Source organism: Pseudomonas sp. MWU12-2345, assembly GCF_023242385.1.
GTDB classification, from domain to species: domain Bacteria; phylum Pseudomonadota; class Gammaproteobacteria; order Pseudomonadales; family Pseudomonadaceae; genus Aquipseudomonas; species Aquipseudomonas gingeri_D.
Window position 1 is genome coordinate 115,086 of record NZ_JALLJA010000010.1, and the last position, 104,302, is coordinate 219,387.

Here is a 104,302-nt window from a genome sequence, read left to right on the forward strand (position 1 = left end):
CAGCCACTCGTCAGGGCCAAGCCATTGCAGGCTGGTATCGCCCTTGGCAACCACGGTCAGTGCCACGGGCAGTTCCAGGCCCAGGGCCTTGTGCACGCCGGCGGCGAAGGCCGCGTCATGGCCATCGCCACGAATGGTCAGGTGACCGAGCAATTTCTTTTCCCGCACGGTGACACCGGCGTTCTTGCGGCCTTTACCCACCAGGCTGGCGAGGTCGGCATGGTGCAACGACGACTCGGCCTTGGCCCCGGAAGTCGGGCGTTGTTGGTAAACGTTGGCTGTGGTCATGTGAAACACCTGTGTTGAATTCTGTCTTTGCGGTTGTCCGTGGACCCTGTGGTGACTGTGCTGCCGTCATCGCCAGCAAGCCGGCTCCTACAGAAGTCCGCGTCCGACCTCAATTCTGTGCCTTACCGAAACCTGTAGGAGCCGGCTTGCTGGCGATCCGTACAACGCGGTGCCCGGATCGCCGGCAAACCCTCTCCCACAAGGAGCACCTCAGATGTTCTGGCGATCACCCTTCGGATCGAAGAACACCGAAGAAACGATTTCCGCCTCGATCACGCTGCCATCGGCCAGCGGTGCGAACACCCGCTCGCCCATGCGCTTCAGCCCGCCCTTGACCACAGCCATGGCAAACGAATAGCCAAGGGAGTTGTGGGCATAGCTGGAGGTCACGTGACCGACCATCTTCATCGGGATCGTCTGCTTGGTGTCGAACACCAGCTGGGCCCCTTCCGGCAGCCACTTGGTCGGATCGATCGGCTTGAGCCCGACCAACTGCTTGCGCTCTTCACGCACGCAGTCTTCACGGTTCATCCCGCGCCAGCCGATCCAGGAGAACGGCTTGGTCCGGCCGACACACCAGCCCATGTTCAGGTCGTCCGGGGTCATCGAGCCGTCCGTGTCCTGGCCGACGATGATGAAACCCTTCTCGGCCCGCAGCACGTGCATGGTCTCGGTACCGTACGGGGTCAGGTTGTACTGCTTGCCCGCCTCGACGATTTTCTCCAGCACACCCATGGCGTAGTCGGCCTGGACGTTGACCTCATAGGACAGCTCGCCGGTAAAGGAGATCCGGAACACCCGCGCCGGCACACCGCCGACCAGGCCTTCTTTCCAGGTCATGAACGGGAACGCGTCCTTGTCCAGGTCGATGTCGGTCACTTCGCTGAGCAGCTTGCGGCTGTTCGGCCCGGACAGGGTCATGGTCGCCCAGTGGTCGGTCACGGAGGTGAAGTACACCTTCATGTTCGGCCATTCGGTCTGGTGGTAGAGCTCCAGCCACTGCAGGACGCGAGCCGCGCCACCGGTGGTGGTGGTCATCAGGAAGTGGTTGTCGGCCAGACAGGCGGTGACGCCGTCGTCGAACACCATGCCGTCTTCCTTGCACATCAAGCCGTAGCGCGCCTTGCCCACGTCGAGCTTGGTCCAGGCGTTGGTGTAGATACGGTTGAGGAATTCACGGGCGTCCGGGCCCTGGATATCGATCTTGCCCAGGGTCGAGGCGTCGAGCAGGCCGACGCTGTCACGCACGGCCTTGCACTCACGCTTGACCGCCGCATGCAGGTCTTCGCCGTTGCGCGGGAAGTACCATGGACGTTTCCATTGACCCACGTCCTCGAACTCGGCGCGCTGCTTAACATGCCAGGCCTGCAAGGCGGTGTAGCGCACCGGCTCGAAGATATGCCCGCAGTGACGGCCGGCGACCGCGCCGAAAGTCACCGGCGTGTAGTTCGGACGGAACATGGTGGTGCCCATCTGCGGGATGGTCACGTTCAACGAACGGGCGGCGATGGCCAGACCGTTGACGTTGCCCAGCTTGCCCTGGTCGGTGCCGAAGCCCAGCGCGGTGTAGCGCTTGACGTGTTCGACCGACTCGAAGCCCTCGCGAGTCGCCAGTTCGATGGCGGCGGCGGTGACGTCGTTCTGCAGGTCGACGAATTGCTTCGGCGCCCGTGCGGTAGCTTTTTCATGGGGCACCTGGAACAGCGCCAGGGTCGGCTCTTCCAGACGCGACAGGGCTTTGGGCAGCACGCCTTCGACCGCCTTGAAACCGGCTTCGTTGGCCGCGCGAACGCCACCTTCAAAACCGTCGGCCAAGGCATCGGCCAAGCCGTAGACGCCGTTGATACCGCCGACGCACACGCGTTTCTGCGGTGCTTCGCCCGGTACGAAACCGAGGATATCTTCACGCCAGGTCGGTTTGCCGCCCAGGTGCGAGGCCAGGTGGACCACCGGGCTGTAGCCGCCGGAGCTTGCTACCAGATCGCAGTCCAGCCATTCGCCAGGACTGGTGACTTTATGCGCTTTGACGTCGATGGCGGCAATGCGCGCCGCAGTGACGTGCTTGCTACCACGAGCTTCGATCACGGCGCTGCCGGTGAGGATACGAATCCCCTTGGCCCGTGCTTCTTCCACCAGTGCGCCGCGCGGGTTGCTGCGGGCATCGGCGATAGCCACCACTTGCAGGCTGGCATCAAGCCAGTCCAAAGCCACGCGATAGGCGTGATCGTTGTTGGTGCTCAGCACCAGCTTCTTGCCCGGGGCCACGCCGTAACGGCGGACGTAGGTCGAAACGGCACCGGCGAGCATGTTGCCCGGTACGTCGTTGTTGCCGTAGACCAGCGGACGCTCATGGGTACCGGTGGCCAGGACCACGCGCTTGGCGCGGACCCGGTGGATACGCTGGCGCACCTGGCCGATCGGCGCACGGTCACCGAGGTGATCGGTGAGGCGCTCGTGAATGGTCAGGAAGTTGTGGTCGTGGTAGCCGTTGACGGTGGCGCGCGGCAACAGCAGCACGTCCGGCAGGCCTTTCAATTCGGCGATAACGCTGGCGACCCACTCGGCCGCCGGCTTGCCATCGAGGCTTTCGCGCGAATCGAGCAGGCTGCCGCCGAACTCTTCCTGTTCATCGGCCAGGATCACCCGCGCACCGCTGCGCGCGGCGGCCAGTGCGGCGGCCAGACCGGCAGGGCCGGCACCGACGATCAGCACGTCGCAGTGCTGGTTCATGTAGTCGTAGGTGTCCGGATCGTTCTCGGTCGGCGAGCGACCGAGGCCCGCGGCCTTGCGGATGTACTTCTCGTAGGTCATCCAGAACGACTGCGGGTACATGAAGGTCTTGTAGTAGAAGCCCGGTGGCATCAGCTTGCCGCCGACCTTGCCGAGAATCCCCATCATGTCGTTGTTGACGCTCGGCCAGCCGTTGGTGCTGGTGGCCACCAGGCCCTGATACAGCGCTTGCTGGGTGGCGCGCACGTTGGGGATCTGGGTCGCTTCGGTGGCGCCGAGTTGCAGGACCGCGTTCGGCTCTTCGGCACCGGCGGCAAAGATGCCCCGTGGCCGGGAATACTTGAAGCTGCGACCGACGATATCCACACCGTTGGCCAGCAACGCGGCGGCCAGGGTGTCGCCTTCAAAGCCCTTGTAGACCTGGCCGTTGAAGGTGAAGCTCAAGACTTTGTTGCGGTCGATCCGACCACCGTTGGACAGGCGATTGACCTGGCTCATACCTTCTCTCCCACAGCCGCGCCGGGCACTTTCGAACTGTCTGCTTTAGCGGTGAATTGCGGCTTCTCGCCAATCTTGTAGCTTTCGAGAATCTCGTAGGTAACGGTGTCGCGGGTCACGTTGAAATACTGACGGCAACCGGCAACGTGGTCCCACAACTCGTGGTGCAGGCCGCGGGGGTTATCGCGGAAGAACATGTAGTCGCCCCACTGCTCGTCGGTGCAGGTGCCCGGGTCCAGTGGACGCGGGATATGCGCCTGGCCGGAAGCGTGGAATTCCTCTTCGGAGCGCAGCTCGCCGCAATGAGGACAGAAGATATGCAACATAGGGATTTCTCCTGTTAGTGGGCGACCGCAGCAGCACCGTGTTCGTCGATCAACGCACCGTTGTGGAAACGGTCGATGGAGAAGGGAGCGGCCAACGGGTGCATTTCACCCTTGGCCAGGCTCGCGGCAAACACGTTGCCCGAGCCAGGGGTAGCCTTGAAGCCGCCGGTGCCCCAACCGCAGTTGAAGAACATGTTCGGGACCGGGGTTTTCGAAATGATCGGGCAGGCATCCGGGGTGGTGTCGACGATGCCGCCCCACTGGCGGTTCATGCGCACACGGGACAAGACCGGGAACATCTCGACGATGGCCTGGATGGTGTGCTCGATCACCGGGTACGAACCACGCTGGCCGTAACCGTTGTAGCCGTCGATACCGGCACCGATCACCAGGTCGCCCTTGTCGGACTGGCTGATGTAACCGTGCACGGCGTTGGACATGATCACGCTGTCGATGATCGGCTTGATCGGCTCGGACACCAGCGCTTGCAGCGGGTGCGATTCGATCGGCAGGCGGAAACCGGCCAGCTTGGCCATATGCCCGGAGTTACCGGCGGTGACCACGCCGACGCGCTTGGCGCCGATAAAGCCCTTGTTGGTTTCGACACCGATGCACACGCCGTTTTCCTTGCGGAAGCCGATCACTTCGGTCTGCTGGATCAGGTCGACGCCGAGGGCGTCGGCCGCACGGGCGAAGCCCCAGGCCACGGCATCGTGACGGGCCACGCCGCCGCGACGCTGGACGGTGGCGCCCATCACCGGGTAACGGGCGTTCTTCGAGCAGTCCAGGTACGGAATCTCGTCCGCCACCTGCTGGGCGTTGAGCAGTTCGCCGTCGACGCCATTGAGGCGGTTGGCGCTGACCCGACGCTCCGAATCACGGATGTCCTGCAGGGTGTGGCAGAGGTTGTAGACGCCGCGCTGGGAGAACATCACGTTGTAGTTCAGGTCCTGGGACAGGCCTTCCCACAATTTCATCGCGTGTTCGTACAGGTGCGCCGATTCGTCCCACAGGTAGTTGGAACGCACGATAGTGGTGTTACGGGCGGTGTTGCCGCCGCCCAACCAGCCCTTCTCGACCACGGCCACGTTGGTGATGCCGTGTTCCTTGGCCAGGTAGTAGGCGGTCGCCAGACCATGCCCGCCGCCGCCGACGATGACCACGTCATAGACCTTTTTCGGGGTCGGCGTGCGCCACATTTTCTGCCAATTTTCGTGATGGCTGAGAGAGTGCTTGAAGAGGCCGAAGCCCGAATAGCGTTGCATAGTCATTTACTCCAAAACCGCTCTCAGCGATAAACCGGGAAATCCGCGCACAGGGCTGTCACGTGCTTGGCGACGTTCGCTTCGACATCGGCGTCGCCGAGGTTGTCGAGGATGTCGCAGATCCAGCCGGCCAGCTCGACGCACTGGGTCACTTTGAACCCACGCGTGGTGACGGCCGGGGTGCCGATGCGCAGACCGGAAGTGACAAACGGCGACTGTGGATCGTTCGGCACGGCGTTCTTGTTCACGGTGATATGGGCACGGCCCAGGGCGGCATCGGCCTCTTTGCCGGTCAGGCCCTGACGGATCAGGCTGACCAGGAACAGGTGGTTGTCGGTACCGCCGGACACTACATCGTAGCCGCGTTTGATAAATACGCCCGCCATGGCCTGGGCGTTATCGATCACTTGCTGCTGGTAGACCTTGAAGCTCGGCTCCAGGGCTTCCTTGAAGCTCACGGCCTTGGCGGCGATCACGTGCATCAGCGGGCCGCCCTGGCCGCCGGGGAATACCGCGGCGTTGAATTTCTTTTCCAGTTCTTCGTTGGCCTTGGCCAGGATCAGGCCGCCACGGGGACCGCGCAGGGTCTTGTGGGTGGTGGTGGTGACCACGTCGGCGTAGGGCAGCGGGTTCGGGTACAGGCCAGCAGCGACCAGACCGGCCACGTGGGCCATGTCGACGAAGAAGTAGGCACCTACCTTGTCGGCAATTTCACGGAAGCGTGGGAAATCGAGGGTTTTCGAGTAGGCCGAAAAACCGGCGATGATCATTTTCGGCTTGTGCTCGACGGCCAGGCGCTCGACTTCGTCGTAGTCGATCAAGCCGGTGGTGGTGTCGATGCCGTACTGCACAGCATTGTAGAGTTTGCCGGAGAAGCTGACCTTGGCGCCGTGGGTCAGGTGACCGCCGTGGGCCAGGCTCATGCCCAGCACGGTGTCGCCGGCGTTGAGCAGAGCCAGGTAGACCGCGGCGTTGGCCTGGGAACCGGAGTGCGGCTGGACGTTGACGTAATCGGCGCCGAACAGTTGCTTGGCGCGTTCGATGGCCAGGGCCTCGACCTTGTCCACGTGTTCGCAACCGCCGTAGTAGCGCTTGCCCGGATAACCTTCGGCGTATTTGTTGGTCAGGCCGCTGCCCTGGGCCTGCATGACGCGCTTGCTGGTGTAGTTTTCCGACGCGATCAGCTCGATATGATCTTCCTGGCGCTGCTCCTCGGCATTCATGGCCGCCATCAGTGCATCGTCATAACCCTGGATCTGGTCTTGCTTGCTGAACATCGCGTCTCTCCCAGCGGCGGCGGTGCGCCATTTTTATCAGTGGGGCCGTTGCCTGACGGCAGTGCCCTTTGAATGCGATGGTAGGGCCGACGCAGACCGATCAAATGCCTATGGACGCCACGCAAAGGTGCGTTTACGACATGGCTTGGCGCGCTGAGATAGTCGAGGGCCGAACAGCGTCTGGAACAGGGATATTGAAAACGCCACAACCCCTGTAGGAGCTGGGCTTGCCCGTGAAGAGGCCGGTGCGGGCTATCCGAAAGATCGGGTTGATAATACCGTCGCCTTCGCGGGCAAGCCGGAACGCCGGACCGCCTGCTCCTACAAGGACAGCGTCAACCTTTCGATCTATAGAGGCTTTTCCTACGGAAACTGTGCCTGTGCGATAAGGTCAATTCTGGTTACAGTGCGCACCATAATCGTTCACAAGGACCGGGCCATGACCGACAAGAGCCAACAATTCGCCAGCGACAACTATTCCGGTATCTGCCCCGAGGCCTGGGCCGCCATGGAACAGGCCAACCACGGCCACCAGCGCGCCTACGGCGACGACGAATGGACCCAGCGCGCCGCCGACGGCTTCCGCCAGCTGTTCGAAACCGACAGTGAAGTGTTCTTCGCCTTCAACGGCACCGCGGCCAACTCCCTGGCCCTGTCGTCGTTGTGCCAGAGCTACCACAGCGTGATCTGCTCGGAGACCGCCCACGTCGAGACCGACGAGTGCGGCGCGCCGGAGTTTTTCTCCAACGGCTCCAAGCTGCTCACCGCGCGCACCGAAAACGGCAAGCTGACCCCGGACTCGATCCGCGAAATTGCCCTCAAGCGCCAGGACATCCACTACCCCAAGCCGCGCGTGGTGACCCTGACTCAAGCGACCGAAGTCGGCAGCGTCTACACCCCGGATGAAATCCGCGCCATCAGCGCCACTTGCAAGGAACTCGGCCTGCACCTGCACATGGACGGCGCGCGGTTCTCCAATGCCTGCGCCTACCTCGGCTGCACCCCGGCCGAACTGACCTGGAAGGCCGGCGTCGACGTGCTGTGCTTCGGCGGCACGAAAAACGGCATGGCGGTGGGTGAAGCGATCCTGTTCTTCAATCACGACCTGGCGGTGGATTTCGACTATCGCTGCAAGCAGGCCGGGCAGTTGGCCTCGAAAATGCGCTTTCTCTCGGCGCCCTGGGTCGGCCTGCTGGAAAACGACGCCTGGCTCAAGCACGCACGCCACGCCAACCACTGCGCGCAGTTGCTCAGCAGCCTGGTCAAGGATATTCCCGGTGTGGAACTGATGTTCCCGGTGGAGGCCAATGGCGTGTTCCTGCAACTGTCAGAATCGGCCATCGCCGCGCTGACTGCCAAGGGCTGGCGCTTCTACACCTTCATCGGCAAGGGCGGCGCGCGCTTCATGTGCTCGTGGGACACCGAGGAAGCACGGGTACGGGAACTGGCGGCGGATATTCGGGAAGTCATGTCGATCTGACCCGACCGCTTTTAATCGCGCTTTATCTTAAGATAAAGCGCGATATATCAGGTCGACCTCTTCAACCCACAGACACACCAGTTTTTTTATAACCTTTAATAATAAAACCCTCTCCTCTGATCGGCGATGGAAATAATCCATCTCCAAATACTCAGCCGTAAAAAATAAAACCTATAAAAAACAATCTCTACTCTCCGCCATATCACCTCAAGTTCGAGAACATAAAAGCCCTGCCACGTCTACTGTCAGTTCTGACAGTAGACGCTGTCCCGCACGTCAAAATAATATCGGTGCGACCTTGAGCGATGAGACAGGCAGTGAGCGCTCGGCAGTATCGATTAAGGCATAGGAAATAACCCTACCTGGAATAAATAATTGAGGTTACTTGCCATGCCACAACCACTAGAAATTCTGATTTTCTTCGACAATCTTCCGCAATTTGAAGTTCCAACCAATGAAGCGCACCGTGAGATTCTTGTTAGCGCACAGGTCGGTGATTATATCGCCGTACGTATTAACGGTCAGAATCACCATGGAAATGTAACCGAGAAGGCTCTCCTGCAAAATCTAAGTTTCAGTTGGGATCTTGTTTTATTCGTACAAACATCTCCAACACCAACCCATATTGAGACACTTCTAAAACGCCCAGCCTGAATGCCATAGCCCTGGTGCCGGGTATGCCGGGTTCATTTATCCAAGGGAGGTCGTCAATACGGCTCACCGGTTCAACACGGATAAATGAACCCTCCATATAAGCGGGCCTTGATCGCCGTCAACGTTCCCTATTCGGCCCAAGACAGCCAATACGGCCCCCACGAAACTATCCCGGCTGCCCCACTGACCGCGCAATCACATCGACCGTGGCGTTGACCTGCTCTTGATAACGGTCGAGCTCCTCACGGTGACGCTGCTGTGCTTCGATCTGCTGCGAACACAGGTTCAACGCCGCCAATACCAGCAGCTTGTCGCCGATCAGCGTGGGGAACTTCTTCTTGGTGTCGGCCAACGCCGCCCGGAGCATTACCGTCGCGTCCTGCAAGGTCCGCTCCTGGCCGGCGGGGGCCTTGATCGAGTACTCCTCGCCGAGGATCGAGATGACGGTCACCCCATCGCTGCTGGTTCTCATGCGCTCACGGGACCTGCGCTGACACGCTCGACCAGCGCCTGGATACGGGCGGCGGTGGCGCCGTGCTTTTCTTCCTGTTCCATCAGGCTCAGTTGCAGGCTTTCGTTTTCGTCCTTGGCCTGGGCCAGCTCGGTGCTCAGCGCGGTATTGGCGGCCAACAGTTCCTGTTTTTGCTGAACCAGCTCGCTGACCAGTTGTTCCAATTGACTCAGGGAAGCTTCCAACATTTTCTTGATCTCTCGGGCAGTTTCAAAGGGCGCGTACGATAAAGAAAAGCCCCCCTGTTTGCCAGGGGAAAACTGTCGCAAAGCCTTGATTTTCCTGGCGGGGTGCTTTTCCTGGAACCTTAGGGACTGCGATTGCCAGGACATGTTCCCCACCCCCTGTCGGAAACCTCCGCCTGCGACAAATACGCGCAGGGGCTTAAGACTTTAGTCGAATGACCGATAGGTCATTCAGACACGCCTTAAAAGTCGCACGGAATGCGCCCTCCTCTCAGGTAGCCACCATGTCCCTACGCAACATGAACATCGCCCCGCGCGCCTTCCTCAGCTTCTCCCTGATCGGCGCGCTGATGCTGATCCTGGGGATATTTGCCCTGAACCAGATGAGCAAGATCCGTGGCGCCGCCGAAGAGCTCAGTACCAACAGCGTGCCGAGCATCAAGAGCCTCGACGACCTCACCCAACTGACCCTGCGCCTGCGGGTGCTGTCCTATCGCCTGGTGACCAACCGCGCGCCCGACGAGCAACAGAAAATCCTCGACCTGTTCACCCTGCGCAACCAGCAGATCGGCAAGGCCCAGGCCATCTACGAAAAACTGATCAGCAGCCCTGAAGAGCGCGTGGCCTACGACCGCTATGTGCAGGTGCTCGGCCAGTACCGCCAGCTTGAAGATCGGATGAAAAGCCTGTCGCGCAACAATCAGGTCACTGAACTGGCAGCCCTGATCAACAGCGACTTGCTGGCCAACTCCGAACAGGTCAACACCGTGCTCACCAAGCTGGTGGAGATCAATACCCAGCAGACCGACGACACCCATCAACAAGCCGCCGACCAATACGCCTCGGCGTTCAATATGGTGGTGGGCTTGCTGCTGGCCGCCACCGGCCTGACCCTCCTGCTCGCCTGGTTGCTGACCAACAGCATCACCCACCCTATCGCCGACGCCCTGACCGCCGCCGAGCAGATCGCCGAAGGCGACCTGACCCGGCCGATCAAGGTCGAGGGCAACGACGAAGCCGGGCGCCTGTTGCAGGCCATGGTCAAGATGCAGCAGAAACTGCGCGACACCCTGCAACGGATTTCCGGTTCCGCGACCCAGCTGGCTTCGGCGGCGGAAGAGCTGAACGCCGTCACCGACGAAAGCGCCAAGGGCCTGGTACGGCAGAACAACGAGATCGAACAGGCCGCCACGGCGGTCAATGAAATGACCAGCGCCGTGGAAGAAGTCGCGCGCAATGCCGTGAGCACTTCCGAAGCGTCGAAGAACGCCACCGCCTCGGCCGGCGACGGTCGTGACCTGGTGCAGGAAACCGTCGGCGCCATCGAACGCATGAGCAGCGATGTGCAAAGCACCGCAACGCTGATCGGTAACCTGGCCAAGGAATCCCAGGATATCGGCAAGGTACTGGATGTGATCCGCGGGCTGGCCGACCAGACCAACCTGCTGGCCTTGAACGCGGCGATTGAAGCGGCACGGGCCGGGGAAGCCGGGCGTGGTTTTGCCGTGGTGGCGGATGAGGTTCGTGCCCTGGCGCACCGGACCCAGCAGTCCACCAGCGAAATCGAGCGGATGATCGGCAGTATCCAGGGCGGGACCGAGCAGGCGGTGGATTCGATGCGCAACAGCACCGAGCGGGCGGAGTCGACCTTAAATATCGCCAAGGGCGCGGGGATGGCGCTGGATACCATCAATACGGCCATCGTCGAGATCAACGAGCGCAATCTGGTGATCGCCAGTGCCGCGGAAGAGCAGGCTCAGGTGGCCCGCGAGGTGGATCGCAACCTGGTGAATATCCGCGATCTGTCGGTGCAATCGGCGACCGGGGCAAACCAGACCAGCGCCGCGAGCAATGAGCTGTCGCGCCTGGCGGTGGATTTGAACAGCATGGTGGCGCGGTTCAGTCTGTAAACCTCAAGACCCAAGCGATTATCCGGTTCACGCGGACTGTAGGAGCAGGGCTTGCCCGCGAAGCTTTTGGCGGTCTTACGGGCCTCTTCGCTGCGATGCGGCGTCCCGACAAGCCATGCTCCTACAGGGGCCGTGTTCGGCCTTAACATTAGGGCAAGCCCCCTCGCCACAAGGGGACCGCGGTGCTTCAGTTAATACTCGATCCGCACATCACCCTTCGGCACGCTGCAGCACGACAGGATATAACCCTCGGCCACATCGTCGTCGGTGATCCCGCCGTTGTGCTCCATCTCCACTTCGCCGCCCAGCTTCAGCACCTTGCAGGTCCCGCAGATGCCCATGCCGCAGGCCTTGGGAATCATCAGGCCAAGCTTGGCCGCCGCCGCGTGCACGGTTTCCCCCGGTGCCACGCGAATGCTCTTGCCAGTCGCGGTGAACTCCACCTGATGCAGATCCGCCGCATCCACTTCCGGTGCCTCTGCAGCCTGTTCGGCCTGTTCCACCGCGTCGGCACGAGCCTCCGGCGGCGTCGCACCGAACGACTCTTCGTGGTAGCGGCTCATATCGAACCCGGCCGCTTCCAGCAAACGCTTCACCGCGTTCATATACGGCGTCGGCCCGCAGCAGAACACCTCACGTTCCAGGAAGTCCGGCGCCATCAACTCCAGCATCTTGTGGTTCAGATAACCGCGATAACCGGCCCACGGCTCGCCCAAACCATGCTTTTCACAAATCAGGTGCAGGCTGAAGTTATCGATCCGCGAGGCCATATGCTCCAGCTCGCGGTGATAGATGATGTCCTTGGGCGAACGGGCGCTGTGGATAAACACCATGTCGACATTGCCGTTGGTATCGTAGAACCAGCGGGCCATGGACATCACCGGGGTGATACCGACGCCGCCACTCAGGTACAGCACCTTGGGGCTCGGGAAGTCGATGGCGTTGAACAGCCCCACCGGACCGTGCACCGCCAGCTCCTGGCCTTCGTGCAGGGTATCGTGCAACCAGTTGGAAACCTTGCCGCCGGGCACGCGCTTGATGGTCACCGAAAAGCTGTAGGGCACCGAGGGCGAGCTGGAAATGGTGTAGGAACGCATGATCGGCTCACCTTCGATTTCCAGCTCCAGGGTGACAAACTGCCCCGGCTTGAAAAAGAACATGATCGGCTGGTCAGCCATGAAGCAGAAGGTGCGCACATCCCAGGTTTCCTGGATGACCTTCACGCAGCGCACGATATGCCGACCGTTGGCCCAGGTCTGGGTTGTTACCGGATTGAGGAAGTTGTTCGACATATTGTTCTCCACCGCCGACTGTCGGCTCTATGTTGGCGATTCTGCGCAAGGGTCGAAGCGACCATTTACCTATCCGCGACATTGGCATGCTTATCGCGACCAGCCCGCAACGACCGGGGGTTGCGCGTCGGGAACGGATTCGGCCATGTCGCCCATGGATAAGGTTCATGTCGCTGCCAGCCGCACACTCCATCGCAAATGATCCAATGTATTTCCGTACTTGCGTGCTAACCGTATCAGCCACTATTCGCCGGCCACACCGCATGGCCATGAGGACTAAATCGATGGACGTCACCGCAACCCTGAGCCTGGGCGATCCGCTGGAACCCGCACGCAAGGCCACCGCGCAAATGCTGCAAGAGCGCGAACGCACCTTCTCCCTGCCGCAACCGTTCTACTCCGATGAGCGGCTGTTCGAAATCGATATGCAGGAAATCTTTCAGAAAGAGTGGTTGATCGCCGGCATGACCTGCGAAATCCCGACCAAGGGCAACTACATGACCCTGCAGATCGGCAAGAACCCGATCATCGTGATTCGCGGCGCCGACGGCGTGGTCCACGCCTTCCATAACGTCTGCCGCCACCGCGGTTCGCGGTTGTGCACCAGCGACAAGGGCAAGGTCGCCAAGCTGGTCTGCCACTACCACCAGTGGACCTACGAACTGGACGGGCGCCTGCTGTTCGCCGGCACCGAGATGGGCGCCGACTTCGACATGAAGCAGTACGGCCTCAAGCCGGTGCACGTGAAAACCTCCGGCGGCTACATCTTCATCAGCCTGGCGGAAAACCCGCCCGCCATCGATGAGTTCCTGACGACCCTGAACCACTACATGGAACCCTACGACATGGAAAACACCAAGGTGGCGGTGCAAACCACCTTGATGGAGAAGGCCAACTGGAAGCTGGTGCTGGAAAACAACCGCGAGTGCTACCACTGCGGCGGCTCCCACCCGGAACTGCTGAAGACCCTGCTGGAATGGGACGACGTCACCGACCCGCGGGCCGACCAGAAATTCAAGGACCACGTGGCCGAATGCACCGTGGCCTGGGAAGCCGAGAAGATCCCTTACGCCCACGCCAGCTTCGGCCTGCGTAACCGGATCGTGCGCATGCCGCTGCTCAAGGGCACCGTGTCCATGACCATGGACGGCCAGCAGGGCTGCAAGAAGCTGATGGGCCGGATCAAGAACCCGGATTTGGGGTCGATGCGCATCCTGCACCTGCCGCACTCGTGGAACCACTGCATGGGCGATCACATCATCGTGTTCACCGTGTGGCCGATCAGCGCCCAGGAAACCATGGTGACCACCAAGTGGCTGGTACACAAGGATGCGGTCGAAGGCGTGGACTATGACGTGGCGCGCATGCGTGAAGTCTGGGATGCGACCAACGACCAGGACCGTCGCCTGGCCGAGGAAAACCAGCGCGGTATCAACTCCACGGCCTACCAGCCAGGGCCGTACTCGAAGACCTATGAGTTTGGCGTGGTCAACTTTGTGGATTGGTACAGCGAGCGGCTGTTGAGCAACCTGGGGGCCGAGCCTGCGCCGTACCTCAAGGGTGTGCCGGTGCACGGCTAAGAGCAAAAGCTTCGCGGGCAAGCCCTGCTCCTACAAATTGACGTCGTTCACTGCATTTGTGCACGACACCGACCTGTAGGAGCTGGGCTTGTCGGATCGCCGCACCGCCGCGAAGACGCCAGTACAGTCACCACAGATCTACCCGTGAGACGCCCACCTCACCGACCCATCCTCGCCAATAAACTCCTCGATAATATTCTCCCCGCTCAACCGCACCTTCACATACCCATTGAGCACCCGCTCCGGGTATTCGTCGTCCATGGCATTCTGCACTTCGGAAAACAGCACCCGCTCATTGCCATCCAGCTCGCTGGTCACGCCATAGGGAATCGCCCCGTGCCCGGCACAACGCGCCCGTAACCCGCCCTGCTCGGCATACACAATCCCATTATGCAGGTGCCCCCAGTACCAATAATCCGGTACCCGGCCCAAGGCATCACACACCGGCTGATACAGCGTGGTCTTGTTTGCCCCACTGATATCGAAACCCTGGTGATGACTCAGCACCAGCAACTTCTTGCCCTTGGGCAGGCTCTTCATCCAGTCGATCTGCTGCTGGTTCAAGGTACCGTCCATATAAAGACCGAGCGGCGCGGAGGCATAGGCCGAATCCAGTCCGACAATCAGCCAGTCATCGTTGTACAACGCAAAATAACTGGTGCCCTGCTGCATCGGGAACCGTGAGTTGAGCTCCGCGAAATAACCATGGGCGCCGCTGTACATCTCATGGTTGGAGTTGAGGGTGAAGGCGCCGTGCTTGCCCATCGGCCAGCCGGCCATGTCGACATCTTCCTCGGAGCCGGTGCCAGCGTAGTAGACGTCGCCCAGGTGAATGGTGAAATCGGCCTGGGCCAACTGCATCTGGTTGGCGACATTGACCGCCGGGGCATGGCTTTCAAAGGGCCCGGTGCCCCAGTCGCCGGCAATCGCCAGGGTCACGTCGTTGTCGATCATCATCACCATCGGCGTGGTGGCAAACGGCGCATGGCGCCGCAGGTTCTCGATCCACTTGATCAACGCCTCGCTCCACAGCAGGTCGAGCAACTCCCATTTGCGACAGCCCAGCAACGTGCCGTCCTTGAGGACCCGGGTTTGCAGCTGCGACTCCGAGGTCGGCAAGGCCTTGGCGTTGCCCATATGCAGGATCGACAACCCATGGGACAACTCCCAGGGCACCACCGGCTCGTCCGTCGGCAGGTCGCCATGGTCCAGTACGTATTGGGCCTGGTCATGCCCGCGTTGCAACAACGCCTGGATAGCCTGGAATTCCTCGGGCTCGATGTCACTGGTGAGTTTTTTCCAGGACAACTCCAACCGAGCTTTCAGGCCACTGAGACGGACGCGGATTTTCGCAAGTTCATGTTCCAAGTGAGGCAAGTTCATGGCTGTCTCCCTACAACGTCTTCATGAATTCGATCAGCGCCCATTTCTCGGCGTCGGTCAGTTGGGTCCCGTACAGGTGGCCACTGTTGTGGTTGCCCTCCAGGCGTGTGTCATACCTGAAGTAGGTCGGCGCCTGGACCTGGGCACCGCTGGTGATGAAACCGACCTTGACCGGGTCGTAGACATCCGAGCCGGTGTTGAACACCACCGGCCGTTTGTCCGGTGTCTGCAACAGGTCCCACAGGCTCGGCACCGAACCGTTGTGCAGGTACGGCGCGCGCATCCAGATGCCGTCGGTGGGGGTGTTGCTGTAGCTCTGGGTCTTGCGATAAGCGTTGAAATCGAATGGCGGTTTCTTGAAGCCATGGAACGCCTGCACGAGGCCGACGGTGAAGGAATCCAGGCGATGGGGGTCGGTGCCCAGTTGGTCGATTTGGGTGGTGACCTGGCCGGTGTCGGCCTTGCCGAACTCATGGCAGCCCGCACAGTTGTTATCCCAGATCGGCTTGCCCTGGGCTACCCGCGCCTGGTCCAAAGCGAACGGCCAGGCCGGCGGCTTGGTGCCGAGCAACCACTGGGTGACCCGATTGAAACTCTCCGGCAACACCGACTGCGGCGTCGCGCCCACGGCCATGGCCGCGGCGTAGTTACGCTCGTGGATATCGTTGTTGTTGCCGTCCCAGTGCAGGTACAGCGATTCGCGCGGCTTCTGGTTCCAGATCTGCGGCAGGTCGACGGTGCCGATGGTCGAGTCATCCGGGAAACCGAAGACCACCATTTTGGTCGGGTTGAAGGTGTCGGTACGCCCGGGCCCTTGTGCCGGCCGCAGTTTCTGCCAGGCGTAGGCCTGCTTCTGCTTGAGCAGCGCGGTCTTGGCCATGGGGATAATCAGGTAGCGGTTGTACAGGCGCTCGAAGACGCCCAGCTGGAACTTGGCGTTGATCGCCGTCATCAGCGCATCGGTGGTGAATTTCGGGTCGCTGGCGCAATCGTAGGCGAACCACTGGAAGGCTTGCAGTTGCAGGGTATTGGCCGGCGCGGTGGCGATCGGCTTGGCCACATCGCTGGCCGAGGCGCGGTAGGAGCCGGTGTGGCACAGGGCGCAGTTGGGTTCCACGGTCGGGTAGCCGATCTGCCGCTTGGCCATGCCGATGGGCAGGTCGCGACCGTTTTCATAGAGGAAGCCGAACGCCTCCCAGCCACCGGGCTTGGGCATTTTTTCCGGGCACATCTGCGGCAGCACGGCAAACAGGTAATAAGGGATTCGCGCTTCGATGCCCAGGCCGATGGCGGCGTACTTGAAGTGGTCTTCGTCGGAGGCGAATTTCTCTTCGGGCACCACCCGCAGCATGTTGTACCAGGTTTCGTAGCCGATAAAACCCAGCACCAGCAGGGTGATCAGCAGGCCGACCCGAAAGCCGTGGCGATGCCAGCGGGCTTCCCAACCCTGGCACCAGGCATGCCAGCCATCGACCAGCAAGGCCCAGGGCCGGTGGGCCGGCGTGCTGCCCATGAAGAGCGTGACGCCCAGGATCAGGAACATGCTCAGGTCGCCGTAGAGCATGGGCACGAACACCGTGGGGGTGTTGCTGGTGTCGATCAGGTAGATCCAGAACGCCACGGCGACCAGCCGGCTCAAGACGCATAACCAGGAGTGGATCACGAAGCGCGGGGCGTTGAAGCCCGACGGCATGTAGAACAGGCTGATCCCCACCAGCAACATGCCGGCGTTTTCCAGCCAGGGGTCCGAGAGCACCGGCGGCAGGCCGACCACCGAGGTCAGCAGCGCCGGGGCGAACAGGGCAGGCAGTGCGAACACCATGTTCATCACGATGCCTATCCAGATAAAGCGTTGGAACCAACGGATGTAATTGTCCATATCACCCTTCCTTGCCAATCCATTTCTTCCGGCCGATCACCGGGGGTGCGGCTTTACACAGATCTGTAGGAGCAGGCGGTCCGGCGTCCCGGCTTGCCCGCGAAGAGGCCAGTATTATCAACCTGATCTCCTGGATAACCCGCACCGGCCCTTTCGCGGGCAAGCCCTGCTCCTACAAGGTGTGGCGGCGTTTTCGAGACTGATGCGCATCAGCCCAGCGCGGTTTTCTCCAGATGTTCAAGGATCAGCGGATACACATCGACCACCGCGTTCTTGCCGAACATGCAGTCGATATGACCATAACCCGGCACCACATGGCGGCTGAACAACTCGGGGCCATGCAGATCCACCAGCCGGTCGTAGGTCTTCTCCGTGCTCTCCGGCAAATAGCACTGGTTATCGGCGCCACTGATAAAACAGATCGGCAATTGCAGCCGGCTGAAATGCGGCATGTAGACGTCGTTGCCCTTGAAGTCCACCAGGTGCCCCTTGCGGCAGATCAGCGCCAGGTGCTCGAAGGTCTGGATATTCGACTCGCCGAACAATTCATGCAGGTTGTCGTGCAGGGTTTCGTTGAGGGTGTCGTGACGGTACAGCGAGGCATACATGAAGGTGATCCGGTGACAGACCGGATTGGTGCAGTAACCCTGGGCCTCGATCCGCGCATAGACGTTGAGGGCCTTGTCATAGAGTTTGTTGAACCAGCTCTCCTTGCTGTCGGCATAGGCGGTCAGCGACTTGATGCCCACCGCCTCCAGCGCCCCCGGCAGGTGCAGGCCGGCCTTGATCCCGGTCGCCGTGGCCACCACCGTGTCCGCGGCAATCTGCGAGCAGACCACCGAGCGCACATCCTGCAGTCCCGCCAGCATCGACATGAAGAAGGTCGTGGCGCCATAGCAATGCACCACGCACTGCACATCCCGGGCCCCGGTGGCCTGGCGAATCTGCGCGATGGCCGCCTTGTAGTCGTACTGGGCGATCTGGTCGCCGTTCCACTCGTGCTTGCTCGCCGGCAACAGGATGCTGACCCGGAAATCCAGCAGCCAGACGTCGTAGTCGTGCTTGCACAGGTACTCCAGCAGGTTGGTCTGGATGGTATCGGTGGAGAAGATATTCGAGCCCACGCCCAACCCATGCACCAACATCACCGGGCCTTTGCTGCCGGCCTGGTAACGGGTCAGGCGCAGTTGCACCTGGTCCTCGGTCTCGAAGAAATGCACGGTCGGCACCGGCGCATCCAGCGGCCGCTTGTGCCGGGGCGGCGCGTCCGGGTTGAAGTAGATATCGCCGGCAAACACCCCGCCGTAGCTTTCCCAGAGAATCCCGGCGAAGAACTTGCCGAAACGCGCCAGGGCCTCGATGCGCTCGCGCTCGTTACGGGCATTGAGCACCTTCATGGTGGTCATCTGCTTGGCGAAGTCGGCGGGCTTGATATGCATGACCCCGGAGCCGATCACCGCGCCGGTCTTGTCCGGGCCTTGGTAGAGCGTGACGTAAAGGGTGCTGGTGTCCGGCCAGATATTCAGCACACCGTTGTCTTCGGGCACGGTCTTGAAGGCACTGAAGAAATAGTCGCGACCGTCCTCGGCGGTCAGCTTCATGTCGTAGTTCATATGGCGCACGCCGACCTGTTCCTGGTACTGCTCGAACAGATTGAACACGCCGTTGCTGGCAGTCAGCGGATAAGGCGACAGCGCAGGGGCATTGAGGGTGCCGACCAGGGTCGCGGCATGCTCCGGCTCCTTGATCAGGCGATTGAGGTCGTTGCCGGTGATGGTCAGGGTGAACTCGATGGGTGAGTTCTGCGCCTCGCCGCTCTTGGCGGCCGCCTGGTAGACCGCCAGGTCGGTGCCCTGGGGCTGGGTGAAGTCCTTGGAGAAATAACCCTTCATGGTTTCGGTGAACTGCACCCCCAGGGTCGGCGGCGGCACCGGCTTGCGCGGTGCCGAGGGCAGGCGGTAGTCGATGACCCAGCCGCGATCGGCGGCCAGCAGGCCCATGTTGCGCTCGCTGACCGCCGAGATGGTCAGCAGCGGGTTGACCGCCAGCGAGGTCGGAATCACCGCCCCGTCGGTCACATACAGCCCCGGATAAACCGCATCGCCGTGGCTCCCGCTGAACACCTGGCCCTTGTGATTGACCACGCCTTGCGCGGCATCCTCGCCCATCACGCAGCCACCCAACGGGTGTACCGAGACGATGCTGTGCTTGAGCAACTTGGTCCAGATCGGGTTCGGCACCCAGACCCCGCCCAGGGCCTTGGTCGACTGATGCAGGCGCTCGTTGCCGAGCTTGAAGTTCTCCTGCTCGCCCACCCCGGGCCAGTCGATACGCAGCTGGTCCTTGTCGTCCAGCAGCATTCGGCCCTTGCCGTCGTCATGACTCATGATCAGGTAGGTCTGCATATTGTGCAGCGCGCCGTAATACGGGCCGCGCAGAAAGCTCTCGGCCTCGCGGGCCTTGTAGTGGAGCTGGGCGCTGACGCCCTTGTCGGTGGCCTCGCCGATCATCCCGGCAAACCCGGCCATGGCCGGCACCATCGGCCGCCCCAGCGCGCCCGGGATCGAGCCCTCCTCGATCACCATGCGACTGCGCCAGTCACCTTCGGTGCGCATATCGATGATCGAGGTGATGCACGGCCCGACCGGCTCCATCTCCTTGGCCGAGTGGGCGCCGAAACCGATGCCGTTGATGGTCTGCTCGCAATTGTGGCCGAAGCCGAGGATATCGCCGTTGCCGCTCATGTTTTCGCCGAGCTGGTCGGACATCGGCACGCCCTTGCTGCGCGAACGCAGGAGGATTTCCGTGGAACCCAGGGTGCCGGCGGAAACCACCACCACGTTGGCTTTGACAAACAGGGTCGGTGCCGAGAATTTTTCCCGGCCGCTGTCCAGGTACTGGAAGTGCACGATCCAGCCGTCACCGTCACGCTCCAGATGGCGCACCTCGGCCTGGCAGAAAATCTCCGCGCCGTGATTCCAGGCATCCGGCAGATAGTTCATCAAGGTGGTGTTCTTGGCTTTGTTGTTACAGCCCGAGACGCAGTCACCACACTGGTTGCACGGCAGCTGTTCGACGCCAACATGGTTGAGGTTGTTGGGCAGCTTGTCGAAGGTCACGTTGATCGGTGGCGTATAGAAATGCGCTTTTTCCTCGAGAAAGTCCGCCGACTTGCGGTTGGCGTCCAGCTTCGCCAGTTTCGGTCCGGAGGCCGGATACGGATTGGGCTTGAGCATTTCCCGGGCCCGCGCATAACCTTCGGCGAGCAGCGTGTCACGGTGATCGCGTACCGCCTGGGGCCAGCGCGGGTCCTCGAAGACCCCCGGCTCCGGCTCCAGGGACACGTTGGCATTGATCAGCGAAGTCCCGCCCAGGCCGCAACCGACCACCACGTTCTGCTGGGCATTGACGTGCAGGTCGAACAGACCAGTGCGCGAACCGATATGGCCGTCCGGGTCATGCACCTGCAACTCCTCCGTCGCCGCGATCATGGTGTTGGGGTATTCCCCCGGCTGGATCTCGCGCCCGCGCTCCAGCAGGCAGACAGTCTTCCCGGCCCGCGCCAGCCGCGAAGCAGCGATACCGCCGCCGTAACCGGAACCGATCACGATGACGTCGTAGCGTTCCTTGATTTCACTGATGGATGTCGAAATCCGTGTCATGACTATCTCCCTGAGCGTGGGCATGGCTGGCAGAAACGTTGTGTACCTGAGCCTTGAGTCAAGGTGGCGCCCAAGAGGGTGTCAATAAACACCCTTAGAACTGTATGAAATTTGATCTATAGCGCTATGGGCTATAAGAACCGGGGCTTTGCGGCCTTAGCGAACAACTTATCCACAGAGCCACCCACAGTAAATGTGCGCAAGTAGCGCTTTATGCACCGTCGACACTGAAGGAATCTGAATAAAATCCGTGACTTATTCAGAAAGGTCTATTCAGGCAGTCTTTGATCGTTTTTTAATCAAAACCTTGCAGGCCACGTTTTTAAAGGCCTGTAGAGGACCGCGAACACCTTATCCACAGAAGCGCCAACAGACTTTGTGTGCAAGTCGGGCATTTTTCCACTCATCTGTGGAAAACCGCTGAAAGCCGCGAGATATGAAGGTTTCAGGCCGGTCGAGTGCCGTAAAAGGCCTGTTTGGGCGTTTTTTGAGCAATCCTCTACAGGTCATATAAAACAAGGCCTACAGAGGACAGCAAACATCTTATCCACATATACGCCAACAGACTTTGTTAACAAGTCGGCGCCCAAGCGAAACCCGACAACGCCCTTATCCACATAAAAATTCGAATAAAAACCGTCGGTTAGGTTGATCATTTTTCGTACGAAGGGCTACAGGCGTTGATTGGCATGGGCTGTAGCCATGCACAAACACCTTATCCACAGGCCGACCCACAGTCTCTGTGGAAACTTGGCTGTCAGGCAGGGGTTTATCTTTCATCCGGAGGGAAATGACGTCATCGAACACGCGGCTACACTCTGTCCATAGCGCGCCATGTTCTTGTAGTGGAGGTGTCTTGGCCTCACGCTTTGCGAGGGAGCCCAATGCGCCATCCATACACCCTGCTCGTCGTCTTCTACCTGATCCTGGCCGTCAGCGCCGAGGCCAACTGCTTTCAGGAGGCCGGAGAGCGTTATCACATCGACCCGTTGCTGCTCTATGCCATCGCCCAGGTCGAGTCGGGCATGAACCCGGCGGCGCTCAATACCAACCGCGACGGCAGCCGGGACATCGGCCTGATGCAGATCAACAGCCGGCATCTGCCGCGCCTGGCGGCCTTTGGTATAGACGAGAAGAAGCTGCAGAGCGAGCCCTGTACCAGTGTCATGGTCGGGGCCTGGATTCTGGCGCAGTTTATTCAGCAGTTGGGTTACGGCTGGCAGGCCGTGGGCGCCTACAACGCCGGCGCCCTGCCGGAGCAGGGCGACGGACGCGAGCACTATGCGTTGCAGGTGTGGCACTACTACCGTGAGTTGTTGGTGCTGTACCGATCTACACGGCGCTGAACGGGCTTCAGCGCAGCACGCCTTCCTCGATCAGCAGCTTGAGAATGGCATCGGCCCCGGCCTCGGCACTGACGCCCTTGAGCACCTGCCCACCGCCGCCGCTGGCCTTGGCCGTGGCCGCTTTCATCCGGTCGGCGCCGCTCTTGGCCTTGATCACCTTCAAGCGCTTGGGCCGTGGCTTGGCCGGTTGCAGCAAGGCGCCTGTGAATAACTCATCCTCCAGCACCTCCACTTCCTCGGCCTGCAGCACACCCCGTTGCGCCGGGCCGTAGGCGCTCTGCCGTGGCTTGGGCGCGGCGTTATCCACCGTCGCGAGAAACGGCAGACGGACTTTCAAACGGCGCCGCTGCCCCCGTGGCAAAGCTTGCAGCACATGGGCCACGCCGTGTTCGATGGACTCGACCTGGGCCAAGCCCACCACCAGCGGCCAACCGAGGTTTTCCGCCAGCAGGAACGGCAGCATGCCCGAGCCTTCACCGGTTTCCGCCTGGCTGCCGGTGAGCACCAACTGGGCGCCGGCGTCGCGCAGATAATCGGTCAGGACTGGCAGCGCATCGGCGCCGGCCGGTTGTTCCAGCACCCGCAATTCGTCCAGGCCCATGCCCAGGTAAGCCCGCAGCGCCGGCTCCGAGACATCGCCGGCATGCACCACCTGCAAGTTATCCCCAGCCAGTTGCAAACCCAGTTCCACCGCGCGGGCATCCTGTTCGGCGCGACGGGCGCGGCCGGAGGTGGGGTGGGCGCCGATGGAGACCAGGCTGATTACATTCGTACTCATGACGTCATCCCTACCTTAAGCCGCATCGCGCTTGGCGCCGTTGCGGTATGCCGTCACCGCCGCGATCAGGGCGCGGAAGATCTCGCTGCTTTCGCCGATCACCGACAGGTCGGCGCGCTTGATCATGTCGCAACCCGGATCGAGGTTGATCGCCACCACCTTGTCGCAGGCACCGATGCCTTGCAGGTGCTGGATCGCCCCGGAAATCCCCACGGCCACATAGACCCGCGCGGTGACCCAGGTGCCGCTGGCGCCGACCTGACGGTCGCGGGACATGAAGCCATCGTCCACAGCCACCCGCGACGCGCCCTCGGTGGCGCCCAGGGCCGCCGCTGTTTCGTGGAACAGCGCCCAGTCCTTGACCCCGTTGCCGCCGGAGAAAATAAATTCGGCTTCGGCCATGGGAATCGCCCCTGGGTCCACCGCCACCGCGCCGAGATCTTCGATCCTCGGCAAGCTGCGCACCACGCTTGTGGATAACTCCACGGGCAAGGCTTCGTGACGGGTTTCGCTGACCGGCTCGGCGCATTCGGCGGCGGCCAGGATCAACCGGGCCAAGGGTCGCGCCAAGTCCTGCAGGCCTGCACCGGCACGGCCGATGCACTCCTCGCCCTTGACCTGCCAGACCCGCGTGGCCGGGCGCTCACCCAGGCTCGCGGCCAGGCGGCGGCCCAGTTCGCCACCACCGCTGCGGCTGTCCGGCAGCAACCAGTGACGGGGATTGAACTGGTTATCCACAGCCCGCAGACCCTGGACCCGTTGTTCCGGTGAATAACCGCTGAACTCATTGCCGTCGAGCACCAGCAGGCGGTCGACGCCGGCGGTTTCGAAGGCGGACTCCTTGTGCTCGCCAAAGACCACCGCCAGCACCGCGCCGTCCTTGCCCGCCATCTGATGGGCCAGACCCAGCAGGTCGCGGTCGTGGCTGCTCAGGCGACCGCCGACCATATCCGGCACCACGCTGATATAGAACGCCGGTTGCAGCACCTGATGCAGCGGCAATTGCACTTCGACGCTGGCCGAACGCTTGGTGGCGCCGCCCTGCTGGGCGCCGCTGCGGTCGATGCGCTTGATACCGTTGGGGCCGATAAAACCGACGCCATGGACATTCTTGCGGACCAGGCCGTTAGGCCCCATCCAGCTCTGTTGCTGCGGTTGCATGGCCGCGTGCAACGGGTGCAGGCGGTTACGGGCGATCCACTCGGCGCGAGGGTCCCGGCGGATAATATCGCTCATCAGTGCACCTCCGCGGGTTCACGCTTGGGGGCTGGTTTGCTCGGCGCCGCTTCTTCAAGCAGGGCGTCGGCCACCAGTTCGGCCAGGTCCTTGATCAGCGGACGCGGTTCGACCACGCCTTCGAGCATCGCCGTGCATTGCGGGCAACCGACCGCCACCAGTTCGGCACCGGTTTCGCGGATGTCGTCCATGCGCATATCGGGAATCCGCTGCTTGCCGGGAATATCGGTGATCGGCGCGCCGCCACCGCCGCCGCAGCAACGGGAACGGAAACCGGAACGCTGCATTTCCTTGACCTCGATCCCCAGGGCCCGCAGTACGTCACGGGGCGCTTCATACTCGCCGTTGTAGCGGCCGAGGTAGCACGGATCGTGATAGGTCACGCTGTTGCCTTTGTGCTGCCCGAGGTTCAGGGCACCGGCGCCGATCAGTTCGGCCATATAGGTGCTGTGATGCTGCACCAGGTATTCGCCGCCGAAAGCACCGTATTCGTTTTTCAGCACATGGAAACTGTGGGGGTCGCAGGTGACGATGCGCTTGAAGCTGTATTTGGCCAGGGTCTGGATATTGCGTTTGGCCAACAGCTGGAAGGTTGCCTCATCACCCAGGCGCCGGGCCACGTCACCGCTGTCGCGCTCTTCCAGGCCGAGTACCGCGAAGTCGACCTTGGCCGCCTTCAGCACTTTGACGAAAGCACGCAGGGTGCGCTGGTTGCGCATGTCGAAGGCACCGTCGCCGACCCAGAACAGCACGTCGGTGGTTTTCTTCTCGCCGAGCAGGTTGAGGTTCAGGTCCGCCGCCCAGTTCATCCGACCGCCCGGGGCGAAACCGCCGGGGTTGTCGGTGGCGATCAGGTTTTCCAGGACTTCGGCCCCCTTGTTCGGGGTCGCGCCTTTTTCCAGGGTCAGGTGACGGCGCATGTCGACGATGGCATCGACGTGCTCGATCATCATCGGGCATTCCTCGACGCAGGCGCGGCAGGTGGTGCAGGACCACAGGGTCTCGGCGTCCACCAGGCCGTTGACGATCGGCTGATGCGGGTTACCTGAATGCTCGCCGATGGCTTTGCCCGGATACGGGCTGCCGGCGAAGTTCGCGTCGGTGCCGCCGGCCAGGCCGACCACCATATCCTGAATCAGCTTTTTCGGGTTCAACGGCTGGCCGGCGGCGAATGCCGGGCAGGCGGCTTCACATTTACCGCACTGCACGCAGGCGTCGAAGCCCAGCAGTTGGTTCCAGGTGAAGTCCTTGGGTTTCTCCACGCCCAGCGGCGCTTTCGGGTCGCTCAGGTCCAGCGGCTTGAGGCCGGTGGAACGGCCGCCGCCGAAGCGTTCGGCGCGACGGTGCCAGGCCAGGTGCAGGGCACCGGCGAAGGCATGCTTCATCGGACCGCCCCAGGTCATGCCGAAAAACAGCTCCGACACGCCCCACAGCACACCGATGCCGAGGATCACGGCCAATACCCAGCCGCCGAAATCTTCCGGAAGGATACCGGCCACCGGCAGGGTCACCAGGAAAAACGACGCCGAGAACGCCAGCAGGCTTTTCGGCAGGCGCATCCACGGGCCTTTCGACAGACGGGAAGGCGGGTTGCGGCGACGCAGGTAAACAAAGATCGCACCGACAAACATCACCGCCGACATCAGCAGCAAGGCATAGCCGAGGATGCGGTTATGCAGGCCGAAACCGTGCACCAGGATCGCCAGGACGATGGATGCCACTGCACCACCGGCCGTGGCAACGTGGGTGTTGGCAATGTATTTGTCCCGCGCCACCACATGGTGCAGATCGACCATATAGCGCTTGGGCATGGCGAAAAGGCCGCCGAGCAGATCGACTTTCGACGGTCGACCGCGACGCCACATGGCTACCCGCCGCAGCGCGCCGAGGACGGCAAGGCCCAGGGCGGCAAACAACAGGATGGGAAGAAGGGTGTTCAACATGGTGCAGCTCCCAAAGACCTCGGGGCTCGGTAACAGCCGGCTGGCTGGCGATTCAGGCGACGCGGTGCATCAGGCAGTCCGCGTTATCGTTCATCGCCAGCAAGCCGGCTCCTACAGGAGGTTGGCTTAGAAATCCTTGCACAGACGCAACGCGTCATAGATCGCCGCGTGCGTGTTGCGCTGGGCCACACAGTCGCCGATGCGGAACAGCAAGTAACCGTCGCCCGACTCGCTCAGCGAAGGCTGCGGCTTGATCGCGAACAGGGCTTCGACATCGATCTGGCCCTTGTTGCGCGAACCTTCCTTGAGCCCGTAGTAGATTTCCTCGTCCGGACGCACGCCGTTCTCCACCACCACCTGGTCCACCACCCGCTCTTCCTTGGCGCCGGTGTATTCGTTCTCCAGCACCGCCACCAGCTTGTCGCCCTCGCGATAGACCTTTTCCAGCATCATGTCGCCGGTCATGATCACTTCTTTCGGGTACATGCTGCGGTAGTAGGTTGGGAACGACGTACCGCCAATCGCCACGCCCGGCTTGATATCGTCGGTGACGATTTCCACCTGGCTGCCCTTGTCGGCGAGGAAGTCGGCCACCGACATACCGGTGAACTCGCAGATGGTGTCGTAGACCAGCACGTTCTTGCCCGGTGCGACCTTGCCATCGAGCACGTCCCAGCTGCTGACCACCAGCCCTTCGGCGGCGCCCCAGTGTTCGTTCTGTTCCAGGTTCGGATGCCCGCCGACGGCCAGCACCACGATATCCGGACGCAGGTCGAGGATAGTCGCCGCATCAGCAGCGGTGCCCAGACGCAGGTCGACCTTCAGACGCGCCAGCTCCAGCTGGAACCAGCGGGTGATACCGGCGATCTGGTCACGCTGCGGCGCTTTCGAAGCCGTGGTGATCTGCCCGCCAATGGCGTCCTTCTTCTCGAACAGGGTCACATCGTGCCCACGTTCGGCGGCCACGCGAGCGGCCTCCATCCCGGCAGGGCCGGCACCGACGATCACCACCTTGCGCTTGACCCCGGTGGATTTCTCGATGATATGCGGCACGCCCATGTATTCACGGGAGGTCGCGGCGTTCTGGATACAGAGTACGTCCAGGCCCTGGTACTGGCGGTCGATGCAGTAGTTGGCACCGACGCACTGTTTGATCTGGTCGATCTGGCCCATCTTGATCTTGGCGATCAGGTGCGGGTCGGCGATATGCGCGCGGGTCATGCCGACCATATCGACATAACCGCCTTCAAGAATGCGGGTCGCCTGGTTCGGGTCCTTGATGTTCTGCGCGTGCAGCACCGGGACCTTGACCACTTCCTTGATCCCGGCCGCCAGGTGCAGGAACGGCTCCGGCGGGAAGCTCATGTTCGGGATCACGTTGGCCAGGGTGTTGTGGGTGTCGCAACCCGAGCCGACCACACCGAGGAAATCGAGCATGCCGGTGTCATCGTAATACTTGGCGATCTGCTTCATGTCCTCGTGGGACAGGCCATCCGGGTGGAACTCGTCACCACAGATACGCATGCCGACGCAGAAATCGTCACCGACTTCCTTGCGCACGGCCTTGAGCACTTCCAGGCCGAACTTCATCCGGCCTTCGAAGGTACCGCCCCATTCGTCGGTGCGCTTGTTGACCCGCGGGCTCCAGAACTGGTCGATCATATGCTGGTGCACGGCGGACAGTTCGACGCCGTCGAGACCGCCTTCCTTGGCCCGGCGCGCAGCCTGGGCGTAGTTGCCGATCACCCGCCAGATCTCTTCCGGCTCGATGGTCTTGCAGGTGGCACGATGCACCGGCTCACGCACGCCCGAGGGCGACATCAGGGTCGGCCAGTTGAAGCCATCCCAACGCGAGCGACGACCCATGTGGGTAATCTGGATCATGATCTTGGCGCCATGCTTGTGCATGGCGTCGGCCAGGTTCTGGAAGTGCGGGATGATGCGGTCGGTGGACAGGTTCACCGAGCTCCACCATTCCTGCGGGCTGTCGATGGCCACTACGGACGAACCGCCGCAGATCGCCAGGCCGATGCCGCCCTTGGCCTTCTCTTCGTAATAACGGATATAACGCTCGGTGGTCATGCCGCCGTCGGTGGCATAGACCTCGGCGTGGGCGGTACTGAGCACGCGGTTGCGGATGGTCAGTTTGCCGATCTGGATCGGCTGGAACATTGCTTCGAAAGCCATGGTGCGATCCTCGACTTACAACGGCTTGACGGTGAACAAGCCGTCGTCGTGACCTTCTTCGGAGCCACCGTAGACCTGCTCGGCCACGGTACGGATCGCGCTGCCGCGTGCTGCCAGGATCTGATCCATGGCGCCGGCGAACCAGCCGGTGAACATATAGTCGACCTTGCGCCCGACCTTGCCGTAGACATAGACGAACGCCGAGTGCTCGAGCTTGACGCTGGCGGTGCCTTTGTCCAGGTCAATGTCCTGGATCTTGAACAGGCCCCAGCCGCGCTGCGACAGGCGCTTCATGTAGTGCTCGAACACCGCGACGCCTTCCAGGCCATGGCATTCGGCTTCTTTTTCACACCAGTGCCAGGCGGATTTGTAGCCGGCCTTGTAGAGGATCTCGGCGTAGGCATCGGCACCCAGGACTTCTTCGATTCCCATGTGGTTGTTGACGAAGAAGTGCCGTGGCACGTAGAGCATCGGCAGGGCGTCGGACGTCCAGACACCGGTTTCGCTGTCGACTTCGATAGGCAGTTGCGGGGCGATTTTAGCCATGGGTAACACTCCAGAATTCGTTGATCGCGGCTGGCCGCTTACGCCCTGCGCGACCGGCGCGCAGGGTGTGTGTCAGTTGGGAAAAGACCGCGGCGTTATTCGCCCCAGACGTCCTTGAGGACGGTGACCCAGTTTTCGCCCATGATTTTTCGCACCACGCGCTCAGGGTGACCGCGCTTGAGCAGGGTCTCGGTGAGGTTGGGGAACTCGCCCACGGTGCGGATGCCCAGCGGGTTGATGATCTTGCCGAAGCTGGTCAGACGACGGGCGTAGCCCTTGTCGTGGGTCAGGTATTCGAAGAAGTCCTGGCCGTGGCCCTGGGTGAAGTCGGTGCCGATGCCGATGGCGTCTTCGCCGACGATATTCATCACGTACTCGATGGCCTCGGCGTAGTCGTCGATGGTCGAATCGATGCCCTTGGCGAGGAACGGCGCGAACATGGTCACGCCGACAAAACCACCATGGTCGGCAATGAACTTCAGTTCGGCGTCGGACTTGTTGCGCGGATGTTCTTTCAGACCCGAAGGCAGGCAGTGGGAATAGGTCACCGGCTTCTTCGATTCGAGGATGACTTCTTCGCTGGTCTTGGAACCGACGTGGGACAGGTCGCACATGATGCCGACGCGGTTCATTTCAGCCACGATCTCGCGACCGAAGCCCGACAGGCCGCCGTCACGCTCATAGCAGCCGGTGCCCACCAGGTTCTGGGTGTTGTAGCACATCTGCACAATGCCGACGCCCAGTTGCTTGAAGATCTCGACATAGCCGATCTGGTCTTCGAAAGCGTGGGCATTCTGGAAGCCGAAGAGGATGCCGGTCTTGCCCAGCTCCTTGGCCTTGCGAATATCGGCGGTGGTGCGCACCGGCATCACCAGGTCGCTGTTCTCGCGGATCAGTTTCTGGCTCGAGGCGATGCTGTTGACGGTGGCCTGGAAGCCCTCCCACACCGACACGGTGCAGTTGGCGGCGGTCAGCCCGCCTTTGCGCATGTCCTCGAACAGTTCGCGGTTCCACTTGGCAATGATCAGCCCGTCGATAACGATGCTGTCGGCGTGCAGTTCGGCTGGGCTCATCAGGCTGTCCCCTATTAGCGATTCACGCGCCGAATCGTCTGCCGGCGCTTTGGGGTCAGCATATGCCCAGGGGACCGGAGAGCCGGGTGCAAAAACGACAGGGGAATTGCCGAAAGCGTCAATCCGCGACAAAGGGGCGTTGCCATGGGCATTTCCGGCCCGTAGGTTTAAGTACTTGTCCATGTACGACTATTCTTTGGCCCGGGCTTGAGACAGAATTGCCCTCCATCGCTCTGCCACCTCTTTTGATCAAGGATCGGGACGCCGCAATGAAATCGATTTTCCTGGCTTTGGCGCTTGTCAGCCTGGGTGCCCACGCGGCCGAAGACGCGGACAACTCGCCCTGCGACGCGGTCGAAAACGACCAGCAGACCCTGGAGTGCGCCACCTACAGCAAGAACACCGCCGAGCAATTGCTCAAGGAAAACTTCGAAGCGCTGCTGGAGCGGGTCAAGACGCAATACGCCAATGACAAGGCGCAAGCAGCCGATATCACTGGCAAGCTGCAGGCGGCCCAACAGCTCTGGATCAAGTCGCGGGATGCCGATTGCGCCATTGCGCCGCTGCCGGCCAAACCCGGGAGCAAGCCGTTCACCATCGACCAGTACGACTGCCTGGCGAGCAAGAGCGACGAACGGTCGGAGTTTCTTGAGTCGATTGCCCAGGAATAATCCCGGGCGGCTGTCTACACTGGAGCGCATCCCGTCCTGAATTGGCTGTACAGGCGAGTCGTTGACGATCATCACAGGATCTTCATATGCGCTCACTTTCAGCCATTCCGCTGTATGCCTTGGCGATTTTTCTCGCCATTGTGCTGTTTATTGAAATCGGTCGCCGCATCGGCAACCGCCATCTGGCCCTCGACCCCGAGGGTGCGCGGACCGGCACCAGCGCCATCGAAGGCGCGGTTTTTGGCCTGTTGGCGCTGTTGATCGCCTTCACCTTTTCCGGCGCGGCCACCCGGCTGGATGCCCGGCGCAATCTGATCGTCGAAGAAACCAACGCCATGGGCACCGCCTGGTTACGCCTGGACCTGTTGCCGCCGGCCAACCAACCGGCCTTGCGCCAGGCGTTTCGCGACTATGTGGACGCACGCATCGCCTACTACCGCGACCTCAACGAACTCGACCGTTCCAGCCTGGACAACGCGCGGGGCAATGCCTTGCAGCTGGAGATCTGGAAACAGTCGGTCGCCGCGCTGCCGCAGATGCCCACGCCGGCGCTGGGCTCCAATCTGCTGCAAGCCCTCAACCAGATGATCGACATCACCACCACCCGGGGAGTGGCCCAGGACACCCACCCGCCACTGGTGATCTACCTGATGCTGGTCGCCCTGACCCTGGTCAGCGCCCTGTTCATCGGCTACGACATGGCCGGCACGGCCAGGCGCAACTGGCTGTACAGCCTGGGTTATGCGCTGGTGATGGTCTGTGTGCTGTATGTGATCCTGGATTTCGAGTACCCGCGGATCGGCCTTATCCGCGTCGACTACTTCGACCAGATCATGCTCGACCTGCGCAAAACCATGGATTAACGCGCCCTGCACGGGCCACGGACAGCGACTAGACTGGGCAGTGAACCCACTCATTCAAAAGGAACTTGAATGTACGCGCCCCGAGAAACCGAACATGACTACCTCTTTACCCGAGGCGTCCTGCTGCTTTTCCTGATTTTCCTGGCCTTTGGCATGGCGGCGTTATCCAAGAGCGGCGGGCTGCTGTATGCCGCCATCAAGGCGGCGCCACGGGAAGTGACCGGCACCATCACGCAAATCATCGACACCCGCAGACAGGCGTCCCCAGCGGATATCTACTACGCCTTCGACTACGAGTTGGGCAACCGCGGCCAGGGCGTTCACTCCCTGAACGCGATGGTGGCGAACCCGACGTACCAGATCGGCGATCATGTGCAGATCGTCTATTCCGACTGGTTCCCGAGCTTTCACAGCCTGAAGAGCGAATTCAGCTTCAAACGCGCGGACTTCTATATCTTCAGCGCCAGTGTGAGCCTGATTACGCTGTGCCTTTGCCTGCTGTGCTGGAATTACCGGCAGATGGCCAGGTTTCGTGAGGAGGGTGTCTACTACTGAGCGCCTCCGGCTAATCGCCGCTGCCCTACTGTAGGAGCGAGCTTGCTCGCGATGGATGGCCAGACACCACGGGGTATCAGACTTCCCGCGTTATCGTTGACCACCATCGCGAGCAAGCTCGCTCCTACAAGGGGTAACATGGCGCCTCCCCCAACGCTCCAAGGACTCCAATGACCCTCTGCGGCATCGAAATCAAAGGCAGCGAAGCCATCTTCGCCATCGCCACCTTGCAGGGCAGCGCCCTCGCGCACGTGGCCGTCGCCATCAAGAAAATCGCCCTGGACGAGGATGACGAGGCCGCCAACGTCAAAGCCTTCGCCGCCCAGGTCAAAGCCTTTATCCAGGATGCGGGCATCGAGCGCATTGCTATCAAGAAGCGCAGCAAGAAAGGTGAGTTTGCCGGTGGGCCGACCACTTTCAAGATCGAAGGGATTTTCCAGTTGCTGGAAAACTGCGAGGTGACGCTGCTGTCACCGCAGACCATCAACGCGCAGAACAAGAAGTTCGACTTCGCCCTGCCGGCCACGCTGAACAAATATCAGCATGAAGCCTATAAGACGGCCTGTGCGGCGCTGATGAAAAAGTAAGCCGGGTCTTTCAACACCGCCACCCTGTAGGAGCCGGCTTGCTGGCGATGAGGCCAGGGAGTCTTGCATCGCCTTATCGGCCGCCATCGCCAGCAAGCCGGCTCCCACAAAGGGTGGTGTTCGGCCTTCATGCCCGGTGCTGCGCGCAACACCACCTACACCTTGATCCCGCGCCGATCCTCCCGCGGACACTGGGCAAATCGCGCCCGGTAGCTGCGGGTGAAATATGATGGCGACTCGAACCCACTGGCGATGCTCACCTCCAGCACGCTCATGTCCGTCTGGCGCAACAACTGCCGCGCCTTCTCCAACCGCAAGCCCAGGTAGAAATTGCTCGGCGTGTCCTTCAGATACAGCCGAAACAAACGCTCCAACTGGCGCCGCGTGACCTTGATCGACTCCGCCAGCTCCAGCGTGCTCAACGGCGGCTCCATATGCTGTTCCATCTCCCCGACCACATGCACCAGCTTCTTGTTACTGATGCCGTAGCGCGTGGCGATCTGCATGCGCTGGTGGTCCTTGCGCGGGCGGATACGCCCCAGCACGAACTGCTCGGACACCTGGATCGCCAGTTCCGGGCCGTGGGCCTGGCCGATCAGGTCGAGCATCATGTCGATGGACGCAGTCCCCCCGGCGCAGGTGATCCTCCGGCGGTCGATCTCGAACAGCTCCTGGGTCACTTCCAGCTGTGGATAAGATTCCTTGAAGGCCTCCAGCGCCTCCCAGTGCAGGGTCACCCGGTGCCCTTCCAGCAGACCGGCTTCGGCCAGCACCACGCTGCCGGTGTCGATACCGCCCAACGTCACGCCTTCATGGTCCAGACGCCGCAACCAGTGCGCCAACGTCGGGGTAGCGAACTTCAGCGGCTCGAAACCCGCCACCACCAATAACGTCGCCCCCTTCTTCAACGGTTCCAGCGCCGCATCGGCGTTGACCGACATGCCATTGCTCGCCAGCACCGCCCCACCATCGGCACTCAATACATGCCAACGATACAGCTCGCCGCGAAAGCGATTGGCCACCCGCAGGGGCTCGATCGCCGAGATAAAACCCATCGCCGAAAAACCCGGCATCAACAAGAAATAGAAATCCTGGGACATGGAACGCGCTCGCAAGACGGGTAGCGTTCCCGACGTGATACGCCAGTTGCACGACGGCCACAAGAGCACAGGTCGCTGCTGTGCAAGAGTCGGTCGCCGCTGTGCGTTTTCAGCAAGGCCGGGCTGCGTAACGTGGCATCACCGGCGCACGAAGACGCCGGGCCCCACAATAACGTCCTGCCGAGGAAACCATCATGAAACGACTGATCAGCCGCTGTGCGCTTGCACTCACCGGTACCGCGCTCCTGAGCACAGGGGTCATGGCCGCGGACCAAGCCTCCTGCCAGAACGTTCGCCTCGGCGTGGTCAACTGGACCGATGTCATGGCCACCAGTGCCATGACCCAGGTGCTGCTCGATGGCCTGGGCTACCAGGTCAAGCAGACCAGCGCCTCCCAGCAAATCATCTTCGCCGGCATCCGCGACCAGCGCCTGGACATGTTCCTGGGCTACTGGAACCCGCTGATGACCCAGACCATCACCCCGTTCGTCGACGCCAAGCAGGTCAAGGTCCTGGCCGAACCGAGCCTCAAGGATGCCCGCGCCACCCTGGCCGTGCCCACTTACCTGGCCGACAAGGGCCTGAAGACCTTCGCCGACATCGCCAAGTTCGAGAAAGAGCTGGGCGGCAAGATCTACGGCATCGAGCCCGGCTCGGGCGCCAACACCCAGATCAAGGAAATGATCGCCAAGAACCAGTTCGGCCTGGGCAAGTTCCAACTGGTGGAATCCAGTGAAGCGGCCATGCTCTCGGCGGTGGATCGCGCCGTGCGGCGCAAGGAAGCCGTGGTGTTCTTCGGCTGGGCGCCGCACCCGATGAACGTCAACGTGCAGATGACCTACCTCACCGGCAGCGAAAACGCCCTGGGCCCGAACGAAGGCATGGCCACCGTCTGGATCGTCACCGCGCCGACCTACGCCGAACAATGCCCGAACGTGAACAAGCTACTGAGCAACCTGACCTTCAGCGCAGCCGACGAGAGCCGCATGATGCAACCGCTGCTCGACCACAAGGACGCGCTGGAGTCAGCCAAGCAGTGGCTCAAGGATCACCCGCAGGACAAGGCCCGCTGGCTGGAAGGTGTGACCACCTTCGATGGCAAGCCTGCCGCCGACAACCTGCAATTGACCAGCAAGTAAATCACCGAAAATCGCACCCGCAGCCCCTGATGGCTGCGGTGTGAACCACCACGCCTGTAAGGAACCCGCACCATGAACCACGACGTCATCATCACCTGCGCACTCACCGGTGCTGGCGACACGACCGGCAGAAGCCCTCACGTTCCGGTCACGCCCAAACAGATCGCGGCGGCTGCCGTGGAAGCGGCCAAGGCCGGCGCCACCGTGGTCCATTGCCACGTGCGCAACCCCGAGACCGGCAAATTCAGCCGCGACGTGGCCCTGTATCGCGAAGTGATGGAGCGTATCCGCGAGGCGGACGTGGACATCATCGTCAACCTCACTGCCGGCATGGGTGGCGACCTGGAAATCGGTGCCGGCGAAAACCCGATGGAGTTCGGTCCGAACACCGACCTGGTCGGTCCGCTGACCCGCCTGGCTCACGTCGAGGCGCTGCTGCCGGAAATCTGCACCCTGGACTGCGGCACCCTGAATTTCGGCGACGGCGACACCATCTACGTCTCCACCCCGGCGCAACTGCGCGCTGGCGCCAAACGTATTCAAGAGCTGGGCGTGAAAGCCGAGCTGGAAATCTTCGACACCGGCCACCTGTGGTTTGCCAAGCAACTGATCAAGGAAGGCCTGCTGGACGACCCATTGTTCCAACTGTGCCTGGGCATTCCGTGGGGCGCTCCGGCGGACACCACCACCATGAAAGCCATGGTCGACAACCTGCCGGCGGGTGCGGTGTGGGCCGGTTTCGGCATTGGCCGCATGCAAATGCCGATGGCGGCGCAAGCGGTGCTGCTGGGCGGCAACGTGCGGGTCGGCCTGGAAGACAACCTGTGGCTGGACAAGGGCGTGCTGGCGACCAACGGCCAGTTGGTCGAGCGCGCCTCGGAAATCCTCAGCCGTCTCGGTGCCCGCGTCCTGACCCCGGCCGAAGGGCGGGTGAAGATGGGGCTGACCAAGCGCGGTTGATCCACTGACACACCTCTGCTCCTACAAGTGATCGTATTGCCAAAACCCTATTGCGCAGGAAGTTGCCATGAGCTTTATCACCGAAATCAAAACCTTCGCCGCCCTGGGCAGCGGTGTCATCGGCAGCGGCTGGGTCTCCCGCGCCCTCGCCCACGGCCTCGATGTGATCGCCTGGGACCCGGCGCCCGGCGCCGAAGCGGCCCTGCGCAAGCGCGTCGCCAACGCCTGGGGAGCCTTGGAGAAACAAGGCCTGGCTCCAGGCGCTTCGCAAGACCGCCTGCGTTTTGTCGCCACTATCGAAGAGTGCGTGAAAGACGCCGACTTCATTCAGGAAAGTGCCCCGGAACGTCTTGAGCTGAAACTCGAACTGCACGGCAAGATCAGCGCCGCGGCCAAGCCCAACGCCTTGATCGGCTCCAGCACCTCGGGCCTGTTGCCCAGCGAATTCTACGAAGGCGCCACCCATCCGGAGCGCTGCGTGGTCGGTCACCCGTTCAACCCGGTGTATCTGCTGCCGCTGGTGGAAGTGGTCGGCGGCAAGAACACCGCCCCTGAAGCCGTGCAAGCCGCGATGAAAGTTTATGAATCCCTCGGCATGCGCCCGCTGCATGTGCGCAAGGAAGTCCCAGGTTTTATCGCCGACCGTCTGCTCGAAGCGCTGTGGCGCGAGGCTCTGCACCTGGTCAACGACGGTGTTGCCACCACCGGCGAAATTGACGATGCAATTCGTTTTGGTGCCGGTCTGCGCTGGTCGTTCATGGGCACTTTCCTGACCTACACCCTGGCCGGTGGCGATGCGGGTATGCGGCACTTCATGGCCCAGTTTGGTCCTGCGTTGCAGTTGCCTTGGACTTACCTGCCTGCACCGGAACTGACCGAGAAGCTGATTGACGATGTGGTCGACGGGACCAGCGATCAGTTGGGCAAACACAGCATCTCGGCCCTGGAACGCTATCGTGACGACTGCCTGCTGGCGGTGCTGGAGGCGGTGAAGACCACCAAGGCCAAACATGGCATGAGTTTCAGCGAGTAAGTTTTTCGGTGTCTGGGCGGGCCCTTTCGCGGGCAAGCCCTGCTCCTACAGTTTTGTGTCGTACGCAAAAAATCATTCGACGCTGGACTGTAGGAGCAGGGCTTGCCCGCGAAGACGGCCTGACAGACACCCCTCATTCGTGATCTGTTCACCTCTTCGGACACCCACCATGCCCACCCTCACCACCTACACCACCGAAGTCATCCCCGACTGGGTCGACTACAACGGCCATCTGCGCGATGCCTTCTACCTGCTGATCTTCAGCTACGCCACCGACGCCCTGATGCTGCGCCTGGGCATGGACAGCGATAACCGCGAAGCCACCGGCAGCTCGTTGTTCACCCTCGAACTGCACCTCAACTACCTGCACGAAGTCAAACTCGGCGCCCAGGTCGAAGTACGCACCCAGATCATCGGCCACGACGCCAAGCGCCTGCACCTCTACCACAGCCTGCACCTGCCGGGCGGCGACAAGGAACTGGCCGGCAACGAACAGATGCTGCTCCACGTCGACCTCGCCGGCCCGCGCTCGGCCCCCTTCACCGACGCCGCGCTGGAAAAACTGCAAGCCATCATCGAAGGCCAGAGCGACCTGCCGCCCCCCGAATACATCGGCCGCGTGATTGGATTGCCCGCGAAAAAATAAGAATCCCCCGAAAAGGAGCTCACCGTGAACACCGCCGCCGCGTTTGCCGATTTCCGCAGTTACCCGCTGATCAGTGCCCTGACCGCCGCGCATCCTCTGCCGGATCGCATCGAGGTCTACTGGGCGGACGGGCGTATCAGTCCGTACCATCACGTGTGGCTACGGGACAACTGCCCGTGCCCGCAGTGCGTGTACACGGTGACCCGCGAACAGGTGCTGGAAATCGTCGATGTGCCCGAGGGCCTGGCCCCCGCCACCATCCGCATCGACAACACTGGCTGCCTGTGCATCGACTGGCAGGACGGTCACGCCAGCCGCTTCGACCCGGGCTGGCTGCGGGCGCACGCCTATGACGACGAGTCGCGGGTCGAGCGCCAGGCCGGCAAGCCGAAAAGCCGGCTGTGGAGCAGCAGCCTGGAGTTGCCGGTATTCGAGTTCGCCGCCCTCAAGGAGGACCCGAAAACCCTGCTGCACTGGCTATTGGCCTTGCGCGACACCGGCCTGACCCAGGTGCGTGGCGTACCGACCGAGCCTGGTTCACTGACCGAGGTGGCCAAGCTGATCTCGTTTATCCGCCAGACCAATTTCGGCGTGCTGTTTAACGTGCAATCCAAGGCCGACGCCGACAGCAACGCCTACACCGCCTTCAACTTGCCGTTGCACAGCGACCTGCCGACCCGCGAGCTGCAACCGGGCCTGCAATTCCTGCATTGCCTGGTGAATGATGCCGAGGGTGGCGAGAGCATTTTCGTCGATGGCTTTGCCATTGCCGACGCGCTGCGCCGGGAAGACCCGGCGGCGTTCCGCGCCCTGAGCGAAATCCCGGTGGAGTTTCGCAACAAGGACCGGCACAGCGACTACCGCTGCCTGGCGCCGGTCATTGCGCTGGACAGCAGGGGGCAGGTCAGCGAGATCCGCATGGCCAACTTCCTGCGGGGCCCGTTCGAGGCCTCGGTAGAACAGATGCCGGTGCTGTACGCAGCCTATCGGCGCTTTATTGCCATGACCCGTGAAGCGCGCTTCCGGATCATGCGGCGGCTCAACCCGGGTGAACTGTGGTGCTTCGACAACCGCCGCACCCTGCACGCCCGCAATGCCTTCGACCCGGCCACCGGGGCCCGGCATTTCCAGGGCTGCTATATCGATAGGGATGAATTGTTGTCGCGGATATTGGTGTTACAGCGTTGAGCCCTGATCGTTCGAACACACTGTCTTGAGCAACTAGGCATTTAGCCACGATTGCTACTTTTTGGTCAGAACGCTAACGTCTTCCCGTCGACACTGACCGGAACCTTGGAAGCAAGGGGTGTTGATTTCGGTGATGCAAATCACCCCTAGCCAGTGAGCGGGATAAGCGGAAACGCGAAAGAACAGGCCGATAAAGTGACTCACAAAACCCCCGATGCGAAAGCATCGGGGGTTTCTATTTGCGAAATCTGACAACACCTCCAGCGCTACTATGCGGCTAAGGCATTCGCTGCGATCAGAGAATCCCTCTGCAAACCATTGGTCGGGAACACAGTTGGATACGGTCTCTTCGCGGCGCTGCGGCGATACGACAAGCTCCGCTCCCAAAGGTTTTGTGTCGTACGCCAATGCTGTGCACACCACAAAACTGTGGGAGCGGAGCTTGCCCGCGAAGAACGATAACGCGGTCCGCCTATTGAACCCGACCCGGCTGTTTCATTACCCGTTGCTCCACCACTTCCAGCACCTCGCAACCATCATCGAGCAACGCGTACATCACCTCCAGCACGTGCCGGAAATCCTGCTCATCCAGATTGTTGATCGTGGCACAGGTCAAGGTTTGCGAAAGATCGCGGGCGCCACGCAGCCGGCGACTGGCGAATGCACACAGGTCACGCAAGGGTGCATCAGGATTGAAGAACAGGACGGGGCTTTCTGTGGTGTTGGATTGAAACGCAATGTAGTTCGTCATGACTGGCTCCATTTCAAGGCTAACAAACCACCCTCAATGCGAGGTTGATTGTATGGCTCCGTAAATGGACCGCGACGTCCAGTCATTGAAGTGGCAATGACAAGGAGGACTATAGAAACGTTGCGCAGCTATATGCAAGCAAGTACGGGGCGGAATGTTTGAGCAAATACGTCGGGGCCAGAGACGAAATAGCACGCAACACAACCGTAGCCCAAACCGTCTCGTGGCAAGTACACCGACATGAGAGTATCGACCGCTCGCTCCTAGCGTACCGGCTTCAAGTCCATGACACGCTCGGCACCGTCATCTCTCGCCCCTCTGGGCGATACCTATTGCCTCAACAGCAAACATGACAAATAAAAACACCCCGCCAGGGGACATCGCCTTGGCCGCCGCCTTTCGGGAGCTGATGCACGTAGTGCTGAACGTTCGGAGCACTGGCGTCTCGCTTAAGCAGGTCCAACATGCACCGGTCTTCACCTATCTGATGACGCCAAAACAATTCGACAGAATCAAAAAGATTTGCAGGCAGCAAGGTTGGCCTGTGCCGAATCGCCGTGGAATCCTGATTGATCTTACGGCCATTGCCCACCCCTTGGAATCACGGGAGACCAAGGACCACTGCAGCCCTGAACAGGCGCTGGAAATTTTGACGAACGCCTACTCTCCCTATAGCCAGATCGGGCTCAACAAGCCCAAAAGCGCACAAGGAATCATCTTCAATACGGGTCGAAAAGTAAGAGTAGGCGCCGCAAACTACTACGCCCTGGCGGTCGTAAAAGTCTGTCAGGAGGGTGCCGAAAAATACTTGGCCCCGGTCACCGCTTATCATGCGACCGAGGCCAAGATTCGAAACATTAGTTGACTACGAGGAAGGACGGCCTTGTAGACAAGTCTCCCGCACCGAAGCAGAACAACCCAAACGCCTACAATTTCCCTTCATATGACCCTGGCTTACCTGGGCCTTCGCAGCTCCGCCGACAAATTTTCTGCTGTCTGCGTAGTCGTGGCCAATGCTAAGCAACTACTGGTCAAATCGCAACCACCTTCGGCTGAGCGGATGTAACACACGGTAACCTCCAATGCGCTTGGCTACTTCACAGTCCCGGCAAACACAACATCCCGCCCCACCTCTTCCACAGGCAAAAAAAACCCCGATCAAGCCGTGACAGGATCGGGGTGAGAGAGTGTGTCCGCAGAGACCCGCGCCGAGGGTGACCAAACCGTCGACAGATCTACTGGTACCCAGTGTGCTCGCTTGCCCTGCCCACGAGTTAGTCGAAAACGACCTGTTCATAGGTATCAGAGCCACTCGGGCAATCGGCTCTTGCCGACACCGCTAAGGGCTACCAGAATCGAAGCACGATCACATCGGAACAAGGACCAGCGCCATGATGTACGCGGATTTGATTGACCAGGAAGACCTGTTGGGCCAGCTCAAATCCCTCGGCCTGCAAGTGCCGAGCGGTGCCACCGCCGAGCAAGCCTGCGAATGTGCGGTACGCGGCCTGGACGACGCCCGGGCCTATGAGCTGCGCAAGATGGTCAAGGATATGTACACCAGCAGCGCGACGATTCTGCCGGCCGTGCGCCAGGCGATAGACAAGCAGCTGTTGCCGGCGTTGGCGCAATATCAGCAAACGCGGCCCTGAACGTAGCCCTCGTTGTGGTGAGGGGTTGCGCTGATGTCGTTCAGTTAAGAACGGTCTAAAGTCTGGCGAGATTTGTGGCGAGCGGGCTTGCCCGCGCTGGGGTGCGAAGCGCCCCTAAAACCGAAAATCGCGGTCTATCAGTTAGAACGAGGAGCCCGGTTTTGCGGCTGCTGCGCAGCCGAGCACGGGCAAGCCCGCTCGCCACAAGACCGCGCCTGGCTTCAGACTTAATTGGCCTGGGGCCCCTCACCACACGGGGCCACCCCGAACAGCCGGGCTTATAGCCTCACACTGGCAAACGTCGACTCATTACGCGCCTGGCTCAACGCCGACATCGGCCCGGACAACGGCGCCAATACCAACGCCTGCGGAATCGGCATCATCGCCACCTGCTGCGTAGTGTTGGAACCCACACGCTCGTCACGCGGCGGAATACCGAAGTACTCGCGGTAGCACTTGGAGAAGTGCGGTGTCGAAACAAACCCGCACACCGATGCCACTTCGATAATCGACATCGGCGTCTGCTTGAGCAACTGCCGCGCCCGGATCAGCCGCAGCTTCAGGTAGTAGCGCGACGGCGAACAATGCAGGTACTTCTGGAACAACCGCTCCAGCTGTCGACGGGACACGGCGACATACACCGCCAGTTCGTCCAGGTCGATCGGCTCTTCCAGGTTGGCTTCCATCAGCGCCACGATTTCCTGCAACTTCGGCTGGTTGGTGCCGAGCATGTGCTTGAGCGGCACACGCTGGTGATCCTGTTCATTACGGATACGCTCGTAGACGAACATCTCCGAGATCGCCGCCGACAATTCACGGCCATGGTCACGGCTGATCAGGTGCAACATCATGTCCAGCGGCGCTGTGCCACCGGAGCTGGTGAAGCGGTTACGGTCAAGGGTGAACAGACGGGTACTCATGGCCACCCGCGGGAAAGCTTCCTGCATCGAGGCCAGACATTCCCAGTGCACGCTGCAATCGAAACCGTCGAGCAACCCGGCGCAGGCCAGGGCCCAACTGCCGGTGCACACGGCGCCGAGGCGACGCGACTGACGCGCCTGGCTCTGCAACCAGGACACATGCTCACGGGTGACAGTACGTTGAATGCCAATGCCGCCGCAGACAATCACGGTGTCCATGGCGGGCGCTTTGTGCATGGAAGCATCAGGGGTGATCTGCAGGCCGTCGCTGGCCCAGACCTGTCCGCCGTCGACGCTCAGGGTCGTCCAGCGATACAGCTCGCGGCCGGACAATTGGTTGGCCATCCGTAGGGGTTCTACGGCGGAAGCCAGGGAAATGAGCGTGAAATTGTCCAGCAGCAGGAAGCCGATGGATTGAGGCGCACGGTTCTGGGGTTGAGCCCCGGGCTGGAACGACGTCATCGCGAAATCTCCTCACACAAAGCGGGTGATGGCCTCAGGCGGAGGCTCTTGTTATGGCCCTCGATCTCTCGCGGAGAGGGGCTTTGTAATGACAGAGCAATTGCCATGCCGAAAGTTGAATGGGTATTCAATAACTCCTGAAAACGACGTCGCGGTGTGTCTATATAGCCCTTGCCACGAGTGCGGGTTATAAGGCGTGGGAAAGGTCTGTAAGCTCCCGGCTCAAGGGGCTTGAGCACTTCGGTAGCACTTGTGTTCCGGGCGCTGAGCGGCGCCGGGAAGGAGTGTCACCGCAAGCACAGTCGACCGGCGGTAACAGGGTGAAAAGCGGGTGTTGCGAAGGCCTATCAGTTACCTGTTTGCGACGCGCCAAAAGGTGGCGCGTCCCAGGGACAGTGGTCGATTTATGCACAGTCTTGGCAGTGGGCTGACCTCAGCACTCCACCGCACTAACCGCCAACCCACCCCGCGAAGTCTCTTTATATTTGTCATGCATATCGGCCCCGGTATCGCGCATGGTGCGGATCACCCGGTCCAGGGAAATAAAGTGCTGACCGTCGCCGCGCAAGGCCATCTGCGCCGCGTTGATCGCTTTCACCGCCGCAATCGCATTACGCTCGATGCACGGCACCTGCACCAACCCGCCGACAGGATCGCAAGTCAGCCCCAGATTGTGTTCCAGACCGATTTCCGCCGCGTTGCACAACTGCTCCGGCGTCGCCCCGAGCACCTGCGCCAAGCCCGCCGCCGCCATGGCGCAAGCCGAACCCACTTCGCCCTGGCAGCCGACCTCGGCCCCCGAGATCGAGGCGTTCTTCTTGCACAGGATGCCCACCGCCGCCGCCGCGAGGAAATAGTCGACGACATTGGCGTCGGTCACCACCTCGCTGAACTTCATGAAGTAGTGCAGCACCGCCGGGATAATCCCCGCCGCGCCGTTGGTCGGCGCCGTGACCATGCGCCCGCCCGCCGCGTTCTCTTCGTTGACCGCCAGGGCGAACAGGTTCACCCACTCCATCGCACTCAAGGTCGAACCGATCACATTGGGTTTGTTCAGCTCCTGCAAGCTGCGGTGCAACTTGGCCGCGCGCCGGCGCACATTCAAACCGCCAGGCAGGATGCCTTCGTGCTTGAGGCCCTGCTCCACACAATCCTGCATCGCCCGCCAGAGTTTCATCAGGCCGCTGCGAATCTCGTCCTCACCCCGCCAGACCTTTTCATTGGCCAGCATCAGCTCGGCAACGCTCAGGCCATGTCGCTGACACAACTCAAGCAACTCCACCGCACTGGAAAAATCATACGGCAACACCGTGCGGTCCATATCCGCCACGCCGCTTTCCGCCTGGGCCTGGTCGACGACAAAACCGCCGCCCACCGAGTAGTAGGTATCGCGATGCAGTTCTTTACCTTCTTCGCCGAAAGCGACCAGGGTCATGGCATTGGGGTGAAAGGCCAGGTTCTCGTCGATCAGGCGCATGTCCCGCGCCCAGACAAACGGAATCGCCAGGCGGTTATCCAGCAGCAAGGTGTCGGTTTCCCGCAAGGTGGCGATGCGCAGGCCGATCTGCGACGGATCGATCGCATCCGGCCATTCGCCCATCAGGCCCATGATCACCGCGTTGTCGCTGCCATGACCGATGCCGGTGGCCGACAGCGAACCGTAAAGCTGCACTTCAACCCGCGTCACCTGCGCAAGCTCCCCCCGCTCACGCAGCCCCTGGACGAACAACGCCGCAGCGCGCATAGGCCCCACGGTATGGGAGCTGGAAGGGCCGATGCCGATCTTGAACAGGTCAAACACGCTGATTGCCATTGTTGCGAAGTCCTCTGAGTGCCTGTTCCAGACGCCTGAGCGTCCGGTGGCGAAGCTGCTACGCTCAAGCATCGCAATCCGCCGGGATAAAGCATCATCAGCCTTTTGAAAGCCCACACGACGTCTCACACCGACGCACCCATGCCCAGCAACGCCAGCTTCCGCGCACAGGTAATTTCCGGCGTTTTTTTGCGGCGCAGAGGGGAAAAAAGGCCGGAAAAAAGCTGTAAACGACCTCACCGACACTGGAAGCGACCCTCCCTGTACTGGATACGACGCACCCTGTAGGCGACAGATTTAGGCTGGTACATGATCAGTCTCGACTCGATTGCAAGGCACCGGGGTAGAGCCGTCCTCAGCGCCTACAACCGCAACACAAAATAACTAAGCGCGATCGTCCAGTCGGACCACTGCCAAAAATAAACATCCAGGAGTCCACCCCATGAAAGGTTCCCCGTCGTTGTTGTTGGCCGCCATGCTGAGTCTGCCGATGCTGGCCCAAGCCGCAGAGCCAGCACAGTGCAGTACCGTTAACTTCTCGGATGTCGGTTGGACGGACATCACCGCCACCACCGCCACCACCAGCGTGGTACTCGACGCCCTGGGCTACAAAACCAAGACCACGATGATTTCCGTGCCGGTGACCTACAAGTCCCTGGCCGACGGCAAGAACATGGACGTGTTCCTCGGCAACTGGATGCCGACCATGGAAAACGACATCAAGGCCTACCGTGATGCCGGCACCGTGGAAACCGTGCGCACCAACCTCAAGGGCGCCAAGTACACCCTCGCCGTGCCTCAGGCGCTGTACGACAAGGGCCTGCATGACTTCGCCGATATCGCCAAGTTCAAGAAGGAACTGGACGGCAAGATCTACGGCATCGAGCCGGGCAACGACGGCAACCGCCTGATCCAGAGCATGATCGACAAGAACGCCTTCGGCCTGAAAGACGCCGGCTTCAAGGTCGTCGAGTCCAGCGAAGCCGGCATGCTCTCGCAGGTCGACCGTGCGCAGAAACGCGACACCGCCGTGGTCTTCCTGGGCTGGGCGCCGCACCCGATGAACAAGCGCTTCAAGATCGAATACCTCACCGGTGGTGATGAGTACTTCGGCCCTGACTTCGGCGCCGCGACCGTCCTGACCAACACCCGCAAGGGCTACACCCAGGAATGCAGCAACGTCGGCCAACTGCTGAAGAACCTCGAGTTCACCGTCGACATGGAAAGCTCGCTGATGGGCAACATCCTCGACGACAAGATGAAGCCTGAAGCCGCTGCCAAGGCGTGGCTGAAGAAGAACCCACAGGTGTTGACCACCTGGCTGGCGGGCGTGACCACCATTGACGGTAAACCAGGCCTGGAAGCCGTGAAAGCCAAGCTCGCGCAATAACCGCCACGTCCGGGCGGGTTCGCCCGCCTGGACTGGCATTTATTTCCCCGCATGTGGACGTTCAATACCATGCTGACTGAACATAAAATCCCCCTGGGCCAGTACATCGCGGCGTTCGTCGAATGGTTGACGAAGCACGGTGCCAACTACTTCGATTTCATCGCCTCGACGCTGGAAGCGATGATCCACGGCGTGACCTTCGCGCTGGCCTGGTTCAATCCGCTGGCATTGATCGCGCTGATCGCGGCGATCGCCCACCTGATCCAGCGCAAATGGGGGCTGACCGCCTTCGTGATCGCCTCCTTCCTGCTGATCCTCAACCTGGGATACTGGCAGGAAACCATGGAAACCCTGGCCCAGGTGATGTTCGCCACCCTGGTCTGCGTGGTGATCGGCGTGCCGCTGGGCATCGTCGCCGCGCACAAGCCGATGTTCTACACCCTGATGCGTCCGGTCCTCGACCTGATGCAGACCGTACCGACCTTCGTGTACCTCATTCCAACCCTGACCCTGTTCGGTCTGGGTGTCGTCCCCGGTCTGATCTCCACGGTGGTGTTCGCGATTGCCGCGCCCATCCGCCTGACCTACCTGGGTATCCAGGATGTACCGCAAGAACTGATGGACGCCGGCAAGGCCTTCGGCTGCTCGCGTCGTCAACTGCTCTCACGGATTGAACTGCCCCACGCCATGCCGAGCATCGCCGCCGGTGTCACCCAGTGCATCATGCTGTCATTGTCGATGGTGGTGATCGCCGCGCTGGTGGGTGCCGATGGCTTGGGCAAACCCGTGGTCAACGCACTGAACACCGCTGATATCGCCCTCGGCTTCGAAGCCGGCCTGGCGATCGTATTGCTGGCAATCATGCTCGACCGTATCTGCAAACAACCCGACGCACAGGTAAGGGGTGACGCATGAGCATCATTCGCTTCGACAAGGTAGACGTCATCTTCTCCAAGAATCCGCGAGAGGCCCTCGCGTTGCTGGACAAAGGCCTCAAGCGTGAAGAGATCCTGAAAAAGACCGGCCAGATCGTCGGTGTGGAAAACGCCAGCCTGGAAATCGAGAAAGGCGAGATCTGCGTGCTGATGGGGCTGTCCGGTTCCGGCAAGTCCAGCCTGCTGCGCTGCATCAACGGCTTGAACACGGTCAGCCGTGGCCACTTGTTCGTCGAACATGAAGGTCGACAGATCGACATCGCCAACTGCACCGACGCGGAACTGAAGATGATGCGCACCAAGCGCATCGCCATGGTGTTCCAGAAGTTCGCCCTGATGCCCTGGCTGACGGTGCGCGAGAACATCAGCTTCGGCCTCGAGATGCAGGGTCGTCCTGAAAAGGAACGCCGCCAACTGGTGGACGAGAAGCTGCAACTGGTCGGTCTGGAACAATGGCGCAACAAGAAGCCCGACGAACTGTCCGGCGGTATGCAACAACGCGTGGGCCTGGCCCGCGCCCTGGCGATGGACGCCGACATTCTGTTGATGGACGAACCCTTTTCGGCCCTCGACCCGCTGATCCGCCAAGGCTTGCAGGACGAACTGCTCGACCTGCAACGCAAGCTGCACAAGACCATCGTGTTCGTCAGCCACGACCTGGATGAAGCCCTGAAGCTGGGCAGCCGTATCGCCATCATGAAAGACGGCCGGATCATCCAATACAGCAAGCCGGAAGACATCGTGCTCAACCCGGCGGACGAATATGTGCGCACCTTCGTCGCCCACACCAATCCGCTCAATGTGCTGTGCGGGCGCAGCCTGATGCGCACCCTGGACAACTGCAAGCGGGTCAACGGTTCGGTGTGCCTCGACCCGGGCGGCGATTCGTGGATCGACTTGGCCGAAGGCAACACCGTCAAGGGTGCCCGCCAGAACGGCGCCGTCCTGAACCTGCAAAGCTGGGTGCAGGGGCAAGCGGTGGAAGGCCTGGGGCGTACGCCGACCCTGGTGGATTCGAACATCGGTATGCGCGATGCCTTGCAGATCCGCTACCAGACCGGCCACAAGCTGGTGCTGCACGACAACAACAAGGTGGTGGGGATTCTCGGCGACAGCGAGCTGTATCACGCACTGTTGGGCAAGAACCTCGGTTGAGACCGATGCAAAAACGCCGCGAGCGCATCGCGGCGTCTTTGTTTTCGGAATGTCGTTTTACCGCTGACCGCAGGGGAAGAGCCACCGGATAACGGTTATTTGTCGTAACCTCGGTTTTTTGTTAATTGAACGTTCAATCAAAACAAAATAGACTGGTCCCCATGCCGGTAGCCGCTTCCTGGCTACCAACAGGTCTGAGGAGAGGTGCACGATGCCCAAGGTCGGTATGCAACCCATACGCCGTCAGCAATTGATCGCCGCGACGTTGACGGCGGTCGACCAGGTCGGGATGGCGGATGCCAGCATTGCGCTGATCGCCCGCTTGGCCGGGGTTTCGAATGGCATCATCAGCCACTATTTTCAGGACAAGAATGGCCTGATCGCCGCCACGATGCGCTACCTGATGAATGTCCTGATCGAGAACGTCGCCGCGCGTCGCCTGGCACTGACAGACGACAGCCCGCAGGCCCATCTGCAGGTGATTATCGAAGGCAACTTCGATGCCAGCCAGGTCAATGGCCCGGCCATGAAAACCTGGTTGGCCTTCTGGGCCACCAGCATGCACCACCCGTCTTTGCACAGGTTGCAGCGGATCAACGATCACCGTCTGTATTCGAACCTGTGTTGCCAGTTCCGCCGCGTCCTGCCGCTGCCCGCAGCCCGCAGCGCCGCACGCGGGCTGGCCGCGCTGATCGACGGTTTGTGGTTGCGCGGCGCGTTGTCGGGAGACGCTTTCGACACCGCACAGGCGCAACGGATCGCTTACGAATACATGGATTTCCAACTGGCTAAGCAGGAGCGCTAGAGCACCGGGAAACGCTCGGCCCCTGAACGACTGCCGACCGGTGTTGCCAGAACCTTACTGGCGTACCTGGCGGTTAACGCCAACCACTTATGCACTTGCGAGGACACTATGGCCCGTTTCGAACTGCAAAAACTCTACATCGACGGCGGTTACTCCGACGCCAGCGGCGATGCCACTTTCGATGCCATCAACCCGGCTAACGGTGAAGTTCTCGCCAAAGTGCAACGCGCGACCCAGTCAGACGTCGAGCGGGCCGTGGTCAGTGCCGAGAAGGGCCAGAAAATCTGGGCCGCGATGACCGCCATGGAGCGTTCGCGCATCCTGCGTCGCGCCGTCGACATCCTCCGTGAGCGCAACGACGAACTGGCCGCCCTGGAAACCCTCGACACCGGCAAGGCTTACTCGGAAACCCGTTACGTCGACATCGTCACCGGTGCCGATGTGCTGGAGTACTACGCAGGCCTGGTGCCCGCCATCGAAGGCGAGCAGATTCCGCTGCGCACCACCTCGTTCGTCTACACCCGTCGCGAGCCGCTGGGCGTGGTGGCAGGTATCGGTGCATGGAACTACCCGATCCAGATCGCCCTGTGGAAATCCGCCCCGGCCCTGGCCGCCGGTAACGCGATGATCTTCAAGCCAAGTGAAGTCACTTCGCTGACCACCCTGAAACTGGCCGAGATCTACACCGCGGCCGGCGTACCGGACGGCGTGTTCAACGTACTGACCGGCAGCGGCCGTGAAGTCGGCACCTGGCTGACCGAGCACCCGCGCATCGAAAAAGTCTCCTTCACCGGCGGCACCGACACCGGCAAGAAAGTCATGGCCAGCGCTTCCAGCTCGTCGCTCAAGGACGTGACCATGGAACTGGGCGGCAAGTCGCCGCTGATCATTTTCGACGACGCTGACCTCGATCGCGCCGCCGACACCGCGATGATGGCCAACTTCTACAGCTCCGGCCAGGTCTGCACCAACGGCACCCGCGTGTTTGTGCCGAGCCATCTGAAAGCTGCGTTCGAAGCCAAGATCGTCGAGCGTGTGGCGCGGATTCGCGTCGGTAACCCGGAAGACGAGAACACCAACTTCGGCCCGCTGGTCAGCTTCGCCCATATGGAAAGCGTGCTGGGCTACATAGCCAAGGGCAAGGAAGAAGGCGCGCGCCTGCTGTGCGGCGGCGAACGCCTGAGCGCCGGTGAGTTCGCCAAGGGCGCCTTTGTCGCGCCGACCGTGTTCACCGATTGCAGCGATGACATGACCATCGTCCGCGAAGAAATCTTTGGCCCGGTGATGAGCATCCTCAGCTACGAAACCGAAGAAGAAGTGATCCGCCGCGCCAACGACACCGACTTCGGCCTGGCCGCCGGTGTGGTGACCCGCGACCTGAACCGCGCCCACCGCGTGATTCATCAACTGGAAGCCGGTATCTGCTGGATCAACGCCTGGGGCGAGTCCGACGCCAAGATGCCGGTCGGCGGCTACAAGCAGTCGGGTGTCGGCCGTGAAAACGGCATCAGCTCGCTGAACAACTTCACCCGGATCAAATCGGTACAGGTCGAGTTGGGTGACTACGCCTCGGTGTTCTAAGACCCGAGTCTTGTATTGCCCGTGAGGCCGTCTTCGCGGGCAAGCTCCGCTCCCACAGGTTTTTCGTCGTTCGCAGCTATTGCGTCTGGCTCAAACCTTGTGGGAGCGGAGCTTGCCCGCGAATCGAGTGCAAGGCACTCGTCCTGAGACGCCCCGCCCCGACCCACTTCAACGAGGGCTGCATTTCATGTCCCAAGAATTCGATTACATCATCATCGGTGCCGGCTCCGCCGGTAACACCCTGGCCGCCCGCCTGACCGAAGACGCTGGCGTCACGGTCCTGCTGCTCGAAGCGGGCGGTCCCGACTACCGCTTCGACTTTCGCACCCAGATGCCCGCCGCCCTGGCCTTCCCGCTGCAAGGCCGGCGCTACAACTGGGCCTACGAAACCGATCCGGAACCGCATATGGACGGTCGCCGGATGGAATGCGGTCGCGGCAAGGGCCTCGGCGGCTCCTCGCTGATCAACGGCATGTGCTACATCCGTGGCAACGCCCTGGACTACGACGGTTGGGCCAAGCTGCCCGGCCTGGAAGACTGGGCCTACCTCGACTGCCTGCCGTATTTCCGCAAGGCCGAAACCCGTGACATCGGTCCAAACGACTATCACGGCGGCGAAGGCCCGGTCAGCGTGACCACGCCCAAGGCCGGCAACAACCCGCTGTTCCACGCCATGGTCGAAGCCGGCGTGCAGGCCGGTTACCCGCGTACCGTCGACCTCAACGGCTACCAGCAGGAAGGTTTCGGTCCGATGGACCGCACCGTCACGCCCAAGGGCCGTCGCGCCAGCACCGCCCGTGGTTACCTGGACACGGCCAAGCAGCGCTCGACCCTGACCATCGTCACCCACGCCCTGACCGACAAGATTCTGTTCGAAGACAAGCGTGCGGTCGGCGTGCGTTACCTGCTGGGTTCGGCCGAAGAACCGGTCGAAGTCCGCGCCCGCAAGGAAGTCCTGCTGTGCAGCGGCGCCATCGCCTCGCCGCAGATCCTCCAGCGCTCCGGCGTCGGCCCGGCCAAGCTCCTGCAAAGCCTGGATATCCCGGTGGTCCACGACCTGCCCGGCGTCGGTGAAAACCTCCAGGACCACCTGGAGCTGTACCTGCAATACGCCTGCACCCAGCCGGTCTCGCTGTACCCGTCGCTGCTGTGGTGGAACCAGCCGGCCATCGGTGCCGAATGGCTGTTCAACGGCACCGGCATCGGCGCCAGCAACCAGTTCGAAGCCGGCGGTTTCATTCGCACCCGCCCGGAATTCGAGTGGCCGAATATCCAGTACCACTTCCTGCCGGTGGCGATTAACTACAACGGCAGCAACGGCGTGAAAGAACACGGCTTCCAGGCGCACATGGGTTCCATGCGTTCGCCGAGCCGCGGTCGGGTGCAGGCCAAGTCCAAGGACCCGCGCCAGCACCCGAGCATCCTGTTCAACTACATGGCCACCGAGCAGGACTGGCAGGAATTCCGCGACGGCATCCGCCTGACCCGGGAGATCATGCAACAGCCGGCTTTGGATATTTACCGTGGGCGTGAAATCAGCCCGGGGATCGAGGTGCAGACCGACGAGCAACTGGACCAGTTTGTCCGCGAGCACGCCGAGACCGCGTTCCACCCGTCCTGCTCGTGCAAGATGGGCACCGACGAGATGGCGGTGGTCGATAGCCAGGGTCGCGTGCATGGCATGCAGGGCCTGCGGGTGGTCGACGCGTCGATCATGCCGATCATCACCACCGGCAACCTGAACGCGCCGACGATCATGATCGCCGAGAAAATCGCCGACAAGATCCGTGGCCGCCAGCCACTGCCGCGCAGCAAGGCCGACTACTACGTGGCCGGCGAGGCGCCGGTGCGTGGCAAGCCGGTGCGTGAAGTGAGCCGTACTGCGCAGTAACCGCTGAAAAGCTTCGCGGGCAAGCCCTGCTCCTACAGTTTTTTGTCGTTCACAGAATTTGTGTACGCCACCACCTTGTAGGAGCAGGGCTTGCCCGCGAATGCGTCAGTTCAGGCAACATCAATCTCCCACCACATAACGTAAACAATCCCCACACCGCCCTACCCTTGCTCCTACCCACCGCGCAGGCCTAATCTAATGGCGCGCAAACGTTTCACCCCCGCCCCAATTCGACACACCGCCACATTGCTGGCCACGAGGCTTTCCCATGTTTGATGTCGTATCTTCGAGCAAATGGCCCACCGGCTACCTGATCAATCCCAACCCCGAGCCCATGGACCCCAAGTGGCTGACGGAATTCAGCAAGATCCCGGCCGCCGCGGTCAGCGACTGCCTCGGTCGTAACGTCGGTGGGCTGGGCCTGCGACCGTTCCACGGCAACACCCCGATGCTCGGCAATGCCCTGACCGTACGCGTGCGCCCGGGCGACAACCTGATGATCCTCAAGGCCATGCAGATGGCCCGCCCAGGCGATGTGCTGGTGATCGACGGCAGCGCCGACCTGACCCGCGCCGTGTTCGGCGGCATCATGCGCGCCATGGCCCTCAAGGCCGGTATCGTCGGCGTGGTGATCAACGGCGCCCTGCGCGACCTCGACGAATGGCAGACCGGCGAACTGCCGGCCTACGCCATCGGCGGCGTGCACCGTGGCCCGAGCACCGACGGCGGTGGCGAGATCAACGTACCGATTTCCTGTGCCGGCATGCTGGTGACCCCGGGCGACCTGATGATCGGCGACGGTGACGGCGTTGTCGCCGCGGCTCGCTCCGAACTGCCGGAACTGCTGATCCGCTGCCACGACCTGCTGGCGCGGGAAAAAGCTACACTGGCGGCGATTGAAGCCGGCACCCTGGACCCGGACCGCTTCGACGCGATCCTGCGCGCCAAGGGCTGTCCGCTCTAAGGTCAACAGCCTCAAGAGCTTCGCGGGCAAGCCCTGCTCCTACAGTTTTTCGTCGTTCACGGCACTTGTGTACGACACTACCCTGTAGGAGCAGGGCTTGCCCGCGAAGAGGCCCTCCCGAACACCCCGCACAAGGAGGTTCCCCATGTTCGACTTCCACCCCCAGCTCAAGCAACGGTTCGCCGGCTTGCGCACGGGCGCTGAATTCTTCTCGCTGCGTTACGTGCGCGAATCCGGCCAATACCTGTCGGTGCGCAAGAACGTGGCCGAACCCCCAAGCCTGCGCCTCGACGAAGGCGCGATGCTGACCGTCCGCGTCAACGGCGTCGAAGCCTATGCCGCGACCAACGACCTGTCCCAGGCCGGCCTGCAAAGCGCCCTCGAACGCGCCGAAAACTACGCCCGCTTGATGGCCCCCCACGCCCTGCTCGACCTGCGCCAACAGGCCGTCTCCAGCGACCGCGCCGATTACCGCTCGCCCCAGCTCGACCAGCCCTTCCCGTCACTGAGCGACTGCTACGCCCTGCTCGGCGCCGAATCCGCCGCCGTGCCCAAGGACGAGCGGCTGGTCAACTGGGAAGTCAGTCTCGGCCTGACCCAGGTCGAACAGATCTACCTCAACAACGCCGGCGCCGAACTGCGCCAGGCCCTGCGCTTCGTCTACCCGGGCCTGAGCGTCACCGCCTACGACGGCGCGGACAGCCAGACCCGGACCCTGGGCCGGGAAAACTTCGGCCAGCAAGGCAGCGCCGATGTCATCGGCCGCTCCGGACTGATCGGCGCCGGCACCCGGATCGCCGACCAGGCCCTGCAATTGCTGCTGGCGCCCAACACCCCGCAAGGCCCGCGCGACCTGCTGTTGACCCCGGACCAGATGATCCTGCAGATCCACGAATCCATCGGCCACCCGCTGGAACTGGACCGCATCCTCGGCGACGAACGCAATTACGCCGGCACCAGCTTCGTCAAGGCCAGCGACTTCGGCAGCCTGCAATATGGCTCGGCGCTGCTCAACGTGACCTTCGATCCGACCATCGCGCAGCAACTGGCCAGCTACGGCCATGACGACGACGGCACCCCGGCCCGCAAGGAGTTCCTGATTCGCGAAGGCCGCCTGCTGCGTCCACTGGGCGGCGCGCTGTCACAGTTCCGCTCCGGCCTCGACGGCGTCGCCAACAGCCGCGCCTGCAGCTGGAACCGCGCGCCCATCGACCGCATGGCCAACCTCAATATCGAACCGGGCGACCAGTCCTTCGCCCAACTGGTCGGCGGTATCGAGAAAGGCATCCTGATGTCCACCAACCGTTCCTGGTCCATCGACGATGCCCGCAACAAATTCCAGTTCGGCTGCGAGTGGGGCCAGCTGATCGAAAATGGCGAGCTCAAGGGCGTGGTGAAAAATCCCAACTACCGGGCAATTTCCGCACAGTTCTGGCGCAATCTCAGCGCCGTCGGCAACGCCGAGACCTTCCAGGTCCTGGGCACGCCGAATTGCGGCAAGGGCGAGCCCAACCAGGTGATCCGGGTCGGGCATGCCTCGCCCGCCTGTGTCTTCAGCAATGTCGATGTGTTTGGAGGAGATGCCTGATGAGTACTTCACTGAGTCAGGTCGAACACTTCCGCGCGCTGGTCGAGGGTTTGCAGAAACAACTGCACGCCACGGAACGTTTCACCCTGGGTTATGCCGCCGAGTCGTCGGACTTTATCCGTTTCAATCTGGGCCGGGTGCGCCAGGCCGGGCAGGTGCAACAGGCCAGCTTGAGCTTCAAGCTGATCGACGACGGTCGCCACGCCGACTTGCAGATCACCCTCTCCGGCGAACCTGAGCCGGACCGTCAGCGCCTGGCGGACGGCCTGCAACAACTGCGCGAAATCCTCCCGCTGTTGCCGGCGGACCCGTACCTGCTGCTCAACCACAACGCCTGGCAAAGCCAGAACGTGCAAAGCCATCCGTTGCCGGAGACGGCGCGAGTACTGGAGGAAATCAGCCGCGCCTCGGTCGGCCTGGACCTGGTCGGGTTCTACGCCGCCGGTCCCATCAGCCGGGGCTTTGCCAGTTCCGACGGGGCCTTTGGCTGGCACCAGGCCAATAGTTTCAACTTCGACTGGAGCCTGTTCCACGAAAACGGCCAGGCGGTGAAAGCCAGCTACGCCGGCCATGACTGGAACAGCGACGGCTTTGCCCGGCGCTTCCAGCAGGCCCGTGAGCAACTCGAGTTTCTCGGCCGACCGTTGCGCACCTTGGCGCCGGGCGAGTATCGCGCCTACCTGGCACCGGCGGCGCTGGAAGAAGTCATGGGCATGCTCAGTTGGGGCGGCTTCTCGGCCCAGGCCATCGGCAGCAAGCACAGCCCGCTGCAGAAGCTTTACGCGGGCGAGGCCAGCTTCAGTTCCAGCGTCTGGCTCAGCGAGCAGATCAGTGGCTCGTTGAGCCCGGCGTTTTCCAACGAAGGCTATCCCCGTGGCGACGTGTCGTTGGTGGCCGCGGGCGCGGCGGACCAGCAGTTGATCAACTCCCGCAGTGCCGCCGAGTACGGGCTGACCACCAACGGTGCCAGCGGCGGCGAGTATCCCGGTGCCTTGCAGATGCGCGCCGGGCAACTGGCCCAGGCCGATATTCTCAAGCGACTGGGCACCGGCTTGTATATCAGCAACCTGTGGTACCTGAACTACTCGGACCAACCGGCGGCGCGGATGACCGGCATGACCCGCTTCGCCACCTTCTGGGTGGAGAACGGCGAGATCCAGGCGCCGGTCAGCACCATGCGCTTCGATGACAGTGTCTACAGCCTGTTGGGCAGCCAGTTGGAAGCCCTGACCCAGGAACGCGAGCTGCTGCTGTCGGCGAGCACCTACGACCAGCGACAGACCGCGTCGAACCTGCTGCCGGGGGCGTTGATCAGCAAGTTGACCCTGACCCTGTAAACCTGGAGTCCGTTCTCACGGACACCGCAAAACCTATAGGAGCAGGGCTTGCCCGCGAAGCTTTTAGCGCTCTCAAGGGCCTATTCGTGGGCAAGCCCTGCTCCTACAGGTCCGCGGCGGTCACAAGATCTCTGACCGAAACACCCGCATACCTATCCGTTCAGTCAGTTGCCCTGACGCCGCCCGGCGCGCTATATATCCCTCTGTTTTTTTTCACACTATCAAAACGCCACCCTCATACGACAACACCCAGAGAAACCAGACTCGACCCGCGATTTCCTTACTCAACGCCGCACCTCTTTCATCCCCCGAAAGTGCTTTGCTGGAGCTTGATATGAATCATGGAAGCTTTGTCATCAACAACCTGTACCGGCACTTCAACATCCATGTCGAACGTATCGGCGACGATCCCCGGCGCAAGACGGTCCTGCTGGTCAACGGTGCCCTGGCCACCACCAGCTCTTTCACCCGTACCGGCAAGTGCCTGGCCGAACACTTCAACGTGGTGCTGTTCGACCTGCCCTTTGCCGGGCGCTCACAACCCTACAATCCCGATCCGGGGTTGGTGACCAAGGACGACGAGGTGGAGATCCTCCTGGCCCTGGTGCAGCGCTTCGAGGTCAATCACCTGGTGTCCGCCTCGTGGGGCGGCATTTCCACCCTGCTGGCCCTGACCCGGCACCCACCGACCATCGAAAGCTCGGTGGTGATGGCCCTGGCGCCCGACCTGAATCCACCGATGCGGGCGTATGTGCAGCGCGTCCACGAACTGATCGCGGTGGACGACAAATCCGCCATCGGCCACCTGCTCAACGACACCGTCGGCCACTTCCTGCCACCACGCCTCAAGGCCACCAACCACCAGCACCTGTCCTCGATGCCCAGCACCGAATACCGCCAGGCGCGCTTTCATATCGACCAGGTGCTGCAGCTTGGCGACGGTAATTACCTGCGGGCCTTGTCCACGATCCAGAGCCCGGTGCATTTCATCAATGGCGCCAAGGACATCTACACCCCGGCCGCAGGTGCGCGGGTGTTCCAGGAATATATCCCCCGCAGCAGTTTCTCCGTCGCCGAAGACACCGGCCACCTGCTCGACCTGGAATCACGCCAGGCCGCCAACGCGGTGCATCAGGCTTTGCTGGGGTTTCTGCTGTCGCCCGGATAGCATCGCGTCCTGTAGGAGCCGGCTTGCTGGCGATCCAGGCGACGCGGTCCATCAGGCACACCGCGTCATCGTTCATCGCCAGCAAGCCGGCTCCTAAAGGTGGCGGGTGTGTTCAAGATCTCCGGCAACGAGCACACGCCTACACCGTTCCTGACCGATCAGGCATACTGCAACTACGTAGCCAGCTAACAAACAGAGCCGCCCATGCCTGATCGTGCCCCACTCGACGTAACGACCGCTCGCTGGCTACCGTGGGTGGTAGCCATTGCCTTCTTCATGCAGTCCCTCGACGGGACCATCCTCAACACCGCACTGCCCGCCATGGCCCTCGACCTGGCGGAAAACCCCCTGCGCATGCAGGGCGTGGTGATCGCCTACATGCTCACCGTGGCCCTGCTGATCCCGGCCTCGGGATGGGTTTCCGACCGCTTCGGCACCAAACGCATCTTCTTCGGCGCAATCCTGCTGTTCAGTATCGGCTCCCTGCTCTGCGCCCTGTCGAGCTCGCTGAACATGCTGGTGGGCGCCCGGATCATCCAGGGCCTCGGCGGTTCGCTGATGCTACCGGTCGGCCGGCTGGTGGTGCTGCGGGCCTACCCGCGTTCGGAGCTGGTGCGGATCATGGGCTTCATCACCATCCCCGGCCTGCTCGGCCCGTTGATCGGCCCGACCATGGGCGGCTGGATGGTGCAGTACCTGACCTGGCACTGGATTTTTTTGATCAACCTGCCGGTGGGCCTGCTCGGCTGCTACGCGGTGTGGAAGTTCATCCCGGACCTGCGCGGCAGCGAGCGCACGCGCTTCGACGGCATCGGCTTCCTGTTGTTCGGCGCGGCGATGCTGCTGATCACCATCGCCATGGAGGGCCTGGGCGAGCTGCAACTGCCGCACCTGCGGGTGATGTTGCTGCTGTTCGCCGGCCTCGCGTGCCTGGCGGCGTATTGGCTGCGGGCCGGGCATATCGATAATCCCTTGTTCGCGCCGTCCTTGTTCAAGACCCGGACCTTTGCCGTGGGCATCCTCGGCAATCTGTTCGCCCGCCTGGGCAGCGGCGCCCTGCCGTTCCTGGTGCCGTTGCTGCTGCAAGTGGCCCTGGGTTACTCGCCGTCCCAGGCCGGGATGAGCATGCTACCCCTGGCGGCGGCGGCGATGTTCGCCAAGTCGATCGCCCGGCCGCTGATCGAGCGCCTGGGTTATCGCATCGTGCTCACCGGCAACACCCTGGCCCTGGGCGTCATGCTCGCGGTCATGGGCCTGGTCACCGAGCAGACGCCTTACCCCTTGTTGCTGGCCATGCTGGCGATTGCCGGGGCGATCAACTCGCTGCAGTTCACGGCGATGAACACCGTGACCCTGATCGATCTTGACGACAAGTCCGCCAGCAGCGGCAACAGCCTGCTGTCGGTGGTGGCGCAATTGTCCCTGAGCCTCGGGGTGGCCTGCGCCGGCGCCCTGCTCGGCGGCTTTACCGCCGCGGTCGGCAACGATGGCGTGGAGACGGTGCTCGGCGCCTTTCAACTGACCTTCCTCACCGTGGGCATCATGGCGATGCTGGCGGCAACAATTTTCCTGCAGCTTTCACCCCAGGACGGGCGGCGGGCCAGGGTGGTTCAGGAGCAGCATATCGAGCACTGAGTGCCTTTGGGTGCGCTCAGGGGCCTCTTCGCGGCGGTGCGGCGATCCGACAAGCTCCGCTCCCACAAGTTGCGCGGTGCCTGCAACACTTGCGCCTGGCTCCGATCTCAGTGTGGGAGCGGAGCTTGCCCGCGAAGAGGCCAGCAGCCACACAACAGGTTCAAGCCATTGCCCCAAAGCAGCGCCTCCCACAACAATCAGCCTGCACTACCAGTATTTGGCTACTTTTCGTCCAGAATTTGCAGCGCCGCCAGTCGGGACTGATACACTGCGCGACATTTTGTTTTGCAGGCCAGTCCCGTGACCACCATCGCCACCGCGTTTAACTCTTTGCCACTGTCCGCCGCCATGCTGGCTAACCTCGACTCCCTCGGTTATGCCCAGATGACGCCGATCCAGGCGCAAAGCTTGCCGGTGATCCTCAAGGGCATGGACCTGATCGCCCAGGCCAAGACCGGCAGCGGCAAGACCGCGGCCTTCGGCATCGGCCTGCTGAACCCGATCAACCCGCGCTTCTTCGGTTGCCAGGCGCTGGTGATCTGCCCCACCCGCGAGCTGGCCGACCAGGTCGCCAAGGAAATCCGTCGCCTGGCCCGCGCCGAAGACAATATCAAGGTGCTGACCCTCTGCGGCGGCGTGTCCCTCGGACCGCAGATCGCCTCCCTGGAACACGGCACCCACATCATCGTCGGCACCCCGGGGCGTATCCAGCAGCACCTGCGCAAGGGCTCGCTGGTCCTGCACGGCCTCAACACCCTGGTCCTCGACGAAGCCGATCGCATGCTCGACATGGGTTTCTACGACGCCATCGAGGAAATCATTGCGCAGCTCCCGGAACGTCGGCAGACCCTGCTGTTCTCCGCCACCTATCCGGTAAGCATCAAGCAGCTGGCCTCCAAGTTCATGCGCAACCCGCAGCAGGTCAAGGCCGAGGCGATGCACGCCGACAGCCAGATCGAGCAGCGCTTCTACGAGATTTCCCCGGAAGAGCGCATGGAAGCCGTGGTCAAGGTGCTCAACCATTTCCGGCCTGAGTCCTGTGTGGCGTTCTGCTTCACCAAGCAGCAGGTCCAGGAAACCGTCGACCACCTGACCGCCAAGGGCGTGTCCGCCGTGGCCCTGCACGGTGACCTGGAACAGCGTGACCGCGACCAGGTCCTGGCGATGTTCGCCAACCGCAGTATCTCCGTGCTGGTGGCCACCGATGTGGCGGCCCGTGGCCTGGATATCGATGCCCTGGACATGGTGATCAACGTCGAGCTGGCCCGTGATTCGGAGATGCATATCCACCGCGTCGGCCGTACCGGTCGGGCGGGCGAGACCGGCCTGGCTATCAGCCTGGTGGCGCCGTCCGAAAGCCTGCGCGCGCGGGCCATTGAGGAAGTGCAGAAGTCGCCGTTGAACTGGGACCAGCTCGACAACCTCAAATCCCAGGGCGGCAGCCCGCTGCTGCCGGCCATGAGCACCCTGTGCATCGCTGCCGGGCGCAAGGACAAGGTCCGTCCGGGCGACATCCTCGGTGCCCTGACCGGCGACGCCGGGATTCCCGGTGCCCAGGTCGGCAAGATCGCGATTTTCGACTTCCAGGCCTACGTGGCGGTGGAGCGCGGCGTCGCCAAGCAGGCCTTGCAGCGCCTGAACGACGGCAAGATCAAGGGCCGCTCGCTGCGCGTGCGGATTCTCTGAATATCAAGGGCCAGCTCGGTCCCCACCATGGATCGGCTGGCCTTGCTCGCGCAAACAGCGGAAACCTGTAGGAGCAGGGCTTGCCCGCGAAGACGTCAGTATTATCAACCTGATCTTTCGGATAGCCCACACCGGCCCCTTCGCGGGCAAGCCCTGCTCCTACAAGGTTTCGTGGTGTTTTCAAGATCACGTTACCCTATCCGCAGTGTTTTCAAGACCGCATTATCCTAATCGCCTTCCGAGGACATCGTTGTGCCCGTTACTGAAGTTGTGATCATCGGCGCCGGTGCCGCCGGCTTGATGTGCGCCTTTACCGCCGCCGCCCGCGGGCGCCAGGTGATGCTTATCGACCACGCCAACAAGGCCGGCAAGAAAATCCTGATGTCCGGCGGTGGTCGCTGCAATTTCACCAATATGTACAGCGAACCCGGCAATTTCCTCTCGCAGAACCCGCACTTCTGCAAGTCGGCCCTGGCCCGCTACACCCAGTGGGATTTCATCGCGATGGTGGCCAAGCACGGCGTGCCCTATCACGAGAAAAAACTCGGCCAGCTGTTCTGCGACAACAAGTCCAGCGACATCCTCGGCATGCTCCTCGACGAGTGCGACCAAGCCGGCGTCAGCCTGCACCTGGACACCGCCATCCAGCACATCGAAAAGCTGGAAAGCGGCTACCTGCTGCAAACCACCCTTGGCCAGATCACCTGCCAATCCCTGGTGATCGCCACCGGCGGCCTGTCGATCCCGACCCTGGGCGCCACCGGCTTCGGTTATCAGGTGGCCAAACAGTTCGGCCACCAGGTGTTACCGACCCGCGCCGGGCTGGTGCCGTTCACCATTACCGATCAACTCAAGGCCCTCTGCACCGAGCTGTCCGGGACCTCGGTGGATTGCCTGGTGAGCTGCAACGAGCAGAGCTTCCGGGAAAATATCCTGTTTACCCACCGCGGCCTCAGCGGCCCGGCGATCCTGCAGATTTCCTCGTTCTGGAATCCTGGCGATACGTTGCATATCAACCTGCTGCCGGACCACGACGCGCTGGACTGGCTGCAACAGCAACAGGCCGAACGGCCCAACAGCGAGCTGAAAACCCTGCTGGGCGAGTTGTTCACCAAGAAAATGGCCAACCTGCTGGCCGAACACTGGTTCGTCTCCAAGCCGATGAAGCAGTACACCCCGGCGGAGTTGGCCGAGGTCGCGCAGAAGCTCGGCGACTGGCGACTGGTCCCGGCCGGCACCGAAGGTTATCGCACCGCCGAAGTGACCCTGGGCGGTGTCGACACCCGGGAAGTGTCGTCGAAAACCATGGAATCGCTGAAAAGCCCGGGGTTGTATTTTATCGGTGAAGTGCTGGACGTCAGCGGCCACCTGGGCGGCTTCAATTTCCAGTGGGCCTGGGCCTCGGGCTATGCGGCGGCGCAATTCGCCTGATCCTTGGGACAATCGCTGATCACGGAACAAATTTTGCTGTAGACGATGTGGCGCCATTGTAATGCCGCCCGTCTACCCATCATTCAGATCAATCGCTTGGCAGGCTCTCTCACCTTCATGGCATCCACCTCGTTCAACCAGTCCCTGCGCCGTCTCTGGGCGCTGGACAAATTCAGCTATAGCGTTCGGGTGTTTATCGCCCTGACCGGCATCATGACCCTGTGCTGGTTCCAGAACGAGATGAAGCTCCTGATCCCGTTGTTCCTCGGGGTCATCGCCAGCGCCCTGGCCGAGACCGACGACAGTTGGCAAGGCCGCCTCAACGCCCTGGCGGTGACGCTGGTGTGCTTCAGTGTCGCGGCGTTCTCGGTCGAGTTGCTGTTTCCCTATCCGCTGGTCTTCGTCTGCGCCATGGCCCTGGCGGCCTTTGGCCTGACCATGCTCGGCGCCCTGGGCGAACGTTATGGCGCGATAGCCTCGGCAACCCTGATCCTCTCGGTCTACACCATGATCGGCGTCGACCAGCGCGGCGGCGAAGTCGCCAACCTCTGGCACGAACCGATGCTGCTGGTGACCGGCGCGGCCTGGTATGGCGTGCTTTCGGTGCTCTGGCAGGCGATGTTCTCCAACCAGCCGGTGCAACAGAGCCTGGCCAGGCTGTTCCGCGAACTGGGTTACTACCTCAAGCTCAAGTCCTCGCTGTTCGAACCGATCCGCCAACTGGACGTCGAGGCCCGGCGCCTGGAGCTGGCCCAGCAGAACGGCAAGGTGGTGGCGGCGCTGAACAGCGCCAAGGAAATCATCCTGCACCGGGTCGGCAATGGTCGGCCGGGGTCGAAGGTCAGCCGCTACCTGAAGCTGTACTTCCTCGCCCAGGATATCCACGAACGCGCCAGCTCCTCGCACTATCCCTACAACGCCCTGGCCGAAGCGTTCTTCCACAGCGACGTGCTGTTCCGCTGCCAACGCCTGCTACGCGAGCAAGGCAAGGCCTGCCAGGCCCTGGCGGTGTCGATCCAACTGCGCCAGCCGTTCGTCTACGACGCCAGCTTCGCCGAAGCCCTGGGCGACCTGCACGCCTCCCTGGAACACCTGCGCATCCAGAGCAACCCGGCCTGGCGCGGCCTGCTGCGTTCGCTGCGGGCCCTGGCGGCCAACCTCGGCACCCTCGACCGCCTGTTGAGCGACGCCAGCAACCCCGACAGCCTGGCCGACGCCACCGACAGCAGCCTGCTGGACCGTTCACCGCGTAATTTCAAGGATGTCTGGACGCGCCTGCGCACCCAACTGACCCCGACTTCGCTGCTGTTCCGCCACGCCCTGCGCCTGCCGCTGGCGCTGAGCATCGGCTACGGCATGGTGCACCTGGTGCACCCGTCCCAGGGCTACTGGATCATCCTCACCACACTGTTCGTCTGCCAGCCGAGCTATGGCGCCACCCGGCGCAAACTGGGCCAGCGGATCCTCGGCACGGCCATCGGCCTGACCGCCGCCTGGGCCTTGTTCGACCTGTTCCCGAGCCCCTTGATCCAGGCCTTGTTCACCATCGCCGCCGGGGTGGTGTTCTTTATCAACCGCACCACCCGCTACACCCTGGCGACCGCCGCCATGACCCTGACGGTGCTGTTCTGTTTCAACCAGGTGGGCGACGGCTACGGCCTGTTCCTGCCGCGCCTGCTCGATACCCTGCTCGGGGCGCTGATCGCAGGCCTCGCGGTGTTCCTGTTCCTGCCGGACTGGCAAGGTCGACGCCTGAACAAGGTGCTGGCCAATACCCTGAGCTGCAACAGCCTGTACCTGCGCCAGATCATGCGCCAGTACGCCCAGGGCAAGAGCGACGACCTCGCCTACCGCCTGGCCCGACGCAACGCCCACAACGCCGATGCGGCGCTGTCGACCACCCTGGCGAACATGTTGATGGAGCCGGGGCACTTCCGTAAGGAAGCCGATGTGGGGTTCCGCTTCCTGGTGCTCTCGCATACCTTGCTCAGCTACCTGTCGGGACTCGGCGCGCACCGCGACAATCAACTGCCGGAGGCGGTGCGTGATCATCTGCTCGAGGGTGTCGGCGCGACGCTGGCGGCAAGCATCGAAGAAGTCGCCACGGGCCTGGCGAACAAGACCCCCATCGCCATTCAAAGCGATGCCGAGGAAGCCCTGGCCAATGAGTTGGAGCAGATGCCGGACGAGATCGACGAGATCCAGCGGCTGGTGCAGACCCAGTTGGCGTTGATCTGCCGCCAGCTAGGACCGTTGCGTACCTTGGCGGCGCACCTGATCAAGGATCCGGAAGAAAACGCAGAATCCTGAAACACCACGCCCCCTGTAGGAGCCGGCTTGCCGGCGATGAGGCCGGTCGGCCTTGCATCGCCTGATCGGCCGCCATCGCCGGCAAGCCGGCTCCCACAAGGTTTCGCGGGGGTGGTTACATCCCGTGCAGCTTGAGCAGCCGATCATAGCTGCCGTCGGCCTTCATCGCCGCGATCTCGCGGTCGAAGCCGGCGACAATCTGCTCATGCTGCGGGTTCTTCAGGCTGACCAGGATATGCAGGCTGTTCTCGCTCAGCGGCTTGGGCAGGAACTCCACGGCGTTGCGCACCCGTGGCGCCTCGCTCTTGAGGTAATAACGCGCCACATACTCGTCTTCCAGGGTCAGCTTCACGCGGTCGGCCGCGAGCATGCGCACGGCCATGGCAAAGTTGTGCACCGGGATCTTCTGCAACTGGGTGTCACCGTCAAAATCGGCGCTATAGGCGTAGTCACGCACCACCGCAATCGGCAGGTCGTGCAACTGGCCCAGGTTATCGAACTCGATGGCCGACTCCTTGCGCTTGAGAAACAGCACGCGGTTGACCAGGTACTCGGCCGAGAACTGCCCCAGCAAGGTGCGTTCGTCGCTGTACCAGGCATTGACCAGCACGTCATAGCGCCCTTCGCCCACGCCCTTGAGCGCACGCGCCCAGGGCACCTGCTCGAAGTCGCTGGCATAGCCGGCCCGCGCCAGCGCCGTGATGACGATATCGGTGGCCAGGCCACCGTTGACCAGCGTCGCGTCGGTAAACGGCGGCCAGCCATCGGCCACCAACCGTAACTTGTCCGCGGCGGCGCCCTGTGAAAGCAGCAGCAATCCAAGCAAAACAAAAGCTCGATGCAATCGCGGCATGCTAAAGATCCTTAGCGGGCACATAGCCCAGCAGAGTTAGCCGAAGCCGGAGGAGCACATCCAAAAGCAACCGGCTACCTCCCTGGTCCTAACATTAGCTCATCCGAGCCAGAGCAAAAGCACGGCTTGGCAGATTACACAAAGATGACGATGGCGAGCAAAGCCAATGATATCAAGTAGCCGCCAGTGAACCGAAATACCGGTTCAGGATTCCCTGCAAGGAGCTTTCCAGCCCCGGCCCTGTCGGGCAAAAGAAATCCGCGGTTGGCGACCTCGGATAACGCGCCTAGTATCGCTATCAAGTTATTGAATCCAGAGGCGAGCATGACCACTGACTGGCTCTGCAAACACCATGGCGACCTGAGCAAGGAACAGTTGTACAGCATCCTGCAACTGCGGACCGAAGTCTTCGTGGTCGAGCAAAAATGTCCCTACCAGGAAGTCGATGGGCGTGATCTGGAGGGCGACACCTGCCATCTGATGGGCTGGCGCGATGATCGACTGGTGGCTTACCTGCGTCTGCTCGACCCGGAATCCCAGGGGGGTGACGTGGTGATCGGGCGAGTGGTGATCGCCCCCGAGGCCCGCGGCCAGGGGTTGGGGCATGAGCTGATGGCCCAGGCGTTGAAGCAGGCCGGGAAGCTTTGGCCGCAAGTGCCGATCTATCTGTCGGCCCAGGCGCACTTGCAGAATTATTACGGGAGCTATGGGTTCGAGGTGGTGGGCGAGGTGTATCTGGAGGACGATATTCCGCATATCGGTATGCGCAAAAGCTGAGGTTTTTGGTGTTCTCCAGGGCCTCTTCGCGGGCAAGCCCTGCTCCTACAGTTATGTGTCGAACACACCTTTTGTGTACGGCCCAACTTTGTAGGAGCAGGGCTTGCCCGCGAAGAGGCCAGCACAGACACCACAAAACTTCAGGGATAACCCAGCACCTGCTTGATCGAAACCAGGTTGCGACCAATCCAGCTCTTGTCGATCGCCCCCCAACTACGAATCCGGTATTGCCCGGCGTGATTGCGCGCGCCGTCTTCCTGTTCGAACTCGCAGACGATGTCCAGGTCCGCCAGGGCCAGGATCGTATCCTGCGCCGTGCGCCGTGGCATGCCCGTGGCTTCGGTCAGGGCCGGAACGCTGCTGGCAATCTCGCTGTCGATCAACCATGCCACGTACAGACGGCGGTAGAAACTGCTCTTGGTCTTGCTGACGTCCATCCGGTAGTCCTTGAGGTTGACCTTCCAATGCTTCGACTCAAGCGCACACTCGGCGCCTACGGAGTTGCAGATTTGCCCTGCAGATCGCGCCAGGTCAGGTACACCCGCAGGTCGAACTCCAACTGGTGATAACCGGGCTGCATGTATTCGCACAGCTGGTAGAAGGCCTTGTTGTGATCGGATTCCTTCAGGTGCGCCAACTCGTGCACCACGATCATCTTCAGAAACTGCGGCGCCGCCTCCTTGAACAGCGAGGCGATGCGGATTTCCTTCTTGGCCTTGAGCTTGCCGCCCTGGACCCGCGAGATCGCCGTGTGCAGGCCGAGGGCGCGATGGGTCAGGTCGAGGCGGTTATCGAAGAGCACCTTGTCGATGGCCGGCGCATTGCGCAGATGTTCCTGCTTCAACGCCAGGGCATAGCTGTACAACGCCTTGTCGCTCTGCACCGCATGCCGCTCCGGATAACGCTGGCTCAGGTAGTCGCCCAGGGCATCCCGGGCGATCATCTGGCGGACCTGTTCCTGCAAGGACGTGGGATAAGCCTGAAGGTATTTCAGCACAGTCATGACAGGCCTTACGTACACCGAAAAAGAAGCCAGTGTAGCGAATTCAGGCGGACAACGCGCTCCAGTCAAACGCCGAGCCGAAGCCGGTGGCGTCCTTGGCCGTCAGCGGCCGGGCCACCAGGAAGCCCTGGACCATCGGGCAACCATTGGCCTTGAGCCACTGCCATTGCTCCACGGTTTCCACGCCCTCGGCGATCACCAGCAGACCAAATTCCTTGCACAGGTCGATCACGGTGCGGGCCAGGGCCGCATCCCGTGGTGAGTCGAGGATCTTGGCGATCAACTGTCGGTCGAGCTTGAGCGTGTCCAACTCAAGGTCACGCAGGTGGTTCAGCGAACAGTGTCCCGAACCGAAATCGTCCAGGGCCACGCGCACACCCTGGGCGCGGATCCGCCGCAGTTGCTTGCGCGAAGCCTCGTAGTCCTGCATCAGCGCCGCCTCCGTCACCTCGACTTCCAGCTGGTGCGCCCGCAGGTCATGGCGCTCCAGCACCTCCTGCAACTCGTCCGCCAGGTTCGGCATACAGAACTGCGTGGCGCTCAGGCTGACGCTCAGCACCAGGTCATCGGCAAACACGCCACTCCAGGCATGCCGCTGAGTGGCCGCCTGGCGATAGATCCAACTGCCCAGCCGGCTGATCAGCCGTACTTCTTCCAATAAAGGCAGGAACAACCCCGGCGGCACATCACCGACACTCGGATGGTGCCAACGCAGCAACGCCTCGAACCCCCGCAGGCGGCCATCTTCCAGGGACACCTGGGGCTGGTAGACCATCTTGAATTCCTTGCCCTCGATCGCCGAACGGACACTTTCCTCGAGCATCAGGCGCGAGCGGGCCCGCCCATTCATCTCGTGGTCGTAGTAGCGATACTGCTGGCGGCCGGCGCGCTTGGCCTCATACATGGCGATGTCCGCCGCCCGCAGCAGGCCATCGAGATTGGCCCCGCAATCGGGGTAAGTGGCAATGCCGATGCTGACGCCGAGCGTCATTTCCATGCCGTCGATTTGCTGGCGAATGGAAACCCGCTCGATCAACCGCTCGGCGATTTTCGCCGCCTGCTCCGGGTGCTCCAGATTGAGCAGGGTGGTGAACTCATCACCGCCCATGCGCGCAAGAATATCGAAGGGATTGAGGCAGGACTTCAACTGTTCCGAGACCCAGCGCAGCACTCGGTCGCCGGCTTCGTGCCCCAGGGAATCGTTGACCCGTTTGAAGCCGTCGAGATCCAGGTACATCAGCACCAGGGACTTTTCCGCGCTGTCGCTGCGGCGCAGGGTATTTTCCGCCGTCTGGTAGAACCCCCGGCGGTTGAGCAAGCCGGTCAACGGGTCGGTGACCGCCTGGAACTCCAGTTGCTGGTGCAAGTGCCGCACCACCGACATGTCCAGCACCGTCACCACCATGGCCTTCTGGTCGGCGGGCAGCGGCGCGCAGGACAAGGCCACCGGCAGCATCTGGTCCTGGCTGGTGCGCAAATACGCATCATGCAGGCGATAGGTTTCGCCCTTGCGGTACTCCTCGTACAGCAATGAGCTGTGCCAGTTGGGAAAGTGCGGGTTCTGCAGGAAATCCAGGAACGGCTGGCCGGCCAGGGCGTCCAGCGACAGATTGAGCAAGCGCGAAATGGCCGGGTTGGCGAAGCGGATCGTGCCGTCTTCGTTGACCACCAGAATGCCTTCGGCGGCATTCTCCAGCACCGAGGCATTGAACGCCCGGGCCGCTTCCAGGTCGCGGCTCAGGCATTGCAGGGCCCGGCGGTTGCGCTGCTGCTCCAGCAACGCCTGGACCTTGGGCCTGAGGATATCGGGGTTGAAGGGCTTGAACAGGTAATCCACCGCGCCACTGGCATAGCCCTTGATCACAGCGTCCGGGGACTGCTCGTTGGCGGTGAGGAAAATAATCGGGGTCAGGCGGGTGCGCTGGCTGCCGCGCATCAGGCGGGCCACTTCAAAACCGTCCATCCCGGGCATCTGTACATCCAGCAGCACCAGGTCAATCTCATGCTCAAGCAGCAACGTCAGTGCCTCAATGCCTGAGGCGGCAGTGACCACCTGCCAATCCTGACGTTCCAGCAAGGCACGCATGCTGATCAGATTTTCAGGGTAATCATCGACGACCAGAAGGACGGAACTACCATCACCGGGTATCTGTTGCACGCAATCCATGCTGCTTCTCTTGTTCGGGGAACTCCACCGGAAATCTAGGAAACCGGGCTAAACCTAAGGACTACTCTAGACCGGGATTGTGCAAAGCGTAGTGAGCAATAGGCCATCATCCAGCCACTGCCACACTCTCCCGACTAACGGTCATTCATCACCACCTGGACGCGGCTCGGAAAACGCCTGGGGCCTGCAAGCCCGCGTCGTACCACGGTGACGACCGTCAACACGGCCGGTCAGTGTTATGAGGTCCTGTATTGGGCAATTGGTTCAATTTCGTAAATCTCATCAAAACGCACCGTGTTGTATAAACCGAACTCTCCGTGATAGGTCAGTGTTCGGTGCGTCCAGTCGACATTGCATAGCTCGCCGCGCTCGGACTCCACCGGCCCGCCGTGCAGCCTGCCGCGCAGATTGATTTTTTGTTTGCGCTTGAAGTACTTCAGATATTCAGGCTCGTTCTGTGCTTCCTCTTCGTCCATAGTGAGACCCTTTTTTTGTTAGCGATGGAACGTTCATCGTGGGAAGTCGCCCTGTGAAAAACAACTGTCATAAATAACAGGTGTTTATATCGCTTCTTAATAAAAGCCCAACACGATCCTTCTATAGCGGGCCGCGCTGGCGGGTTTCGTCGACGGATTGGCGTCAACCGTTCGCCGGTTCGGCGTTAACAAACTATCCTTGAGCCGTTATAAAGGACGCCGAAAGCGCGGACCCAAGCGGTTTGTCTGAATTTTCCCAGGCTGAATCGCGGCCCGCGCGTAAACGGCTTACAAGGAAGGAACAGACATGATCGACCTGACCACCTGGAACCTCAGCGTTCCCGTCGGTACCCCGCCGGCGACGATCGATACGCCCAAGCTGGTGCAGGGCTTCAAGGATCAGTACTTTCACTCCGACAGCGGCACCTTGTTCTTCTGGTCGCCGGTCACCGGTTCCAAGACCGAAAACGCCATCTACCCGCGCAGCGAATTACGCGAGACCTGGCCCGATGGCCGGCTGCGCAACTGGTTGTACAGCGAGTCCAACAACTACCTGCGCGCAACCCTGGCGGTGAACCAGGTGCCCTCGTCGGGCAAGATCGTCATCGGCCAGATCCATGCGTACAACAGCACCCAGCCGATGCTCAAGGTCGAGTACCAGTACAAGGACAGCCGCAAGACCGGGATCATCGTGGTCAAGATCCGCAACCACCCCGACGACAAGAAAAGCCGGGTGATCGAGATTGCCGACAATGTGCCGTTGGATAAAGCCTTCACTTATGTGATTCACCTGAGTCGCGGCGGTTATCTGAGCGTGCAGGCCGCCGATGCGTCCTGGTACACCCAGATCAGTAGCACCTGGCGCGAAAAACCGCTGTACTTCAAGGCAGGGGTCTATGTGCAGGACAATACCGGCTATACCAACGAGGGCGGCATGGTGACTTTCTACAAGTTGGATATTGATCATGTGAAGGGTTGATATTACCGCCGCTTCTTAAAGAGAGCTTTTATGCATTGAGGCGCTCTTCCCTATTCGGAAACCGTCTATAAACCTGTCAATTCTGACAGTAGACCGGTTTGCAGAGCGTGATCAAAATATTCAGTAACGACCCATCAGGAGCGTGCTTTCCCTGGCATTTGAGTCTACGTGGCCCCCCTTCGCAAGCAGTGCTCACTCAGTGAGTGCCACGCCCACACAACTCCACGCATAAGGAGAGTTATCATGCCAGATAAAACTACCCCTCCCGGGGGTGACGCCCCTGAACAAGCCGTCCAAGGTGCCCCCGGGGCCGTTATAAGAGTCCCGGACGGCCGCTATAAAATTTACACATACCTAGATAACAGCAAGCTTGTTAATATATCTACAATAGAAGAGAGTGGCCGTCGCTATCGCGCCAAGCTGTACCATGATAATAACGCACCCGAATCTATATGGACTTTTACATTCCTCGACTGGAGAAATGTGCACAAAATTCAGAACGGATGGCGCGACGACTACGACCTATTCCTAGATCGGGATAACGACAACGTCTATGCTAGATATACTGTTAACCCATTGACGCAATATTGGATTTTGAAGGAGGGGGCAATCAGAAATTTAGACTGTTAAAAATAGATTAATAGTGAAGCTGTATTCATGGTGCAGGAATACCGATTATCGGGCAATCGGCGCATCGCCGGGAAAGATACGCCGGTTGTGGATGTGTTGGTGCATCACCCCGCTCAACGATTCGGTCATGTTGACCCTTGAGAGCGCTAAAGGTACCGTTACCTTATGACTTTCAGATTGAGTGCCCTTAAGTGACCAACAGAGATGATCTGTCAGAATTTTGCGCTGTCATTTGCAGGCCATTTCCTAGAAAATCGTAATCACCCCTGAGCGGCTTGCGACCTTGCATTCCTCGCGTCTAGTCTTAGTTCACCACTGCTTATCAGTGGTCGGATGTGGAAGTCCGGAAGTGATTTCAACGTTGGTATCTCAATGGATAACGACCATGAAAAAGCTAGTTCCCGATCCATCCATCAACTACACCCGCCAACGCATCACCGCGATCCTCAAGGAAACCAACGAAGCCTTGCTGCAAGTGATGCGCGACAGCAAGCGTCCCCTGCTGGACAGCCTGCCCTCCACCGGCTTGAAGACTTTCGGCTGTCTCGACGGAGAAAATCACCCACTGTTTGCCGTGCGTCCCGGTATCACTGCCGAAGAAGCGTTGCGGCATGTTTCGCTGTTGCTGATTGGGGCAGAAGAAATCTCCGATGAAATCACCGAGGCCAGCGGCATCGAGCGCGGCCTGATAGGTTCCATGGTCCGCTCCGTGGAAATGGCCCGGGCGGTGGTGGATGCGCTGCTGGAAGGCGCGGCCATAGGGCCGGCGTAAACGCGGAGAGCCACGAGGAAGGCGGCGGATAATCAATCATTCCGCCGCCCTTTTATATCAGGCTTGAGCTTATCGCTCGCAGCCTTGCCCAGTATGACGACTAAGGCTTGGCCTGACCTTTGGGTGGTAGCGTGGCCTCAGCCGCGCCCTTGAAACCGGGTTTCACCTCCGGCGCGAGCGTAGCCTTAGCCGGACCTTTAAAACCCACCTCTGCTTTTTTTACCTTCTTGCCTTTTGAGCTCATGACCGTACACTCCCTTACAGTAAATGAACCCTGAAAGTGCCGGACTCGAACTCCTCTGACTACTGTCAGAACTGACAGTTTTTTATATTATTTTCGACTTCCTCATATTCTGTAAGCTTCCATAAAGTCGCTCCCCATTGCCAAATAGCAAACTGACATCCTCACCTCTTAGAACCCCTCTTTATGCTTTAAGGCGCTATTCACTATTCGGAAACCGTCTATAAAACTGTCAGCATTGACAGTAGACCGACTTGCAGACCACAGGTAACACTTTCCACACCTACTATTAGCGACCTGTAGAGGTGGATATGAAATGGGCCTTGGTCATGGAGTCCAGTGTTCACGGTTTTTACGTGAGTGAAATAATGGAATCGGAAGGCAAACCAGACTATCACCCCACCCACCTTCGGGGCTGGCGCTGGATCGCCGTCAATCAGGATGAAGAAGTGCGCGTGGGAGACATCTGGCACGGTCAGTCTTTCCACCCTCCGGAGGTCGGACAGGAGAAGGATCACAGCAGTCTGAAATAAATTCACCAGCCGCAGTCAACGCACGGGTTTACGTTTGAGGCGTGGCGGCACCGAGTTATGTTGCGCCGTCATCCGCCCGATATCCCATTGCGCCGCCATACCCTGGAACAACTCAGTGTCAATGCGCGATCGATGGGTCGTCAGCGCTGTACTCATCGCCTCGCTGATTCGCTCTATGATCAATTCGGGCTTATCGACAGCGCAGTGTTTACGTCCGAAATCAATCAGTTGCTGACGGTCCGGGTAGGCCTTGGACTTGTTCATTTTGATCGCCAAAGTACGATCCACCAACGCCTGACCGGACTTGGGGTTGTAGTGCTCATAAACAGTGGTGGTCGTCACATCGAACACCGGCGCCAATCGCACCGTTTCAGGCCGAGCCGGGGTGACATAGATCACACCAAAGTTCTTCAAGTGCGCGTCGCCATTACGCACCATCACCGAGAGGCAGACCGATGAGAACAATGCCTCAAGTGCACGTACCGGATCTCCCTTACGACACACCTGCCCCACCACCGCCGCCAGGGTTTCGTAGCTTTGGGAGTATTTATAGTTGTCATGAGGGTCTTTATTGAGCCCTAACAGCACGGCCATATCTTCAAAACCCAGGTGCCCTTCGGGCGTCAGGTCAAAGCGCTCCATGACAAATAACTCGCCATTGTCTGAAAGCCAGAACGGCGGAACCTCCAGACCTGCGAGGCGTGCAGCCTCCATGCAGAGAAACTCGTTCTGGGCCAGGTGTGCGTATTCATCGGCCCCCGACTTCACTATCAGATCAGAACTGAGCAGCGTCTTACGATCACCCTTGAGCTTGTCCAGATCGGGCACCAGCACCTTGGGCTGCACCCCGGAAACACCGGATTCGAAATAAGTATCCACAAGGAACTCGAAAACATCCTGGGAGGTGTCAGCGGTCAGTATTTCATGCAGGCCGACCTGTGCCGACACAGGAGCTGAGACTTCAACAGGATTACGGTAGGTGAGACGTCCGATCTGGTTGCCGCCGATCACCGAGAGCAAACGCATCTCATCCATTTGCATATGCTTGGCCATGCGACGCTTGATCTGATCAGCCAGGTAACCTTCCGGCACGTTCATGTCGAAGATGGGGTGCAGGACGTTGGCCACTGCAGGTGTCGGGTCATACGGCATGACCAGCGAGACCTCCGTGGCAGCTTCGGCGGACGCATAGGCAAACGAGAACTGCGAGCCCTTCGACAACTCCCCGGAAAGCCCTTGAGGCACAATCACTTCCAGCCGTTTGACCCTACTCATCGTACTCAACCAGCTCCGCAAGAGACTTGAGATCAATGCGCTCATCGACCAGATCAAGTGCCATACCCAGGGCTGCAATCACCCGGAACAAGGTATAGACCTCCACATTCTCGCCGGCCTCAAGATCAATGATGGTTTTACGGTTGCAGTGGGCCCTCTCCGCAAGCTGGGCTTGGCTGTAACCTTTCGCACGCCGCAAGAGACGCACTCTTTCGCCGAGAGCAACTGGATTGAGGATTAGCATTTTGTAACCTATAGTGGACTTTTTTCGCTAAAAAATCGATTATGTCCGTTATAGCGGACACTTCCAAGCACCTTACGTCAGAAACAACGATCAACGTGGTCAAAAAACGAACAATAAAAAACCGTCTTTCGACGGTTTTTTATAACACCCAGTGGCCTTAGTTGACCTTGGCGTTCAACTCACCTTTCAGGTAACGCTGGAACATCGCTTCCAGGGAGATCGGCTTGATCTTCGAAGCGTTGCCGGCGGTGCCGAAGGCTTCGTAACGGGCGATACACACGTCACGCATGGCGGTCACGGTGGCACCGAAGAATTTGCGCGGGTCGAACTCGCTCGGGTTGGTGGCCATCAGGCGACGCATCGCACCGGTGGACGCCAGGCGCAGGTCGGTGTCGATATTGACCTTGCGCACGCCGTGCTTGATACCCTCGACGATTTCTTCAACCGGTACGCCGTAGGTTTCCTTGATGTCGCCACCGTACTGGTTGATGATCGCCAGCCACTCTTGCGGCACCGAAGAGGAACCGTGCATCACCAGGTGGGTGTTGGGGATGCGCTTGTGGATTTCCTTGATGCGGTCGATCGCCAGCACGTCACCGGTAGGCGGCTTGGTGAACTTGTAGGCGCCGTGGCTGGTGCCGATGGCGATGGCCAGGGCGTCGACCTGGGTCTTCTTGACGAAGTCCGCGGCTTCTTCCGGGTCGGTCAGCATCTGGCTGTGATCGAGCACGCCTTCGGCGCCGATACCGTCTTCTTCACCGGCCATGCCGGTTTCCAGCGAACCCAGGCAACCCAGCTCGCCCTCAACCGAAACACCACAGGCGTGGGCCATGGCCACGGTCTGTTGGGTCACGCGGACGTTGTAGTCGTAGTCGGTCGGGGTCTTGCCGTCTTCGCCCAGGGAACCGTCCATCATCACCGAGCTGAAGCCCAGTTGGATGGAGCGCTGGCAGACGTCCGGGCTGGTGCCGTGGTCCTGGTGCATGCACACCGGGATATGCGGGAATTCTTCGATGGCGGCCAGGATCAGGTGACGCAGGAACGGGGCACCGGCGTATTTGCGGGCACCGGCCGAAGCCTGGACGATCACCGGGGAGTCAGTCTTGTCAGCGGCTTCCATGATGGCGCGCATCTGCTCAAGGTTGTTGACGTTGAAGGCTGGAACGCCGTAGCCGTATTCGGCTGCGTGGTCCAACATCTGGCGCATGCTGATAAGTGCCATTGTGTGTGTCTCTCCCGGTCGAGGGTCGTTAATCGTGCAAGCCTGCCGGAGCGGCGGCTGCTATTCAAGTCATTGCAGATCAGGGGTCAGCCCGGCCTGCGGATTCAGTGTCAAACGCCGGCCCCTTGTAGGAGCGAGCTTGCTCGCGATGGTGGTTCAGGCACCGCGGGGTATCAGGTACCCCGAGTTATCGTTAACGTCCATCGCGAGCAAGCTCGCTCCTACAGGGGACCGCGCTCGGCCGTTATTGCGCCTTGCAGGCCCGGCCGATCAAATCGTTAGTGGCAACCCAGTAAACCAGGCCTTCCTCACCTTTTTTGTGAAACGCCAAAACGTTATCGCTGTACAGCACACCGCTGTCGACGGCACCGATTTCGGGTTTGAGACGGTACACCTGGTCACCGCTGGCCAAGCGCACATCCACCGCCTGCTGCGTTGTGTCGACATAACGCCAGAGCACTTCGGCGTGGCTGTCACAGGTCCAGTGCGTCCAGTTGTCCGCCGGAGCCGACGCCTGGTTGAAGGTGGCATTGAAAGCCGCGCAACCACTCAGTGCTGCCAGTGAAACAAGGGCGATAAAGCCTTTCATGCCGGTTCCTCGACTGGCGACCCCTGGCCGCCAGCACTGCACGTAGTGAATCTGACCCGTCAGGGACAACCCCGTTCCCGGGTCCCGGACGATGCGCCGTATTCGGGACTCAGGCCTTGGCGCGCGCTTCCAGCACTTCCACGGCCGGCAGTACCTTGCCCTCGACGAACTCGAGGAACGCACCACCACCAGTGGAGATGTAGGAGATATCCTTGGCAACACCGTATTTGTCGATGGCCGCCAGGGTGTCGCCACCACCGGCAATGGAAAACGCCGAGCTGTCGGCGATGGCCTGGGCCAGGACCTTGGTGCCGTTGCCGAACTGGTCGAATTCGAACACACCGACCGGACCGTTCCAGAGGATGGTCTTCGACGACTTCAGCAGTTCGGCGAAGTGCGCGGCGGTTTGCGGGCCGATATCCAGGATCATGTCGTCAGCAGCCACGTCGGCGATCAGTTTCACGGTCGCCACGGCGCTCTCGGCGAACTCCTTGGCCACGACCACGTCCACCGGCAGCGGCACGCTGACCTTGGCGGCGATGGCGCGGGCGGTGTCGAGCAGGTCCGGCTCGTAGAGGGACTTGCCCACTGGATGACCGGCTGCGGCCAGGAAAGTGTTGGCGATGCCGCCACCGACAATCAGCTGGTTACAGATCTGGCTCAGGCTGTTGAGCACGTCGAGTTTGGTCGAGACCTTGGAACCGGCGACGATGGCAGCCATCGGCTGGGCCGGGGCGCCCAGGGCCTTGCCCAGTGCATCCAGTTCGGCGGCCAGCAGCGGACCAGCAGCGGCCACCTTGGCGAACTTGGCCACGCCGTGGGTCGAACCCTCGGCGCGGTGCGCGGTGCCAAAGGCGTCCATCACAAACACGTCGCACAGGGCGGCGTATTGCTTGGCCAACTCGTCGCTGTTCTTTTTCTCGCCCTTGTTGAAGCGCACGTTTTCGAACAGCACGATATCGCCGGCCTTGATCTCGACACCGTTCAGGTAATCGGCCAGCAGCGGCACATCACGGCCCAGGGCCTTGCTCAGGTAGTCGGCGACCGGCTTGAGGCTGTTCTCGGCCGAGAACTCGCCTTCGGTCGGACGGCCCAGGTGCGAGCAGATCATGACCGCCGCGCCTTTTTCCAGGGCCAGCTTGATGGTCGGCAGCGAAGCCAGGATACGCGCATCGCTGGTGACAACACCGTCCTTGACGGGGACGTTGAGGTCTTCGCGGATCAGTACGCGCTTACCTTGCAGATCGAGGTCGGTCATCTTCAACACGGTCATGGTCGCAATCTCTGGTTTACGGTTGTTTGTGGACAACGTGCAGGTAATGTTCTGCAACGTCGATCATTCGGTTGGCAAAACCCCATTCGTTGTCGAACCAGGCCAGCACGTTGACCAGCCTCGGGCCGGAAACGCGGGTCTGACTCGCATCGACAATCGCCGAATGAGGGTCATGGTTGAAATCACAGCTGGCGTGGGGCAGCTCGGTATAGGCCAGAAGCCCCTTGAGCGGGCCGCTGGTGGCGGCCTCGCGCAGGATCCGGTTGACCTCCACGGCATCGGTGTCGCTGACGGTCTGCATCGTGATGTCGAGGCAGGACACGTTCACCGTCGGCACCCGTACGGCTTTGGCCTGGATTCGCCCGGCAAGTTCCGGCAGCAGGCGTTCGATGCCTCGCGCCAGACCGGTGGACACCGGGATCACCGACTGGAACGCCGAGCGCGTCCGGCGCAGGTCTTCGGCGTGGTAGGCGTCGATCACCGGCTGGTCGTTCATCGCCGAGTGAATGGTGGTGATGGACACGTATTCCAGGCCGATGGCCTGGTCCAGCAGGCGCAGCAGCGGCACGCCGCAGTTGGTGGTGCAGGAGGCGTTGGAGACCAGACGCTCGCCGCCGGTCAGGCAGTCCTGGTTGACGCCGTAGACGATGGTGGCGTCGACATCGGTCTCGCTGGCCATCGGCTGGGAGAACAACACCCGGGGGGCGCCGGCGGCGAGGAAGCGCTCGCCGTCCTCGCGGGTGTGGTAGGCGCCGGAGCATTCCAGCACCAGGTCGACGTCGAGCGCGGCCCAGTCGATGTGTTCGGGGGTGGCACAGCGGAAAACTTTCACGCAGTGACCATTGATATGCAGACAATCGTCCTCGACCCGCACTTCGCCAGGAAAGCGGCCGTGGGTGGAGTCGAAACGTGTCAGGTATTCGAGACTGGCCATGTCGGCCAGATCGTTGAGGGCAACGATTTCAAAACCGGCCCGATCCCCTCGCTCGAACAGCGCACGCAGGACACAACGACCGATACGGCCATAGCCGTTGAGTGCAACTCTGTAAGGACGCGGTTGGGGCATGGGGATCTCGCCGAGGCTTGAATATCAAGCAGCCCGTGCCGAAGCAGGGGTTTTGTGGGAACGGGCTTGCCTGTGAGTCAGAGGGTGAGGCGGTGTCTGTGAGGACGCTTTCGCGGGCAAGCCCTGCTCCTATAGTGTTGTGTCGTACACAGATGTTGTGTTCGACGGCGAACTGTAGGAGCAGGGCTTGCCCGCGAAGAGGCCGGAGCAGACAACCCCACTCTCGAACTTAGTCTTCCAGCAGTTCTTCAGCCTGACCCAGGATATTTTCCAGGGTGAAGCCGAACTCTTCGAACAAGGCTGGCGCAGGTGCCGACTCACCGTAGGTGGTCATGCCGATCACACGACCTTCCAGGCCCACGTACTTGTACCAGTAGTCGGCATGGGCGGCTTCGATGGCGATACGCGCACCGATCTGCAGCGGCAGCACCTCCTGCTTGTAGCTGGCATCCTGGGCATCGAAAATGCTGGTGCACGGCATCGACACCACACGAACCTTGCGGCCCTGCTCGGTCAGCTTGTCGAACGCCTGCACCGCCAGGCCCACTTCCGAACCGGTCGCGATCAGGATCAGCTCAGGCTCGCCCGCACAATCCTTCAACACATAACCACCACGGCTGATGTTGTCGATCTGCACGGCATCGCGAGTCTGGTGCTGCAGGTTCTGCCGGGAGAAGATCAGCGCCGAAGGGCCGTCCTTGCGCTCCAGGGCGTTTTTCCAGGCCACGGCGGATTCCACCGCGTCGGCCGGACGCCAGGTGTCGAGGTTCGGCGTGCAACGCAGGCTCGCCAGTTGCTCGATCGGCTGGTGGGTCGGACCGTCTTCGCCCAGACCGATGGAGTCGTGGGTGTAGACATGGATCACGCGCTTCTTCATCAGCGCCGACATGCGCACGGCGTTGCGGGCGTATTCCATGAACATCAGGAAGGTCGCGCCGTAAGGCAGCAGGCCGCCGTGCAGGGTCACGCCGTTCATGATCGCGGTCATGCCGAATTCACGCACGCCGTAGTACATGTAGTTGCCGCTGGCATCTTCAGCGCTGACGCCCTTGCAACCTTTCCACAGGGTCAGGTTGGAACCGGCCAGGTCGGCCGAACCGCCCAGCAACTCAGGCAGCAACGGGCCGAAAGCGTTCAGGGTGTTCTGGCTGGCTTTACGGCTGGCGATGGTTTCGCCCTTGGCCGCGACTTCGGCGATATAGGCCGAGGCTTTTTCGGAGAAGTCAGCCGGCAACTCGCCGCTCAGGCGACGGACCAGTTCATTGGCTTCGACCGGGAAAGCCGCGGAGTAGGCCGCGAAACGCTGGTCCCACTCGGCTTCGACAGCGCGGCCGGCTTCCTTGGCGTCCCACTCGGCATAGATGTCGGCCGGGATTTCGAACGGGCCGTGGTTCCACTTCAGCGCCGCGCGGGTCAGGGCGATTTCCGCGTCACCCAGTGGGGCGCCGTGGCAGTCTTCCTTGCCTTGCTTGTTCGGCGAACCGAAGCCGATGGTGGTCTTGCAGCAGATCAGGGTCGGACGGTCGCTTTTGCGCGCGGTCTCGATGGCGGTCTTGATCTCTTCCGGATCGTGGCCGTCGACGTTGCGGATCACCTGCCAGTTGTAGGCTTCGAAACGCTTCGGGGTGTCGTCGGTGAACCAGCCTTCGACTTCGCCGTCGATGGAGATGCCGTTGTCGTCATAGAAGGCGATCAGCTTGCCCAGGTCCAGGGTACCGGCCAGGGAAGCGACTTCGTGGGAAATGCCTTCCATCATGCAGCCATCACCGAGGAACACATAGGTGTGGTGGTCGACGATGTTGTGGCCGGGACGGTTGAACTGCGCCGCCAGGACTTTTTCCGCCAGGGCGAAGCCCACGGCGTTGGCCAGGCCTTGGCCGAGCGGACCGGTGGTGGTTTCCACTCCCGGGGTGTAGCCGTATTCCGGGTGACCCGGGGTGCGGCTGTGCAGTTGGCGGAAGTTCTTCAGGTCGTCGATCGACAGGTCGTAGCCGGTCAGGTGCAGCAACGAGTAGATCAGCATCGAGCCATGGCCGTTGGACAGCACGAAGCGGTCACGGTCGGCGAACGACGGGTTGCTCGGGTTGTGCTTCAGGTAATCACGCCACAGTACTTCGGCAATATCCGCCATACCCATGGGGGCACCGGGATGGCCGCTGTTGGCTTTTTGCACGGCATCCATGCTGAGGGCACGAATGGCGTTGGCACGCTCACGACGGCTGGGCATCGCTGATCTCCTGGGAATGCTGAAATTGAAAGTGAATAAAACGAAACGGAAAAAAGGAGAGCATTTTCCCTCAGGGACCGCCAAGGGGCAATGACAGATAGTCACTGCGGGGCGTTTTTCCTGCGGATAGTTGCGCATTCCTCGGATGAAACCTTTCCGCTGTCGGTCTGTATAGACCAACACAGGCCTGAAAGTGCCATCCATCACCCAATATCAAAACTTTTTGATATTGATCTTGCTAGGCGACCGAGGGGTCACTAGACTGCTGGCCTTATGAATTTACCTGTGTCCGCGATTCGTCATGACGCCAGCGACGACCTGTCCGCCCTGTGCAAGGCCGGCGGCGATCCGTTGCGCCTGAACGTCCTGCGGGCCCTGGCCAACGATTCGTTCGGCGTGCTGGAGCTGGCGCAGATCTTCGGCATCGGCCAATCCGGCATGAGTCATCACCTGAAGGTACTGGCCCAGGCCGACCTGGTGGCGACCCGTCGTGAAGGCAATGCGATTTTCTACCGCCGCGCCCTGCCCCACACCGAACGTCTGGGTGGCAAGCTGCATGCGGCGCTGCTGGAGGAAGTCGACGCGCTCGACTTGCCCGACGACGTACAAGCCCGCATCGGCCTGGTCCACGGCCAGCGCGCCGCCGCCAGCCAGGACTTTTTCGCCCGGGTGGCGGAGAAATTCCGCGCCCAGCAAGACTTGATCGCCGGCTTGCCGCAGTACCGCGAAAGCGTGCTGGCGCTGCTCGACAAGCTAAGCTTCGGCCCCCAGGCCACGGCCCTGGAAGTCGGCCCCGGCGACGGCGCTTTCCTGCCGGAACTGGCGCGGCGCTTCCAGCAGGTCACGGCGCTGGACAACAGCCCGGCGATGCTCGAACTGGCCCGCCAACTGTGTGAACGTGAAGCCCTGGCTAATGTCAGCCTGCATCTGGCCGATGCCCTGCAAGACATCCGGTTGCAGGCCGATTGCGTGGTGCTGAACATGGTGTTGCACCACTTCGCCGCGCCGGCCGAGGCCCTCAAGCAGATGGCCGGCCTGCTGCAACCTGGCGGTAGTTTGTTAGTGACAGAATTGTGTAGCCACAACCAGAGCTGGGCCAGGGAGGCCTGCGGTGATCTCTGGTTGGGGTTCGAACAGGACGATCTGGCCCGTTGGGCCATCGCTGCGGGGCTCGTGCCCGAGGACAGCCTCTATGTAGGCTTACGTAATGGTTTCCAGATTCAGGTTCGCCATTTTCAGCGACCGGCTGGCACCCTCACCATCGGTAACTCAGGAAAACCATCGATATGAGCGAATATTCCGTTTTCACCTCCGAGTCCGTGTCCGAAGGGCATCCGGACAAAATCGCCGACCAGATCTCCGATGCGGTGCTGGACGCCATCATTGCTGAAGACAAATTCGCCCGTGTCGCATGCGAAACCCTGGTGAAAACCGGTGTGGCGATCATCGCCGGCGAAGTGACCACTTCGGCCTGGGTCGACCTCGAAGACATCGTCCGTAACGTGATCCTCGACATCGGCTACAACAGCTCCGACGTCGGCTTCGACGGCGCCACCTGCGGCGTGATGAACATCATCGGCAAGCAGTCCGTGGACATCGCCCAGGGCGTTGACCGCAGCAAGCCAGAAGACCAGGGTGCCGGCGACCAGGGCCTGATGTTCGGCTACGCCAGCAACGAAACTTCGGAGCTGATGCCCGCGCCGATCGCCTTCTCCCACCAATTGGTCAAGCGCCAGGCCGAAGCCCGTAAATCAGGCCTGCTGCCTTGGCTGCGCCCGGACGCCAAGTCGCAAGTGACGTGCCGTTACGAAGGTGGCAAGGTGGTCGGTATCGACGCCATCGTGCTGTCGACCCAGCACAACCCGGACGTCTCCTACAAAGACCTGCGCGAAGGCGTGATGGAGCTGATCGTCAAGCACGTGCTGCCTGCCGAACTGCTGACCAAGGACACCCAGTTCCACATCAACCCGACCGGTAACTTCATCATCGGTGGCCCGGTGGGCGACTGCGGCCTGACCGGTCGCAAGATCATCGTCGACAGCTACGGCGGCATGGCCCGTCACGGCGGTGGTGCGTTCTCCGGCAAGGATCCATCCAAGGTTGACCGTTCCGCCGCCTACGCCGGTCGTTACGTGGCCAAGAACATCGTCGCCGCCGGCCTGGCCGATCGCTGCGAAATCCAGGTGTCCTACGCCATCGGCGTCGCGCAACCGACCTCGATCTCGTTGAACACCTTCGGCACCGGCAAGATCGGCGATGACAAGATCATCAAGCTGGTTCGCGAAATCTTCGACCTGCGCCCATACGCCATCACCACCATGCTCGACCTGCTGCACCCGATGTACCAGGAAACCGCGGCCTACGGCCACTTCGGTCGCACCCCGGAGCAGAAGACCGTCGGCGACGACACCTTCACCACCTTCACCTGGGAAAAGACCGACCGCGTAGACGCGCTGCGAGCGGCTGCCGGCCTGTAATGTAGCCTGCGTCACAAAAGCCCTCCATGGCCGGCCATGGGGGGCTTTTTCATGCCCGTCGAAACTTGCGCGTCGACGCATGCCTCCCTAAAATCCCGCCCCCTCTCGAACCCTCTTCCCACTTGGATATTGCACGGCGCCCGTTCGAGACTCCCTTTAGCGCCGTCAATCGAACATTGAGGTTTGCCATGCATCTCTCCGCACTCGCCCCTGCCGCCATCCTGCTCGGCCTGTTTTCCCTGTCCGCCCAGGCCGCCGATCTGAACACCCTGGCCGGTGGCCTGACATCGCAGCTGGGCGGTACCGCCGCAACGCCAGCGGCCACTAGCACCGCCGGCGCAGGCCCTTGCAACAAGCAGATCCAGGACCTGCAGGCGAAGATCGATAGCGCCAAGGCCAAGGGCGACGACCTGAAGGTCAGCGGCCTGCAAATGGCCATGGACCAGGCATCCAAGGGCTGCACCAAGCTCAACGGCCAGGCGGCCGCGGCGCCACAACCAGCAGCGGCTCCCGTTGCCGCCCAGGACCCCAAGGCCCAGGCCATGGATACTGGCATGAAGGCACTGGGCGGTCTGCTCAAGTAAGCCGACACACACAGTAAAAAAGCCCTGCCTCGCGCGGGGCTTTTTTATGCGCGGGGTGATCTAGGCTTGGGTTTTAGTCCGAGCAAGGATGCTCACGATGCGCTTCTTCAGTGGTTTTCTGTTGTTGGTCTTTTACCTCGCGGCCCAGGCCGACGTTTGCCCGGACTGGCAAGCGGAACGCGCCCGGCGAGAAGTCGACGCCCTGCAAACCCAGTTGGCTGAATGGGACCACAGCTACCATCAACAAGGTCGCTCGCCGGTGGCCGACGAACTCTACGACCAATCCCGGCAGCGACTTGAACAGTGGCGCGGCTGTTTCCGGCTGCCCTCCGCCAAGCCGGACACCCCGGCGGGCGCGGGCGGCCCCGCCCTTCATCCAACCGCCCATACCGGCCTCGACAAACTGCCGGACGCCGAAGCCGTCCGGGCCTGGATAAAAGGCCGCGAAGGCCTGTGGATTCAGCCCAAGGCCGATGGCGTGGCGGTGACCCTGGTGTATCGCCAGGGCCGGCTGCACCAGGTCATCAGTCGCGGCAACGGGTTGAGCGGGCAGGACTGGACCGCCTCGGCCCGCAAGATTCCGGCAATCCCCGGTACTTTGCCGGAGGCTCGCGACCTGGTGCTGCAGGGCGAGTTGTACTGGCGTTTACCGAATCATGTGCAGGCCCACCAAGGTAGCTTGAATGCCCGTGGCACCGTGGCCGGTTTGATGGCCCGGCACCAGCTCGGCAGCACGGAGGCGGCGGGCATCGGCCTGTTTGTCTGGGACTGGCCGGAAGGGCCGGCGACACAAGAGGAACGGTTGGACGGATTGCAGGCACTGGGCTTCCCGGACAGCAAGACCTACAGCCAGCCCATCGCAGACTTCACGGAAGCCGAACACTGGCGCAATCACTGGTACCACCAGCCATTACCGTTCGCCAGCGACGGAGTGGTTCTGCGCCAGAGTCGACGCCTCGCCGCAAAAAACTGGCAAGCCCAACCCCCCTACTGGAGCGTGGCCTGGAAATACCCCCACGCCCAGGCCTTGGCCCATGTGCGCAAAGTCAGTTTCAACATCGGCCGGACCGGGCGGATTACCCCCATGCTGGAGCTGACGCCGGTGCTACTCGATGACCGGCAGATCAAGCGGGTCAGCCTCGGTTCGCTGCCACGCTGGCAGGCCCTGGATATCCACCCCGGCGACCAGGTGGCGATCAGCCTCGCCGGCCTGACCATCCCGCGCCTGGACAGCGTGGTCTGGCGCAGCCGCGAACGTGAACCGCTGTCCGTCCCCGACCCTCGGCACTTCCATGCCCTGAGCTGCTGGCAATATGGCCCGGGATGCGAAAGCCAGTTTCTTGCCCGCCTGCGCTGGCTGAGCGGCAAACAGGGGCTGGACCTGCCGCACCTGGGCGGCGGCACCTGGGAAAAGCTGCTGGCGAGCGGGCACATCCATCGACTGCTCGATTGGTTGACCCTGGAGGAGGAAGAGCTTGCTACCATTGCCGGCTTCGGCCCGCGCAGCCGTGCGCGATGGCTGGAAACCGTGCAACTGGCCCGACAACGACCGTTCGAGCGCTGGCTCAAGGCGCTGGGGCTGCCTCCCAGTGCAACGGCACCGCTGGACGAGTCCTGGCCGGTATTGGCAGGTCGTACGACCGAGGCGTGGCAGGCCATACCCGGCGTCGGCGCGGGGCGGGCCCTGCAACTGAGCGCTTTTTTCCGCGACCGGGAAGTGCAGGCCCTGGCCGAATCTTTGCGTAATGCCGGTATCGCGGGATTTTAAGGAGACAACCCCTGTCTATTTCAGATTATTCATACAGACAACACGGCCATCTATTTTCAGAGTGACTGTTTTTCAATCAGTGTTTCAGTCCGGAGTGTTTATGCAATTTTTTCCACCGCTGGCGATTTTTACCTTGTGCAGCGTCCTCGCCGCCCCCTTGCTGGCTGCTGAAGAACCCACCGAACTGACCGGTTGCGCGGCCAAGCGCCAGGCCATCAGCAACCAACTCGACATCGCCAAGGCCCAGGGCAACAGCGAGCAACAGACCGGCCTGGAAAAGGCACTGGACGAAGTGACCACCCATTGCACCGATGCCTCGCTGAAAAGAGAGCGGGAAAACAAGGTGCTCGATGCCAAGCACGAAGTCAGCCGCCGTCAGGCCGACCTCGACAAGGCGATGAAAAAGGGTGATCCGGACAAGATCAACAAGCGAAAGGAAAAGCTCGCCGAGTCGCGCAAGGACTTGCAGAACGCGCTGGATGAGCTGGACAAGTAGGCCACCGGCCCCCTGAAAACACCGCACACCCGTGTAGGCGCTGTTGCCCTTTATCGTCCGTCCACCTCAATGATCGCGAAACTCCTTATGACAGGCATCGCAGGCATCCTCGACCTTCTCGACCGCCGGCTTCAGGGTACTGGCCTTGTAAGGCTGGACCTGACTGGCAACCCGCAGCTCCCCGGTCGCCGCTTCCAGCGAGCGCGCCAACTCCTGGAAATGCGCCTGCTTCTGCCAGACCGCGTCCCGGGCGCTGGTATGCTCCGCTTCCTTGACTTGCGGGAAGTGTTTCCACGGCTCGCGGGACAGGCTGTCGAGCTGGTTCGCGCCCTCGACGAAACGCGGCCCGTCAAAAGGAATGCGACCGCGCAGCATGCCGCCCAGGTCTTCGCTGGTCTTGAGCATCTGCTTGAAAATGGCCTTGCGCTGGCCCAAAGGAGAATTCGGGTCGACACCGCCGCACGCACTGAGGGTCAGGCAGGCCAGCAATACAACAGAAAGTCTTTTAAGAGTCATGATGGCTTCAGGTCACGGGAAACGGCGGCCAGTATCCTCGCCTGATCGCCAAAGACCAAGAGCCCGAACCTTTCTTAACCACACTAAATCAGTGGATTTACTGAACAAAGTCTGAACAGGCCATTACCCAAGGAATTCACCGCTGTATGAACACCTCTTTCAAACGACTGGCCGCAAGCCTTTGCGTACTCGCCCTGCTCGCTGGCTGCAAACCCAAGCAACCTCCAACACCTCCAGCCCCGGTGGACACCTACCTCAAGGCCGACTGGCAAGCGCTGCCGACCGTGTCCGACGCCGACCTGCAAGCGGGTTTCACCTCGTGGCGTAGTGCCTGTGCCCGGCTCAAGGCCGACGCCAACTGGGGGCCGACCTGTCTCGCGGCCGCCTCCGTGACCAACACCCCGGCAGCCATTCGCGATTTTCTCCAGCAGAACCTCGAGGTCTACAGCCTGCGCTCCGCGCAGAACAGTGCCGACGGCCTGATCACCGGCTACTACGAGCCCGTCTACCCCGGCAGCCTGACCCAGACCGCCAAGGCCACGGTGCCGGTGTATGGCGTACCGGACGACCTGATCATCGTGCAGCTCGACAGTCTCTACCCCGAACTCAAGGGCAAGCGCCTGCGCGGACGGCTGGAAGGTCGGGTGGTGAAACCCTATGACGATGCAGCGCTGATCGCCACCCAGGGCGTCAAGGCCCCGGTACTGGCCTGGCTGACCGACCCGATGGACCTGCAATTCCTGCAGATCCAGGGCTCGGGCCGGATTCGCCTGGACAACGGCCAGCAGCTGCGGATCGGTTACGCCGACCAGAACGGCTACCCCTATCGCGCCATCGGCCGCTGGCTGGTGGAACAGGGCGAGTTGAAGAAGGAAGACGTCACCATGGGCGCCATCAGCGCCTGGGCCAAGGCCCATCCGACGCGTATCCCGCAATTGCTCGGCAGCAACCCCAGCTATGTGTTCTTCGCCCGCAACCCGGACAGCAACGAAGGGCCACGCGGTTCGCTGAACGTGCCGCTGACCGCCGGTTACAGCGTGGCGGTGGATCGCAAGGTGATTCCGTTGGGCAGTTTGTTGTGGCTGTCGACCACCAAGCCAGATGGCAGCGCGCTGGTCCGCCCGGTGGCGGCCCAGGATACCGGCGGCGCGATTGCCGGCGAGGTCCGTGCCGATCTGTTCTGGGGCACCGGCGATGTGGCGGGGCAACTGGCCGGGGATATGAAGCAGAAAGGCAATATCTGGATGTTGTGGCCCAAGGGCATGGCGTTGCCCAAGGCAACGGATGTCGGTAGCTGATTAGTGCCTAGCCCGTACAGACGCTGCACAACCCAATGACTGAAACGCCCCCTCAGATCGATACGAAAAAGAACGCCGCAATCAAGGCCATCCCGACAAACCACACCAGCGAGCGCAGCATCGCCCAGTCCGCCAGGTAGCAGATGATGTAGAGCAGGCGGCTGGTGATAAACAGCACCGCCAGCACATTGATGGTCACCAGTGACGCCGTGCCGACGAAATGAGCAATGATCACCGCCGCCGCAAAGGCCGGGTTCACCTCGAAGCTGTTCAAATGCGCCGAATGGGCCCGTTTGGCGAAACCTTCAAGACCGGCGAGAAAGGCCCGCGGATCATGGTTCTGGCGCGGACCGAACTTGCCGCCACTGAACTTGGCGATACCGATACACAGGTAAGGCAGGCAAAACGCGATCAATACACACCAGAAAGCAGCGGTCATAACAGGGTCCTTGAAGAGTGCCCAGAGGCGTCGCCGACAACACTAGCGCATAACCGGACAATCCGCAGAAACCGATTCGCCAACGCTGTGCGGCTGTTTATACTGACCGCACCACGCCGCACTTCATGCGCATAGACCTATTCCAATAAATTCCGCTTCTGCCCGATCGCACGCGATCGGGCCAGTGGCATGCGTACGCCCGGCCCCGCTGCCCAGGAGATCACCCGCATGCCACTCGCCTTGCTTGCCCTCGCCGTTGCCGCCTTCGGCATCGGCACCACCGAATTTGTCATCATGGGCCTGCTCCCCGATGTCGCCCGCGACCTTGGCGTCAGCATTCCCAGCGCCGGCCTGCTGATCACCGGCTACGCCCTGGGCGTGGTCTTCGGCGCGCCGATCCTGGCCATCGGCACCGCGAACATGCCGCGCAAGGCCACGCTGCTGGGCATGACCCTGATGTTCATTCTCGGCAATATGCTCTGCGCCCTGGCGCCGAACTACACCACCCTGATGGCCGCACGCGTGGTCACGGCCTTGTGCCATGGCGCCTTCTTCGGCATCGGCTCGGTGGTGGCCGCCGGTTTGGTCGCGCCCAATAAACGGGCCCAGGCCATTGCGATGATGTTCACCGGCCTGACCCTGGCCAATGTGCTCGGCGTACCGCTGGGCACTGCCCTCGGGCAATACGCCGGCTGGCGCTCGACCTTCTGGGCGGTATCGGTGATTGGCGTGATCGCGGCCATTGCGCAGTGGGTCTGGCTGCCGAAACATATCGCCATGGACAAGGCCAACCTGGCCAGCGAGTTCCGCGTACTGGGCAAGACCAATGTGCTGATGGCCCTGGGCATGAGTGTGCTGGCCTCGACCAGCCTGTTCAGTGTCTTCACCTATATCGCGCCGATCCTGCAGGACGTCACCGGTGTCAGCCCCCACGGGGTCACGATCATGCTGCTGTTGTTCGGCGTCGGCCTGACGGCGGGCAGCATGCTCGGCGGGCGCCTGGCCGACAGCCACCTGCTGCCCTCGCTGGTGGGCATGGCCCTGGCGGTGGTGCTGGTGCTGGCGGCGTTCAGCCAGACCAGCCGCTCGCTGATCCCGGCGGCAATCACCCTGGTGCTGTGGGGGATCTTTGCCTTTGCCCTGTGTCCGATCCTGCAACTGCTGATCATCGACCAGGCCCATGAAGCGCCGAACCTGGGTTCGACCCTGAACCAGAGCGCCTTCAACCTGGGCAACGCCGCCGGCGCCTGGATCGGCGGGCTGGTGGTGGGCAGCGGCATCGACCTGGCGGACCTGCCCTGGACCGGAGCATTGAGCGGCTGCGTCACGCTGCTGGCGGCGCTGTTCTTTATCTTCCTGCAACGCCGTACTCAGTCCTTGGTCAATACCTCGGCTTAAGCGTCAGCGCCTGCTACGACGGGTCGATACTTCAGCAGATCGCCGGGCTGGCAATCGAGCGCCTGGCAAATGGCCTCAAGGGTCGCCAGGCGAAAGCCCTTGACCTTGCCCTGCTTCAACAACGAAAGGTTCTGTTCGGTAATGCCGATCTGCGCCGCCAGGTCCTTGGACTTGACCTTGCGCATGGCCAGCATCACATCCAGCGTTATTTCAATCGACATCAATACGTCCCACTAAATGAATTGTTGGTTTTCACGGGCCATCCGGCAGGCATTGCCCATGATCCGGGCCACCAGCATGACCGCGGCGGCCAGAAACAGGGCCACCAGTTGAGCGGGGCTGAAACCGAGACTCAGCAGGCGCTCTCCCGGTGGCCGCAACAGGGTTATCCACACGCTCATCAGCGGATACAGCAGCACACTGCAAAGCACCCAGAGACCGACACTCTTGCCTACCGCGCCCAGCAGGCTGGCCGTTTCCCGGGAAAAATACTCACCCTGCGCATAGGTCTGGAACAAAGCACGCAACGCTTCCAGCCCACGCGTCAGGACCAGCAACGGAATGCTGCTCAGCAACATGCCGCCAGCCACCTGCCACCAGGGCATTGCGGCGATGTCGACTTCAAGATCCCTGACCAGGGAGGTCAGGTTGAAGTCCAGCCCATGCTCGACAAGCACCGGGAAAAGCCAGCAAGCCACGTTCAACAGCAACATGCTCACCAGCAAAACCAAGGTGGCATTCGCCAACCAGCGACTGTGCCTGATCAAACGATCATCGTTCATTGAATACTCCTGTCAGTTCTTTGGCCGGATGACCCGGCAAAGAAACTAACAGGGGGTAAAATTATCGCAAAACGATAATTTATTACAAAATAACAGCAACAAATAGCCTTATGCCACAACCCAACCGATCACGCCTGGGCCGACTCGTCTTCCTTGAACTGATCCTTCACGTAGCGGATCTCGGTGCGCCCGTGGGGTGACGGCAGGCCATCCTCGCCGAGGTTGACGAAGACCATCTTTTCCACCGTCAGGATGCTTTTGCGGGTGATCTTGTTGCGCACTTCGCAGGTCAGGGTAATGGATGTGCGACCGAACTCGGTGGCGGTGATGCCCAGCTCGATGATGTCGCCCTGACGCGAGGCGCTGACGAAGTTGATCTCGGAGATGTACTTGGTCACGACACGCTGGTTGCCCAGCTGGACGATGGCGTAGATCGCCGCTTCCTCGTCGATCCAGCGCAGCAGGCTGCCGCCGAACAGCGTGCCATTGGGATTGAGGTCTTCGGGTTTGACCCATTTGCGGGTGTGGAAATTCATGCATTCTCCTGACCGTCTTGCCGCCGGATGAAAATATCCGACAGGCCTGAGCCCTCATGTTAGAACGCTTGCCCACCGACTCCAACCACCCGTGACCACCAGTCGAAAAATGACCCAATAGCCACAAGGCTGTTTGACAGCTCTTTTCCCTTGGCTATTCTCCGTCCGTGACCTGCTGGAACGGACCCAGCATTCAGCCAACCGGAACTTGGCAACATAGCGCCATCAGACGAACGCGCAGGACGCGCAAGCTCCGCGAGGCCATGGGAGACCAGCATCTCACCATTGACCTACCACCAAGTAAGGACGCTTAAACATGTCTAGAGTTACTGATGTACTTGTCAGCTTTGACACTGAAACCATCCTGAAAAAATACCCCAACCCCAGCCGCAACCCCGACCAGCCGACGTTGATCGACTGGCAACACGTCTACATGATCACCAACCAGGACAACGTGGTCAGCGGCCAGGCCGGTGGCGAACTGGATCTCAAGGCGCAGGTCGGCGACCTGATCCGCTGGCGGGAAACCAGCCTGTCCCTGGGCTTCGAGAAATCGGTGATTTTCTACCGGTTCATCGGTAACGTCGGCGCCAACCTGATCTCGACCCCGACGCCACGCAAGGCAACCGCCTCGTTCGCCCAGCCCAACACCAGCAACCCGGTTATTCCGACCTGTCAGAAAGTCGACAATTACTACTGGTCGTCCGAGACACTGGAGACCGGTCGTGTGACCTACCACTTCAACTTCATGATCGTGGACCGCGACTGCAAACCTTGCGGCTACTTCTCCTGGGATCCATTCATCACCATCCATAACTGAGGCGGCTGTTGCGCTGACGCTTCGTGGCCAACGCGAAGCGTCATCCCTGCCGGCCTGCCACGGCTGACCGCGGCAAGCTGGCCAGGGCGCAGCATCGGCAGACTCAGGGAAGGAGACCTCCATGCCCCAAGACGCATTCGACAGACACCTACTGTTTGTCCTCGACACCGAAACCCTGCTCGAGAATCATCCCGGCCCCAGTGCCTCGGCTGATTCGCCGACCACGGTCCAGTCCCGCCACCTGTTTATCCAGGGTGCTCGTCCGGAACACTGGCAAGGCCCGGAAGAACAGCCCTTCAGCCTCTCGGCACACCCCGGGGACAGCCTGCATATTCGCTTTGCGCCGATTGCCCTGCGCGGCGAAAACCTGCTTTTTGTGCACGACCTCCAGGTCCTGAACAACAGCATCCTCAGCCCCGCGACGGCGTCCACGCGGTCCGGCGTCAGCCTGGCACGGCCGCGCTTCGACAACCTGCTGGAGATTGAAACCGAAACAGCGGATGACTATTTCTGGGAAAGCCGCCTGAATGCCCATGGTCGTACCGGCCTCGATATCCGCTTTGCCCTGCTTGGGAACGACTGCTCGATCCTCGGCTATTTCTCCATGCCCCTGGAGCTCGACTTTCAGCCCTGACCCCCAGTTGGAAACCTTCAGCGTCGACCCCGGGCGGGTCGGCGCGACAAACTGCACGCTAATCACTTGGGCAAGCCGCAAAAGCCGCGTTATAATGCCGGTCGTTTCAAAACGGTCATCTTCCCTTGATACCGTTTTCCCGCCACCTGTCCGAGGGGCGCTGCAGCAGGCTCGACCTGTCAGGCTCGGATGGGGCGTTGTTCGTTCAGGGCTCCCTGCACGGACACTAAACGCACAACGGCGCCCATTCGCATACTACGAATGGAGGCTCTTCATGAGCGCTGTCAACACGCCTGCAGATTTCAACGACTACAAAGTTGCCGACATGTCCCTGGCTGCCTGGGGCCGTCGCGAAACCATCATCGCCGAATCGGAAATGCCGGCCCTGATGGGTCTGCGCCGCAAGTACGCCGGTGAGCTGCCGCTCAAAGGCGCCAAGATCATCGGCTGCATCCACATGACCATCCAGACCGCCGTACTGATCGAAACCCTGGTTGTCCTGGGTGCCGAAGTACGCTGGTCGTCCTGCAACATCTTCTCGACCCAGGACCAGGCCGCTGCCGCCATCGCCGCTGCCGGTATCCCGGTGTTCGCCTGGAAAGGTGAAACCGAGCAAGAGTACGAGTGGTGCATCGAGCAGACCATCCTGAAGGACGGTCAGCCTTGGGACGCCAACATGATCCTCGACGACGGCGGCGACCTGACCGAGATCATCCACAAGAAATACCCGGCCATGCTGGACAAAATCCACGGCGTGACCGAAGAAACCACCACTGGCGTGCACCGCCTGCTGGACATGCTGGCCAAGGGCGAGCTGAAAATCCCGGCCATCAACGTCAACGACTCGGTGACCAAGAGCAAGAACGACAACAAGTACGGCTGCCGTCACAGCCTGAACGATGCCATCAAGCGTGGCACCGACCACCTGCTGTCCGGCAAGCAAGCGCTGGTGATCGGCTACGGTGACGTGGGCAAGGGCTCGGCCCAGTCCCTGCGTCAGGAAGGCATGATCGTCAAGGTCTCCGAAGTCGACCCGATCTGCGCCATGCAAGCCTGCATGGACGGTTTCGAAGTGGTTTCGCCATTCATCAACGGCCTGAACGACGGCACCGCCGCCAGCATCGACACTGCCCTGCTGGGCAAGATCGACCTGATCGTGACCACCACCGGTAACGTCAATGTCTGCGATGCCAACATGCTCAAGGCCCTGAAAAAGCGCGCCGTGGTCTGCAACATCGGTCACTTCGACAACGAAATCGACACCGCTTTCATGCGCAAGAACTGGGCATGGGAAGAAGTGAAGCCACAGGTGCACAAGGTCCATCGCACCGGCCATGGCGATTTCGATCCACAGAACGACGACTACCTGATCCTGCTGGCCGAAGGCCGTCTGGTGAACCTGGGTAACGCCACCGGTCACCCAAGCCGCATCATGGACGGTTCGTTCGCCAATCAGGTACTGGCGCAGATCTTCCTGTTCGGCCAGAAGTACGCCGACCTGCCCGCCGCTCAGAAAGCCGAGCGCCTGACCGTGGAAGTGCTGCCGAAGAAACTCGACGAAGAAGTGGCCCTGGAAATGGTCCGCGGCTTCGGCGGCGTGGTCACCCAACTGACCAAGACTCAGGCCGACTACATCGGCGTGGCCGTCGAAGGTCCGTTCAAGCCGCACGCCTATCGCTACTGATACGCCTGGTTCCTTGTAGGAGCGAGCTTGCTCGCGATAGCGGTGTCACTGACACTCCGCGTCGCGTTCATCGCGAGCAAGCTTGCTCCTACAAGAGCCAGCATCCGGCTTTCGCGTTTCCAAGGATCCGACCATGTCTCAAGATCGTCGCTACAGCTTCGAGTTCTTCCCGACCAAGACCGATGCTGGGCAAGAAAAACTGCTCGCCACTGCCCGTCAGTTGGCCAGCTACAACCCCGACTTCTTCTCCTGCACCTACGGTGCCGGTGGCTCGACCCGCGACCGCACGATCAATACCGTGCTGCAGCTCGAGAGCGAAGTAAAGATTCCCGCCGCACCGCACCTGTCCTGCGTCGGCGACAGCAAAGCCGACCTGCGCGGCCTGCTGCAGCAATACAAGGGTGCCGGCATCCAGCGCATCGTCGCCCTGCGCGGTGACCTGCCTTCCGGCATGGGCATGGCCAGCGGCGAGTTGCTGCACGCCAATGACCTGGTGGCCTTCATTCGTGAAGAAACCGGCAGCCACTTCCATATCGAAGTCGCCGCCTACCCGGAAATGCACCCGCAAGCGCGCAACTTCGAAGCCGATCTGCAGAACTTCGTGCGCAAGGCCAACGCCGGCGCCGACAGCGCGATCACCCAGTACTTCTTCAACGCCGACAGCTACTTCTATTTCGTCGAGCGCGTACGGGCGATGGGCGTGAACATCCCGATCGTGCCGGGCATCATGCCGATCACCAACTACAGCAAGCTGGCGCGCTTCTCCGACGCCTGCGGCGCGGAAATCCCACGCTGGATCCGCAAGCAACTGGAAGCCTACGGTGACGACACCCAAAGCATCCAGGCCTTCGGCGAGCAAGTGATCAGCCAGATGTGCGACCGCCTGCTGGAAGGTGGCGCGCCAGGGCTGCACTTTTACACCCTGAACCAGGCGGAACCGAGCCTGGCGATCTGGAACAACCTGAAGCTGCCGCGCTGAAAACTGCAAGCCCCTGGAAATCCGGGGGCTGCAACCGTGTTACCCGAGCAAGCCCCCCCAGAGAAAACACGCCAGCGCTTCTATTCGCCGCTCCAGCGTCGTAATCTCCAGCCATGCCCGTCATTGCCCAACTTCTGACAGCCGTGCTTTTTGCTTGCCTGAGTTTTGCCGCTCAAGGTGAAAAGCTGCGTATTGTCACCGATCCCTGGGCCCCCTACGCCTACGAAGAAAACGGCCAGGCCAAAGGGCTCGACTACGAAACCACGGCCATTGTCTTCCAGCGCCTGGGCGTAGAGGTCGAGTGGCAGTTCCTGCCCTGGAAACGCTGCCTGATGCTGCTCGACCAGGGCCAGGCCGATGGCGCCCTGGATATCTTCCACAACCACGAGCGCGACAACAGCCTGCTCTACCCCAGCGAACCCTTGTCGGAAGTGGAGTTTGTGATGTTCTACGCCAAGGCCCGCCCTCATCCCTTTACCACCCTGGGAGAACTCAAGGGCCTGACCATCGGCACTTCGCCTGGTTATCTGTACGGTTCGGTGTTCAAGGACACCACAGGCCTCAAGCGCGAAGACGGGCCCAGTCACGAAGCCAACTTCGGCAAACTGGTCCGCGGTCGCATCGATCTGCTGATCACCGATCGCCGGGTCGGCCAGCGCCTCCTGAAACAACTGCAGTTGCAGGACCAGGTCGACCAGTACCCGACGGTGATTGCCCGGGAAAGCCAGTACCTGGCGATCCGCCGCAGCGCCGGGATGGACCTGCTGGGCCAGCGTTTCAGCGCCGAGCTGCGGCGTTTCAAGCGTGAACCGGCCTACGCCGCGCTGGTTGCCCGCTATACCGACAAGGCCAAAAACGTCCCTTGATCTACGCAGGACCTTGTAGGAGCAGAGCTTGCTCGCGAAGGGGCCCTCAAGAACGCCGGAGCTTCGTCGGAACGCCACCCGGACCCGGGACTGCGCCGCCCCTGATAACAAAAGCACAAACCGTTGAGCAGCAGGAAAGCGGCGCGCGGCGTTTGCTCTGTTATACTCCGGCCTTCCCGCCAGGCTCACGCCCGGACGCTCGACCTTGCATCAGGTATTCCGACACTGCGACCAGCGCCGCCCAAGGGCCCGCGCGAGCAGTGCGTAGAGCCTCAAGGCCCAGCAGGACCGGACGGGATGCGCCCCAGGGGTCTGCAAGAAAACTCGCCGGGCCACAAGACATGCGGCCAGCTTTCCTCTTGCAGAACCTGAAACGCCATTCGCGCCAGGCAAGATTCCCATCGGGCCAAGCCCTAACTGAACAGGATTACTCATGTCCTTTGCTTCCCTCGGTCTCTCCGAGGCTTTGGTCGCTGCCATCGAGGCAGCCGGCTACACCGAGCCTACTCCGGTGCAACAGCGGGCCATTCCCGCCGTGTTGCAAGGTCGCGACCTGATGGTCGCGGCACAGACAGGTACGGGTAAAACCGGAGGCTTCGCCCTTCCGATTCTGGAACGGTTGTTTCCCAACGGTCACCCGGACAAATCCCAGCGTCACGGCCCGCGCCAACCCCGCGTCCTGGTCCTGACCCCGACCCGTGAACTGGCTGCCCAGGTCCACGAGAGCTTCAAGGTCTACGCTCGCGACCTGAAATTCGTCAGCGCCTGCATCTTCGGCGGCGTCGGCATGAACCCACAGGTTCAGGCCATGTCCCGTGGCGTCGACGTGCTGGTTGCCTGCCCGGGTCGTTTGCTCGACCTGTGCGGCCAAGGCAGCGTCGACCTGTCCCACGTGGAAATCCTCGTGCTGGACGAAGCCGACCGCATGCTCGACATGGGCTTTGTCCATGACGTGAAGAAGGTCCTCGCGCGCCTGCCGTCCAAGCGCCAGAACCTGCTGTTCTCGGCGACCTTCTCCAAGGACATCACCGACCTCGCCGGCAAGCTGCTGCACAACCCGGAACGCATCGAAGTCACGCCGCCGAACACCACGGTCGAGCGTATCGAACAGCGCGTGTTCCGCCTGGCCGCCAGCCACAAGCGTTCGCTGCTGGCGCACCTGATCACCGCCGGCGCCTGGGAACAGGTCCTGGTGTTCACCCGCACCAAGCACGGCGCCAACCGCCTGGCCGAGTACCTGGACAAGCACGGCCTGAGCGCTGTCGCCATCCACGGCAACAAGAGCCAGAACGCCCGCACCAAAGCCCTGGCCGACTTCAAGGCCGGTGAAGTGCGCATCCTGGTGGCCACCGATATCGCCGCGCGCGGTTTGGATATCGACCAGTTGCCGCACGTGGTGAACTTCGAACTGCCGAACGTCGACGAAGACTACGTGCACCGTATCGGCCGTACCGGCCGCGCCGGTCGTTCGGGCGAGGCCATTTCCCTGGTCGCACCGGACGAAGAGAAGCTGCTGAAAAGCATCGAGCGCATGACCAAGCAGAAAATCGCCGACGGCGACCTGATGGGCTTTGATTCCAGCGCCGTGGAAGCCGAAAAACCGGAAGTGCGCGAGCGTCCGGATGTGCGTAATCCACGCACGCCTCCACGCGGTCCGAAGGGCGATGGCCCGAACGGCGGCGGTGGTGGTGGCGGTCGTCGGGATAAAGGCAAGGACAAGGGCGGCAAGGAAAAGGCCCCCGCCAACGGTCGCGGTGAGCGTCCGGCCCGCGAGCAGAAGCCCCGTGAAGGGACTCCAGCCCGCGAACAGCGTCAGCCAAGCCAGCCGCCACGCGCGGCGGCGGATCGTGCTCCGGATGAGTTCCTGGATGACGACGTGGATAACTTCGGTAACCGCGTTGACTACGTGCCTCAGGCCAAGCCGGCCCAAGGTCGTGGTCGTCGTCCGGGGGCTCCGGCTCAGGGCGGCGCTGCGGGTACAGGCGCTCCACGTACCGGGCAGCCGCAAGGTCGTCAGAATGGTCCGCGTAGCAGCAACGGTGCAACTACCGGGACGCCTCCGGCCAAGCGCAGCGGTCCACGTAATGGCGCTCCGCGTGACGGGCAAGCCCGTCGCGAAGAGTCGCGTAACCGTCGTCCGGCGCGGGATGATCAGCCTCGGGAAGAGCCGGCGGTGCAGAACCCGCGCGGGCCAGGGCCGAAGATCATTCATAAAGAGTCGAAGAGCGATCGCTTCCCGACGCCTGAGCAGTTGGATCAACTGCCAGGGCGTCCACGCGGTGAGAAGCCGGCGTTGCTGACTCGCAATCGCTGAGTTGATGGCGCAATGAAAAACGCCCCCGGTTCGTGAGAGCCGGGGGCGTTTTTTTGTCTGGCGTAAAGCGCTGAAATCAACACCGTACTGTAGGAGCATGGCTTGCCAGCGAAGGCGTCCTCAAAACCGCCAAAAGCTTCGCGGGCAAGCCCTGCTCCTACAGTCTCAGCATTACTTCGCTTTCACACCTTCAAACGTGATGTACAGCTCTACCGCATCAGACGCTGGACCCAAATCCATCATCTTGCCGAAGTCCGAACGCTTGATGTGCGCTACACCTTCGAAACCAGCGCGGTAGCCGCCCCATGGATCCTTGCCTTCACCCAGGAAGGTAGCCTTGACCACGATCGACTTGGTCACGCCGTGCAAGGTCAGGTCGCCCGTCACGTCAGCCGTGTCTTTGCCATCGGCATTCTTGCCAGTGGATTTGACCGCAGTGGAGACGAACTTGGCATCGGCAATATTGGCAACGTCCAGGAAGTCCTTGCTGGAGATGTGCTTGTCACGCTCGGCATTGTTGGTGAACACGCTGGCGGTACGCACGTTGACTTCGATCTTGCTGTCTTCAGGCTTGGCCGCATCAAAGCTGAACTTGCCGTCCAGGTCCTTGAAGGTACCGGTGATGTAGCTGTAGCCCAGGTGGCTGATCTTGAAATTGACGAAGGCGTGCTGGCCTTGCTTGTCGATCACGTAATCCGCAGCCATCGCCTGACCGGCAACAAACAGTGCAGAACCGATTGCCAGAGCGGCGAGAGTCTTTTTCAACATACTTCTATTCCTTTTGAGTCGAGGTTGAACATCAGGCTTTGCGACCCAGCATGCGGGTCAGCGTCGCATCACGGTCGATAAAGTGGTGTTTCAGAGCAGCCAGACCATGGAGAACCGCAAAGATCACCACCGTCCAGGCCAGGAACAAATGCACACTGCCGGCCACATCCGCCTGATTGGGGATGCTGGAAATCAAGGCAGGCACATCGAACAGGTTGAACACCGGAATCCCGACACCTTCGGCGGTGGAAATCAGGTACCCGGAAAACATCAAGGCAAACAGGCCGAGATAGAGGAACGCATGACCGAACTTGGCACCCAGGCGGGTCAGTCGACCATGGTTGGCCGGTGATGGCGGCGGCGGGCTGATAAAACGCCAGATCAGCCGCAGCACCATGACCGCGAACAGGGTCAGGCCGATGCTTTTATGCAGGTCCGGCGCCGCCTTGCGCCATTCGCTGTAGTAGTCGAGCCCGACCATCCACAAGCCCAGCGCAAAAAGACCAAACACCACCAGGGCAACGCCCCAATGCAGGAAGATACTGACAGCACCGTAGCGAGAGGATGAATTGCGTAGCTGCATTGCCGGAATCCTGTAAGTGATGCGCCCAAGACTAATGGTTTACCTATCGAATTAAAGCGGAAAATTTCGCTTTGAAATATCGAAAAATACGATTATCAGTCTGAGACGAGCGCGTTAAGAAAATATTAAGGTCGATCCGTGAAGTGAACACCTGGGCCCACGGGTTTATTCGGCCCCTCCATGTTTCGGCAACGACGCCATGGGTTGTCCTACGGCCGCGCATTGCATAGGCTTGCGCGATTGTGTGTCCGCCTGCGTCGCGGACAAGCGCCCGGAGAGTGGAAATGAGCCTGAATAACCAGTGGATGCAACGCGACCTCGCGGTGGTATGGCATCCCTGCACCCAGATGAAAGATCACGAGCAACTGCCGATGATCCCCATCAAGCGCGGCGAAGGCGTCTGGCTGGAGGATTTCGACGGCAAGCGCTACCTCGACGCGGTCAGTTCCTGGTGGGTCAATGTGTTCGGTCACTGCAACCCGCGTATCGGCCAGCGGATCAAGGATCAGGTCGACCAGCTCGAGCACGTGATCCTCGCCGGTTTCAGCCATCAGCCGGTTATCGAACTGTCCGAACGCCTGGTGAAGATGACGCCCGAGGGCCTGACTCGCTGCTTTTATGCCGACAACGGCTCGTCCTGTATCGAAGTCGCGCTGAAGATGAGCTTTCATTACTGGCTCAACCGCGGCCTGCCGGACAAGAAGCGTTACGTCACCCTGACCAACAGCTATCACGGCGAGACCGTGGCGGCGATGTCGGTGGGCGATGTGCCGCTGTTCACCGAAACCTACAAGGCCCTGCTGCTGGACACCATCAAGGTGCCGAGCCCGGATTGCTACCTGCGTCCGGAAGGCATGAGCTGGGAAGAGCATTCGCGCAATATGTTCCTGGTCATGGAACAGACCCTGGCGGAAAACCACGCCAGCGTCGCCGCGGTGATCGTCGAGCCGCTGATCCAGGGTGCCGGCGGCATGCGCATGTACCATCCGGTCTACCTCAAGCTGCTGCGCGAGGCCTGCGACCGGTATGGCGTGCACCTGATCCACGATGAAATCGCCGTGGGCTTCGGCCGGACCGGGACCCTGTTCGCCTGCGAGCAAGCCGGTATCCGCCCGGACTTCCTGTGCCTGTCCAAGGCCCTGACCGGCGGTTACCTGCCGCTGGCGGCATGCCTGACCACCGAAGACGTGTACAGCGCCTTCTACGACGACTATCCGACCCTGCGGGCATTCCTGCATTCCCACAGCTACACCGGCAACCCACTGGCCTGTGCGGCGGCGTTGGCAACCCTGGATATCTTCGAACAGGACAACGTTATCGAGAACAACAAGGCTTTGGCCCAGCGGATGGCCAGTTCCACCGCGCATCTGGTGGACCATCCGCATGTCGCCGAGGTTCGCCAGACGGGTATGACCCTGGCGATCGAGATGGTCCAGGACAAGGCGAGCAAAACCGCCTATCCGTGGCAGGAGCGCCGTGGTTTGAAGGTCTTCCAGCACGCCCTGGAACGCGGCGCCTTGCTGCGGCCGCTGGGCAGCGTGGTGTATTTCCTGCCGCCGTATGTCATTACCCCGGAGCAGATCGACTTCCTGGCTGAAGTGGCCAGCGAGGGGATCGATATCGCTACCCGCACGGGTGTCAGCGTGGCGGTGCCGGGCAATTTCCATCCGGATTTTCGTGATCCGGGCTAGGATATTGCGGCGCCTGTAAGGCCGCCTTCGCGGGCAAGCCCTGCTCCTACAGTACTGCGTCGATCACAAGGTTTGTGTACGACACAAACCTGTAGGAGCAGGGCTTGTCGGATCGCCGCACCGCCGCGAAGAGGCCCTCCCAAGCAACATATCATTCCGATATCCAGAGATTCACCATGCGACTGTCCCGCTTCTTTATCGACGCCCCCCTGAGCCTCGGCGAACACGAACTGCCCGAGGCCCAGGCCCACTACATCGGCCGCGTGCTGCGCATGGCCGAAGGTGACGCCCTGCAAGTGTTCGACGGTTCGGGCACGGAATTCCTCGGCACCTTGCTGGAGGTCGGCAAGAAGCGCGTGCGCATCCAACTGGCCGAAAGCTTCGCCGGGCAAACCGAATCCCCCCTGCGCATCCACCTCGGCCAGGGCCTGTCCCGAGGCGAGCGGATGGACTGGGCGATCCAGAAAGCCACCGAACTGGGCGTCAGCGAAATCACCCCGATCGTCAGTGAACGTTGCGAAGTCCGCCTCAAGGACGAACGCGCCGACAAACGCCTGGCCCACTGGCGGCAGATCGCGATCAGCGCCTGTGAACAGTGTGGCCGCTCCAGCCTGCCAGTGATTCATCCGCCGCTGTTGCTGGCCGAGTGGGTGAAACAGACCGAAGCCGAACTCAAGCTGGTGCTGCACCCGGTGGCCGAGCCACTGACCAGTCACCCCAAGCCGGGGACGCTGGCATTCCTGATCGGCCCGGAAGGCGGGTTGTCGGACGGCGAAGTGGCCCAGGCCGCGCAAGCCGGTTATCTGCCGGCGCGCCTCGGCCCAAGGGTGCTGCGTACCGAGACCGCGCCAGTGGTGGCTTTGGCGGTGGCCCAACAGCTGTGGGGCGATTTCTGACTTTCTGACACACCGCAAAACCCTGTAGGAGCCGGCTTGCCGGCGATGGCGGCCGATCAGGCGATGCAAGGCTCACTGGCCTCATCGCCGGCAAGGCGGCTCCTACAAAGGTCTGCGCTCGACCTCAAGTCAGATCACGTACCAGGAAATCGCCACAAAATGCAGCACGCTGCCGGCAATCACGAACAGGTGCCAGATCCCATGGGCATGCCGCAGCCGATAATCCAGAGCAAAGAAGATAATCCCCAGGGTATATAGCGCCCCGCCGGCTGCCAGCCAGACAAACCCCGCCGTCCCCAGCGCGGCGAGCAGCGGCTTGACCGCCACCAGCACGATCCAGCCCATCACCGCGTAGATCACGATGGACAGGATCCGCGCTTCGGAACGCGGCTTGATCTCCTGCAACATGCCGATCACTGCCAGGCCCCACACGATCCCGAACAGCGTCCAACCCCAGGGCCCGCGTAATGTCACCAGGCAGAACGGCGTGTAGCTGCCGGCAATCAACAGGTAGATCGACAGGTGATCGACCTTCTGCATGATCACCTTGGCCCGCCCGCGCACGCTGTGATAAACCGTCGACGCGCTGTACAGCAACAACAGGGTCACGCCATAGATCGCTACGCTGACAATCTTCCAGGGGCTGCCGTCGAGGCTCGCCACCACCAGCAACCAGATCGCCCCGATACACGCCAATACGGCCCCTACCAGATGGGTCCAGGCGTTGAGTCGTTCCCCGTGATACATCTGCCACTTACCTCGCTTGGTCGAAACAACTGCGCCCAAGGCTCAGGCCTGACGGACAAAAGCACAAGAGTCTTGGCATGACATCGTCAGGAAGAACCTCTCTCCAGGCGCCTTCCCACAAAAAACAAAGCCTCTACCTTCTATATATCGCCCCATAGATTAAGAAAAAAAGACCACGCCTTATAGAAAATAGAAAGCCGGGACGTCCCCCCCTGGCGTGCCACGCCCGAACCGGTTTTACTGATGGCCCGTTGCTCGCTCAACGGCGTCATGACCTGAACCCAGGCGTTCAACGGAGCCCATGCTGATGTCCGCGCCCGCACTCACCTCCCCCGCTCCTTCGCCCAGCCTCTGGCAACTCTTCTACAACTTCGCCATGGTCGGCCTGTTCGGTTTTGGCGGGGTCATGCCCTGGGCCCGGCAGATGATGGTCGACCGCCGACGCTGGGTCGACGAGCCGGCCTTCAACGAACTGCTGACCACCGGCCAGTTCTTCCCCGGCCCGAATATCGGCAATGTCAGCATCATCTACGGCCGCCGCCAACATGGCCTGGCCGGGGCTTGCGCGGCGTTGTTCGGGTTGTACCTGTTTCCGTCGATCATCACCGTGCTGGCGGGTTTCGCCTATGCCCGCTGGTGGAGCAATGACGCGGTGCAGCAAGTGTTCGGCGCCATTATGCCGATTGCCACCGGGCTGATGCTCGGCACCACCTTGCGCCTGCTCAAGGCCATGCCGCGCAATCTCGCCAACTACTGCGCCTTCGGCGTGACCTTTATTCTGATGGGGGTGCTGGTGCTGCCGTTATGGAGTGTCTTGCTGATCTGCATTCCGCTGTCGATTGCCCTGCGTTTTCTCGACAAACGAGCCTGAGCCATGCAGACCGTGCTGTTCCACCTGATGATCCAATGCGCGCTCTGGTCCTTGATGGCCATTGGCGGCAACACCGTGGCCCTGGGCGATATCCACCGCTACACGGTGACCCGGATGAACTGGATCAGCGACGCCCAGTTCGTCGCCTTCTTCGCTTTGTCCCAGGCGCTGCCGGGGCCTAACGGCATGTTCCTGGTGTTTATCGGCCAGCAGACGGCGGGCCTGCCCGGGGCGCTGGTGGCGCTGACGGCCAAGCTGCTGCCCTGCTCGATGCTGACCTGGTTCGGCGCCGGCTGGCTGGAAAAACACACCGAGACCCCATGGGTGCAACGGATCAAGCGCGCCTTGCTGCCGATCTCGGTGGGCCTGATCCTCGCGGCCAGCTACATCCTGATTCGCAGCATGGAAACCAGCACCTTGAGTTTGCTGCTGACGCTGGTCAGCGCCGCCGTGGTCTATTTCAGCCGGGTCAATGCCATCTGGTTGATTCTGGCGGGGGTTGGGTTGGGGTTGTTGAGTTCGGTGCTGGGGGTTGGGTGGTTCTGAAAGACATTTCTCAGTACACAAAAAAGCCGCCCTTGAA

At 61.4% G+C, this 104,302-nt stretch carries 93 protein-coding genes and 1 riboswitch (1 of these 94 running past the window's edge); of the genes, 51 read left to right on the forward strand and 42 right to left on the reverse strand.

Annotated features, from left to right (window positions below; translation table 11 throughout):
* The 5 genes from soxG to glyA all read right to left on the reverse strand — a co-directional run.
* Positions 1–288 carry the start of a sarcosine oxidase subunit gamma family protein gene (gene soxG / locus M5C71_RS20240; protein ID WP_100938565.1) on the reverse strand. 345 nt of this gene lie to the left of the window's left edge, so 288 of the gene's 633 nt are visible here — the first part of the coding sequence; its start codon is at positions 286–288; its stop codon lies off the left edge, out of view.
* Between the two features lie 210 nt (positions 289–498).
* On the reverse strand, positions 499–3,516 hold the full coding sequence (locus M5C71_RS20245; protein ID WP_248768599.1) for a sarcosine oxidase subunit alpha: 3,018 nt from the start codon (positions 3,514–3,516) through the stop codon (positions 499–501).
* A complete protein-coding gene (locus M5C71_RS20250) occupies positions 3,513–3,842 on the reverse strand; it encodes a sarcosine oxidase subunit delta (RefSeq protein WP_100938567.1) in 330 nt (109 codons plus the stop codon). Before M5C71_RS20250 ends, M5C71_RS20245 begins: the two co-directional genes overlap by 4 nt.
* Before the next feature lie 14 nt (positions 3,843–3,856).
* Entirely contained in the window at positions 3,857–5,107 is a 1,251-nt protein-coding gene (locus tag M5C71_RS20255; protein ID WP_100938568.1) for a sarcosine oxidase subunit beta, read from the reverse strand.
* A 23-nt stretch (positions 5,108–5,130) separates the two neighbouring features.
* Positions 5,131–6,384, reverse strand: a complete 1,254-nt coding sequence (glyA, locus tag M5C71_RS20260) for a serine hydroxymethyltransferase (RefSeq protein ID WP_177102964.1) — start codon at positions 6,382–6,384, stop codon at positions 5,131–5,133.
* Between the two features lie 439 nt (positions 6,385–6,823).
* Here glyA and M5C71_RS20265 point away from each other — a divergent pair, with 439 nt between their 5' ends.
* Together M5C71_RS20265 and M5C71_RS20270 are read left to right on the forward strand one after the other, a co-directional pair.
* Entirely contained in the window at positions 6,824–7,864 is a 1,041-nt protein-coding gene (locus M5C71_RS20265) for a low specificity L-threonine aldolase (RefSeq protein WP_248768600.1), read from the forward strand.
* 390 nt (positions 7,865–8,254) lie between these two features.
* Complete coding sequence (locus M5C71_RS20270) at positions 8,255–8,518, forward strand: hypothetical protein (protein ID WP_248746617.1); 264 nt, start codon at positions 8,255–8,257, stop codon at positions 8,516–8,518.
* Positions 8,519–8,684: 166 nt separating this feature from the next.
* Here the strand turns inward: M5C71_RS20270 and M5C71_RS20275 are convergent, their stop codons facing one another.
* Together M5C71_RS20275 and M5C71_RS20280 are read right to left on the reverse strand one after the other, a co-directional pair.
* On the reverse strand, positions 8,685–8,990 hold the full coding sequence (locus tag M5C71_RS20275; RefSeq protein ID WP_103498192.1) for a cell division protein ZapA: 306 nt from the start codon (positions 8,988–8,990) through the stop codon (positions 8,685–8,687).
* Positions 8,987–9,217, reverse strand: a complete 231-nt coding sequence (locus tag M5C71_RS20280) for a hypothetical protein (protein WP_100938572.1) — start codon at positions 9,215–9,217, stop codon at positions 8,987–8,989. The genes M5C71_RS20275 and M5C71_RS20280 overlap by 4 nt, the downstream gene beginning before the upstream one ends.
* Positions 9,218–9,498: 281 nt before the next feature.
* On the opposite strand from M5C71_RS20280, the gene M5C71_RS20285 reads away from it, so the two are divergent.
* Positions 9,499–11,124 carry a methyl-accepting chemotaxis protein gene (locus M5C71_RS20285; protein WP_248768601.1) on the forward strand — a complete coding sequence of 542 codons (1,626 nt, stop codon included), beginning with the start codon at positions 9,499–9,501 and terminating at the stop codon, positions 11,122–11,124.
* A 191-nt stretch (positions 11,125–11,315) separates the two neighbouring features.
* Here M5C71_RS20285 and gbcB read toward each other — a convergent pair whose 3' ends face one another.
* Positions 11,316–12,416 carry a glycine-betaine demethylase subunit GbcB gene (gbcB, locus tag M5C71_RS20290; protein ID WP_103495268.1) on the reverse strand — a complete coding sequence of 367 codons (1,101 nt, stop codon included), beginning with the start codon at positions 12,414–12,416 and terminating at the stop codon, positions 11,316–11,318.
* A 284-nt stretch (positions 12,417–12,700) separates the two neighbouring features.
* Between gbcB and gbcA the strand changes: the two genes are divergently transcribed.
* Positions 12,701–13,996 (forward strand): glycine-betaine demethylase subunit GbcA, encoded by a 1,296-nt coding sequence (gbcA, locus tag M5C71_RS20295; RefSeq protein WP_103495267.1) that lies wholly within the window; start codon positions 12,701–12,703, stop codon positions 13,994–13,996.
* A 138-nt stretch (positions 13,997–14,134) separates the two neighbouring features.
* Here gbcA and M5C71_RS20300 read toward each other — a convergent pair whose 3' ends face one another.
* From M5C71_RS20300 to M5C71_RS20310, 3 genes are all read right to left on the reverse strand, one after another.
* The gene (locus M5C71_RS20300) at positions 14,135–15,379 is read right to left on the reverse strand and encodes a metallophosphoesterase (protein ID WP_103495266.1); all 1,245 of its coding nucleotides are present in this window, start codon (positions 15,377–15,379) and stop codon (positions 14,135–14,137) included.
* A 10-nt stretch (positions 15,380–15,389) separates the two neighbouring features.
* On the reverse strand, positions 15,390–17,258 hold the full coding sequence (locus M5C71_RS20305) for a hypothetical protein (protein ID WP_103495265.1): 1,869 nt from the start codon (positions 17,256–17,258) through the stop codon (positions 15,390–15,392).
* A 209-nt stretch (positions 17,259–17,467) separates the two neighbouring features.
* Positions 17,468–20,920 carry an alpha/beta fold hydrolase gene (locus M5C71_RS20310; protein ID WP_248768602.1) on the reverse strand — a complete coding sequence of 1,151 codons (3,453 nt, stop codon included), beginning with the start codon at positions 20,918–20,920 and terminating at the stop codon, positions 17,468–17,470.
* An 884-nt stretch (positions 20,921–21,804) separates the two neighbouring features.
* On the opposite strand from M5C71_RS20310, the gene M5C71_RS20315 reads away from it, so the two are divergent.
* On the forward strand, positions 21,805–22,266 hold the full coding sequence (locus M5C71_RS20315) for a transglycosylase SLT domain-containing protein (protein WP_248768603.1): 462 nt from the start codon (positions 21,805–21,807) through the stop codon (positions 22,264–22,266).
* 7 nt (positions 22,267–22,273) lie between these two features.
* Here M5C71_RS20315 and M5C71_RS20320 read toward each other — a convergent pair whose 3' ends face one another.
* The 6 genes from M5C71_RS20320 to M5C71_RS20345 form a co-directional block, all read right to left on the reverse strand.
* A complete protein-coding gene (locus M5C71_RS20320; protein WP_103495262.1) occupies positions 22,274–23,044 on the reverse strand; it encodes an electron transfer flavoprotein subunit beta in 771 nt (256 codons plus the stop codon).
* A 15-nt stretch (positions 23,045–23,059) separates the two neighbouring features.
* Positions 23,060–24,280, reverse strand: a complete 1,221-nt coding sequence (locus M5C71_RS20325; RefSeq protein ID WP_248768604.1) for an electron transfer flavoprotein subunit alpha/FixB family protein — start codon at positions 24,278–24,280, stop codon at positions 23,060–23,062.
* On the reverse strand, positions 24,280–26,223 hold the full coding sequence (dgcB, locus tag M5C71_RS20330) for a dimethylglycine demethylation protein DgcB (RefSeq protein WP_103495260.1): 1,944 nt from the start codon (positions 26,221–26,223) through the stop codon (positions 24,280–24,282). Before dgcB ends, M5C71_RS20325 begins: the two co-directional genes overlap by 1 nt.
* Positions 26,224–26,349: 126 nt before the next feature.
* Positions 26,350–28,410 (reverse strand): dimethylglycine demethylation protein DgcA, encoded by a 2,061-nt coding sequence (gene dgcA / locus M5C71_RS20335; protein ID WP_152741111.1) that lies wholly within the window; start codon positions 28,408–28,410, stop codon positions 26,350–26,352.
* Between the two features lie 15 nt (positions 28,411–28,425).
* Positions 28,426–28,956: a DUF5943 domain-containing protein gene (locus tag M5C71_RS20340; protein WP_100942520.1), complete on the reverse strand. Its 531-nt coding sequence runs from the start codon at positions 28,954–28,956 to the stop codon at positions 28,426–28,428.
* Positions 28,957–29,051: 95 nt separating this feature from the next.
* Positions 29,052–30,029, reverse strand: coding sequence for a dipeptidase (locus M5C71_RS20345; protein WP_100942521.1), 978 nt, complete (start codon positions 30,027–30,029; stop codon positions 29,052–29,054).
* Positions 30,030–30,298: 269 nt separating this feature from the next.
* Here M5C71_RS20345 and M5C71_RS20350 point away from each other — a divergent pair, with 269 nt between their 5' ends.
* The 4 genes from M5C71_RS20350 (at position 30,299) to M5C71_RS20365 (ending at position 32,705) form a co-directional block, all read left to right on the forward strand.
* Positions 30,299–30,700 (forward strand): lysozyme inhibitor LprI family protein, encoded by a 402-nt coding sequence (locus tag M5C71_RS20350; protein WP_103495258.1) that lies wholly within the window; start codon positions 30,299–30,301, stop codon positions 30,698–30,700.
* A gap of 86 nt (positions 30,701–30,786) precedes the next feature.
* On the forward strand, positions 30,787–31,563 hold the full coding sequence (locus M5C71_RS20355) for a DUF4239 domain-containing protein (protein ID WP_248768605.1): 777 nt from the start codon (positions 30,787–30,789) through the stop codon (positions 31,561–31,563).
* A 69-nt stretch (positions 31,564–31,632) separates the two neighbouring features.
* Complete coding sequence (locus tag M5C71_RS20360; protein ID WP_248768606.1) at positions 31,633–32,118, forward strand: DUF3592 domain-containing protein; 486 nt, start codon at positions 31,633–31,635, stop codon at positions 32,116–32,118.
* A 170-nt stretch (positions 32,119–32,288) separates the two neighbouring features.
* Positions 32,289–32,705 (forward strand): DUF3010 family protein, encoded by a 417-nt coding sequence (locus M5C71_RS20365; protein ID WP_248768607.1) that lies wholly within the window; start codon positions 32,289–32,291, stop codon positions 32,703–32,705.
* 155 nt (positions 32,706–32,860) lie between these two features.
* On the opposite strand, the gene M5C71_RS20370 is transcribed toward M5C71_RS20365, so the two are convergent.
* On the reverse strand, positions 32,861–33,805 hold the full coding sequence (locus M5C71_RS20370; RefSeq protein WP_100942529.1) for a GlxA family transcriptional regulator: 945 nt from the start codon (positions 33,803–33,805) through the stop codon (positions 32,861–32,863).
* A gap of 194 nt (positions 33,806–33,999) precedes the next feature.
* On the opposite strand from M5C71_RS20370, the gene choX reads away from it, so the two are divergent.
* The 5 genes from choX (at position 34,000) to M5C71_RS20395 (ending at position 38,771) form a co-directional block, all read left to right on the forward strand.
* A complete protein-coding gene (choX, locus tag M5C71_RS20375) occupies positions 34,000–34,944 on the forward strand; it encodes a choline ABC transporter substrate-binding protein (protein WP_248768608.1) in 945 nt (314 codons plus the stop codon).
* Between the two features lie 72 nt (positions 34,945–35,016).
* Complete coding sequence (locus M5C71_RS20380; protein WP_100942531.1) at positions 35,017–35,904, forward strand: 3-keto-5-aminohexanoate cleavage protein; 888 nt, start codon at positions 35,017–35,019, stop codon at positions 35,902–35,904.
* A 67-nt stretch (positions 35,905–35,971) separates the two neighbouring features.
* Positions 35,972–36,937, forward strand: coding sequence for an L-carnitine dehydrogenase (locus tag M5C71_RS20385; protein WP_100942532.1), 966 nt, complete (start codon positions 35,972–35,974; stop codon positions 36,935–36,937).
* Between the two features lie 169 nt (positions 36,938–37,106).
* A complete protein-coding gene (locus M5C71_RS20390; RefSeq protein ID WP_248768609.1) occupies positions 37,107–37,583 on the forward strand; it encodes a thioesterase family protein in 477 nt (158 codons plus the stop codon).
* 24 nt (positions 37,584–37,607) lie between these two features.
* Complete coding sequence (locus M5C71_RS20395) at positions 37,608–38,771, forward strand: gamma-butyrobetaine dioxygenase (RefSeq protein ID WP_248768610.1); 1,164 nt, start codon at positions 37,608–37,610, stop codon at positions 38,769–38,771.
* Positions 38,772–39,243: 472 nt separating this feature from the next.
* Here the strand turns inward: M5C71_RS20395 and M5C71_RS20400 are convergent, their stop codons facing one another.
* Positions 39,244–39,522 (reverse strand): hypothetical protein, encoded by a 279-nt coding sequence (locus tag M5C71_RS20400; protein WP_248768611.1) that lies wholly within the window; start codon positions 39,520–39,522, stop codon positions 39,244–39,246.
* A gap of 349 nt (positions 39,523–39,871) precedes the next feature.
* Between M5C71_RS20400 and M5C71_RS20405 the strand changes: the two genes are divergently transcribed.
* Both M5C71_RS20405 and M5C71_RS20410 read left to right on the forward strand, forming a co-directional pair.
* Positions 39,872–40,387, forward strand: a complete 516-nt coding sequence (locus tag M5C71_RS20405; protein WP_248768612.1) for a hypothetical protein — start codon at positions 39,872–39,874, stop codon at positions 40,385–40,387.
* A 526-nt stretch (positions 40,388–40,913) separates the two neighbouring features.
* Positions 40,914–41,174, forward strand: a complete 261-nt coding sequence (locus tag M5C71_RS20410; RefSeq protein WP_177098491.1) for a hypothetical protein — start codon at positions 40,914–40,916, stop codon at positions 41,172–41,174.
* A gap of 278 nt (positions 41,175–41,452) precedes the next feature.
* Here M5C71_RS20410 and M5C71_RS20415 read toward each other — a convergent pair whose 3' ends face one another.
* Both M5C71_RS20415 and M5C71_RS20420 read right to left on the reverse strand, forming a co-directional pair.
* Complete coding sequence (locus M5C71_RS20415; protein WP_103499851.1) at positions 41,453–42,556, reverse strand: GlxA family transcriptional regulator; 1,104 nt, start codon at positions 42,554–42,556, stop codon at positions 41,453–41,455.
* A 433-nt stretch (positions 42,557–42,989) separates the two neighbouring features.
* Positions 42,990–44,369, reverse strand: coding sequence for an L-serine ammonia-lyase (locus M5C71_RS20420; protein ID WP_100942537.1), 1,380 nt, complete (start codon positions 44,367–44,369; stop codon positions 42,990–42,992).
* 442 nt (positions 44,370–44,811) lie between these two features.
* Between M5C71_RS20420 and M5C71_RS20425 the strand changes: the two genes are divergently transcribed.
* The 14 genes from M5C71_RS20425 (at position 44,812) to yccS (ending at position 64,245) form a co-directional block, all read left to right on the forward strand.
* Positions 44,812–45,759 carry a choline ABC transporter substrate-binding protein gene (locus tag M5C71_RS20425; RefSeq protein ID WP_103498301.1) on the forward strand — a complete coding sequence of 316 codons (948 nt, stop codon included), beginning with the start codon at positions 44,812–44,814 and terminating at the stop codon, positions 45,757–45,759.
* Positions 45,760–45,828: 69 nt separating this feature from the next.
* On the forward strand, positions 45,829–46,674 hold the full coding sequence (gene choW, locus M5C71_RS20430) for a choline ABC transporter permease subunit (protein WP_103498304.1): 846 nt from the start codon (positions 45,829–45,831) through the stop codon (positions 46,672–46,674).
* A complete protein-coding gene (gene choV, locus M5C71_RS20435; RefSeq protein WP_103498302.1) occupies positions 46,671–47,849 on the forward strand; it encodes a choline ABC transporter ATP-binding protein in 1,179 nt (392 codons plus the stop codon). The genes choW and choV overlap by 4 nt, the downstream gene beginning before the upstream one ends.
* Positions 47,850–48,060: 211 nt before the next feature.
* A complete protein-coding gene (gene betI, locus M5C71_RS20440) occupies positions 48,061–48,654 on the forward strand; it encodes a transcriptional regulator BetI (protein ID WP_103498303.1) in 594 nt (197 codons plus the stop codon).
* A gap of 108 nt (positions 48,655–48,762) precedes the next feature.
* Positions 48,763–50,235, forward strand: coding sequence for a betaine-aldehyde dehydrogenase (betB, locus tag M5C71_RS20445; RefSeq protein ID WP_247263366.1), 1,473 nt, complete (start codon positions 48,763–48,765; stop codon positions 50,233–50,235).
* Between the two features lie 187 nt (positions 50,236–50,422).
* On the forward strand, positions 50,423–52,126 hold the full coding sequence (gene betA / locus M5C71_RS20450) for a choline dehydrogenase (RefSeq protein ID WP_248768613.1): 1,704 nt from the start codon (positions 50,423–50,425) through the stop codon (positions 52,124–52,126).
* 268 nt (positions 52,127–52,394) lie between these two features.
* Positions 52,395–53,090 carry an RraA family protein gene (locus M5C71_RS20455; RefSeq protein ID WP_103498132.1) on the forward strand — a complete coding sequence of 232 codons (696 nt, stop codon included), beginning with the start codon at positions 52,395–52,397 and terminating at the stop codon, positions 53,088–53,090.
* Positions 53,091–53,235: 145 nt separating this feature from the next.
* Entirely contained in the window at positions 53,236–54,678 is a 1,443-nt protein-coding gene (locus tag M5C71_RS20460) for a TldD/PmbA family protein (protein WP_177100730.1), read from the forward strand.
* Positions 54,678–56,015 (forward strand): metallopeptidase TldD-related protein, encoded by a 1,338-nt coding sequence (locus M5C71_RS20465; protein ID WP_248768614.1) that lies wholly within the window; start codon positions 54,678–54,680, stop codon positions 56,013–56,015. The genes M5C71_RS20460 and M5C71_RS20465 overlap by 1 nt, the downstream gene beginning before the upstream one ends.
* Before the next feature lie 334 nt (positions 56,016–56,349).
* Complete coding sequence (locus M5C71_RS20470) at positions 56,350–57,183, forward strand: alpha/beta hydrolase (protein WP_248768615.1); 834 nt, start codon at positions 56,350–56,352, stop codon at positions 57,181–57,183.
* 204 nt (positions 57,184–57,387) lie between these two features.
* On the forward strand, positions 57,388–58,818 hold the full coding sequence (gene mdtD / locus M5C71_RS20475) for a multidrug transporter subunit MdtD (protein ID WP_248768616.1): 1,431 nt from the start codon (positions 57,388–57,390) through the stop codon (positions 58,816–58,818).
* Between the two features lie 348 nt (positions 58,819–59,166).
* Positions 59,167–60,504 (forward strand): ATP-dependent RNA helicase DbpA, encoded by a 1,338-nt coding sequence (gene dbpA / locus M5C71_RS20480; RefSeq protein ID WP_247263367.1) that lies wholly within the window; start codon positions 59,167–59,169, stop codon positions 60,502–60,504.
* Positions 60,505–60,756: 252 nt separating this feature from the next.
* Positions 60,757–61,935 (forward strand): NAD(P)/FAD-dependent oxidoreductase, encoded by a 1,179-nt coding sequence (locus M5C71_RS20485; RefSeq protein ID WP_103498138.1) that lies wholly within the window; start codon positions 60,757–60,759, stop codon positions 61,933–61,935.
* A 117-nt stretch (positions 61,936–62,052) separates the two neighbouring features.
* On the forward strand, positions 62,053–64,245 hold the full coding sequence (gene yccS / locus M5C71_RS20490; protein WP_248746644.1) for a YccS family putative transporter: 2,193 nt from the start codon (positions 62,053–62,055) through the stop codon (positions 64,243–64,245).
* A 115-nt stretch (positions 64,246–64,360) separates the two neighbouring features.
* Here yccS and M5C71_RS20495 read toward each other — a convergent pair whose 3' ends face one another.
* A complete protein-coding gene (locus tag M5C71_RS20495; protein WP_103499119.1) occupies positions 64,361–65,098 on the reverse strand; it encodes a transporter substrate-binding domain-containing protein in 738 nt (245 codons plus the stop codon).
* A gap of 324 nt (positions 65,099–65,422) precedes the next feature.
* Between M5C71_RS20495 and M5C71_RS20500 the strand changes: the two genes are divergently transcribed.
* Positions 65,423–65,875: a GNAT family N-acetyltransferase gene (locus M5C71_RS20500; protein WP_103499121.1), complete on the forward strand. Its 453-nt coding sequence runs from the start codon at positions 65,423–65,425 to the stop codon at positions 65,873–65,875.
* Positions 65,876–66,015: 140 nt separating this feature from the next.
* Here M5C71_RS20500 and M5C71_RS20505 read toward each other — a convergent pair whose 3' ends face one another.
* The 4 genes from M5C71_RS20505 to M5C71_RS20520 all read right to left on the reverse strand — a co-directional run bounded on the left by M5C71_RS20505 (position 66,016) and on the right by M5C71_RS20520 (position 69,521).
* Entirely contained in the window at positions 66,016–66,312 is a 297-nt protein-coding gene (locus M5C71_RS20505; RefSeq protein WP_103499122.1) for a winged helix-turn-helix domain-containing protein, read from the reverse strand.
* A gap of 56 nt (positions 66,313–66,368) precedes the next feature.
* Positions 66,369–66,878, reverse strand: a complete 510-nt coding sequence (locus tag M5C71_RS20510; protein ID WP_103499123.1) for a M48 family metallopeptidase — start codon at positions 66,876–66,878, stop codon at positions 66,369–66,371.
* A gap of 43 nt (positions 66,879–66,921) precedes the next feature.
* Positions 66,922–69,045, reverse strand: a complete 2,124-nt coding sequence (locus M5C71_RS20515; RefSeq protein WP_152741135.1) for an EAL domain-containing protein — start codon at positions 69,043–69,045, stop codon at positions 66,922–66,924.
* Positions 69,046–69,281: 236 nt separating this feature from the next.
* Positions 69,282–69,521, reverse strand: coding sequence for a hypothetical protein (locus M5C71_RS20520; RefSeq protein ID WP_248768617.1), 240 nt, complete (start codon positions 69,519–69,521; stop codon positions 69,282–69,284).
* 307 nt (positions 69,522–69,828) lie between these two features.
* On the opposite strand from M5C71_RS20520, the gene M5C71_RS20525 reads away from it, so the two are divergent.
* Positions 69,829–70,500, forward strand: a complete 672-nt coding sequence (locus tag M5C71_RS20525; RefSeq protein WP_103499126.1) for a polysaccharide lyase family 7 protein — start codon at positions 69,829–69,831, stop codon at positions 70,498–70,500.
* A gap of 1,015 nt (positions 70,501–71,515) precedes the next feature.
* Positions 71,516–71,902: a DUF3077 domain-containing protein gene (locus M5C71_RS20530; protein ID WP_248768618.1), complete on the forward strand. Its 387-nt coding sequence runs from the start codon at positions 71,516–71,518 to the stop codon at positions 71,900–71,902.
* Between the two features lie 100 nt (positions 71,903–72,002).
* Here the strand turns inward: M5C71_RS20530 and M5C71_RS20535 are convergent, their stop codons facing one another.
* Positions 72,003–72,146, reverse strand: coding sequence for a hypothetical protein (locus M5C71_RS20535; RefSeq protein WP_177145724.1), 144 nt, complete (start codon positions 72,144–72,146; stop codon positions 72,003–72,005).
* Positions 72,147–72,454: 308 nt separating this feature from the next.
* Between M5C71_RS20535 and M5C71_RS20540 the strand changes: the two genes are divergently transcribed.
* Entirely contained in the window at positions 72,455–72,676 is a 222-nt protein-coding gene (locus M5C71_RS20540) for a hypothetical protein (RefSeq protein ID WP_248746650.1), read from the forward strand.
* A 15-nt stretch (positions 72,677–72,691) separates the two neighbouring features.
* Here M5C71_RS20540 and M5C71_RS20545 read toward each other — a convergent pair whose 3' ends face one another.
* From M5C71_RS20545 to tkt, 7 genes are all read right to left on the reverse strand, one after another.
* On the reverse strand, positions 72,692–73,951 hold the full coding sequence (locus M5C71_RS20545; protein WP_248746651.1) for a type II toxin-antitoxin system HipA family toxin: 1,260 nt from the start codon (positions 73,949–73,951) through the stop codon (positions 72,692–72,694).
* Positions 73,944–74,195 carry a helix-turn-helix transcriptional regulator gene (locus tag M5C71_RS20550; protein ID WP_248746652.1) on the reverse strand — a complete coding sequence of 84 codons (252 nt, stop codon included), beginning with the start codon at positions 74,193–74,195 and terminating at the stop codon, positions 73,944–73,946. The genes M5C71_RS20545 and M5C71_RS20550 overlap by 8 nt, the downstream gene beginning before the upstream one ends.
* A gap of 157 nt (positions 74,196–74,352) precedes the next feature.
* A complete protein-coding gene (gene fba, locus M5C71_RS20555) occupies positions 74,353–75,417 on the reverse strand; it encodes a class II fructose-bisphosphate aldolase (protein WP_100942561.1) in 1,065 nt (354 codons plus the stop codon).
* 244 nt (positions 75,418–75,661) lie between these two features.
* Positions 75,662–76,006, reverse strand: coding sequence for an MliC family protein (locus M5C71_RS20560; protein ID WP_103499132.1), 345 nt, complete (start codon positions 76,004–76,006; stop codon positions 75,662–75,664).
* 109 nt (positions 76,007–76,115) lie between these two features.
* Entirely contained in the window at positions 76,116–77,279 is a 1,164-nt protein-coding gene (locus M5C71_RS20565; RefSeq protein WP_103499133.1) for a phosphoglycerate kinase, read from the reverse strand.
* 16 nt (positions 77,280–77,295) lie between these two features.
* Complete coding sequence (gene epd / locus M5C71_RS20570) at positions 77,296–78,345, reverse strand: erythrose-4-phosphate dehydrogenase (protein ID WP_103499134.1); 1,050 nt, start codon at positions 78,343–78,345, stop codon at positions 77,296–77,298.
* Between the two features lie 229 nt (positions 78,346–78,574).
* Positions 78,575–80,572: a transketolase gene (gene tkt, locus M5C71_RS20575; protein ID WP_247263398.1), complete on the reverse strand. Its 1,998-nt coding sequence runs from the start codon at positions 80,570–80,572 to the stop codon at positions 78,575–78,577.
* Positions 80,573–80,845: 273 nt separating this feature from the next.
* Here tkt and M5C71_RS20580 point away from each other — a divergent pair, with 273 nt between their 5' ends.
* From M5C71_RS20580 to M5C71_RS20600, 5 genes are all read left to right on the forward strand, one after another.
* Positions 80,846–81,862, forward strand: coding sequence for a metalloregulator ArsR/SmtB family transcription factor (locus tag M5C71_RS20580; RefSeq protein ID WP_103499428.1), 1,017 nt, complete (start codon positions 80,846–80,848; stop codon positions 81,860–81,862).
* Positions 81,859–83,049: a methionine adenosyltransferase gene (gene metK, locus M5C71_RS20585; RefSeq protein ID WP_103499427.1), complete on the forward strand. Its 1,191-nt coding sequence runs from the start codon at positions 81,859–81,861 to the stop codon at positions 83,047–83,049. The genes M5C71_RS20580 and metK overlap by 4 nt, the downstream gene beginning before the upstream one ends.
* A gap of 188 nt (positions 83,050–83,237) precedes the next feature.
* The gene (locus M5C71_RS20590; protein ID WP_248768619.1) at positions 83,238–83,633 is read left to right on the forward strand and encodes a DUF1090 family protein; all 396 of its coding nucleotides are present in this window, start codon (positions 83,238–83,240) and stop codon (positions 83,631–83,633) included.
* Between the two features lie 97 nt (positions 83,634–83,730).
* Positions 83,731–85,401, forward strand: coding sequence for an NAD-dependent DNA ligase LigB (gene ligB / locus M5C71_RS20595; RefSeq protein ID WP_248768620.1), 1,671 nt, complete (start codon positions 83,731–83,733; stop codon positions 85,399–85,401).
* A gap of 100 nt (positions 85,402–85,501) precedes the next feature.
* The gene (locus tag M5C71_RS20600) at positions 85,502–85,897 is read left to right on the forward strand and encodes a DUF1090 domain-containing protein (RefSeq protein WP_103499424.1); all 396 of its coding nucleotides are present in this window, start codon (positions 85,502–85,504) and stop codon (positions 85,895–85,897) included.
* Positions 85,898–85,963: 66 nt separating this feature from the next.
* Here the strand turns inward: M5C71_RS20600 and M5C71_RS20605 are convergent, their stop codons facing one another.
* Positions 85,964–86,413, reverse strand: coding sequence for a cytochrome c (locus M5C71_RS20605; RefSeq protein WP_152736857.1), 450 nt, complete (start codon positions 86,411–86,413; stop codon positions 85,964–85,966).
* A 146-nt stretch (positions 86,414–86,559) separates the two neighbouring features.
* Between M5C71_RS20605 and M5C71_RS20610 the strand changes: the two genes are divergently transcribed.
* A complete protein-coding gene (locus M5C71_RS20610; RefSeq protein WP_248768621.1) occupies positions 86,560–87,711 on the forward strand; it encodes an MltA domain-containing protein in 1,152 nt (383 codons plus the stop codon).
* A 52-nt stretch (positions 87,712–87,763) separates the two neighbouring features.
* Here M5C71_RS20610 and M5C71_RS20615 read toward each other — a convergent pair whose 3' ends face one another.
* The gene (locus tag M5C71_RS20615) at positions 87,764–88,150 is read right to left on the reverse strand and encodes an MAPEG family protein (protein ID WP_103498381.1); all 387 of its coding nucleotides are present in this window, start codon (positions 88,148–88,150) and stop codon (positions 87,764–87,766) included.
* 228 nt (positions 88,151–88,378) lie between these two features.
* Between M5C71_RS20615 and M5C71_RS20620 the strand changes: the two genes are divergently transcribed.
* Positions 88,379–89,548, forward strand: a complete 1,170-nt coding sequence (locus M5C71_RS20620) for an MFS transporter (protein WP_248768622.1) — start codon at positions 88,379–88,381, stop codon at positions 89,546–89,548.
* Here M5C71_RS20620 and M5C71_RS20625 read toward each other — a convergent pair.
* The 3 genes from M5C71_RS20625 to M5C71_RS20635 all read right to left on the reverse strand — a co-directional run bounded on the left by M5C71_RS20625 (position 89,545) and on the right by M5C71_RS20635 (position 90,866).
* Complete coding sequence (locus tag M5C71_RS20625; RefSeq protein ID WP_248768623.1) at positions 89,545–89,769, reverse strand: helix-turn-helix transcriptional regulator; 225 nt, start codon at positions 89,767–89,769, stop codon at positions 89,545–89,547. The two genes, M5C71_RS20620 and M5C71_RS20625, sit on opposite strands and share 4 nt — an antisense overlap.
* 12 nt (positions 89,770–89,781) lie before the next feature.
* A complete protein-coding gene (locus tag M5C71_RS20630) occupies positions 89,782–90,330 on the reverse strand; it encodes a DUF2975 domain-containing protein (protein ID WP_248768624.1) in 549 nt (182 codons plus the stop codon).
* Positions 90,331–90,458: 128 nt separating this feature from the next.
* On the reverse strand, positions 90,459–90,866 hold the full coding sequence (locus M5C71_RS20635) for a hotdog domain-containing protein (RefSeq protein ID WP_103498384.1): 408 nt from the start codon (positions 90,864–90,866) through the stop codon (positions 90,459–90,461).
* 316 nt (positions 90,867–91,182) lie between these two features.
* Between M5C71_RS20635 and M5C71_RS20640 the strand changes: the two genes are divergently transcribed.
* The 6 genes from M5C71_RS20640 to M5C71_RS20665 all read left to right on the forward strand — a co-directional run bounded on the left by M5C71_RS20640 (position 91,183) and on the right by M5C71_RS20665 (position 98,163).
* Complete coding sequence (locus M5C71_RS20640; RefSeq protein WP_100944655.1) at positions 91,183–91,686, forward strand: inclusion body family protein; 504 nt, start codon at positions 91,183–91,185, stop codon at positions 91,684–91,686.
* A 121-nt stretch (positions 91,687–91,807) separates the two neighbouring features.
* Positions 91,808–92,320, forward strand: a complete 513-nt coding sequence (locus M5C71_RS20645; protein ID WP_103498385.1) for an AidA/PixA family protein — start codon at positions 91,808–91,810, stop codon at positions 92,318–92,320.
* A gap of 146 nt (positions 92,321–92,466) precedes the next feature.
* Positions 92,467–92,573, forward strand: a riboswitch (S-adenosyl-L-homocysteine riboswitch).
* Between the two features lie 21 nt (positions 92,574–92,594).
* The gene (locus M5C71_RS20650; RefSeq protein WP_103498386.1) at positions 92,595–94,004 is read left to right on the forward strand and encodes an adenosylhomocysteinase; all 1,410 of its coding nucleotides are present in this window, start codon (positions 92,595–92,597) and stop codon (positions 94,002–94,004) included.
* Positions 94,005–94,137: 133 nt separating this feature from the next.
* Positions 94,138–94,983, forward strand: a complete 846-nt coding sequence (metF, locus tag M5C71_RS20655) for a methylenetetrahydrofolate reductase [NAD(P)H] (protein WP_103498387.1) — start codon at positions 94,138–94,140, stop codon at positions 94,981–94,983.
* 113 nt (positions 94,984–95,096) lie between these two features.
* On the forward strand, positions 95,097–95,849 hold the full coding sequence (locus M5C71_RS20660) for a transporter substrate-binding domain-containing protein (RefSeq protein WP_248768625.1): 753 nt from the start codon (positions 95,097–95,099) through the stop codon (positions 95,847–95,849).
* A 433-nt stretch (positions 95,850–96,282) separates the two neighbouring features.
* On the forward strand, positions 96,283–98,163 hold the full coding sequence (locus tag M5C71_RS20665; protein ID WP_248768626.1) for a DEAD/DEAH box helicase: 1,881 nt from the start codon (positions 96,283–96,285) through the stop codon (positions 98,161–98,163).
* A 171-nt stretch (positions 98,164–98,334) separates the two neighbouring features.
* On the opposite strand, the gene M5C71_RS20670 is transcribed toward M5C71_RS20665, so the two are convergent.
* Both M5C71_RS20670 and M5C71_RS20675 read right to left on the reverse strand, forming a co-directional pair.
* Positions 98,335–98,931: a YceI family protein gene (locus M5C71_RS20670; RefSeq protein WP_103498390.1), complete on the reverse strand. Its 597-nt coding sequence runs from the start codon at positions 98,929–98,931 to the stop codon at positions 98,335–98,337.
* A gap of 31 nt (positions 98,932–98,962) precedes the next feature.
* The gene (locus M5C71_RS20675) at positions 98,963–99,514 is read right to left on the reverse strand and encodes a cytochrome b (protein ID WP_152736848.1); all 552 of its coding nucleotides are present in this window, start codon (positions 99,512–99,514) and stop codon (positions 98,963–98,965) included.
* Positions 99,515–99,798: 284 nt separating this feature from the next.
* Here M5C71_RS20675 and M5C71_RS20680 point away from each other — a divergent pair, with 284 nt between their 5' ends.
* Positions 99,799–101,205, forward strand: a complete 1,407-nt coding sequence (locus M5C71_RS20680; RefSeq protein ID WP_248768627.1) for an adenosylmethionine--8-amino-7-oxononanoate transaminase — start codon at positions 99,799–99,801, stop codon at positions 101,203–101,205.
* Between the two features lie 176 nt (positions 101,206–101,381).
* Positions 101,382–102,101, forward strand: a complete 720-nt coding sequence (locus M5C71_RS20685; protein ID WP_103499348.1) for a 16S rRNA (uracil(1498)-N(3))-methyltransferase — start codon at positions 101,382–101,384, stop codon at positions 102,099–102,101.
* Positions 102,102–102,230: 129 nt separating this feature from the next.
* Here the strand turns inward: M5C71_RS20685 and M5C71_RS20690 are convergent, their stop codons facing one another.
* The gene (locus tag M5C71_RS20690; RefSeq protein ID WP_152736846.1) at positions 102,231–102,848 is read right to left on the reverse strand and encodes a hemolysin III family protein; all 618 of its coding nucleotides are present in this window, start codon (positions 102,846–102,848) and stop codon (positions 102,231–102,233) included.
* Positions 102,849–103,149: 301 nt separating this feature from the next.
* Here M5C71_RS20690 and M5C71_RS20695 point away from each other — a divergent pair, with 301 nt between their 5' ends.
* A complete protein-coding gene (locus tag M5C71_RS20695; protein ID WP_152736845.1) occupies positions 103,150–103,719 on the forward strand; it encodes a chromate transporter in 570 nt (189 codons plus the stop codon).
* 3 nt (positions 103,720–103,722) lie between these two features.
* Positions 103,723–104,265 (forward strand): chromate transporter, encoded by a 543-nt coding sequence (locus tag M5C71_RS20700; RefSeq protein WP_248768628.1) that lies wholly within the window; start codon positions 103,723–103,725, stop codon positions 104,263–104,265.
* Positions 104,266–104,302: the final 37 nt, after the last annotated feature.

Excerpts from the sequence above, each read along its gene's own strand:
- M5C71_RS20600 (WP_103499424.1), top strand. The coding sequence starts at position 85,502 with ATGCAATTTTTTCCACCGCTGGCGATTTTTACCTTGTGCAGCGTCCTC.
- M5C71_RS20310 (WP_248768602.1), bottom strand. The coding sequence starts at position 20,920 with ATGACACGGATTTCGACATCCATCAGTGAAATCAAGGAACGCTACGAC.
- M5C71_RS20305 (WP_103495265.1), bottom strand. The coding sequence starts at position 17,258 with ATGGACAATTACATCCGTTGGTTCCAACGCTTTATCTGGATAGGCATC.
- M5C71_RS20360 (WP_248768606.1), top strand. The coding sequence starts at position 31,633 with ATGTACGCGCCCCGAGAAACCGAACATGACTACCTCTTTACCCGAGGC.
- M5C71_RS20680 (WP_248768627.1), top strand. The coding sequence starts at position 99,799 with ATGAGCCTGAATAACCAGTGGATGCAACGCGACCTCGCGGTGGTATGG.
- M5C71_RS20315 (WP_248768603.1), top strand. The coding sequence starts at position 21,805 with ATGCGCCATCCATACACCCTGCTCGTCGTCTTCTACCTGATCCTGGCC.
- fba (WP_100942561.1), bottom strand. The coding sequence starts at position 75,417 with ATGGCACTTATCAGCATGCGCCAGATGTTGGACCACGCAGCCGAATAC.
- M5C71_RS20355 (WP_248768605.1), top strand. The coding sequence starts at position 30,787 with ATGCGCTCACTTTCAGCCATTCCGCTGTATGCCTTGGCGATTTTTCTC.
- M5C71_RS20410 (WP_177098491.1), top strand. The coding sequence starts at position 40,914 with ATGATGTACGCGGATTTGATTGACCAGGAAGACCTGTTGGGCCAGCTC.
- ligB (WP_248768620.1), top strand. The coding sequence starts at position 83,731 with ATGCGCTTCTTCAGTGGTTTTCTGTTGTTGGTCTTTTACCTCGCGGCC.
- M5C71_RS20515 (WP_152741135.1), bottom strand. The coding sequence starts at position 69,045 with ATGGATTGCGTGCAACAGATACCCGGTGATGGTAGTTCCGTCCTTCTG.
- M5C71_RS20510 (WP_103499123.1), bottom strand. The coding sequence starts at position 66,878 with ATGACTGTGCTGAAATACCTTCAGGCTTATCCCACGTCCTTGCAGGAA.
- dbpA (WP_247263367.1), top strand. The coding sequence starts at position 59,167 with ATGCTGGCTAACCTCGACTCCCTCGGTTATGCCCAGATGACGCCGATC.
- choW (WP_103498304.1), top strand. The coding sequence starts at position 45,829 with ATGCTGACTGAACATAAAATCCCCCTGGGCCAGTACATCGCGGCGTTC.
- M5C71_RS20605 (WP_152736857.1), bottom strand. The coding sequence starts at position 86,413 with ATGACTCTTAAAAGACTTTCTGTTGTATTGCTGGCCTGCCTGACCCTC.
- epd (WP_103499134.1), bottom strand. The coding sequence starts at position 78,345 with ATGCCCCAACCGCGTCCTTACAGAGTTGCACTCAACGGCTATGGCCGT.
- M5C71_RS20505 (WP_103499122.1), bottom strand. The coding sequence starts at position 66,312 with ATGGACGTCAGCAAGACCAAGAGCAGTTTCTACCGCCGTCTGTACGTG.
- M5C71_RS20380 (WP_100942531.1), top strand. The coding sequence starts at position 35,017 with ATGAACCACGACGTCATCATCACCTGCGCACTCACCGGTGCTGGCGAC.
- M5C71_RS20460 (WP_177100730.1), top strand. The coding sequence starts at position 53,236 with ATGTTCGACTTCCACCCCCAGCTCAAGCAACGGTTCGCCGGCTTGCGC.
- M5C71_RS20520 (WP_248768617.1), bottom strand. The coding sequence starts at position 69,521 with ATGGACGAAGAGGAAGCACAGAACGAGCCTGAATATCTGAAGTACTTC.
- M5C71_RS20565 (WP_103499133.1), bottom strand. The coding sequence starts at position 77,279 with ATGACCGTGTTGAAGATGACCGACCTCGATCTGCAAGGTAAGCGCGTA.
- M5C71_RS20630 (WP_248768624.1), bottom strand. The coding sequence starts at position 90,330 with ATGAACGATGATCGTTTGATCAGGCACAGTCGCTGGTTGGCGAATGCC.
- M5C71_RS20325 (WP_248768604.1), bottom strand. The coding sequence starts at position 24,280 with ATGAGCGATATTATCCGCCGGGACCCTCGCGCCGAGTGGATCGCCCGT.
- yccS (WP_248746644.1), top strand. The coding sequence starts at position 62,053 with ATGGCATCCACCTCGTTCAACCAGTCCCTGCGCCGTCTCTGGGCGCTG.
- M5C71_RS20685 (WP_103499348.1), top strand. The coding sequence starts at position 101,382 with ATGCGACTGTCCCGCTTCTTTATCGACGCCCCCCTGAGCCTCGGCGAA.
- M5C71_RS20400 (WP_248768611.1), bottom strand. The coding sequence starts at position 39,522 with ATGACGAACTACATTGCGTTTCAATCCAACACCACAGAAAGCCCCGTC.
- choX (WP_248768608.1), top strand. The coding sequence starts at position 34,000 with ATGAAACGACTGATCAGCCGCTGTGCGCTTGCACTCACCGGTACCGCG.
- M5C71_RS20425 (WP_103498301.1), top strand. The coding sequence starts at position 44,812 with ATGAAAGGTTCCCCGTCGTTGTTGTTGGCCGCCATGCTGAGTCTGCCG.
- M5C71_RS20635 (WP_103498384.1), bottom strand. The coding sequence starts at position 90,866 with ATGAATTTCCACACCCGCAAATGGGTCAAACCCGAAGACCTCAATCCC.
- M5C71_RS20650 (WP_103498386.1), top strand. The coding sequence starts at position 92,595 with ATGAGCGCTGTCAACACGCCTGCAGATTTCAACGACTACAAAGTTGCC.
- M5C71_RS20670 (WP_103498390.1), bottom strand. The coding sequence starts at position 98,931 with ATGTTGAAAAAGACTCTCGCCGCTCTGGCAATCGGTTCTGCACTGTTT.
- M5C71_RS20695 (WP_152736845.1), top strand. The coding sequence starts at position 103,150 with ATGCTGATGTCCGCGCCCGCACTCACCTCCCCCGCTCCTTCGCCCAGC.
- glyA (WP_177102964.1), bottom strand. The coding sequence starts at position 6,384 with ATGTTCAGCAAGCAAGACCAGATCCAGGGTTATGACGATGCACTGATG.
- M5C71_RS20390 (WP_248768609.1), top strand. The coding sequence starts at position 37,107 with ATGCCCACCCTCACCACCTACACCACCGAAGTCATCCCCGACTGGGTC.
- M5C71_RS20345 (WP_100942521.1), bottom strand. The coding sequence starts at position 30,029 with ATGAGCCCAGCCGAACTGCACGCCGACAGCATCGTTATCGACGGGCTG.
- M5C71_RS20615 (WP_103498381.1), bottom strand. The coding sequence starts at position 88,150 with ATGACCGCTGCTTTCTGGTGTGTATTGATCGCGTTTTGCCTGCCTTAC.
- M5C71_RS20700 (WP_248768628.1), top strand. The coding sequence starts at position 103,723 with ATGCAGACCGTGCTGTTCCACCTGATGATCCAATGCGCGCTCTGGTCC.
- gbcB (WP_103495268.1), bottom strand. The coding sequence starts at position 12,416 with ATGTCGAACAACTTCCTCAATCCGGTAACAACCCAGACCTGGGCCAAC.
- betA (WP_248768613.1), top strand. The coding sequence starts at position 50,423 with ATGTCCCAAGAATTCGATTACATCATCATCGGTGCCGGCTCCGCCGGT.
- M5C71_RS20405 (WP_248768612.1), top strand. The coding sequence starts at position 39,872 with ATGACAAATAAAAACACCCCGCCAGGGGACATCGCCTTGGCCGCCGCC.
- gbcA (WP_103495267.1), top strand. The coding sequence starts at position 12,701 with ATGGACGTCACCGCAACCCTGAGCCTGGGCGATCCGCTGGAACCCGCA.
- M5C71_RS20675 (WP_152736848.1), bottom strand. The coding sequence starts at position 99,514 with ATGCAGCTACGCAATTCATCCTCTCGCTACGGTGCTGTCAGTATCTTC.
- M5C71_RS20385 (WP_100942532.1), top strand. The coding sequence starts at position 35,972 with ATGAGCTTTATCACCGAAATCAAAACCTTCGCCGCCCTGGGCAGCGGT.
- M5C71_RS20495 (WP_103499119.1), bottom strand. The coding sequence starts at position 65,098 with ATGCCGCGATTGCATCGAGCTTTTGTTTTGCTTGGATTGCTGCTGCTT.
- M5C71_RS20275 (WP_103498192.1), bottom strand. The coding sequence starts at position 8,990 with ATGAGAACCAGCAGCGATGGGGTGACCGTCATCTCGATCCTCGGCGAG.
- metF (WP_103498387.1), top strand. The coding sequence starts at position 94,138 with ATGTCTCAAGATCGTCGCTACAGCTTCGAGTTCTTCCCGACCAAGACC.
- M5C71_RS20255 (WP_100938568.1), bottom strand. The coding sequence starts at position 5,107 with ATGCAACGCTATTCGGGCTTCGGCCTCTTCAAGCACTCTCTCAGCCAT.
- metK (WP_103499427.1), top strand. The coding sequence starts at position 81,859 with ATGAGCGAATATTCCGTTTTCACCTCCGAGTCCGTGTCCGAAGGGCAT.
- M5C71_RS20340 (WP_100942520.1), bottom strand. The coding sequence starts at position 28,956 with ATGGCTAAAATCGCCCCGCAACTGCCTATCGAAGTCGACAGCGAAACC.
- M5C71_RS20470 (WP_248768615.1), top strand. The coding sequence starts at position 56,350 with ATGAATCATGGAAGCTTTGTCATCAACAACCTGTACCGGCACTTCAAC.
- M5C71_RS20625 (WP_248768623.1), bottom strand. The coding sequence starts at position 89,769 with ATGTCGATTGAAATAACGCTGGATGTGATGCTGGCCATGCGCAAGGTC.
- M5C71_RS20590 (WP_248768619.1), top strand. The coding sequence starts at position 83,238 with ATGCATCTCTCCGCACTCGCCCCTGCCGCCATCCTGCTCGGCCTGTTT.
- M5C71_RS20270 (WP_248746617.1), top strand. The coding sequence starts at position 8,255 with ATGCCACAACCACTAGAAATTCTGATTTTCTTCGACAATCTTCCGCAA.
- M5C71_RS20285 (WP_248768601.1), top strand. The coding sequence starts at position 9,499 with ATGTCCCTACGCAACATGAACATCGCCCCGCGCGCCTTCCTCAGCTTC.
- M5C71_RS20370 (WP_100942529.1), bottom strand. The coding sequence starts at position 33,805 with ATGTCCCAGGATTTCTATTTCTTGTTGATGCCGGGTTTTTCGGCGATG.
- M5C71_RS20665 (WP_248768626.1), top strand. The coding sequence starts at position 96,283 with ATGTCCTTTGCTTCCCTCGGTCTCTCCGAGGCTTTGGTCGCTGCCATC.
- M5C71_RS20640 (WP_100944655.1), top strand. The coding sequence starts at position 91,183 with ATGTCTAGAGTTACTGATGTACTTGTCAGCTTTGACACTGAAACCATC.
- M5C71_RS20645 (WP_103498385.1), top strand. The coding sequence starts at position 91,808 with ATGCCCCAAGACGCATTCGACAGACACCTACTGTTTGTCCTCGACACC.
- dgcB (WP_103495260.1), bottom strand. The coding sequence starts at position 26,223 with ATGTTGAACACCCTTCTTCCCATCCTGTTGTTTGCCGCCCTGGGCCTT.
- M5C71_RS20610 (WP_248768621.1), top strand. The coding sequence starts at position 86,560 with ATGAACACCTCTTTCAAACGACTGGCCGCAAGCCTTTGCGTACTCGCC.
- M5C71_RS20320 (WP_103495262.1), bottom strand. The coding sequence starts at position 23,044 with ATGAGTACGAATGTAATCAGCCTGGTCTCCATCGGCGCCCACCCCACC.
- M5C71_RS20455 (WP_103498132.1), top strand. The coding sequence starts at position 52,395 with ATGTTTGATGTCGTATCTTCGAGCAAATGGCCCACCGGCTACCTGATC.
- dgcA (WP_152741111.1), bottom strand. The coding sequence starts at position 28,410 with ATGGCTTTCGAAGCAATGTTCCAGCCGATCCAGATCGGCAAACTGACC.
- M5C71_RS20540 (WP_248746650.1), top strand. The coding sequence starts at position 72,455 with ATGAAATGGGCCTTGGTCATGGAGTCCAGTGTTCACGGTTTTTACGTG.
- M5C71_RS20545 (WP_248746651.1), bottom strand. The coding sequence starts at position 73,951 with ATGAGTAGGGTCAAACGGCTGGAAGTGATTGTGCCTCAAGGGCTTTCC.
- M5C71_RS20415 (WP_103499851.1), bottom strand. The coding sequence starts at position 42,556 with ATGACGTCGTTCCAGCCCGGGGCTCAACCCCAGAACCGTGCGCCTCAA.
- M5C71_RS20500 (WP_103499121.1), top strand. The coding sequence starts at position 65,423 with ATGACCACTGACTGGCTCTGCAAACACCATGGCGACCTGAGCAAGGAA.
- M5C71_RS20465 (WP_248768614.1), top strand. The coding sequence starts at position 54,678 with ATGAGTACTTCACTGAGTCAGGTCGAACACTTCCGCGCGCTGGTCGAG.
- M5C71_RS20620 (WP_248768622.1), top strand. The coding sequence starts at position 88,379 with ATGCCACTCGCCTTGCTTGCCCTCGCCGTTGCCGCCTTCGGCATCGGC.
- betI (WP_103498303.1), top strand. The coding sequence starts at position 48,061 with ATGCCCAAGGTCGGTATGCAACCCATACGCCGTCAGCAATTGATCGCC.
- M5C71_RS20265 (WP_248768600.1), top strand. The coding sequence starts at position 6,824 with ATGACCGACAAGAGCCAACAATTCGCCAGCGACAACTATTCCGGTATC.
- M5C71_RS20365 (WP_248768607.1), top strand. The coding sequence starts at position 32,289 with ATGACCCTCTGCGGCATCGAAATCAAAGGCAGCGAAGCCATCTTCGCC.
- tkt (WP_247263398.1), bottom strand. The coding sequence starts at position 80,572 with ATGCCCAGCCGTCGTGAGCGTGCCAACGCCATTCGTGCCCTCAGCATG.
- M5C71_RS20250 (WP_100938567.1), bottom strand. The coding sequence starts at position 3,842 with ATGTTGCATATCTTCTGTCCTCATTGCGGCGAGCTGCGCTCCGAAGAG.
- M5C71_RS20245 (WP_248768599.1), bottom strand. The coding sequence starts at position 3,516 with ATGAGCCAGGTCAATCGCCTGTCCAACGGTGGTCGGATCGACCGCAAC.
- choV (WP_103498302.1), top strand. The coding sequence starts at position 46,671 with ATGAGCATCATTCGCTTCGACAAGGTAGACGTCATCTTCTCCAAGAAT.
- M5C71_RS20420 (WP_100942537.1), bottom strand. The coding sequence starts at position 44,369 with ATGGCAATCAGCGTGTTTGACCTGTTCAAGATCGGCATCGGCCCTTCC.
- M5C71_RS20550 (WP_248746652.1), bottom strand. The coding sequence starts at position 74,195 with ATGCTAATCCTCAATCCAGTTGCTCTCGGCGAAAGAGTGCGTCTCTTG.
- M5C71_RS20525 (WP_103499126.1), top strand. The coding sequence starts at position 69,829 with ATGATCGACCTGACCACCTGGAACCTCAGCGTTCCCGTCGGTACCCCG.
- betB (WP_247263366.1), top strand. The coding sequence starts at position 48,763 with ATGGCCCGTTTCGAACTGCAAAAACTCTACATCGACGGCGGTTACTCC.
- M5C71_RS20300 (WP_103495266.1), bottom strand. The coding sequence starts at position 15,379 with ATGAACTTGCCTCACTTGGAACATGAACTTGCGAAAATCCGCGTCCGT.
- M5C71_RS20660 (WP_248768625.1), top strand. The coding sequence starts at position 95,097 with ATGCCCGTCATTGCCCAACTTCTGACAGCCGTGCTTTTTGCTTGCCTG.
- M5C71_RS20280 (WP_100938572.1), bottom strand. The coding sequence starts at position 9,217 with ATGTTGGAAGCTTCCCTGAGTCAATTGGAACAACTGGTCAGCGAGCTG.
- M5C71_RS20690 (WP_152736846.1), bottom strand. The coding sequence starts at position 102,848 with ATGTATCACGGGGAACGACTCAACGCCTGGACCCATCTGGTAGGGGCC.
- M5C71_RS20580 (WP_103499428.1), top strand. The coding sequence starts at position 80,846 with ATGAATTTACCTGTGTCCGCGATTCGTCATGACGCCAGCGACGACCTG.
- M5C71_RS20560 (WP_103499132.1), bottom strand. The coding sequence starts at position 76,006 with ATGAAAGGCTTTATCGCCCTTGTTTCACTGGCAGCACTGAGTGGTTGC.
- M5C71_RS20350 (WP_103495258.1), top strand. The coding sequence starts at position 30,299 with ATGAAATCGATTTTCCTGGCTTTGGCGCTTGTCAGCCTGGGTGCCCAC.
- mdtD (WP_248768616.1), top strand. The coding sequence starts at position 57,388 with ATGCCTGATCGTGCCCCACTCGACGTAACGACCGCTCGCTGGCTACCG.
- M5C71_RS20530 (WP_248768618.1), top strand. The coding sequence starts at position 71,516 with ATGAAAAAGCTAGTTCCCGATCCATCCATCAACTACACCCGCCAACGC.
- M5C71_RS20535 (WP_177145724.1), bottom strand. The coding sequence starts at position 72,146 with ATGAGCTCAAAAGGCAAGAAGGTAAAAAAAGCAGAGGTGGGTTTTAAA.